This is a genomic window from Vibrio hepatarius (assembly GCF_043642085.1).
In the GTDB taxonomy this organism is placed as follows: Bacteria; Pseudomonadota; Gammaproteobacteria; order Enterobacterales; family Vibrionaceae; genus Vibrio; species Vibrio hepatarius_C.
In genome coordinates, this window is record NZ_JBHZSA010000002.1 from 173,015 (window position 1) to 288,357 (window position 115,343).

Consider the following 115,343-nt stretch of genomic DNA (forward strand, 5'->3'; position numbering starts at 1 on the left):
AACGAGTCATCACGGGCAATCCATACTTCGGCGTTAAACTCACCAGAGACTTGAGCACATGTCTGTCTGATTCGTGAGGCGGTGACCAACAGGTTCTGGCTATCTTTGTAAATTGCCTTTCCAGCTTCAGAGAGGACCAAATTGTTTCCGCTACGTACAAAGAGTTCGACATCAAGATCTTTCTCTAATGCTTTGATCGACATGCTTAACTTAGTACGGTTACATTCGAGTTGACGTGCCGCTTCCGAGACTGAGCCTGTATCAGCGACAGTACAAAAGGCTTCGATTTGCGAAAGGTTCATCGGTTGCTCAATTTGGTTAGATTGAAATCGATCTTATATCAAAGTTAGTGGATTGTCTGTTTTCACGATTGAAATGCTATGAATTTCATGCAGTTTTGATACTCTTGGCCTGTGCCTAATGAATGTAGTTACAGGGAGATCATGATGGCTAACACTTGGGACGACGTCGCAGCAAACTGGGATTCGGAAGCTTCTACTAATACCTATGCAGATAAAGCGTTCGAATCGCTAAAAAGTGTTGTAGATGTGACGGGGTTGCATGTCCTTGATTTCGGTTGCGGAACTGGCCTATTGAGCCAGCGCATGTCGCCAGCAGTGAAAGACATTGTTGCGCTAGACAGTTCTGAATCAATGATTGAGCAATTGGACAATAAAGAGCTTGAGAACGTTGAGCCTGTTGTTGATATGCTAAGCCGTGGCTTAGTGGCAATGCACCCTGCTTTTAGAGCGCAATTTGATCTTGTGGTTGCATCCTCTGTATGCAGTTTTCTACCAAATTATTCAGATGTCGCTGATATTGTTTATAGCCTTATTGATGAGGGTAGTTACTTCGTCCACTGGGATTGGTTATCTGACAAAGATGAAATCGGTGGTATGACAATCGGTCATGCACAGCAAGTATTGACCAGCGTCGGTTTTGAAGAAGTTGTGGTAACGACGCCGTTTGAAGTCGAAACGCCGCAAGGAACATTGAAAGTATTGATGGCGGTTGCGAAAAAATAACCGCAATCACTGGTGAATTGTTAAAGCCCGAATCGAGTGTTCGGGCTTTTTTATTTTTGCTTTTCTAAGCTTGGAACAGCACCACCTCGTCTAAGACCCAAGGGTTAGCAATCGCTCCTTTGTTTTGTACCTCATCACCATGTAAGACTTGCTTCACGGCAAGTTCAACTAACTTTCCGGACTTGGTCTTTGGTATCTCACTGAGCGCATAGATCTCAGCGGGTACATGCCTTGGCGAGCACTGAGCGCGCAAAGTTTGCTTGATCTGATTCTGTAGCTCTTCATCAAGCTGGTAGTCTGGATCCAGTTGGACAAACAGAACCACTTTTTCATCTCCTTCAACACGCCGCGATACAGCAATAGAGTCTTGCACTGCAGGGATCTGATTGACTTGCTGGTAGATTTCGGCGGTACCGATACGGACACCACCAGGGTTTAATGTCGCGTCGCTTCGGCCATAAAAAATCATACCACCTGTTGAGGAAATCTCGACATCGTCGCCATGGTGCCAAGTATTGTTAAACTTACTCCAGTAGGCGTTATGATAACGTTCCCCATCATCATGCCAGAACCCAAGTGGTTGATTTGGGAAGCTGTTCATACAGACGAGTTCACCGCGTTGGGAGGTAATCGGTTCTCCGGATTCGTTAAACACCGCGACATCCATGCCTAACGCTGCACCTTGGCACTCTCCTCTATAAACGGGAGAAATAGGGTTCCCTAGAACAAAGCATCCACAGATATCGGTCCCTCCAGAAATTGACGCTAAGTGGAGGTCAACTTTGATGTTGTGATAAACGAAATCAAACTGTTGCGGATAGAGTACAGAGCCAGTCGAGCATAAGGTTCGCAAGGAGGCGAGATCATAGCTGTCACAAGGCTTGAAACTACTTTTTTGTAATGCTTCAAGATACTTGGCCGAAGTACCAAACAAAGTCACTTCCGCTTGTTCGGCTAGTTGCCACAAAATGTTCGGATTAGGGTACATCGGGCTACCATCAAAAATCACCAGTGTTGCGCCGCTTGCTAATGTCGAAACGTGCCAGTTCCACATCATCCAACCACATGTGGTGTAGTAGAACACGCGATCTTTAGGCTGAATATCACAATGGAGTTGGTGTTCTTTTAGGTGATTAAGAATCGTACCTCCTACAGAGTGAACAATACATTTAGGTTTCCCCGTTGTACCTGAAGAATAGAGAACAAATAGCGGATCGTTGAAGCTAATACGCTGATAGCGAATCCCACGAGGCAAGAAGCTGGCTAGAATCGCTTCCCAATCTGAAAAAGGCTCACGACTATAGCAATGTTCAGTAGGTGCAGATTTTAAATATTCTATCTGACAGGTATTGATGATACTTGGCAAGGCTTCAACAAGTTGTCGGTTTTTGTCTTCAAGATGGAAAGTTTTGCCATTGAACTGGTAGCCGTTGCAGCAGAACAGTATTTTAGGTTGCACTTGGCCAAAACGTTCAGTCACACTTTCAACGCCAAAATCAGGTGAGGTTGATGTCCAAATAGCACCCAAGCTAGTTGTGGCGAGCATGGCAATGACGGTTTCGGTCATGTGAGGTAAGTAACCCGCCACGACGTCTCCTTTATCGACGCCGTTATGTTTTAGCCATTGTTGAAGAATGGATACTTGGTCACACAGCTCTTGCCAAGTGAGTTTACGACTTTCGCCTTGTTCATTCTTAAACCAAATGGCGATATCCTCAGGTGCTTGAAAGGCATAAGCGAGAAGGTTTTCCGCATAATTGAGTTGGGATTGAGGAAACCAAATAGTGTCTCTGCTCGGTGTGAACGTGCCCCATTTCGCTAATCCTTCGCCTAATATGCAATCCCCTTTGTAACCAATAACATCGCAAAATTGCCATACTTCGAGCCAGAATTCTTTCTTATTTTCGACAGACCAGCGTTGAAGCTCTGCATAGTTATCAAGGCTATCACCCTGAAAATTAATGTGTTTAATGAATTGGCTGAGGTTAGATGATTCGATCCGATCTGGGCTTGGTACCCAAATAGGGGAAGGCAAGTGTGCATCTGATTGAGACATGACATCCTCGTCTTTATGTTCTCCGTAACTGGATTAAGCTTTGATGAATTTCTGACCAAAGTCAAACATCTGAGCATTCATCAGCTTACTGAAAAATAAGCAAAAAGCTGTCAAATGTAAAATTAATGTTACAGTGGAGGCGTGCTATAGAGTTGCTTGGTTAAATTGTCACCGGAGAAGCATGGCGATAGGCTTAATGTAACAGATTTGTTAACGGAGCTAGGTATGGCACAGTATCACTCTAAACCTGTGAATGAACACGGGATAGTAGATTGGAGCCCAGAAGAAGATGCAATATGGCACGATTTAGTTACCCGCCAGTTAAAACTGGTTAAACAAAGAGCCTGCAAAGAGTATTTGTCGGGGTTGGATTTGCTCAACCTACCGATTAATAAAGCTCCACAATTGGTTGATATAAATAAGGTTTTAAAAGCTGAAACTGGTTGGCAGGTTGAACCAGTACCGGCGTTGATTAACTTTGATCGTTTCTTTGGTTTATTGGCTGAGAAAAAATTCCCTGTTGCCACCTTCCTTCGAACGCGAGAGGAGTTAGATTACCTCCAAGAACCCGACTTCTTTCATGAAATCTTTGGCCATTGCGCGATGCTAACCAATCCAGAATTTGCTGAGTTTACTCAGACTTATGGTGAGCTAGGGCGTGAGGCGAGTGATAAAGAGCGAGTCTACTTAGCGCGTCTTTACTGGTTTACAGTTGAATTTGGACTAGTAAAAGAAGGCGGAGCTACCAAGATCTATGGTGGAGGTATCCTGTCTTCGCCGGGTGAAACGATTTACGCGCTTGATGATATGCGAGCCCAACGAGTGGACTTTGATATTCATACTGTTTTAAGAACCCCTTACCGCATTGACATAATGCAACCAGAATATTTTGTATTAGATAACATCGAACAGCTTTATAAGCTCAGTAAAATGGATTTGATGTTTCATGTAAAACAGGCGATGAAAGCCGGACTATTACCCCCATTATTTGAACCAAAGGAAGTGACACATGCTTAATGAATTACGCTGCGAAGCATGCACCAGCAGTGCGGTAGCACTAGGCGCAGAAGAACGAAGATTGCTACTGACAGAGTTGAATGATTGGCAAATGATAGAGCGTGATGGCATTCCCCAGCTTGAAAAAGTGTATAAGTTCAAAAACTATAAGTTAGCTTGGGCGTTCGCAAACCAAGTATCTGAACTGGCAGAAGCGGAGTTTCATCACCCTTCAATTTTGCTTGAATGGGGCAAGGTAACGGTGACTTGGTGGAGCCATTCAATTAAAGGGCTACATCAGAATGATTTTATCTGTGCGGCAAAATGTGATCAGATCTAATTCGGTCAAAAAATGATAAAGAAAAAGCCTGAGTTCACTCAGGCTTTTTAATCCATGTTCAATTATTTAGAATGAAGAAAGGTAGCGTTGTTCACGAATAACCTGACCATTTTCGTCTTTTACTTCGAACGTGAATGAACGGCCATTGTCGAATAAGTTTGCGGCCATAAATGTGCCTTTCGAGCCAGTTACATACGTTTTGGTCCCATTACCTACTACTTTAACAGGTACGCCGCTGACTGGAGCTCCGTCTTTCAGTACCGTAACGTCTGCGTGGTTACGATCGGCTTTTACTCGAATTGAGTAGTCACTTGCCGGCATTGCAAATGCGATAGTTGAAGTTAGGGCGGTAAGGGCGATGGCTTTTAGTACTGTTCTCATAATGAATTCCTCTCAATATTTGGCTATATGCGATTTTTGTAAACTGCGTCTTTTGCGCTTGAGATAAATCATAAGCGTGATTGTTATCACGAAAAACAATATAAATTAGTTATAGATGTTCGAATTTTTCGAACTTGATTACGCCGTTAATTGTGCTTGCTGATCGAGAACGCTCTCAAGACGACATACGCTGAGAGGCTTAGACTTGAGGTAGCCTTGGATATAGTTGCATTTATGTTGGCTAAGCACCGCGAGCTGTTCAGGTGTTTCAACGCCTTCGGCGACAACCTCTAGATCAATGATGTGTGCCATATTGATGATTGCTTGGCATAAGCTGTCTGCATTACTTTGACCCATTGCTATACGGCTGACAAAACTACGATCGACTTTGATCACGTCAACTGGGTAGTCGTTGAGCACGGATAGAGAAGAATAGCCCGTACCAAAATCATCCAAGTACAAGACAACGCCGAGATCTTTGATGCGTTGTAACTGTTGAGCACTGCATCCATCGCTTAATAACATTGACTCGGTAATTTCTATCCCGATTAGGTGAGGAGGAAAGTCACATTCGCTCAGTAAGCGGCAGAGAGTGTGATAAATATGCTCAGATTCAAACTGTTTGGCTGAAACGTTGATATTGATTCTTGGAACCGATTCATCTTGCCTTGTGAGCCATAAACGTTGCAGTGTTTTGCAACACTCCATCGCGACCCAATCACCAATTTTTACCACCAGTCCTGTCTCTTCGGCTATTGGGACGAAATCAACCGGAGAAATAGCACCGAACTCAGGGTGTACCCATCTTAGGAGAGATTCAAAGCCAACCACGCGGTCGTCCACGGTGGAATAGATAGGTTGGTAGACCAAAGAAAGCTGTTTTAGGTTGAGCGCGTTAGTTAATTCTTGTTCTAGAGTGAAGCGTTTCTTCGCTTGATTGAACATCTGCTCATGAAAGAACACCACTTTCTCATGAGTGGATGTCTTAGCCTTGTACATGGCGGTGTCCGCTTCACGTAAGATGCTTGCCAGCGTTTGTGTCGGGTCAGTAACCACTGAAATCCCAATACTGGTGCCTATGTGGCAAGATTGGCCGTCAATATTATACGGTTGGCTAAGGACGTTAGAGTAACGCTGACAGATATCGCTGAGGGCATCCTTGGACGTCAGCCCCGGAAGGCAAATTACGAACTCATCTCCACCAAATCGAAAGCTCATATCGTTTCTGCGGCAGTGTTGAGTTAAACGATTGGCCACTTTTTGTAATAGCTTGTCACCGTGTAGGTGGCCCATTGAATCATTGATTACTTTGAAACGATCGAGATCGATGAATAGGATTGAGAAGCCCTTGCTCTGTCCGCTTGATAGCAATGAGAGCTGTTTGTCTACTTCAGAGCTTAGGGCGGTACGATTGCTTAGATTAGTCAGGTTATCTCTTACGGCTTGAAGTGCGAGAGAGCGGGTCTTTTCTTCAATTACTTGATCGGACACTTTAAGGCGTGTGGCATAAAAGTTAGCTGCAATGGTAGCGGAAACCGTTAGCATCAAAATTAAGAAGACAGAGGTCAAACCGTATAGCGCAGTACTCCCTGTACGATCAGTTTTCGAAATAGATAGTTGCCACTTGGTATTAAACAATGGAATTCGTACGGTTCGGCTGGCGGATACGACGCGGGTTGAAAAGCTGTCGTCTTCAAGTTTAGTGTTTATGTGCGATTCAAAGATTTTAATATCATTGGGTTTAGTAAATACGCTGATACCCGTATGACTAGAATTTACCTCGGTATGCCAAATTTCGCCAAGTAGCTCGTGCAAAATGATGTTGGCGACCACAAATCCATCAAGAGCGCCATCTTGCCCAAACTTAGGGAGAAGTAGCCTAGCCCCCAGTTGGCCTTCTTCAACATAGTCGACTACTCCAATGCGATTTCCACTAATAGAGCGCGACATGGCACTGACTATCGAGGGATTACTTTCCAACCGATATCCTAGGTAGTCAGAGCCTTCAAAGGATGACGAAATAAAGTAGATGGGTAAGGTTGAGTTTTGCAAAAACCAAACAGGGTCGTTGTTAGTCGATATTTTCGGGTTCAGGCGATAGCCTAAAAAACCTTGCTGTTGCGCTTTACGCTCAAATTCAGAGACCTTATCGGCAGCAATATTAGGCGCCCACATCAGCGAATGAACCATTGTGTTTATTCCGACTTGATCGGAAAAGTAGGATTCGAATTGCTGTGGCGTTGGTGAGTTGCCATTAGCGAGAAATGAGCGAGTGGAGTAGAGCAGTGTCTCTATTGCTTTGAGTGACTGAGATAAAGTTTGTACTCGATTGTTGAGTTGGTTGTCGAGTAAACCATTGAGCTTCTGAGTCTCGTAATAATGGACGGTGACATAGCTCGCGACCGCAGATGAGAGGCCGATGAACCATATCAATACAAGGGTTTTTAATGACAGAGCAAGTTTCAAAGCAACACAGAAAGAAGTTCATAAAGTTGTTAAGATGATAACTGTGAATAACATTAATGCAAATGATAATTAGTGCTATTTATGGTCGTTATGTAAAGGATTGTGAATTGGTCATTATCGGAAATACATATAATGAAAGGCGTAGTTATGTGAATTTGCTCTAAAGAAGGTGTTGCGCGAAAGTGTGAAGTAGATCTAATCTAGTAACCAAGGTGATGGGGTTCCACCTACTTAACCGCCACTTCAGGCTGATGACTCCTACAGAAACGAAAACAGGTAAGACTGTTGGTGATTAACCGTAGCACATTGCTATGGCTGGTTTTCTGTAGAGAAGTTGCGCCTTCAGATCTTCGCTTGTTTTCCTACTTACATAGGAAAACGCCATGCAATATTCATCTGAAATTCAATCAATGTGCCCAATTCAACGTGGGGACTTGCACCCATCCGCACCTATTCCTGTTGAAGGACGTATGATCCGTCCCACTGACGTGATTGCTATCTCTGGCCTAAGCCACGGGGTTGGTGCCTGCGCGCCTCAACAAGGTGCGGCCAAGTTAACCCTCAATGTAAAACAAGGCATCATTGAAGAAGCTTTGATTGAAACCATCGGCTGCTCTGGAATGACGCATTCAGCTTCGATGGCAGCAGAGATATTGACGGGTAAAACCATTCTAGAAGCACTCAATACCGACCTTGTGTGTGATGCCATCAACGTGGCAATGCGTGAAATTTTCCTCCAGTTTGTTTATGGACGCACTCAATCGGCGTTCTCTGAAGATGGGCTAGAAATTGGCGCGGCACTTGAAGATCTTGGTAAGACTCAACGCAGTCAAGTAGGAACCAGCTATTCTACACTGGCGAAAGGGGTGAGATACATGGAATTAGCGGAAGGTTATGTGACCAAATTAGCGCTTGATGAGCATGATGAAGTGATTGGCTACCAATACCTTAATCTGGGCAAAATGATGGCAAGTATTGAGAGCGGCGAGAGCCCGGAACAGGCGATGGCGGGAGCGACAGGGGATTATGGTCGCTTTGATGAAGCTGTTAAAACTATTAATCCACGTCACGCTTAATCGAAGGTCACCGCTATGAATACTCAAACTACTCAACTATTGAACCAAATGAACCTTGCTACAGTTGAACAAGCTCATGATTATTGCTTAAGCTTCGGTATTGACCCGAAAAAAATGGTGCTTGAGACCCAACCGATCGCTTTTGATAATGCTTGTGATGCTTATACTGTAGGCACAGCCTTAGCCTTGTTTAAACAAGCTGAAACCGCAGAAAAAGCCGCGCAATATATTGGCGAGGGACTACAAGCATTCACTAAACCTGGAAGTGTTGCAGAGCAACGACAAGTTGGTTTAGGTCATGGGGCTCTTGCTGCTCGACTCCTGAATGAGAATACACACTGCTTTGCTTTCCTAGCGGGGCATGAATCATTTGCAGCTGCAGAAGGTGCAATCAAGATAGCTCTGAACGCCAATAAGTCACGTCAAACTCCGCTGAAAGTGATTTTGAACGGCTTAGGGAAAGACGCGGCCTATCTTATCTCGCGCATCAATGGGTTTACTTATGTGCGTACCGAGTTTGATTATCAGACCAATGAGCTGATTGTAGTCGAGCGACGTCGGTTCTCGCAAGGCGAGCGTGGTGAGATTCTCTGTTACGGCGCAGATGATGTTAGAGAAGGTGTCGCCATCATGCATCGTGAATCAGTCGATGTAAGTATTACCGGCAACTCGACTAACCCGACACGCTTCCAGCATCCGGTGGCGGGCATCTACAAATCAGAGTGCAATAGCCAAGGAAAAGTATACTTCTCTGTGGCCTCTGGTGGTGGTACAGGGCGAACTCTTCACCCTGATAACGTCGCTGCAGGTCCTGCGAGCTACGGTATGACAGACACAATGGGCAGAATGCATGCCGATGCTCAGTTTGCGGGTAGCTCATCTGTTCCCGCTCACGTAGCAATGATGGGCTTCATCGGTATGGGTAACAACCCTATGGTCGGCGCATCGGTAGCATTGGCGGTTGCCGTGGACCAGCAGCTTCACCATTAATTCTGATTTGGATTGTCTTGAAGAGGCTTTGGACGACTGCTTTCCAAGGCCTCGATTTCCTTCCTATATCGTGTCTGCAAGGTATCTAATTTTCTCAGCAATATACTTATGTCTCTCATTAACGCTTGGTTAAGCTGTGCATAGTCTAAGCCAGTAATCATATTGATCATTTTACCTTTGGTTTGGCAGTGGTGACTGATAGTGAGCCATTTGTCCTGCTGAAGTAACGCTTTGTCATTGAGTGGTTCTATCGCGCTGCGTTCTTTACCGATTAAGTCGATGAGCGTTGTTGAGGCTTGAATTTGAGCGTTCATATGCTCTAGGTAGCGAGTATTGTTTGTTGACCATAAACTGTGAATTTCATCGGCACTAAATTCTTGAAATAGAAATGGCTGATCTTGGTGGAGTTTAAGAAACTGGTTAAACCGTGAGGCGTGAAGGTTGTAAGCTTCATCCAGTTCGTGCTGGACTTTGAGGTTGGCATTCCAACTTTTCTCATTGCATTGGGACCCGTTTACCTGAAAAGGTAAAGTGATCAGCATTGCTGCCGCTATAGTAGTTAAGTAATGCCATATCATGAGTATGGGTGCCGTGGTCTTGATTCGATAAGTATAGGAAAAATTCAGAACGGATATGAAAAAGCTAATGATGCTTGTCTTACTGCTTGTGGGTATTGGTTGTGCCGCTGGTGGTTATTACATTTTTTACTATAAGCCACAACAAGATGCGATGGCGGCACTAGAAGCTGAGAGCAACAAGGAGCCTGTAACGCCACTTGAAGTTGTGGAAGAGGAAGAGCAAGAACAAGCGAAACCGCCAGTGACGGATTACTACGTGAGTCCACCAAGGCTTGGTGTCCGTGAAATGCCTGATTTTGACGCGTTTGTTGAAAGTGTTGTATACCGTGGCGACAAGTTGCACATTTTGGAAAAGCGTGATGGCTGGGGCCGAATTTCTCCATACTATGTGTATGAAGACGGGGGACCAGAAGTGGCTGAATGGGTGCCGATGGAAGCATTACTTGAAGTGGCACCGACGATCACCAAAAAAGAACGTTTAGAAACCGTGGGTCAGTACATAGAAAACTCGGATGATTTTAAGCAGCACTTTGAGATGTTTATTAAGACCACCGATAATCTGTTAAAAGAGGGCACTTGTGTTCCAGAAGATTTTGAAGAAACCCAAGGCTGGGTGCGTTCAGTAACCTTCGATGAGCAAGAAGCCTATTTTGTTTATTGTGGTGGCTTGAAACAGGCAAACAAGATTTATCTTAACGTTCAAACGGGCGAAATCTTTTACCGTTAAATCCTACTAAAACTGAAAAATTAGCTTTTAGAATATTTTAGTTGTCTGGTTGACGGCTTAGGTCTACCATCGACATGTTTTATATTATTTGGCTAATCAATGCTTCAGCGAATTGTTTCATATTTCTGGCTAGTTTTACTTGCGATGGTTTTACCAACGCAGGCTTTTGCTTATTTGTTACAAGCTGAAAACGAAGCCTCTGCCAGACTTAGTTACCGCTCTCTCGGCGCTACCCCCTCTTCACAACAAGACTTTCAAGCGCTGTTTGATGAAGTACGACAAGAACCCCAATCAGAACCAGTAACTCAATCAGATATTGCGCAAGATTGGTTAGCGATTATCAATGCGAATCGTTGGTCAAATGTCACTCGTGTTCTTGATGACGCTGAGCCAAAATCAAATCTCGAAACAGTAGGTTTTGAACCTGCTGCTATTCCTCTCTATCGGTTGTATAAACTTCCGGTTGTTACTTCAACTCAACGCGTTTCGAACCAAAATGCTATCTACCGAGTTTCCGGTTGGAAAGAATCGAACACGCTTTACGTCGCCTTAAACGGTCATTTCTGATCATTTTTTAACTTAGTTAAACGAAGAATCTAATCTTCATTATTTTAATACTACGCACGGATTACTGTGCCTAGCAAAGTTAAGAAATATTATGAAAAAACAACCTGTTAAGCAGGCGAAATCTGCACGCTTGATGAACCACTACTCGGCGTGGAAGTATGTGGTGCTGATCGCTACGATCATTATGTTGACGTTAAGTGCGATACCAACATGGTATGGTGAGAAACCGTCAATTCAGGTGACAACGTCACCACAAGCAAGTAACTCAATTCTTGGTAATGTTAGTGAACTCAATCACTACCTTGATCAGCGCGATATTGATGCAATCAAAATTGACCAAGTAGGCCAAAAGACAACGCTAGTGTTCGACAACGAAACTGCTCAGACACAAGCGCGTAAAGAGCTGGATAAGCTGCTGGGCAAAGAAGATAGTATCACTTTCTCTTATGTCTCTGTTGCACCTGAGTGGTTAAGTGAACTTGGCTTCTCACCAATTAAGCTTGGTCTTGACCTTCGTGGCGGTGTTCAGTTCCTACTTAACGTAGATATTGATAAAGCGTTTGAAGATCAGCGCAATAGCTTGGTTGATGAAGTTCGTGACTTTTTACGTCAAGAGCGTATCCGTGGCGTACAAATTACAACAGTAGGTTCAGAAGGCTTTGATATTAAGAGTAATTCTGAACAAGCGATGGGCTCGGTTGGCGACTTCCTAAAGCAAAACTACCCAACATGGGATGCTAAGCGCCACTCAGACTACATTGCGGTTAAACCAACGCTAGAAAGCAAATCTGAATTCCAATCGGTCACTATCAAGCAAAACCTCAAGATCATGCGTGATCGTATTGAAGAGCTAGGTATTACCGAAGCGCTAGTTCAACGCCAAGGTGAGCACAGCATTCGTATTGAGCTACCGGGCGTACAAGACCCATCACTGGCGAAGAACGTGATTGGCGCGACTGCAACGCTTGCTTTCCATGAAGCGCGCTCTCCATCTGAAGAGAAAGCGTATGGCGATATTGTCCTGAAAGACAACGATGGCCGAGACGTAACCTTAGCGAAACGCGCTGTTCTTACAGGTGAGCACATCATTAATGCCCGCGCTGGTATCGATAAAATGGGCTTCTCAGAAGTAAACATTTCGCTCGATCATGCGGGTGGCAAGATCATGAGTGATTTCTCAGGCACTCATATTGGTAAGCCAATGGCCACTGTGTACCGCGAGTACACAACCAACGCGAAAGGCGAGACTGAACGTAGTGAAAAAGTCATCAGTGTTGCGACGATTCAATCGCAGCTAGGTAGCCAGTTCCGTATTACAGGTGCAGGCTCTATGGAAGACGCGCAAAACTTAGCACTACTGTTAAGAGCGGGTTCTCTAACTGCCCCTGTTACTATCGTTGAAGAGCGTACTATTGGTGCTTCTTTAGGTGCTGAAAATATCCAGAACGGCTTTGCAGCGCTGGCGCTTGGTATGGCGATGACATTGACCTTCATGGCACTGTGGTACCGCCGACTAGGTTGGGTGGCAAACGTCGCTCTAATGGTCAACATGGTTAGCTTGTTAGGTCTTATCGCGTTACTACCGGGGGCTGTACTTACTCTTCCTGGTATTGCCGGCTTGGTTTTGACTGTCGGTATGGCGGTAGATACCAACGTACTTATCTTCGAACGTATTAAAGATAAATTGGCAGAGGGACGTACCTTTGCTCAGTCTATCGATCTAGGGTTTGACAGTGCACTAAGCACCATTCTAGATGCCAATATCACCACCATGATTACTGCTGTCGTACTTTACTCGATCGGTAATGGTCCAATTCAAGGCTTTGCTTTGACTCTTGGCCTTGGTCTATTGACCAGTATGTTCAGCGGCGTATTCGCTTCACGCGCAATCATTAACTTAGTTTGGGGACGCGACGCTCGTCGTGACGTAAGGGTTTAATCATGGTCGAATTCTTTAAACAACGTATCCGTCGTATTCGTTACATTACCAGCTTTGTTTCCATTGCTTTAATGGTCGTGTCACTGATCGCATTGGCGGCGAATGGCCTGAACATGGGTCTAGATTTCACTGGCGGTATGGTGACAGAAGTCAAAGTAGACAACAATGTCACTCACCAACAGTTAGTTAACACACTTCAGCCAGAGCTGGGTGAGTTCACCAATGTCACCCATTCAGATCAAGATGGCCGTTGGGTGGTTCGTTACCCAATCCCAGCACAAGGTGAAGAGGTTGCTGATCTTACTCAGACGCTAGCACCGATTTCTCACCAAGTTGAAGTGATCAGTAACAGCATGGTTGGCTCTCAAGTAGGTCAAGACTTAGTAGATCAAGGTGGTTTAGCGCTGCTTATCTCAATGATGAGTATCCTAGGTTACTTATGTTTCCGCTTTGAATGGCGTTTAGCGAGCGGTTCATTGCTAGCGTTGGTTCATGACGTGGTGTTGGTACTTGGCTTTTTCGCTGCAACGCAAATGGAATTTAACTTAACTGTGTTTGCGGCGATATTGGCGATTCTGGGTTACTCACTAAATGACTCGATTATCATTGCTGACCGTATCCGTGAGTTACTATTAGCCAAGCAGACGACACCGACTGAGGAAATCAATGACCAAGCTGTTTTAGCGACGTTCTCACGTACTATGGTGACTTCTGGTACCACGTTAATGACGGTTGCGGCATTGTGGATTATGGGCGGTAGTGCGCTACAAGGCTTTGCGATTGCGATGTTCATCGGCATCTTGTCGGGTACTTGGTCTTCTATCTCGATTGGTACCGTGTTGCCGGAGTGGCTCAAGCTTGAACCGAAGCACTATTTACCGGTTGAAGTGGATGATGCGCCTTAATCAGTAACATGAACAACAGCCCTGCCATGAGAACAGGGCTTTTTTTATATCTAAATTGGTACTCTCAGCCCAGATATAGCGGTCATTTACATTGTAAAGTGATGGTGTGTTCGATACGAAAAAGCCTCCCGAAGGAGGCTTGGATTACAAGGAAAAGAATCGCTTACATTGCTGCTTCGAAGATGGCAGAAATCTCTTCGTGCGTTGCTTGTTTAGGGTTGGTAAAGCCACAAGCATCTTTTAGAGCGTTGTCTGCTAGAGTAGGGATATCGTCAGATTTCGCACCTAGCTCTTTAATACCAGCAGGGATGCCAACATCTTTCGCTAGCGCAACGATTGCATCGATAGCGGCATTAGCGCCTTGCTCTGCAGTCATGCCTTCTACATCGACTCCCATTGCTTTAGCCACGTCTGAAAGACGCTCTGGGCAGACTTGCGCGTTGTAGCGCTGTACGTGAGGTAGCAAGATTGCGTTACACACGCCATGTGGTAGGTCGTAGAAACCACCTAGCTGGTGCGCCATTGCGTGTACATAGCCTAGCGATGCGTTGTTAAATGCCATACCCGCCATAAACTGAGCGTAAGCCATTTGTTCGCGAGCTTCGATATCATCACCGTTCTCTACCGCTGTGCGTAGGTGTGCTTGAATCAGTTCGATAGCTTTGATTGCCACTGCATCTGTAATTGGCGTTGCAGCAATAGACACATAAGCTTCAACGGCGTGAGTTAACGCATCCATACCTGTTGCAGCCGTTAGCGATGCAGGTTTCGCTAGCATTAGCTCAGGGTCGTTGACTGAGATTAACGGCGTAGTGTGTTTATCGACAATCGCCATCTTAATATGACGCTCTTCATCAGTAATGATGCAGAAACGCGTCATTTCAGATGCGGTACCCGCTGTGGTGTTGATTGCGATCAGTGGCAACATAGGTTTAGCTGATTGGTCAACGCCTTCGTAATCGCCAATCTTACCGCCATTAGATGCAACCAGTGCGATGCCTTTAGCACAGTCGTGTGGCGAGCCGCCGCCGAGAGAAATTACGAAGTCACAGTCGTTATCTGTTAGAAGCGCTAAGCCGTCGTTAACGTTGCTGATGGTAGGGTTTGGTTGTGTGCCATCAAATACTACAGTCTCAACATCTCGCTCAGACAATAGATCTTGAACTTGTTTCACCATGCCAATTTGGCTCAAGATTTTGTCGGTTACGATAAGACCTTTTTTGAAGCCTTGAGATTGGATGCTGTCGGTTGCGTCTTTAAGGCAGCCAGCGCCCATTAGGTTCACAGTAGGGATAAAAAATGCACTTGTCATTGGATTTCTCCATATTTATATATTTAATAACTGCATCTAGATTCGCATAAATATCCCAAGCTTAAATTTGATCTTAAGCAATTAAGTTACCCAAAAGTGGTATGCGGAAATGAATTTGTGAGCTTAGTCATTTCGAAAGAGAGGTGATGATAAATATGTTAAATATTAATGATTTAACGCAATCGATTTTCCAACATATTTAGGTAAATAGACCGAAAAATAAAACCCTTACACTTAGGTATAAGGGTTTTATTTTTCGATCAGATATGGGGAGTTGCTGATAGATTATCGATTTGCTGAATCAATCGATTCTTGGTCGGACTCTGGCACCAATTCTGTCTGTTGCTCTTCTTCAAGGACATCGTCATGTTCATCGGTAGCATAGTGTTTAACGAGAAATGGTGTAAGCATGACACTGGATGGAAAAAAGCGCTTCATATCATTATCTCCTAGAATAGGGGGACCAAATGATTGTGTCGCGTCACCCTGTGCACATTCTTGTTTTAGGTCATAAAATCGCCGAACAACTGTGAACGTGGCCTATTTATGAGCTTGGTGTCACATTGAAACGCCAGACTGTACGTTTAATTGATTATCATAGCGGGGAAAACCACCTACACTAGGCGCGTATTTTTGAGGAGATAAGAATGAAATACGATTGGATCTTGTTTGACGCCGATGAAACCTTGTTTCACTTTGATGCTTTTAAAGGCATGCAGTTGATGTTTTCGCGCAAGGGGGTGGACTTTACCGAGCAAGACTTTAACCACTATCAGACAGTGAATAAGCCTTTATGGGTGGATTACCAGAATGGAACGATAACCGCGCACGAACTCAAACATACTCGCTTTCAGGAGTGGGCTGATAGATTAGAAACGACTACTTCAGAGCTAAACAGTGCGTTTCTTGAAGCAATGGCCGATATTTGTACTTTGTTGCCAGGGGCGAAAGAGCTGATGGATAGCCTACATGGTAAGGCAAAGATGGGCATCATCACCAATGGCTTTACTGAACTACAGGCAATTCGACTTGAGCGAACGGGTATGAGCCAATACTTTGAGCATGTCATTATTTCCGAAGAGGTCGGTGTTGCCAAACCTGATCTAGCTATTTTTAGTCATGCGTTAGAAAAGATGGGAATGCCATGTAAGAGCAAAATTCTTATGGTTGGCGATAACCAGCACTCAGATATTTTAGGCGGGATCAACTTTGGCATAGAGACTTGTTGGTTAAACCATGCGGGGGATGAGCAAGATTCATCAATTGCGCCAAGCTATACCGTGAACTCGCTGCATGAATTGAAAAATATTCTATTCGCTTAATCGAATAGTGATCCAAGTGGTGCTGTTGTTGGTATTTAACAACAGATACTGTAAATAGGAGCGTTGCTCATGTCGATACTTGGAAAAATTGTAGATTTAGATGCGAGTCATGGATACGGCTTTATCGAGGAAGAAAATGAGAGTGCTAGAGTCTTCTTTCACGTTAGGGACTTGGAAAAGTCTCAGATAGAGCCGCATGTGAATGAACTTGTAGAGTTCGATATTGAGTCTGATCTGAGTGGCTGCCTTCTTGCGTTAAATATCTCGCCATCAGTTAGCAAGTAGGGTGTTAGGCGTCTGGAGCGTGCTGTTTTAAGTAGTGCTCCAGATTTTTTGTTTTGTTGGTCTCAAACTTCTTATCAAGAATCGTTAGCTTGCTAATTCTATCGATGCGAAAGTGGCGATAGTCATCTCTTAGCTCACACCAAGCCACCAAGGTCCAAACTTTGCCCCAGAATATCTGACCTAATGGTTGTAAGCAGCGCTGTGTCTCAGCACCTTTATGATCTGAATAGTGGATCTCTATCTTCAACTTGTCGTCAGTTGCGTGACGGAGCATTTTACCTCGTCTCGCTGTTTCTGAAGCAGTGTGAATCTCAGGCACAAAAATCGGAAAGCTCTCGACTTGCTGCTTGAGCTTATCTGGCAATACCGAAAGTATTTTGGCAGACGCTGACTGAGAAGCCTGAGCCAATTCATCATCGGACCAAGCGCGCACCATGCGCATTCCTAGCTCTAGAGCAAGCATCTCTTTGTCGGTAAACATGAGTGGTGGAAGGTGAGAGCCATCTTGCAGCATGTAGCCAATGCCAGCTTCGCCTTGAATTGGAACCCCTGAGCCAATCAGTGACTGTATATCACGATAGATAGTGCGTTCACTCACTTCCATACGTTCAGCGAGCTGCGCGGCAGTCACGGCATATCGTTTTGAACGAAGTAGGGTTAGTAGCTCAAAGAGGCGTTCAGACTTACTCACACAGATTCCTTTCTCTGATTATAAAAAGAGGCCGAGAGCGGCCTCTTTCCAATTGGTATTAGCGATATTTCGCTGCTAAATCACTCATCATGATGGTTTGATGTTGCATGACGACACTCTCAGGGTCAATAAGTGCCATTAATGGCGCACACTCTTTACTCGACATAAATTGCTCGCCTGCTGCTTTAGCATTGTCCATTGAATCCCAATAAACAACATCTGTCCACGTCTCACTCTCTTGCTCGAAGCTTAATGAGCGATATTCAAAACCATTCAACGACGAGACAAATTCCTGGCTCTTCTCTGTGGCAGCAATAAGCTGTTCGTTTGATGCGTCTTGTAGCAATTTGAAGCGGACAATTTCGATAACACTTTTCATCATATTTCCCTATTTATCTGGAGTTGTGGGGTGTTGCTTAACGTCGAAATAATCATATTCAAAGTGACTGTCAGATTGTGTCAGGAGTGTTAGAGGTCAAAAAATAGACAAAAAATACACATCAATATGCGCATGGTGGAATATGTGTGCTATAGGTATTGTAAAACATACAAAATTAATGACTTGTAAGAGTCAGCTGCTAGGTAAGGAAACTCCCATGTCTATACAGGGCACGATTGCGCACTGGGACCAAAATAAAGGTTACGGTTACATTTCTGTCGAAAATCAAGATACACAAATTGTCTTTCATATTAGTGATTTAGCGAACGCTTCTCAGACACCCTGTGTCAGTGAACCGGTCGTGTTTCGCTTAGGTTCTGACAGTAGTGGTGGCATGAGAGCGGTTCAAGTAGAAAGACCTATCGTGTTTAACTTTTCCCTCGCAATCGCTGTGTGGTTCTGTAGCGCTTTGGTTGGTAGCGTCGTGCTACTCGATTTTCCTGTGATTTCGTGTGTGTTGTACTTTGCTGTCAGTACGGTGACGTATGTGGTATACGCGTTTGATAAACATGCATTGATGACTGGAGGCTGGAGAATACCTGAAGTGTCGTTCCATCTATTGAATGTGTTTGGTGGCTGGATAGGGGCGTTATTTGCTCAGTCATTTATGCATCACAAATATAACGACTTAGGGTTTAGGTTCCTGTTTTGGTCAACGGTAGTCATGAATATTATGTTTTTTTGTTGGACGTTAACCAACGAAGGGGCGGTCTTCTTACAAGAGATGCTTCAAAGTATTCGTATTTGAAAGTAATCATTGTCAAAAACAAAGGGCTCATTTGAGCCCTATGTTGTTTCAGTCATTGCTTGGTAGTTTACGGACGCTCACCTGCCGCTAGGCGACGTTCGATATCTGCAACCACTTCTGGGAAGTCAGCAATGGTATCGATAAGGTAATGCGGCGAGCTCTTGATCAATTTTGCGCGCGCTTTTTCACGAGCGGCATTAAGCGTTGCTTCGTCTGCCGCTTGGTATTCTTCAAACGTCAGACCCGCTTCGTTACCAGAAAGCAGCAGACCAACTGTCCACATTCCGGCGTTATGACCTTCATCGATGCCCGGTGCTGCGTCATCCACTTTGATACACGCGTTAACATCAGTGACGTTCAGTTCAATCACGTTCTTCAGTGCCATAAATGGTGCAGGGCGACCGCCTTGAGGAAGATCGTCTGTCGCTACCACATAATCTGGCTTGTAGCCGTAATCCGCCGCAACCGGAATCAGTACGTCCATTACTTCGCGAGGGTAACCAGAACAAGAACCGATCTTGATGCCTTTGTCTTTCAGACCGTTCACCACTTCAATCGCATCGAGAATTGGCTCTGCATGGTCAGCCACTTTTGCTTTTTGCAGAGGCATAAATGCTGCGTAGATAGCGTCGATGTCTTCGCTGGTCATTGAGCGACCAAACTTCTCATTCCAACGCTTATCAACCGCAGGGATGCGACCCACAGCTTGGATGTGATCCCACTTACCAAGACCCATTGGCTCGCGCGCTTCTTCAAGGTCGATATCAAAATCAAAACCTTGTTTGAATGCTTCAACAAAGATGCTGGTGGGTGCAAAAGAGCCGAAATCGACGATAGTGCCAGCCCAGTCAAAGATCACTGCTTGAATTGGTGAGTTGCTCATGTTCAATCCTTTTTCTTGTTTGCCAGAGCGCTTGCCTACACGTTGGAACTGCGCTCTGGATAAATTGGTTTTATTGAGGTCTATCGACCCTAAAAGTAGTTAAAGTCTTTACACACTTTGGCGATCGCTTCTTCGAAGATCGCCAATGCTTCTGTCAGTTGTTCGCGAGTGATGATCAGCGGTGGGCTGAGTTGAATCACATTGCCTTGCGATACCTTGAAGCTCACGCCATTGTTGAGGCATTGGTACAGCACAGCCTCCGCTTCGTCATACGCGCGTGCTTTGATTTCGTGGTCAGTGACCAGTTCAATGCCCCACAACATGCCGATGCCACGAACATCACCAATCACTGGGTATTTGGCTTTCATCTCTAGCAGCTTTTCATGCATAAACTGGCTGTCGGCTTTAGCCTTATCTAACAAGCCTTCTTGCTCAATGGCTTCCATGGTGGCCAGTGCTGCAGCACAACCGATAGGGCTTTTCTCATGAGTGTAATGACCCATGGAGATTTGCTCGGCAGTGTTGTATTTGTCTTTGGTTACCATGGCTGCGATGGGCACTAAGCCTCCGCCCAAACCTTTACCGATGCAGAGCATATCCGGCTCGATGTCGTAGGCTTGGTAGGTAAACCATTCACCGCTGCGACCCATGCCGTTAGGGATGTCATCGATGATCAGCATGACATTGTGTTTGTCACAGATTTCACGGATGCGTTTCCAGTAGGCTTTGCTCGGTACTTGTACGTCTGTGTTACGAACCGCTTCTGCGATAAATGCGCCTACGCCGCCTTCTTTCTCAATTACGTACTCAAGGTAGTCTGCGTAATGCACATCGCTACCGTCGGCAACTGGGAAAGCACCACGATAAGACACCGCTGGTGGAATGCGCTCAACACCTGCCATTAATGGTCCCATACCTTGACGGAAACACGCTTCGCCGCCCACTGAGATGGCATCGAGCGATGCACCGTGGAAAGAATCCCACAACGACACCACCTTGTAGTTACCCGTAATGTGACGCGCCAATTTAAGCGCCATGCCCACCGCAGAAGTACCACCTGGAGCAAACAGTACGCGGCTCAATTCGCCGCCACAGATTTGCGTGAGTTTTTCGGCGCATTCAATCGCGGTCTCATTGGTAAAACGACGTGGTGAGAACGTCAGTTTGGCAATTTGCTCTTGCACGCGTTTAATCACATGCGGATGACCGTAGCCCAACTGGTGGACGTTATTGCCATGGAAGTCCATGTACTTTTTGCCTGTGGCATCTTGGATGTAGATGCCTTCTGCTGCTTCCAAGGTATCTAAGCAAGGCGTCGACATGGCTTGATGAAGAAAGACCTTTGCATCACGTTTCAATAATGCTTGCGTGCGTTCGTCGTCCATCGATGCATTCCAAGCTTGGCGCGCTGGTGTCGTGTTGACATCGCCTTCGCTGCGAAAATGGGTCGGTTTGATATTCTGAGTCATAACGCTCTCTCAATCAGAAGGCTGCTTTAAGCAACTTGCCAGTACATTGCTTTTTCAATCGCACCGATTAAGCGCTCGATATCTGCTGGGTAAACTTCGCCAATGTTGCCGATACGGAAGCAATCTGCGTTCGATACTTTACCCGGATAAATCACAAAACCTTGCTCTTTCAAACGCGTGTAGAATTCTTTGAACTGGTAATCACTGTGCGTTGGAGAGTAGAAAGAAGTGATGATTGGCGAGTGAAGCTCATCATTCAGTAGCGGTTCGAAACCCAAAGAGCGCATACCTGCTACCAGTGTTTTCTGGTTAGTTTGGTAACGGTTATGACGAGCTTCAATGCCGCCTTCTTGTTCCAGCTCTAGTAATGCTTGGTAGAAAGCGCGAACCGTGTGCGTTGGAGACGTAAAACGCCATTTGCCGTGGTTCACTTCCATGCAATGCCACTGGTCGTAAAGATCAAGGCTCAAAGAACGCGCCTGACCTTGGCACTTTTCTAGCTCAGTTTGTTTCGCGATCACAAAGCCAAAGCCCGGCACGCCTTGGATACATTTGTTTGCAGAGCTGATCATAAAGTCGATGCCTAATTCTGCGATATCGATAGGAATGCCACCAAAGCTCGACATGGCATCGAGAATCACCACTTTACTGTGTGTCTTTGCAACAGAAGAAAAGGCCTCAATTGGGTTAAGCATGCCAGTGGTGGTTTCGCAGTGAACAATTGCGACGTGAGTGATCGTAGGATCCGATGCCAATGCACTTTCCACCTCGTTCAAGTGTGGCTGTGATGTTTCGCCAGGGGAAACTACATGGCACGGGATATTTAGATACTCAGCAATTTGGGCAATGCGCGCTCCGTAGGCACCGTTATCAACAACCAACAATTTTCCCTCTTTGCCAATTGCGCTGCCGATCGTTGCTTCTACTGACGCCGTACCGCTGCCTTGCATGAGTACGCAGGTATAGCCGTCTTGTTGAGTGGCTAACTTCACTAGCTTAGTGCGGATCACTTCTACGATGTCTTTGTTGTAGTCATCATCCCAAGTACACCAGTCTTTTAGCATGGCTTCACGTACGGTTTCAGAGGTAGATAGAGGACCTGGAGTTAGCAGTAGGTATTCGTTTTTCATCTCGATTCCCATTAGATTTAATTTTTGGTCTACACCAGAATTTAGAGTCACTTTAGCAGGAGATACAAACGGTCGTAAATAGCCAGGTATTTATCTTCATAAAACTTTCACAGTTCCTATACGGAATGGGATAGGGCTTTAGATGAAGATTAAAAATGTCTAAAAATTGCCACGTTTCATTCATGTAATCGTCATATTGGTTTTTTAGGGTGTAATTCGTTAACTGGTACAGACCAATTTTAACTTTAGCCAATCTAACTGGAGAAAATGATGAAAAACCGCTTGATGAAAGGAACGCTGGCTGCGCTTGTATCTCTGCTAGCTACAAATGCAATGGCTGCACAGGAAGTGACGGTTTACACGGCTTTCGAAACGGACATACTTGCTAAATACAAGTCAGCTTTTGAGAAAGAAAACCCAGATATCAAGATTAAATGGGTACGTGATTCAACAGGTATCATGACGGCGAAATTGCTGGCAGAAAAGAATAACCCTCAAGCGGAAGTGGTTTGGGGCCTTGCGGGGTCTTCGATGGCTTTGTTGAAAGAGCAGGGGCTGCTTAAACCATATACGCCAAAAGGTTTGGATCAGCTTCATGCCAAACTCAATGACCCGCAAAAGAATCAAGCATGGTTTGGTAACGATGCGTTCTTTAACGCTGTTTGTTTCAATGAAATCGTAGCGAAGCAATTAAACCTGCCTAAGCCAACCTCATGGGAAGATCTAACCAAGCCAGTGTATAAAGGGCATATTGCAATGCCAAACCCCGCCTCATCGGGTACGGGTTATATGCAGGTGTCTGCTTGGCTGCAAAACATGGGTGAAGATCAGGCGTGGAACTACATGCGTGATCTAGACAAAAACATTGCCCACTACACGCACTCTGGTTCTAAACCATGTGTTCAAGCGGGTATGGGTGAAGTGGCTATCGGTATTTCGATGGCAAGTCGTGGCGCGAAGCTGAAAACGCAAGGCGCACCGCTAGCGGTCATCACGCCAAAAGGTATTGGCTGGGAATCAGAAGCGGTTGGTCTAGTAAAAGAGTCTGATGCAGCTAAGCGTGTGGTGGACTGGTCGATCTCCAAAGCGGCGAATGAGCTATATGTAGAAATGTACCCAGTTGTGGCTCATAAAGAGGTTAAGGCGACAGTCTCTAACTTCCCAAATGTTCAAGAGAACATGGCGAAGATGGACTTTGCAAAGATGGGCAACAAGCGTGCTGAAATCCTAGCGGCATGGTCAGAGAAATTTGACGCGAAATCTGAGCCGAAGTCTTAATATGACTTGCTTCGTAATCAATGTTTAATCCACCTCAGTTGAGGTGGATTTTTTATTTTTTTCCCCTTCATCTATTTGTCATCATCTAGCTATAAATTTGTCATTGGAACGTAACACTCTGAAATTAAATTTGGTATATACCATTTAGAGAGTCTGTTATGTCAATCAACCAACCCTATCTGAATATTGAAAATGTCGTGAAGCAATTTGGTCAATTCACGGCATTAAAGAAAATCTCGCTAGCGATTGAAAAGGGCGAGTTTGTTTGTTTTCTTGGTCCTTCTGGCTGCGGTAAAACCACTTTGCTGCGTGCTATTGCGGGTTTAGACTTGCCAACTTCTGGCGCGATTTTTCAAAACGGTCAAGAGACGACATTTCTACCACCAGAGAAGCGTGATTTCGGCATCGTGTTTCAATCTTACGCGCTGTTTCCAAACCTTACCGTGCAAGAGAACATTGCGGTTGGTTTGAAGAACCAAGGCATGTCGACCAAAGAAGCGCTAGAGAAAGTTGATTACTGGTTAGAAACCATTGGTCTCCCCACCTCTGGTGAGAAATTCCCGAACCAACTTTCAGGCGGTCAGCAGCAGCGCGTGGCACTTGCAAGGGCACTGGCACTTTCTCCTGGGCTGTTATTGCTTGACGAGCCTCTTTCCGCGCTAGATGCGAAAGTCCGTGTTCATTTACGAGATGAGATATGCAGGCTTCAGCGCAAGCTTGGTATCACCACCATCATGGTCACCCACGATCAAGATGAAGCGTTGTCGATGGCCGATCGAATAGTGGTGATGAATCATGGCGTTATCGAGCAAGTAGGCACGCCGCAAGAAATCTATCAGCAGCCAGCGACTCGCTTCGTGGCTGAGTTCGTTGGTAGCATGAACTTTATTGAAACGTCTGTCGCAACGGACTCTCATGTCCGAATTGCTGAGACGCTACTTCCTGCTCCGAGTTTAACCAATCGTAAGATTCAGCGCGGTGATCGTTTTGATTTGGCTGTTCGCCCTGAAAGCATCAAGTTTGTCGACAGTTACTCGACCTCTCTACCTGTTCGAATTATAGCGATGGAGTTTTTAGGCGCATTTTTCCGCATCGACTGTGAGCTGCAAAACGACGCGTTGACTCAAGCCATCGTTGTTGATGTTCCCGTTGAAACGGTAACCAGCTTACGAATGAAGATTGGTGATGTTCGCTACATTCAATTTTTCGCAGCGGGCCTACATGGTTATTCCGTTCCAGCGGCGGCGAAAGTGTTGGCGGCATAGGTGAACGTATGGATACCAATACAATGACTATTAATCGCTTAATGACTCACAAAAAAACTAAGTCGTTATTAGAGGGAGTTAGCCGAGATAACGTCGTGCTGTTCACTTTATTGGCGGCACTATCGCTCATCATGGTGCTATTCATCTTGATGCCACTATGGGCGATGCTGAACAAAAGTGTACAAAACGGCGAAGGGGAGTTTGTCGGTCTCGCTAACTTTGCTACTTATTTCTCTTCATCTAGCCTTTGGATGTCGGTAGGGAATACCTTTTCCTTAGGCATCATCGTTACCGTTGTTGTCGGCGTATTGGCATTTAGTTATGCCTATGCTTTGACTCGCTCTTGCATGCCATTTAAAGGTTTGTTCCAGATCTTGGGCACTGCGCCGATTCTTGCACCTTCTTTGCTTCCTGCGATCAGTTTGATTTTCTTATTTGGCAATCAAGGTGTGGCGAAAGAGTTACTTGGTGGGCACTCAGTGTACGGGGGCATTGGTATTGCCATGGGATTGATCTTTTGGACCTTTCCCCATGCTTTAATGATTTTGAATACATCCCTTCGAACATCTGACGCTCGTTTGTATGAAGCCGCCCGTGCACTCAAAACATCACCAATCAAAACCTTCTTTATAGTAACACTACCTGCCGCTAAATATGGCTTGATCAGCACTTTGATCGTTGTGTTTACTTTGGTTATTACCGACTTCGGTGTACCGAAAGTGATTGGGGGTAGCTACAACGTACTGGCGACAGACATCTTCAAGCAGGTGGTGGGGCAACAGAACTTCGCCATGGGCGCGGTGACCAGCATTATGCTGCTGTTTCCGGCGGTAATGGCGTTTGGCGCTGACCGTTGGGTACAACGCAAGCAAAAGAATTTGTTCGATACTCGTTCGGTGCCTTATCAACCTGAGCCAAACAAAACGCGTGATAGCCTTTGCTTCCTTTATTGTTCAATCATCTCTGTGGCAGTGTTGGCGGTACTTGGAATGGCGGTGTATGGCTCTCTGGTGACTTTCTGGCCTTGGAACAAAGCGCTGACGCTGAACAACTACAACTTCGCAGAGATCAGCACTTATGGCTGGAGTCCATTCTTTAACTCACTAACATTGGCTGGCTGGACAGCGGTGTTTGGTACGGCAATCATCTTTGTTGGCGCTTACTGTATTGAGAAAGGGCGTGCATTCGGCCCAATTCGCCAAGTTATGCAGATGGTGAGTGTTGTGCCGATGGCGGTTCCGGGTATGGTGCTTGGCTTGGGTTACATCTTTTATTTCAATGATGCTAATAATCCGCTGAACGTGCTTTACGGTACTATGGTATTTTTGGTGATTAACACTGTGGTGCACTATTACACGGTCGGTCATATGACAGCGCTCACTGCGTTGAAGCAGTTACCTACTGAGATTGAAGCCACAGCGGCATCGGTCAAGCTTCCTCAATACAAGTTGTTCTTTAAAGTAACGTTACCTGTATGCCTTCCAGCTATTTTAGATATCGCTACCTACTTGTTTGTTAATGCATTAACCACCACTTCTGCGGTAGTATTCCTTTACTCAACCGATACGATTCCGGCTTCAGTATCGATCCTTAATATGGACGATGCGGGTCAAACGGGCGCTGCTGCAGCAATGGCAGTGATGATCATGATTTCTGCCGCAATCGCGAAGATTGTTCAGATGACATTGGGTAAATTGTTAGAAAATCGCACACAGGCTTGGCGTAAAAGATAAGGACACTTCGTGCAATACGTAAAGATAAAAGATTCAATCGTAGAACAAATTGATTCAGGTATGCTTTCGCCACGCCAAAAGTTGCCTGCAGAACGCAAGTTAGCTGAATCGTTTGATACCACCCGAGTAACCTTACGTGAAGCGCTCTCTTTACTAGAAGCAGAAGGGCGTATTTATCGCGAAGACCGTCGAGGCTGGTTTATCTCTCCAGAGCCACTTCGCTATGACCCGACGCAAACTCTGAACTTTAGCAATATGGCGGCTGCGCAAAATCGTACGCCAAAAACAGAGCTTATCGCGGCTAAAGGCATTTTGGCAGACAAACAAGCGGTTCGTCTGCTGAACCTACAGCCGTTTTCCGATGTCTATCGAGTGGATCGAGTTCGATACCTTGAAGATCGTCCAGTGGTTTATGTGACCAACTATATTCGACCAGAGCTGTTTCCAAACTTGCTCGATTTTGATTTGTCCAATTCCCTGACGGATATCTACCGAGAGCATTTCGGCATGGTTTACCAAAAGATCCGTTACCGTATCAGTACTAGCAGTTTACTTGGAGAGACGGCACAAGCCCTAAGAGCGACTTCAGGCACACCGGCTATGGTCGTTGAACGTGTGAACTACAATCAGCAAGGTGAGTTGATTGACTGCGATATTGAATATTGGAGACATGACGCTATTAGCATTGAATCAATCGCAGAGCTTCAGCGTTAATTTCATCTCTAGGCTTAGCTAGAAAGAGTAAGCCTAGAGAATATTCTATTCTCACCTTTTGACAAAAGGTCTCACTATGTCGTCGTGGGCAATCTGCCTGATAGTTGTTTCTGCTTTACTTCATGCAGGGTGGAACCTGTTGAGTAAAAGTAATAAGTCTTCCGGTACTGCTTTCTTTTTATCCAGTAGCGCGGCAGCTTCGCTGATTTTAGCCCCATTTGTGACTTGGTATTTGCTCCAAGTTGGCTGGACGCAGCTTCCTTCCACATTTTACTGGTTTCTCCTGTTCAGCGGGGCTGCGCAGGTCGTTTATCTCATTGGGTTAGGGCATGCCTATAAACATGGCGATATCGGGGTTATTTATCCGATTGCCAGAGCACTACCTGTTCTTATGGTTGGAGTCGGGACGGCAATTATTGGTCAAGTGTTACCAGTTCAGGTTTGGCTAGGGTTCGTTTTAATTACTTTGGGCTGCTTGATAGTACCTCTCTCTTCACTACGTGAACTCAGTATTAAGGAGTATTGTTCACTTGGTGTTATTTGGGCCTTGATCGCGGCATTAGGGACCACTGGGTATTCAATTCTCGATAAAGAAGCGCTTAACCTTTTAAATGTGAGTGCTCTTGCGGGGGTAACTAGCCTTGATTCGGCAATCTTCTATTTAGGTGTTCAGTTTTGGGTCATCTTTGTGGTGATCACGGCTTATGTGGTTGTGACTCGCCAATGGACGGAATTCTCACAAGCTTGGCAAATCAGAAAGCCGTCAGCGATGGCTGGTTTGATGATGTTCACGACCTATGGCTTGGTGCTCTATGCGATGACGATGACTACCAATGTGAGCTACGTAGTGGCGCTGCGTCAACTCAGTATTGTCTTTGGGCTGGTATTTGGCGTGGCATTTCTTGGTGAAAAGCTTGCGATGACGCGGCTATTGGGAACGGGGATGATTTTTGTGGGTTTGGTGCTGACAGTTTTGTAGTGTGATCATTAAATTTAATATGATATTTGTTCAGTACCATATAACGATTTACTCTAATACTTAGGCTGGGTAAAACTTTCTTTATTTTCGATTCGAAGTAATAAACTAATGATTTTACTAACCAATTATATCAAGCATTTTACACGCCATTAATCCCTTACTTTTATTGCTACAAATATTTATCTTCTTATATCAAAAAATTTGAATAACAAGTGCAATTAATTCTAATTCATTCAGGTCTTATTGTTCGTACCATATAGGTAATCGAGCGGTGGATATAGCTCGACTTTATATGCTCTGTATTAGAGTGGTAAGGAAACTAAGGAGTCAGTTATGATTAAGGTAATAAGTTTTGCAAGCGTAATGTTATTCAGTTCTGTAGCGATAGCTGGGTATGGTGGATTTAGCAATGTAGTTGAAAGCGAAACAATGCAGGGTGACGCAGTGTCCACTAAAGCTGCAGCGGTTAAAGAAGGTCAAGAAATTGTTGGCGGGTTGAGTAGTTTAAGTTCATATGAATTGAGTACGAACGTAAATTATCCTAATCATGACCAAATTGATTACTCGTCTTTTGAGTTACTAGAGTCAAATATTAAAGTAGAAGAAGTAATCTCGGAAGATGGTAATGTGGCATATAAACCAGTGGTTAACATGAAATATCAATTCTCCGCTCGTGACAGAGGTAGAGAGTAATATTAGATAGATTTTGCTAGCAATTAATATGAAAAACCCAAGCATTTGCTTGGGTTTTTTATTTTCCGCTAGTAGGCGGGAGAGTTTAGCTTTCTGATTTAACAAGCTCAGGTTGTTGCTCTGCACGTGCAGTTTCAAGCATCTTGCGGATGATAACTGAAGAAACCAGTGCAATTGCGACCATAACGACAGCAAGGATAGTTAGCAGTTGGAAGTAATCACCATATACCGTTTGTACCACTTCTTGAGTGATCTCTTGGCCTTTTTCTAAAGCGATAGAAGTAGAGAATACAGCACCAACAATGCCACTTAATGCCATTGCTACTGAGAATAGTGATACTGAAAAGCCTTCAATATGTTTTGGTGTTACCGACAGAATGAACGCCACAACTAAGCTACCCACAATCACTTCGGCAAATGCTTGGAAGAAGTGAATTGCTAGGAAAATTTCTGGACGAATAATCACGTCTTCACCAACATTCATTACCGCCATAGTTAGAATGCCAAAGGCAATCGCTGTGAAAATGAAGGCAAAACCGATCTTTGTCGCTGTTGAGAAGTTGATGCCTTTTTTCTCTAGAGAAGAGAATGTGTAAGCAATCACTGGACCAGCAACTATACACCATAGAGGGTTCATCGCCATTGATGCTTCTGGTGCGATTGGGATAAGGTTAAACAGGTCACCACGCATTGTGTTGATCGTTACCATAGTCATCGAAGTCATCATCTGACCGTAGTATACGAAGAAACAGGTAGTAAGCACTGTCATGATTAGGATAGTACCCATTTTAAGTGCGTCAGATTTACCAGATTTGAACATCAAAGAAATGAAGTACAAGATTGCTGCAGCGCCAATTGCGTAAACGATGTTTTGGCCGATATCCATGTTCGAGAACATGAAAAATACCAGACCAACCATTGCTGCAGAAAGGCCTAGGAAAGCAACCCAGTTTTTTACGCTGACTGGCTGTTGATCGATGTCAGCACCAACATTGACCAATTGTTTGTTGAAGACCACAAGGACAGCGAAGGCAAATGCTGCCATTACCGCAGATAGCATGAAGCTACCGTGGAAGCCAATAACAAGAACGAACATCGGGAATAGGTATTGACCTAATAGCGCACCGACATTGTTCACTGAGTAGTTTACAGGGTAGCCATTCTCGAAATCTTCTTCTGTTGCAAAAGTGCGTTTGTAAAGACTTGGGTAAGAAGGAGACATCAAACCGCGAGCGTAGCTAGCCAGTGCAATACCAACCAAAGCCATAGGTACGTTAGTCGCTGAAGCGCCAAGGACCAGTAGTGTGTAACCTGTCGCGAATGTACCATAAGCGATCGTTAAAGAACGGTATGCACCAAGGAATTTATCTGCTATAAACCCGCCGGCAATCGCAAATAGCGGCCCAATAGAAGAGAAAGCACCGACAACCATCATGGTATCTGCTTCGCTATACCCTAGATCTTCTAAGAAGAAACGGGTCAAAATTACCATCACGCCGTAGAATGATAAGCCAAACATCGCCTGGCAAAACATCATTGATTTATTGAGTTTATTCCACATAATCGTCTCATTTTGTTGGTATAAAACAGAATTAACATCTGTATATACTATCAGTTGTGGTGTGTTATAAATTGAAACAATTATCGCAGAAATCGTTTTTGATGTACGATTTTTTCTCAATATCGCATAAATTTTTATAATGAACTTGATCTAAAACGTTTGCGCTGGATATATCTTCTAAACAATGCTGACAAATCTATGCGGTAAATCGATTTTTTAAGGTCTATCTTTGTGTTAGCCTCGCGCAATGCTGTACAAATGTATAAGGAATGTAACGCAATGAAGATTTTTAGTAATTTCGATAGTGGTAGTATTGAAGTCGTTAGTATTGAGAATAAAGATCATATCGAATTAAAGATTCCAAACGACAATCAGTCGGAGTTTTATCAGTGGTTCCACTTTCGTTTAGAAACAGAAGCGGAACAATCTCACACAATCTCTTTGTTGGATCTAAAAGGCTCTGCTTATCCTGAGGGCTGGAAAGGGTATGATGTTGTTGCATCGTATGATCGAGAAGAGTGGTTCCGCATTCCTGCTGAGTTTGATGGTGATACGCTGACGTTTACCGTGATCCCAGAGCGCAGCTCTATCTATTTTGCTTACTTTGCCCCTTATACCTATGATCGACATCTTGATCTTATTCATATGGCGCAGTCTGCACATCACTGCCAGCTAGAGACATTAGGTCAAACGTTAGATGGTAATGATATGAGCCTATTGACGTTTGGTGAGTATGAAGAAGGTAAAAAGCGTATTTGGCTTATTGCTCGACAGCACCCTGGCGAGACGATGGCAGAGTGGTTTATGGAAGGTCTCATTCAGCGTTTGCTGGATGAAGATGATGTTACTGCACGTGCGTTGTTAGACAATGCGGTACTTTACGTTGTGCCAAACATGAACCCTGATGGTGGTATTCGAGGTCACTTACGTTGTAATGCGATTGGCGTGAACTTGAACCGCGAATGGCAAACGCCGTCAATGGAGCGAAGTCCTGAAGTCTTCTTAGTTCGTGAACGTATGCTGGAAACTGGCGTTGATATGTTCTTAGACATTCACGGCGACGAAGCGATTCCGTATAACTTTGCGGCAGGCTCTGAAGGTATCCCGTCCTATGATGAGCGTTTAGCCAACTTGGAAAATGCGTTTAAGCAAGCGCTGCACACGGTGACGCCAGAGTTCCAAGATGAATATGGGTACGATAAAGATGAGCCAGGCAAAGCGAACTTAACGGTTGGTTCTAACTGGATTGGTGAGCAGTTTAAGTGTCTCTCATACACGATTGAAATGCCGTTTAAAGACAACAATGATTACCCTGACCCGTTGTATGGCTGGTCGCCAGAGCGTAGCGTGAAGTTTGGTCATGATATGCTGGCAGCAACACTTGCTGTGGTTGATAAAGTCTAGTCACTTTTTAAAGTAAACAAAGCGCGGGCCTCACCGCGCTTTTTCGTAAGTATTTCTAACGATTTTGTACAGTTATCCTCGCTGTGCGCGTCCTAATTCCCCATGCCTCAACATCTTTCTTATTGGTTTCAGCAAGCGATCATCACTCGCAAGGCGGAGACATATGGATAACGGCTAGGCCACCGAGAGAAGTTTCTCGATATTTACGGTTCATATCTTTACCTGTTTGGTACATGGTAGCGATGACTTTATCTAAAGAGATGAGACATTTGCTCGTACGTTTGAGCGCCATTCGTGAGGCGTTAATCGCTTTCATTGCTCCCATCGCATTACGTTCAATACACGGTACCTGAACTAAGCCACCAATCGGGTCACAGGTCATACCTAGTGAGTGCTCCATAGCGATTTCAGCGGCAATACAGATTTGTTCGTTGCTGCCACCACGCAGTGCAGTAAGGCCAGCGGCAGCCATCGATGAGGAAACTCCGACTTCACCTTGGCAGCCAACTTCAGCACCAGAAATAGAGGCATTGGTTTTGTATAAGATGCCAATTGCGCCAGCGACGGCAATAAAGTCTTTTAACTGCTTGGTATCGAGCTCTCTAATAAAGCGATGGTAATACATCAGCACTGCAGGAATAACACCTGCAGCGCCGTTAGTTGGAGAGGTAACCACTTGTCCTCCCGCTGCATTTTCTTCACTCACCGCAAAGGCAAACAGGTTGATCCAATCCATGATTTCCATCGGATCGTTTTCTATCGCTGCATTGGCTTCTAGCTTTTTAAGAAGGTTAGGCGCGCGTCGCGTGACTTCAAGTCCACCTTCTAATACCCCCTCGGTTTCGAAGCCGCGTTGCATACATAGCGACATCACCTTCCAAATTTGCTCTGCTTTGCGCGAGATTTCGTCATCATTAAAGAAGCGTTGCTCATTCTGTAAGATCATGCCACCTAGGCTAAGGCCGTTTTTCTCCGCCATAGCCAGCATTTCGTCGGCACTCGTAAATGGGAAGGGAACATCAACCGAGTTTTCATTTCCACCGTTTTCAAGCTCTTTTGCGGTGGCAATGAATCCACCACCAATTGAATAGTAGGTTTCAAACTCAATTTGCGCGCCTAGCGAGTCGTAGGCGGTAATGGTCATGCCGTTTTCATGTAAAGGAAGATTGTCGGAGTGAAACAAGATATCACTCTCATAGCTGAAATTTACCGTGTGAGCGCCAGCAAGAGCCAGGTAACCTTCATCAATCGTATTGGCGAGCGCTTGTTTCGCGCTACCCATTTTGATGGTGTCAGGTTTATTGCCTAAAAGGCCGAGAATAACTGCGCGGTCGGTATGGTGGCCCTTGCCCGTTAAAGAGAGGGAACCGTACAGGTCGACTTGAATACGGTGTACTTTAGTGATCGATGCAGCCAGCAGGCGGGTAAACTGATACCCTGCGATCATCGGACCATTGGTGTGAGAACTGGAAGGCCCCACGCCGATTTTAAAAATATCAAATATTGACAGCATAAACTTTACTTCCTGTGAATTGGCCCGTCAGGCAGGCTCTTGTAATTACTAGTATGGCATCTGACCGAGATTTCGACTTATCAACACCAAAATAACAAAACTTTAACCTTTGCTAAGCTAGCGGCAAAGACGATGTATGTACAGTACCTGAGTAATTCAGTAGGAATAATTGAGACATGAGTAAATAATGAACATTTCGAATGTGGTTCTTATCCTAGGCAAGAGACTTCGAAACAACCGATTAACGCCGGAAGGTGTTAGCCGAGTGCAAGGGCTTTTGAAACTGCGTGATCAAGTTAATATTGCAGAAACGGCGTTTGTGTTTTGCGGTGGGGTAACGGACGGCCAGACGACATCTGAAGCCGATGCGATGTATCAGCAATTCGTACGCTTGCTTCCTGTCAACAAGGCATTGCCTCCTCATATCTTAATTGAAAGTCAGTCGACCAATACCATCGAAAATATCCAAAATGCAGCGGACAAGTTAGTGGAAAGCCAGTTATGCAGTATTGGCCAAAGGATTGATGTCACCTTTGTCTCCAACGACTACCATCTAAAACGAATTTTTGAAATTCAGTCACTAATGGATGAGCAAGGGCTGCTAAGAGTGTTGCATCAGCGCTGCGAGCAAAGTGGGCTATTGCTCTCTATATCGCGAGATCTTAGCCTGCATTGTGCTGTTGAGTACCCTTATCTTGGTGAGGCTGGTCGCGCTTTCTTATTGGCTGACGAGCTAACCACTTATCGCGTGTACTTGGAAGGAGTTAAGAATAGGGCATTTCAGCGCGAGCTAGCTGAGGTTAGAGCGTTACCACTGCGAATTGCTCTAGATGCACTTGAGGGCTTGAAAGCGATGCAACTCGATGGTGATAGTATGAAAGCGGTGGAGAAAATAGAAAGGGCAGTCGAGAAGACTACCCCTTATGTGTGCGGCCAAGCATTGATTGAGCAATTAGATATACTCAATACCCAGCTTACTTGGTTGAATCGTCATCTTGACCCAGAACGTCAGTACATGTGACCAACAAAAAAAAGAGGCGAGAGCCTCTTTCATATCCATTATTGCCGTAATGATGTCACGATAGGTGATTAGCCTTGTGACTGTTGTTCATTCTTTTGGCTGTTGCGGTAGTATTCCCACTGTTCTACGCGTTCGTCATCAGACAGGACGCAGTAAGTCACACGCATCTCGTTTTCATTGACCGTTTCAAGCTCGCCGCCCTGTTGAACGCAGTAAACTGCTGCTGGGTTCGCCATAGATGTGTACTCTTTTACTTCGTATTCATCAGGCTCACTCGCACAACCAGCCAATACAGCAGCACTGATCACAGATATCACGATACATGCTCTTTTCATAAAATTTCCTTAGTTGGATCAATCATTAACCCATCGATTATAGGCCCTTTAATGAAAAAATCTGTGTTAGGTTTGTCAAAAAGTCGCCGCTGTCTAAAATTATAAAGAGATATTTCACATTGTAATGGAACAGCATTGAAAGGTTTGCGTTAGTTATAATAAGGTATCGTATACTTTAACTTAGTCAGACTTAGCATAGGAAGTGCCTAATGTCGGAACAAAAATATCGACTTGTAACTCGTAGTGATTTTGATGGTTTAGTGTGTGCAGTTTTACTCAAACAACTCGACCTCATTGACGATATCAAGTTCGTTCACCCTAAAGATATGCAAGACGGAGTAATAGAGATTACTTCGAATGATATTGTTACCAACTTACCGTATGTGAAAGATGCCTACATGGTGTTTGACCATCACTTGTCTGAAATGATTCGTAACCAAGGCGAGAGGAAAAATCACATTATTGATCCTGATGCGCCATCGGCTGCCCGTGTCGTGTGGGAACATTACGGAGGTGAAAATACTTTCCCTAGTGATTGGTTAGGTATGATGGAAGCGGTGGATAAAGGCGATTCAGCTCAGTTTAACCGTGACGAAGTGTTGGATTCGACAGGTTGGAACCTACTGAACTTCTTGATGGATGCTCGCACTGGGCTTGGCCGTTTTAGAGAGTTCCGTATCTCCAATTACAATCTAATGATGGATCTTATTGAGTACTGCAAGAACCACTCAATTGAAGAGATTCTAGACCTTCCTGATGTGAAAGAGCGTATCGAACTGTACCGTGAGCATGAAAACTTGTTCAAAGATCAGATTCAGCGATGTGCGACCGTCCATGACAATCTGGTCTTGTTGGACCTCACCGATGAAGAGGTGATCTTTGCCGGTAACCGATTTGTCATTTATGCGCTCTATCCAAACTGTAACATCTCAATTCATAAGATGTGGGGATTCCAAAAGCAAAATACCGTATTTGCGACGGGTAAATCCATTTTTGATCGCAGCTCTAAGACTAATGTGGGTGAGCTAATGCTGAAGTATGGCGGCGGAGGCCATAAAGCGGCGGGGACGTGTCAGATTGACAATGATAAAGCTGACCAAGTACAGCAAGAACTGATTACGGCAATCACGAATGATGGCTAATTGAGAAGTAGATGATTGAATAAATGTAAAAGCCCCTGTAATCACTTACAGGGGCTTTTTTAATACGTAATCGAGTGGAATAATCTAAAGCGGCATTACGCGGTTGCGGCCAAGCTCTTTCGCCTCATACAACAACTTATCTGCACGTTCGATCAAGGCGTTGGCAGGCTCTCCGGGTTGCAGCTCAGCCACACCTAAAGAGATAGTGATATTGCCTATTTGCTCTGATGTGCGTCGATCTTTGATCGATAACTTTTCGATCGCGCGGCGTAAGCTCTCTGCGAACTGACGAGCGATTCGCAGCGATTTATTGGGCACGATCAAGGCGAACTCTTCTCCACCAAAACGATAAGCATGAATGCCATCACGGCAGCTTAGTTGGATGCGTCGCGCAATCGCCTTGATGACGGTATCACCGAATAAATGGCCATAGGTATCATTAAATGACTTAAAGTGGTCGATATCGGCTAAGATTAAGCACATCTTTTGTTCTGAACGGCATAAGGTATTCAGATCACCATCAAAGGCCCTACGGTTATACAGGCTAGTGAGAGAGTCAAACAATGCATCTTGCTGAACTTCTGCCAACTGACTTTTAAGTTGTTGGATTTCGTTGGTCGCATTCTCTAATTGACTGTTTAGAAAACGGGTAGAGTGTCTGATCTCACGTGACTCAACGACTAACTGGCGAATGACCTTCATCACTTCTTCTAGTGACATTGATTCGTCTTCGACTCTTTCTAAGCTATCGAAGCTTTTATCGATCATCTTAGAGAATTGGGAAGTGTCGGTAAGCGTGTCAGATACAGAGCTCGCGACTTCGTTTACCAGTATTTCGATATTGGCACGCAGATCGTGCATATCGGTTTCTGCCCGACTCGCAATATGGTTGTTATACAGCTGCTCTCCAGCGGCTGGTGGGCACACACCGTAGTTCTCGATAACCCCATCAAGTTCACGATTTAATTGTGGGATTACATTATCGACGTATGTGTACCATAACGCGTAGTTTGCTGGCGTGGCAGCTACGTGATGTTTCATCATCAACGGCACAGCTTTTTTAAGGTTAGCTGTTGATTTTTTAAAGTCGTCGTCTGTCATTTCTTATTAACATTCTTGTCTAGACATCCTATAAAATAAGATTAGCGGATCTCGTTTATAGATGCTTGGTCTTATATCAATTTGTCTCTAACAATTGATCAGGTTTATGAACAATATCATAACTTAACCCTAGGTGCTGTATGGAAATTGTTCAGTTATACCAGTGGTTTATAAAATTGTGGCTTCTTGTTCACCTTGCTCTAGCTGGTGAGCTCCTCTTAGCATAGCTTTGATTAAGTCCCCAGCGTTAAATTTTTCCAATGCTTCGTGCGCACCGACCTGCTTTGCGCGATCAATACATATCTCACTTGATAAAGATGTATGTAAGATAATGTAGCTATTGCTTAGGTCACTCTCATTCTGTGTTTCAAAAGCTAATTCATAGCCATCTAAGCCGGGCATCTCTATGTCACTGACAAGGAGTTCGATAGGTCTGCCTTGCTGAGCATCGTGACGCATCAATTGCAGAGCATCAATGCCGTTATTACAAATTTGATAAGGGATATTGATGCTATCTAATGCATCTGAAAGTTGTTTACGAGCAATAGAAGAGTCATCAACCAATAAAATGCTAAGTGCTTTTAAGCGCTCTCGTTCAATATCGGTCAACATAGGAATCTTGGTCGACTCATATTGAGGGTAGATTTTAGAGAGCAGTAACTCGACATCCAGCATTTGCACGATCTTTTCTTCAAAGCGCGTAATGCCAGTGACAAATACATTGTGGCCGACAGATGCTGGAGCGGATTCGATCGATTTCCAATCACACTCGATAATTTTTTCAATTGAGCGAACCATGAAAGCGACTACGGTGCGCAGACAATCAGTAACGATCAGGTAGCAAGACTGGTATTCCTCGGGCTGTATTGGTCGAAAGCCAATCGCAGCAGGCATATTGATCACTGGAATGGTTTTACCGCGTAGGGAGACCGTACCAATGACATGGTGGTGAGAGTAGGGGATCTGAGTCGTTACTTGAAACGGAACAATTTCTCTCACCTTTAGCGTTCCTATGGCAAATAGCTGTTTACTTTGAGTTAATGTAAACATCAACATACCTTGGGATTGATTCGCTTTACTAACCGGTTTTGCCATGAAGGTTTTCTCTTTGGTGTCTTAATTCAATGGTAGCGGAATTGGTTTGATGTTCAATGGATGTTGATCAAATTCGATGCGTTAATACATAAGTACTAGATGTTTTTTTGATTTATTAATTGGCTGGATGAAGATTTCACCATTATCCGGTACAATCCGCGCCAACTCAGTCATATCTCAAGAGGCATCAACATGGCTAACACAGCAGCGGCTCTTCATATTTTAGTTAAGCACAAAGAACAAGCAGAAGACATCATCAAACAGCTAAAGAAAGGCGCGAAATTTCAGACTTTAGCTAAGAAATATTCCACCTGCCCATCGGGTAAAAAAGGTGGCGATCTTGGTGAATTCCGCCGTGGCCAAATGGTCCCTCAGTTCGATAAAGTATGCTTCTCTGGTGAAACACTGGTTCCGCACTTAGTGAAGACGAAATTTGGTTGGCACGTGGTGAAAGTGCTGTATCGCACTTAGTTGAACCAAAGTCAGAGTAAAAAGCCTTCGCATTGTCGAAGGCTTTTTTGCATAACAAGGTTACTGTTGGCTAGAAAAATAGGCCGCTATGTCTTTTAGATCGTCATCGTTTAGACGTGAAAGTTGAGCTTTCATCATTTCTGCAAGCGGACCTTGTCGGTTACCGTTTTGGTAGTCTTTCATTGATTGAAACAGATACTGAGCGTTTTGCCCTTTAATATTCGGGTAACTCGGATTCGTTGCAGCGCCATCAACGCCATGGCAAAAGATACAGCTAGGGGATTTTACTTTGCCCAGTTCAGCGTCACCAAAAGGTTCGTTAGCCAGTGCAATAGATGGCAGTAGAGAAAGGAAAATTAGCGCTCGCATCATATAGAAACCTAAATCTATCAATTTTGATGCGTAACAGAATAAAGCTTCCCCTTAGGGGAAGCTCAATGGATGAGATCAATTTACTGTTTGTTAAAGCAGTTTTTCTAGCTTTTCGACCAACAATAGAATGTCTTGTTGTGAGATATCTTTATGAGTCACGAAACGGATAGGATTTCCAGGAGTAATGGTGATCCCTTCATCAGCTAGCTTGTGTGCAATCGTCGTAATATCAATGCCATCATCCAACTTGGCAAATACGATATTGGTTTGCACGAAGTCTGTATTGACGTTGAAGCCTGGAAGATCGGATAAGCGTTCTGCCAGTAGCTTTGCATTCGCGTGGTCAACTTTTAACTGAGGTACTTGCTCAGTTAAGGCAAGCTTACCTGCCGCTGCTAGGATACCTGCTTGGCGCATGCCACCGCCGACCATTTTACGTAGGCGTCTTGCTCTGTCGATAAACGCTTTATTTCCCAAGAGTAATGAACCTATTGGAGCCGCGAGGCCTTTCGATAGACATATCGTCATTGAGTCAAAATGCTGCGCAATTTCTGTCACGTCGACATCAAGAGCTGTCGCTGCGTTGTACACTCTCGCGCCATCTAAGTGGAGTAACAGACCATGTTGATCAACAAACTCACGTGCTTGGGCCAAATAACTTAAAGGAAGGACTTTACCGTTGATGGTGTTCTCTAGGCTAAGAAGCTTTGTTCGTGCAAAGTGGCTGTCATCGGGCTTAATTGCTGCTTTCAGTTTGTCAAAATCCAGCGTGCCATCAGGATTGTTCTCAATAGGTTGGGGCTGAATAGAACCAAGCACAGCGGCACCACCTGCTTCGTATTTGTAATTGTGAGCCTGTTGACCACACAGATACTCATCGCCCCGATCACAGTGAGCCATAAGGCCAAGCAGGTTGGCTTGGGTTCCAGAAGTTGTAAACAGCGCGGCTTCAAAACCATGACGCTCTGCGGCCCATTGCTCTAATTCATTGACTGTTGGGTCGTCCCCATAAACGTCATCGCCAACAAGTGCTTCTGCCATTGCTTTACGCATCGCTTCTGTTGGTTTGGTTACCGTATCAGAACGAAAATCCATAATCTTATCTCCTAAATATATCCGCACAGCTTTGCTTTACTTAAACATGCGATGGTTTTGGCGTCTGTGATTTCACCGCTAATTATTTTTTGTTCAAGTTGTTCGATTGAAAGTGATATCACTTCAATGACTTCATCGTCATCGCAATCGTAACGACGAGTCAAAGTCAGGTCTTTAGCCACATACAAATGCTGTATTTCATCGCAAAATCCTGCCAAAGGTGTCACTTGACCTAGAGATAACATGGTTTTAGCACTGTAACCTGTCTCTTCTTCTAGTTCTCGATGCGCACACTCTAGTGCAGGTTCACCATGCTCTAATGTTCCAGCAGGTAATTCCAATAACCATTTCTTAAGTGAAGGCCTAAATTGATTGATAACGATGATGTTGCCATTTTCGTCGATAGGTAGGATCACCGCAGCCCCAGGGTGGGAAATCGTAGTATGGGTAATTTTTTGACCATTTGGTAAAGCCACCTCTTCTTCGATAAGAGAGATACGCTTCCAGCTATGAAGGTTTTTTATCTTCGAGTTCATTATTGTTATTGGTGCCCTGACATTTGACCCACATTACCTTACAGACAATAGGCCTCTAGTGAAAGCATCTCAGTAACAAGCGAGTAACTTTACGTCGTACGATTAGTGATAGAAATCGCAAAACTGCAAACATTGTTTTCAGTACGTTACGTAAATAAGGCTTCTGTTATAAATGACTGTCAGAATTGAAATTACACTTGTAACAAAGTGCTAACAAATGTATAAACTTATTCATACGCACATGTTGTTTAATACGTTAGGAGAACGCAATAGATGATGAACCAGAGTCGAGTTACTCACTCACAAAAAGCGTTACTCTCTGAGAGAATCAATAAACTTGCTCAAGCACTATCTGACGGCGTGTATGAACGTGAAGAAACAATCAAACTCTGCTTGCTAGCAGCCCTTGCTGGTGAAAGTGTTTTCTTACTGGGACCTCCTGGTATTGCAAAGAGCTTAATTGCTAAGCGTCTTATCCAAGCTTTTGATAATTCATCTTACTTCGAATATCTAATGACGCGCTTCTCGACGCCAGAAGAGGTGTTCGGTCCGCTTAGTATCCAAGAATTAAAAGATAATGGTCGCTACGTTCGTTTAACCGACGGTTATCTGCCGACAGCTCAGGTTGTTTTCCTTGATGAGATTTGGAAAGCAGGCCCTGCGATTCTAAACACGCTATTGACCGTAGTGAATGAGAAAACGTTCAAAAATGGTAACGAGATTGAGCGTGTTCCAATGCGTCTATTGGTGTCAGCATCAAACGAGCTACCAGATGAAGACAGTGGTTTAGAAGCGCTATATGACCGTATGCTAGTACGCGTGTTTGTCAACCGCATTCAAGACAAACAAAACTTCAAATCTATGCTGACAGTAGGTACGCCGCAAGAGGCGACGATTCCTGAAGGTTTGGCAATTACTGATCAAGAATATCACCAGTGGCAGTCAGAGCTTGAGCAACTGGAGCTTAGTAATGACGTGTTTGAAAAGCTCTATGAGTTAAAAACCTTACTAGAATCTGCTGTGACGGCTGAAAGTGGTTTAGATGCGTCGGATACGGATATGTACGTCTCAGACCGTCGCTGGAAGAAAGCCGTTAAGCTGCTTAAAGCGAGTGCGTTTTTTAATGGTCGAGATTCAATTAACCCACTAGATATCTTGCTATTACAAGACTGTCTGTGGAACAGCCCTGAGTCTCGCGACATTGTGCGTAAAGTGATCAAAGACTTCGCACTTAATCACGCCTTTGATCAGCAAGAGGTTGAGCAGCAAATCACCCTATGTCGTGAAGAGCTGACTGACATCCAAGAAGAGCTTGAGTCAGAATTTGGCACCATGCTGTCAATGGAGTCAACGACCGGTCTTATTAAGAAGCAGGTACATAGCTACGATATTTCTGATGCGAAAAGCTACAAAGTGGGTAGTGCCTTTGATTTGGTTAAGATGGTGCTACTGCAAAGTAACATGTCGGTCACTGAGTCAGAAAAAGGTGATAGCCGCTGGGTTTATGTGCCTAAAAACGAACTAGAAAGAGTGATCAAAGAAGGTCACGGTGACGTTTACGGTTACGTGAACACCAATACCACATTGGTTCGCCTACGTTTTGACATGGATGCTGCAAATAACCTAGTAATCAAAGATATTGCTAATCGTGCTGTGCTAGTTTCAATTGTGACAACCAAAGGCTTAGATGAAACTCTTTACCAAGAGTGGTTGACTAAGTCTCAGCAAGCAATGGCTCAGCTTGAGCATGCAGAACATCATTTACTGCGCGTGCGTTCTAACTTCCATGGTGCGCTTCCTCATGGCTTTGTCGATCAAGAACTGCCACGCGCGATGGAGTCTAGCCTACAGAACTTGCAGCAAGTACTCGAATCAACGAAAGCGGAATGTGAACGCATTGTTTTCCGTTTCAAAACCTTAGATCAATTCTTTGCGTAGGAGAAGTGAATGCTAGGTGCTGACGGACTTAACCTTGTATTAATGATTGCGGACTCAGGCATGATTGACTCCGCAGTCAATGATCTTATGGCGCGCTCGCAAATGATGGCGGTGACCGAAAACAGAGGGGTAAAGTCTTCTGTTAAGAATCACTTGCTAAAATGGCGTGGTAGCGTGAAAAAACGCATTACTAAGGTGTGCGAAACCGATCGATTTAAGCAAGAGCTGTCACTGTACCAAGAAGTTATTCATTGGAATGAAGCTGAGTTCTTTGACAAGATTCCGGAAGTCATTAAGCAGCTAGAATGGCACTCTGCCTTCTATCTGCAAGCCCGCCGTCTTATGGAGAAGAACAAAGGGGTGAATAACCCGATGTTCCCTCACTACTTCTGTGATCAATGGTATCAAAGCCTTTCAGATGCGATTCGCCAAGCACAACTTACCGAGCTAGAAGCCAACAAAGAAAAAGTGCTTAAAGATCTTTACCAACGCATGGAAACCATGAAAAACATGGATAAAGTGACGGAAAGTGGAGACGATGAGAGTGTTGGCCGCTTATGGGATATGGCTTCGGCTAGACTCAGCAAGACGGATTTAACCGTAATGAAGCGCCATGCTGAATTCTTGTCAAAGAATAAAGGTTTGCAAGAGATCGCCGAGAAACTTGGCCGCATGGCAAGTCAGGTCGATGACCCAGATCTAAATAAAGCGCCGCTAGAAGAGCCGCAAGTTGTTGAAGAGAAATCCGATCAAGCGACCGATGATATTGTCGGCATTCATGAAGGGGATGACTTAAACAAGCTTCTTCCGAATGAAACCATGTTTTTGGCTTACCCTGAACTTGAAGTCGTGTTCTATAAGCACCTCGTCGATAAGCGCTTAATGAACTACAAGATGCAAGGTAAGTCGCGCACTTTACGTAAAGTGAGTGCCCAGCGTCCTGATAACGCTCAAGCAGATGTCGAAAAAGGGCCGTTTATTGTTTGTGTTGATGCATCAGGTTCAATGAGTGGTTTTCCGGAGCAGTGTGCTAAAGCGATGGCCTATGCGTTGATGCAAATAGCATTGGCTGAAGATCGTGATTGCTACGTGATTCTCTTCTCTACTGAGCAAATTACCTATGAGCTAACCAAACAAGATGGTCTTCGTGAAGCGAGTGATTTCCTCACGTACAGTTTCCACGGCGGTACCGATCTTGAACCCGTGTTAATGAAGTCGATTGACCTAATGAGTGGTGATAAATACCGCAACGCGGATATGGTAGTGATTTCAGACTTTATTGCCCCTAAGCAGTCAGAAGAGATGCTGGAGAAAGTCGAGCAGCTTAAGAAGAGCAAAAACCGCTTTCATGCCATTAGCCTGTCTAAATATGGCAACCCAGATTTGATGTCGATGTTTGATCATAGTTGGGCCTACCATCCAAACTTGGTCGGACGTTTGATGAAAAAGTGGTGATACACCGCTGACAGTCTGATGAACAAAGGAGCTTAATAGGCTCCTTTTTTGTTATTCACTCTGCACCGATTAATGCTCCACTGCACTTAATATGTGCAAGCAGCCAAACCTAGTTTCGGTAACCATCTGATTATAAATAAGATGTTACTTTGGCATCCTACTTGCGTTATCTATTATGCGTGCGAAAGTGCGCCATAACATAAATAACAACGTCATAGGCAACGAAGCCTCTCCTATTTGGGAGAGGCTTTTTCGTTTTAAGGAGCGGTGATGACAAAGGAATGTACGAAAACAGCGTGTCCATATTGTGGCGTTGGCTGTGGGGTCGAAGTCAATCAACTGGGTATCACTGGTGACAAATCGCATCCTGCCAACCAAGGGGCACTGTGTGTTAAAGGCTCGGCATTGGCTGAGAGTCTAGATATGCCGTCTCGACTTCTTTATCCCAAAGTAAATGGTAACGAGACCAGTTGGGACGCTGTGACGGATCTGATTGCTAACGCGTATTTTGAGGCTATTGAACACCACGGTTCAGACGCCACCGCTATGTACGTTTCTGGCCAGCTGTTGACGGAAGACTACTACCTAGCGAATAAATTCATGAAAGGTGTGGTGGGCAGTGCCAATATCGACACAAATTCTCGCCTGTGTATGTCATCGGCCGTTGTTGCTCATAATCGCGCATTTGGAGAAGACATCGTCCCAGTCAATTATTCCGACATTGATGATGCAGATCTAATTATTATTTGTGGAGCCAATACGGCTTGGACTCACCCGGTACTCTACCGTCGTATTCAACAGGCTAAACAGCGTAACTCCAATCTTAAAATAGTGGTGATTGATCCAAGAGAGACGGTCACTGCCCAGCAAGCGGATATGCATCTGGCTATTCCAAATGACGGTGACATTGCTTTATTTAACGGTTTGCTGCGCTATTGCATGGATAACGCAGCGCTAAGCTGTGATTACATCGCGCAACATACGCAAGGTTTCGAACAGTTAGCTCAGTCAATAAAGTCACCAGAGTATTGCCTAGCAGCACTGAGTGAATCTCTACAACTCAACCAAGAGTTACTTAGTCAATTTTATCGTTGGTTCGCCACTACCAACAAGACTGTGACGCTCTTTTGCCAAGGCGTTAATCAGTCACAAAGTGGCGCTGATAAAGGCAACAGCATCATCAATGCTCATTTAGCGACAGGGAAGATTGGTTACCAAGGAGCAGGACCTTTTTCTATCACTGGTCAGCCTAATGCGATGGGAGGCCGTGAGGTTGGAGGGCTTGCAAACCAACTAGCGGTTCATCGAGGTTTTGATTGTGAATCCATTGAGTTGGTGAGTCAGTTTTGGCAAACAACTCGCCTTGCGACTCAGCCGGGATTAAAAGCGGTTGAGATGTTTGAAGCGGTTGAGCGTGGCGATATCAAAGTTATCTGGATTATGGCCACCAACCCAGTCGTGTCGATGCCAGATAGTCATTTTGTTCGTCAAGCGCTAGAAAAATGTCCGTTGGTGATTGTGTCCGATATCACCGAAGAGTCCGACATTGCTCAGTATGCCGATGTACTGTTACCTGCCGCAGGTTGGGGTGAAAAACAGGGTATGGTAACTAACTCAGAGCGAATGCTGACGCGTCAAAGGCAGTTTTTGCAGCCGAGAGGACAAGCCAAGGCCGACTGGCAAGCCATTCGCCAAGTGGGAGAGAAGCTGTGCGCGTTACTTGGCATGAAAAACGGATTTGATTTTGACTCGGAAGCGGCAGTATTTCGTGAATATGCTGCGATGACTGGACTGAATAAAGAGTCCAATTTATTACTCGATCTTTCGCAATATGCTGATATTAGTGATGATAAGTATCAAGAGTGGCAGCCTACTCAATGGGGCGGGAAGCAGCCATTAGCCAACGGTCAGTTTAGCTTCCCCGATCGCAAAGCGCGTTTTATCGTGCCTGATGGCCTCCACAAGTCGATGAATACCTCTTGGTGGTTGAACACAGGCCGCCAGCGTGACCAATGGCATACCATGACGCGCACAGGGCATATCCCACACCTTGCGGCGTCTGAATGCGAGCCTACAGTTTACGTCAATAGGCAATCTGCTCTCGCATTAGGCTTAGAGAGCAATCAGTTGGTTGAGGTGCGTAACCTTGCAACGACACATCGAGTAATAGCAAAAGCCGTTCATGATGATGCCTTTAGTCGAAATCAGCTCTTTATGTCGATGCACTGGGCAGGTAAATACGGGGGAGATAGTCAGGTAAACGCTGTCTTAAGCCGCGATTCAGACCCGTTGTCAGGCCAGCCTGCATTTAAGTCGCAGCAGGTCGAGCTGTTACCAGTGAGTGTGAAAGCTTATGGGCTTTATATCGGTAAGAGGTTTCATGAGCGCGAGTTTATCTACCAATCGTTCCAGTCTGAAGAAAGTGCTGAGGTGTGGCGATTTGCAGACACGCAACCTATTACGAAACAAGATGTCGCTAAAATCGGGGATATCTACTCGCAGAGGCGGGTGCTGTTAGACATTGATTCAGGTTGGCTATCAGTGGGTTACGACGAGGAAAATGGCACTAACATACTCCGTTCAATCCTGCTTGTTTCTTCCCAACCGATTACTTCAGATACAAGCCAGTTAGCAAAGCTAATTGGCCAGGCATTAACTTTTTCGTCACTACTCTCTCTTGCTGCTGAATACGATGCTAGTGAGATGATTTGTAGCTGTTTTCGAGTCACGGACAAACAAATATCGGCGGCGCTAGAAAGTAGTGAATACCAGTCTGTATCGCAGCTGACTAAAACATTGAAGTGCGGTAGCAACTGCGGTTCTTGTTTACCACAGGTCGAGCGCTTAGTGGACTCATACACCCAAAACCTCATCATTACCAAATAGGGGCAGGACAATGAAAAGAGAGACACGGATGTTAGACGGTTCTGGGCGAAGTTTACGCAGTGCTGGCTTTAGTGATCATTACTATGTTGATCATCGTAACATCAAAGATGCTGACAAGAAGTCGGCAAGCCATGACGGCAAAGTGTATCTGGTGGGCGCAGGGCCGAATGACCCGGACTTGCTAACCGTCAAAGCGTTAAAAGTGATACAGCAAGCGGACGTGATCGTCTTTGACCGTTTGGTAAATCGAGACATACTCGGTTTTTCGAGTTCTTCCTGTCAACACATCTACGTGGGTAAGCGCTGCGGAAAACCTAGCTTGAAGCAAGAGGAAATCAGTCAGATCTTAGTTGAGCTCGCCAAGCAAGGTAAGCAGGTGGTGAGGCTCAAAGGCGGCGACCCATTTATTTTCGGTAGAGGTGGAGAAGAAGGCCTGCTACTTGCCAAGCATGGCATTGAGTTTGAAGTCATTCCCGGTATCACCGCGGCGATTGGTTGTGCGGCATCATCTAAGATCCCCCTTACTCACCGCGAATTGGCTAGGAGCGTGACATTTGTGACAGGCCAAGTGGTGACTGGCGCACTGCCTGCATGGTCCCAGCTTGTCGGTGCCGGACAGACGCTAGTGTTTTACATGGGATTAGATAAGGCGCAAGAGATACAGCTAGGTCTGCTAGAACACGGGCTTAGAGGAGACTTCCCGTTAGCCATCATTACCCATGGTTGTAGTCGTCAGCAAAAGGTTCATATTTCATCGCTAGAGTCGCTTACTTCAAAAGCGAACGAACTAAAAGGCGTAAACCCAGCATTGATTATCTTAGGCGAAGTGGTCACACTGCGAGAAGAACTAGAAAAGACCGTAGAGTCAGTTATTTCTCAAGAGGTAGTATGAGCACAATTTTGGAGTGTATTCGCACGGTAGGTCGTGGAGAGCGTGGGCGTAAACCCCTGACGTTTGAGCAGGCTTATCAAGTCATGGATGAATATCTTGATGGTCAGGTTGGTGACGATCAGATGGCGATGTTGCTAATGCTTATTCGCGTTCAAAACGAAACCAAACAAGAGATCGCAGGTTTCGTTAAAGCTTTCCAATCTCGCGTACCGAATTTAGGTGCGGATATTGATTGGCCTTGCTATGCGGGCAAACGACAAAATGCAGGCCAGCCTTGGCACCTATTGGCGGCGAAGCTCCTAGCGGACAGTGGTTATAAAGTCCTGTTACATGGTTATCATGACCGTCCAGCGGGTCGTTTACATGTAGAAGATTATTTGGGTAAGCTCAATGTAGCTCTGGCTAATTCACCGGAACATGCCCAGCAACTTCTTGAGCAAAAGGGCATTGTTTACTTGCCACTAAAACACTTTGCACCTCAAGCTGAGACTATGATTGGTTGGAAAAATCGCTATGGTCTGCGTACGCCAATCAACACCGTTGTTCGAGCGTTAAATCCCGGCGGCGCTAAGCTTGGTCTGCGCGGTAGCTTTCATCCGGGCTTTCAACAGCTTCATGCCGACATTGAAAGTGAAGTGGGTTTAACCCGTCACGCGGTGGTTTCATTTAAAGGTCAGTCAGGCGAATCTGAATACAACCCAAAAGTAAGCCAAACAGTGTGGGTAAGTACACCAAGAGGTGTTGAGTCACACTATTGGACGGAACGTATGCTGACAGATATCCCGTTGCCAGAGAAATGCGTGTTTGATACCCCAGAAGAAAACCTCAATATGATGGCGAATACGGTTGTTTCAACAATGGCGGCGACGCTGTTTGCTGAGTTGAATGATCTTGAACGTTCATTCGAAAAAGCTTATACACTTTGGGCCGACTACTGTCGTTAATCTCTAACATATAGCCTCCTTCTTAACTTGGCACATTCCTTGTTATGTCTCCTATAAATTAAGTCTTATAGATTGAGAGATAAAACAAGGAATGTACATGTATAAGAAACTCTCCCGAAAGCCCATCGTTGTCTGTAGTGACCGCACCGAAGAGCAGCAACGTTTGACTGCTGAGCTCAGTCGCAATTTCGACAATATTTCTAGCTGCCACCTTACCCAACTGGAATCGACTCTTGATGTCCAGCCCCAAGCCTATGTTGTCATCGGTTGGCTTCAACCGAGCGCCGAATTACGCCTTATCATCGAGCTTTGCCGCGAAAGAAATCATCCTTTGCTGGTGGTGTTAAAAAGATTAAACCCTAATGATATGAATCGCTTACCAGAGAGGATGGACTACGCTCTCTTGCCTGCAGATTCGCAATTTCCAATTGTACCTTGGGTGGAGCAAGCATATATCACTCGTCAATCATTCGCTGTATTACAGAGTGAAATCGAGCGACTGTCGATGCGATTAGATGAACGCAAGTTAATAGAAAAGGCAAAGGGGCTACTGATGAAAATGCACCAAGTCGATGAAGAAGCCGCGTATGCCGCAATGAGAAAGTCAGCAATGCAGTCGAGCCAAACTCTCGCGCAAGTCGCGCGTAATTTGCTTCAAACGCTGGAAGCACTTAGATAACTGCCTACCACTTTGGGGTTATGCAAAAAAATCCGCATTGGTGCGTAATGCACTAATAGCAGGCAGAGCTTGAGATGGTTGAAAGTGGGTTAAGTTTAACTTATTGAATATTAAGTATTAAATAAGTTGGCACGCAACTTGGAATAACTTAGTTAACAATTTGTTCAATCGTTACCTTTGATTATCAACGGCGGTAATTATAAAGGATGCAAAGGCGCTACGACTCTTAGGAGGCGTAGCGCCTTTTTATTTGGAGAAAAAATATGAAATGGACGTCAGTTTTCAAACAAACGTTATTGGGTGCAGCACTTGCGTCATCGGTTTATATGCCGAGCGCTTTAGCTGAATTAGGAGAGCCAGAGTTAGAAGATCTGAAATTTGGCTTTATCAAACTTACCGATATGGCACCGCTGGCGGTGGCGTATGAAAAAGGCTTTTTCGAAGATGAAGGGCTTTATGTGACGCTAGAAGCTCAGGCCAATTGGAAAGTGTTGCTGGACCGAGTGATTGACGGCGAGCTTGATGGTGCACATATGTTATCTGGCCAACCGTTAGGCGCAACGATTGGTATTGGTACCCAAGCAGAGGTGATCACGGCATTCAGTATGGACCTGAATGGTAATGCCATCACAGTATCGAATAAGACGTGGCAGCAGATGAAACCGCATATCGCTACTCAGCCTGATGGCAAACCTGTTCGACCAATTAAAGCGGATGCGCTTAAGCCTGTAGTTGAAAGCTATCTAGATGAAGGTAAGCCGTTCAATATGGGTATGGTGTTCCCAGTTTCTACTCACAACTATGAGCTGCGTTACTGGCTAGCAGCGGGGGGCATCCACCCTGGGTATTACGCACCTCAGTCAGGAGATAACAGTGGTCAGGTCAACGCTGATGTTTTGCTGAGTGTGACACCGCCGCCGCAAATGCCAGCCACCATGGAAGCTGGCACCATTGAAGGTTATTGCGTCGGCGAACCATGGAACCAGCAAGCGGTATTTAAAGGTATTGGTGCGCCAGTGGTCACTGACTACGAAATCTGGAAAAACAATCCAGAGAAAGTCTTTGGCGTGTCCAAAGCATGGGCAGAAAAATACCCCAACACCCACATTCGTGTAGTGAAAGCTTTGATTCGAGCTGCACATTGGCTTGATGAAAATGACAATGCTAACCGTGTCGAAGCATCAAAATTATTGGCCAAGAGTGAATACGTGGGGGCGGACTTTGAAGTGATTGCCAACTCGATGACAGGAACATTCGAGTACGAAAAAGGCGACGTTCGTGAAGTACCTGATTTCAATGTCTTCTTCCGCCATAACGCAACGTATCCATACTACAGTGACGCAATTTGGTACCTCACTCAAATGCGTCGTTGGGGACAAATCTCCGAAGAGAAATCAGACGATTGGTACATGAATATTGCCAAGGAAGTGTATCGTCCAGACATATACCAACAAGCGGCCGAAGCCTTAGTTGAAGACGGCGCTTTAACTGGAAAAGACTTCCCCGATTTTTCTAAAGAAGATGGTTTTCGTGCTCCCCAAACTCACTTTATCGATGACATTGTTTATGACGGCCGCACGCCAAATGCCTACATAGAGAAGTTTGCTATTGGCTTGAAAGGGAAAGAGAAAGTCTAGACCTAAACCTAGACGAGAAGTAATCGAGATTAACAAGGAAGTACAGGAGTAACTATGTCGAGCAATGTGATATCTCTAATCCCCAATAAAGCGCTCGTTGCAAACAAGAGCAAAGCGGTTTTACTGCCAATCATTGGCATTCTGATGTTCTTAATGATGTGGCATTTAAGTGCGCGTCAGGTTCAAACATCATTGGGGACGCTGCCGGGTCCTGCCCAAACCTATCAGCAGTTTAGCAACTTGGTTGTTGAGCATTGGCAGGAGGGAGAAAAAGAGCTCGCCTTTATCGAGCGTCAAGAAAAGCGCAATGCAGCCAAATTGGCGAAAGATCCCAATGCTGAAGTCAAAATCAGACCTTATACCGGTAAGCCGACGTTTTTTGATCAAATCGTGACGAGTTTGGTGACCGTCGCGTGTGGTTTCTTACTGGCGACGGCCATTGCTATTCCGCTTGGGATTGTATTAGGCCTAAATCAAGGTGCTTATCAGGCATTTAACCCTGTGATTCAGTTACTTAAACCAGTGTCTCCGCTCGCTTGGTTGCCTATTGTCACTATGGTTGTCAGTGCTACCTATGTGAGCGACGACCCTATGTTTGCCAAATCGTTCGTCAACTCACTGCTAACAGTGGCGTTATGTAGCCTATGGCCGACGCTGATTAATACTGCAGTCGGTGTCACCAGCGTCGATAAGGATTTGGTTAATGTCAGTCGAGTATTGCAACTCTCATGGTGGCAGCATATACGTGTGATTGTTCTTCCGTCTGCCATTCCAATGATTTTCACTGGCCTGAGGTTATCGCTCGGTATTGCATGGATGGTACTGATTGCAGCTGAAATGTTGGCGCAAAACCCGGGCCTTGGGAAGTTTGTCTGGGATGAGTTTCAAAATGGCAGTTCCGCTTCGTTAGGCCGAATTATGGTTGCGGTTATCACCATTGGTTTTATTGGCTTACTGCTCGATCGAGGCATGTTGCAGCTGCAGAAATGGCTCTCTTGGAACAAACAACAGGCATTGAGATAAGGAGTTTCTTATGTCTAAAGCATTATTAGATTTAACTCAGCTGGGAATGAAGTTCCCGACGCCCAGCGGTGACTTTATCGCCCTTAAAAACGTCAACCTTCAAATCAAGAAAGGGGAGTTCATTTCGCTAATCGGGCATTCAGGTTGCGGTAAATCGACCGTATTGAACCTTGTTGCAGGGCTTCATTTACCGACCGATGGTGGCGTGATTGTTGATGGACGTGAAGTGAGTGGCCCAGGGCCAGAGCGCGCGGTTGTGTTTCAAAACCATTCATTACTGCCTTGGCTGACGGTTTACCAAAATGTCGAGCTTGCGGTGAAGCAAGTGGTGAACAAATACGTTGGTAAGCAAGAGAGCAAGGCGTGGATTAAAGAGCAAGTTGAGCACTACCTGCATCTCATTCAAATGTCTCATTCTGCCGACAAAAGGCCCGATGAAATCTCTGGTGGTATGAAGCAGCGCGTCGGTATTGCGCGAGCCTTAGCGTTGAAGCCCAAGGTGATGCTGATGGATGAGCCGTTTGGGGCGTTAGATGCTTTAACACGCGCGCACCTACAAGATTCGTTAATGAAGATTCAGGCTGATCTCAATAACACTGTCATCATGATTACCCATGACGTCGATGAGGCTGTGTTGCTGTCAGACAAAATCGTCATGATGACTAACGGGCCTGCCGCGACCATAGGTGAAGTACTGCCAATTGACCTGCCAAGACCAAGAGATCGTGTTGCTCTTGCAGACGATCCGCAATACCAAAAATATCGCCAAGCAGTGCTGCGTTTTCTGTATGAGAAGCAGTCCAAACCTACTATGCCAATCAAGAGTACCGAGCAGAAAGAGCTTGATGTACCGGCTAAAACGGCCTAAGGAGAATCATTATGGAACATATCGTAATTGTCGGTAATGGTATGGTTGGCCATCATTTGGTAGCGCAGCTTGTCGAGTGTGGCGCGCATTTAGAAAAGAAGATTACCGTTATTGGTGAAGAGCGTTTCATCGCTTATGACCGAGTCCAGTTATCGGCGCTCTTTTCTGGTAAATCCCATCAAGACCTGATGCTCAGTAGTGAAGAGTGGTACAAGCTGCATGGTGTTGATCTATTACTTGGCAGCAAGGTGACGAATATCGATCGCGAGGGTAAGAATGTCCTACTCGATGGGAGTCGCTCGCTTAGTTATGACCAACTGGTGCTAGCAACAGGGTCATATCCGTTTGTGCCGCCAATTGAAGGCAATGAGCGCGAAAACATCTTTGTTTACCGAACGTTAGATGATCTTGCTGAAATCAAAGCTGCTTGTCAGGGAGCAAAAACGGGCGCGGTCATCGGCGGCGGCTTACTTGGTTTGGAAGCGGCGAATGCTTTGAAGCTGCTTGGTGTGGAAACGCACGTAGTCGAGTTTGCCCCTCGCTTAATGCCAGTTCAGCTTGATGATGGCGCAGGTAATGTACTGAAAGAACAAATCCAAGCCCTTGGTTTGACGGTTCATACCTCAACCGCAACAGAAAGAATTTGCGATGGAGAGAAAGCCAATCATCGCATGGTATTTAAAGATGCCGATCCACTCGAAGTGGATGTGATTGTATTTTCTGCCGGGATCCGCCCGCAAGATGCCCTTGCAAGCCAAGCTGGTCTAAATATAGGTGAGCGTGGTGGCATTGTTATTGATGATCAGTGTAAAACCAGTGACGACGCAATTTATGCGATTGGCGAGTGCGCCCTATGGCAAGAGAAAATCTTTGGTCTAGTGGCACCGGGTTACACCATGGCGCGTGTGGTGGCGGACTCGCTACTGGGCAGAGCTAATGCAGGTTTTACCGGCGCGGATATGAGCACCAAACTTAAGTTGCTCGGAGTAGATGTTGCGTCTATCGGCGATGCGCATAAGACGACAGAAGGCGCTCAAGAGATGATCTTGCAAGACGCGGTTGCTGGCATCTACAAAAAATTGGTTGTCGATAAGTCGGGCAGCCAGTTACTAGGCGCCATCTTAGTCGGCGATAACTCAGATTATGATGCACTGTTGCAGTGCTATCTCAACCAGACTCCTTTGCCTGATCATGCTGCAAACCTGCTGTTTGATATGGGTATGCTGCAAGGTGAAATGAGTGATAACGCGATCATCTGCTCGTGCCATAACGTCACTAAAGGCGACTTAGTCAGTGCGATTCAAGCCGGTGCGCATGAGCTCGATGTTCTTAAAGAGCAAACCAAAGCAGGTACTGGATGCGGGGGCTGTAGTAATATGGTCAAAACTGTCTTGGATACCGAGCTGATGGCGATGGGCGTTGAGGTCAATAATCATATCTGTGAGCACTTTGAAGTATCGCGACAGGAGCTGTTCCATATCTGTCAGGTAGAAGAAATTAAAGACTTCGACACTTTGATTAGCAAGCATGGTAAAGGGTATGGCTGCGATATTTGCAAGCCGACGGCAGCCTCGGTTTTCGCGTCATTGTGGAATGAACATATTATGGAACCCCAACACAGCACCCTGCAGGATTCCAACGACGCCTTTATGGCCAACCTACAAAAAGATGGCTCGTATTCGGTCGTCCCACGTGTCGCTGGTGGTGAAATAACGCCAGATAAACTGATCGCGTTAGGTCAGGTGGCTAAGCAGTATGATCTTTACACCAAGATCACGGGCGGACAGCGCGTGGATTTGTTTGGTGCTCAAGTCGAACAGTTACCTGAAATATGGCAAGCACTGATTGAGGCGGGCTTTGAAACGGGCCATGCATACGGAAAATCACTTCGAACCGTTAAGTCCTGCGTCGGCTCAACCTGGTGTCGTTATGGCGTTGATGACTCGGTTGGCTTAGCGATTGAACTTGAGAATCGTTATAAAGGGTTACGCGCACCGCACAAAATCAAATTTGCCGTATCTGGGTGTACTCGTGAGTGTGCTGAAGCGCAGAGTAAAGATATTGGTGTAATTGCCACTGAAAATGGCTGGAACCTCTACGTGTGCGGTAATGGTGGGATGAAGCCAAGACATGCTGATTTGATCGCTTCAGACCTCTCTAAGCCTGAGCTGATCGCTCTGATTGACCGCGTATTGATGTTCTACGTACGTACTGCTGATCGACTACAAAGAACGTCTGTATGGATGGAGAAACTTGATGGCGGCCTCGATTACTTAAAACAAGTGGTCATCGAGGATTCGTTAAGTATTGCTCTGTCGCTAGAAGAGCAAATGCAACACGTGGTGGATACCTATCAGTGCGAATGGAAAAGTACTCTTGATAAGCCAGAGAAGCTTGCTCGATTTAAACCTTTCATTAACGTTGATAGTGGGAGCCAAGCGTTACCTTATCAACGTATTCGTGGCCAGCGTATTCCAGTTAAGGAGGAGTTGTAATGGATACACTCATACAAGAAAGGATTTGTCCGTTAGACGAGTTAACGCCTTATCAAGGTTGCAGTGCAATGGTGGATGGTGAGCAGGTGGCACTGTTCTATATTCCGTCTGCCGGTGTTTTTGCAGTGCAAAACTGGGATCCCATAGGCCAAGCGTTCGTTATCAGCCGCGGTATTGTCGGTGATGTAAAAGGGCAGTTATGTGTGGCATCTCCACTCTATAAACAGCATTTCTGTCTTAAGTCGGGCCAGTGTATTGAAAATGATGAAGTGAAGCTGCGTGTTTATCCTGTCAATGTTGAAGACGGTCACGTGATTCTCACACTCGCGGAGTGATTAGAAACAGAGCGTATAGCTTAGATGTTAAACATATAGGTTGGCTTTTTAACCAATTGAACCGAAAACGAAATTAATTGGTTGACCCTAGATTATTATCCGTTAGAGTACACCTCGTTCTCGTAGCTCTTGTGGCGAGAATGATGGTGTACCATCGCTTTATGCGTTGCCCTGGTGGTGGAATTGGTAGACACAAGGGATTTAAAATCCCTCGGCGTTCGCGCTGTGCCGGTTCAAGTCCGGCCCGGGGCACCATCCCTCAATATGCAAGAAACAAAGAAGCAACAAAATTAAGGCGCCTTGGCAGAGTGGCTATGCAGCGGATTGCAAATCCGTGGACCTCGGTTCGATTCCGGGAGGCGCCTCCATTCTATATATCAAAACGTTAAGCAGAACACGGACTACCTTGAGTCGCCATCTCATATTGTCGCACAGGCATAATGTCTATCGTGTGTTTAATTAATTCCCAATTCGTTTGTTTTCCCCAACGTAGTTTTTCTGTTCCATCTTTACCAATCAGTACCGCGGTATGACTTCCGGGTTTTACCTTGTAAACATCAAACAGTGCGCCCAAATTAAACTCATACTTGACCCAGACTGGATCGGTAAAACCATCTTCTGTCACCACTAAAGTGACTAAATCGCGTTCTTGAAGCTCACAGTCATTAATCAATGTTTCGAGCAGAAATTGTTTGACGTGATCATCCTTGGTTGGTGCGAAATAGATGACACTTCGGTGTTGCCAATGTGATGAGTAAGCCGGGTATGTCCATGCCGTTACGCTGTATAGCAAAGCAATAGTGAATACGAAAGCTGAACGCATAGCTTTCCTCTCTTCGTTAAGGAGCATCATAATGTGTTCTACGTTAAGTGTAGATGTTAAGCTCAAATAACCGAATAAAGAGATGGAAATGGTGAATGCGCAGATTGTCTAGTGAGCGAATAACGTTAAGGTTGGTGGAGCAACAGGATGCCGAATTTATCCTCGAACTTTACAACAATGAAGACTTCCTCCGCTTTGTTGGTGATAAAGGCATCAAAACGGTAGATGATGCTCAGTTGTACATTCAAAACAATATTCTTGCTATGCATGAAGAGCACGGTGTTTGTCTTTTGCTGGTGGAGCGTAGCGACACTAAAGAAAAGCTCGGTGTGTGTGGCTTGATAAAGCGTCCAGAGCTTACGGCTTACGACATCGGTTACGGTTTTAAACCTGCCGCTTATGGGCAAGGTTATGGATATGAGGCGGGACAAGCCGTCCTAGATTATGCCCGCCAACAGCCCAAAATCACTGAACTGGTAGCCATCACAACATCTGACAATGGGGCGAGCCAAGCGCTGTTAACTAAACTCGGCTTTACCTATGTCAAAGTTCAAGACGCAATAAGTGATAGAGTGGATTTACTGTTATATCAAATGAGCCTGCATAGTGAGTGAAGTAATCGTATCGGACATTCTCCAAGGGAAGTTACGCACTGAGTTTAAAACCGTCAGCGCGATGGTCGCGATATACTGCCATGCACATCGTGGAACAAGACAGGGCTTGTGCCAAGAATGTAAAGCACTGTTGGATTATGCGGAGACTCGCTTAGACCGGTGCCCTTATGGACAAGAGAAGCCGACCTGTAATCAATGTCCAATTCACTGCTACAAACCCGAGCAGAAAGAACAGATGCGCCAAGTGATGCGTTTCTCAGGCCCGAGAATGCTATTGCCTCATCCGATCCTCGCCATTCGCCACCTGTTACATGAAAAGAAACCTGTACCAGATAAGCCTAAGCCGAATGCGTCCAACCGACATGTAAGAAAGAAAGCTAAGTAGGGTGCTAGAAGTAGCATAGTGCGAATATAGAAAGAGGCACGCTAGGTGCCTCTTTCTATTTGATTATTCTCCAGCGATAGCTTGTCGCTTGGTCTTAATGCTTGCGATCAACATGTAGATGCAAGTCGCCAGTAGAGCCGCAAACAAGTAGCCCATCAAACCTTGTGCGCCTGACATAAAACTGTCCGCCACAACAGGACCGGCCACAGAACCGATACTGTAGCTAAACAGCATAACCTGAGTCGCAGAAACAATGTAGCTTGCATCCAACTTGTCGCAACCAAGGTTGATTGCAACAGGGTAAAGCGCAAATGTTGCAACGCCCAAGAAGAACAGTCCAGCCGCAAGTGCTTGGATGCCAGTGACTAATGTCGTAAATGTAATTGCAGCTACGCCAAGAAGGCAAAACAGTGCCATCAGCAGTGTGCGACCTAAGTATTTAGATAGCCAAGGAACGACAGGCTGCACCGCCATACCGCCGAGAATAACCACTGCCATTAGGCCGCCAATATCACTGTGAGCAATACCACGAGCGAACAGTTCGACTGGCATTAACCCGTAGATAGCGCCTAAGGTTAAACCTGAAACAATACAGCCGATGATCGCAGCGTGATTCAGTTTACTGATCTGTTTTAGTGATAAAGATTCACTGTGTTCGCTTTCTGGTTGATCACTTTCGCCAAACAGTAGAACCACGACAGCTAAAATCAACAAGGTAATGATGGTGATAAAAGGAACGCCACCAGAAATGCCGATTACGCCAATCCCTAGCTGTCCTAGTGCGCTACCGCCATACAGTGCGCCCATGTAAAGACCTAAGCGCTTTGCTCGTGCGGACTCGTCACCATGAAGCAACCAAGATTCAACGATAACAAATACGCCAGCGACTGCCATACCCGCTACTAAGCGCGCGATAATCCAGAGTGCTGAGTAAGGCGCTAGAGGCAAAATCATGATGGTTGCCATGAACGTTACTAAACACCAAACGAACGCATTACGGTGTCCTACTTTCTTCACAATTGGCTCTACGCCCACCGCACCGATAAGAAGACCTGCGTAAAACACGCTCGCAAGCCAGCTTGCAAGAGAATTATCTAGGCCGTATTCGCCAAGCATTAAAGGAATCAGACTCATTAAATACCCCGATGCGACCGCATATAGAGCTAGCGCAATTACAGGTACAGAAATGCGAGCTTTCGGTGTTGGTGCAAGGGTATTTTCCAATGTCGTGGCCTCTTAAAGTGAATAAATGGTAAGCAATTTCGGGCGCGACTATGGGGCTAAATGAGTTTCGGGTAAAACGAAAAGTTTTTCTTATGACGACAAAAATTATTTATGAAGATGAGGGATGAGAAATAGCAGGTGAATTGCAGCAAAAACATCGGTAATTGCCGCAATTATTGGATGATTTTACTAAGAAGGTTATTTCAATAACGCTTGATTAAGCCATTGATCGAATTGCCCTTTTGGCAGGGCTCCATTGATAACATCAACTCTTTTACCATTTTTGAAAACCATGACAGTTGGAATGCTTCTAATTTGGTATTTGGCGGCAAGATTTTGCTGAGCTTCGGTATCTATTTTTACAAAGCGAACGTTTTTTGCTCTCTCAGCGGCAACGTCAGAGAAGACTGGCGCAAAACCAACACATGGGTTACACCAAGTTGCCCAAAAATCCACCACGACAGGCACTGGACTATTTAGAATTGCATCAAAGTTACTTTCAGTCCCTTCGATAGGTGCACCGTCTAACAGCGAGGACTGACATTTTCCACAATTCGGGCTTTCTGAAATACGTTCTGTTGGAACACGGTTGACGCCAGAGCAATATGGGCATCGAGTGTTAAAGGTAGACATGACTTTTCTCTCGTTGTTTTTTTCAATTAGGTGACAGTGATTGCCGGAGATAGTTATACTCTGAAACGAACGAGTGATACAAATAACTAATTCAAAGGCTCAAAATGAAAAATTTCTATGCGGAAATTACTGGCTGGGGCAAGTGCCTACCTCCAGCGACGCTCTCCAATGAAGACCTAAGCACCTTTTTAGATACCTCTGACGAGTGGATCCGCACTCGTACAGGTATAGAAAACCGCCGTATTAGTCACGTAAATACCTCTGACATGGCGACGGTAGCAGCAAAGCACGCATTAGCATGTGCAGGTATTACGGCTGAAGAAGTTGATTTAATTATTGTCGCGACTTGTTCGCCAGGCTCACTGATTCCGAATACGGCATCGAAAGTCTCGCAGAACCTAGGTATCAAAGCGGCAGCCGCTTTTGATCTTAATGCAGCATGCACGGGATTCTTGTACGGATTAGAAACCGCGACTCGACTAATACAGTCGGGCAATTACCGCAATGCCATCGTCATTGGTGCAGAGCGCCTGTCGTTCTTCATCGACTGGACTAAACGTGATACAGCTGTGTTGTTCGGTGATGGCGCTGGTGCTGCTGTTCTTAGCCGTACAGAGCAACAAGTTGGTTTACAAGAAGCTCAGCTAGGCTGTGACTCGGCGGGGCGTGATATTCTAGCAGTACCAAAATTTGGTACGTCAATGGATCGCTTTGCTGCCGACAATGGCCATTGGGATTTCAACTTTGTTGGTAAAGAAATCTTTAAGCGTGCCGTGAAAGGTATGGGCGCGGCTGCTCAAAGCGTCCTTGCTCGTAGTGAACTTTCTACGGATGACGTTGATGTGGTAATCCCTCACCAAGCGAATATTCGTATCATCCAAACTCTGTGTGATTTATCAGGCATTAGCCAAGATAAAGCGTTCGTGAATATTCACAACTACGGTAATACCTCTGCCGCAACAGTGCCTATCGCACTGTGTGAAGCACTTGAGCAAGGTAAGGTTAAGTCGGGTGACCATCTGCTACTTGCTGCGTTCGGTGCTGGCCTCACATGGGGCGCTGGCCATATCAAGTGGGGTGAACGAGTCACGCCAGTTGGTCAAAGTGATGCCGTTCTACCTGAGTGTGAGAGCTCTGCACTGGAATTACTTGCCAATGCAATTGAGCATTGCAAGAAAGGCGCATAACCACGTCACGTATTGAAAAGATTAACAATTTAAGTCGCACTTTAAGTGCGACTTTTTATATCTATCACCTACCTTTGAGATTATTATATTGGCCTAACGATAAGAACTCCGCTGGGCTAGCATGAAATTTCTTCACACATCTGATTGGCACTTAGGTCGCCAATTTCACAATGTTTCTCTACTTGATGATCAAAAAGCTGTATTGCAGCAGATAACCGACTATTTGCAGCAGCATCCGGTTGATGCCTTGGTCATCGCCGGTGATATCTATGATCGCTCTGTGCCTCCGACAGCCGCGATTGAGTTAATGAATCATTTTGTTGAACATGTGTGTGGTGAGCTCAAACTTCCAATCATTTTGATCCCAGGTAACCACGATGGGGCTGAGCGACTAGGTTTTGCCTCCAAGCAGATGAAAGAATCAGGCCTACATATCATCTCCAATTTCAGAGATATGGTGACATCGATCGTCATCGACAGTGATGTAGGTCCAGTTGCTTTCTATGGCATGCCATATAACGATCCTGAGCTAGTCCGTCACCATTTCAAACAGCCAGTCTCAACTCATGACGAAGCTCATCAGCATTTATGTGAAGAGATCAAAAAGAGCTTTGTGGATGGCACTAAGAATGTGTTGATTAGTCACTGTTTTGTTGATGGCGCAATCGAATCAGAATCGGAACGTCCATTGTCTATTGGTGGTTCAGATCGTGTCAGTCACGAACATTTTGTCGACTTCGATTACGTGGCACTTGGGCACTTGCACCAGCCGCAAAAAAAAGGCGAGGAGCATATTCGCTACTCGGGCTCTTTGATGAAATACAGCTTTTCAGAACAACATCAGAAGAAAGGCATGACGCTGGTCGAGTTGGATGAAAATGGTTTTAAGTCTGCCACCCATATTGACCTAAAGGCACCTCATCAGATGCGTATTATTGAAGGTGAACTCGACGACATCTTATCGCAAGGGAAAACCGATCCGAATAGTGAAGACTACCTGTTGGTACGTTTAATGGACAAACACGCCATCCTAAACCCTATGGATAAGTTGAGAGCAGTCTATCCTAACGTTTTGCATCTCGAAAAACCGGGCATGTTGATTGGCACAGAACAAGAAATGGCGGTGGCTAAGTTAGCACGCAGTGAAGCAGATATGTTCCGAGACTTCTTCCTAGAGGCGCAAGACTCTAAGTTGAGTGAGGAACAAGACAAAGCAATCACCGACATTATCAAGCAACTCAGTCAGCAATAGGAACAGCAATGAAACCACTAAAACTCACGCTGCAAGCATTTGGTCCTTTTGCGAAAACCGAGCAGGTGGATTTTACCCAGCTTGGTACTAACCCTCTTTTCTTAATTAATGGTCCAACAGGTTCCGGTAAAACGTCGATCTTAGATGCGATTTGCTTTGCGTTATACGGTGAAACCACGGGTAATGAACGCCAAGGCATACAAATGCGCTGCGACCAGTCTGCTGCTAACTTACCGACTGAAATCATTTTTGAGTTTGCGCTGCACGATAAACATTACCGTGTGACGCGCGCCCCTGAGCAAGAAGCACCGAAAGCACGCGGTGAAGGAACAACGACAAAGAAACACGCGGCTTCATTATATGAGATCACTGATGAAGAGCGTTTGATTACTAGTAAAACAGCACAAGTCAAAACAGAGGTAACGGCGCTATTAGGGCTGAACGAAAGTCAGTTCCGTCAGGTGATGGTATTGCCTCAAGGCAAATTCCGCGAGCTACTGCTTGCCAGTTCGAAAGACAGAGAAGCGATATTTGGTCAGCTGTTTCAAACTGACATCTATAAAAAAATTGAATTTGCTTTAAAGGATCGTGCGCTCTCAATCAGTAAATCGAAGGACGAGTTCGACAACCAAATCCGCGGTGCGCTGCAAGTGGGCGAGGTGAGTACCGAGCAAGATCTAAGCGACAAGCTTACCCAAGCAAATGAACAGGCAGCTCACGCTAAAATGGCTGAGCAAACCAGTTTAGAAGCGCTCAGCCAATCGAAAGCCAAACTACAGCAAGTGACGACACTTAACGGTCAGTTTGTGAAACTAGAGCAGGGTAAAGCGGCTTTAAAAGCTCACTTAGAGCAGCAAGCTGTTATCGCTGAGCGTAACCTAGCATTAGAGCGCGCCACACAAGCAAGCAAATTAGAAGCGCCATATTCGCAGTGGCAAGCGAGTTTAAAGCAAGTCACGGAATTTGAACAAAAGCTTGTTACGCTAAACTCGGAACAAGAGCAAGCGCAAGTGATGCTAAAGCAGAGTGAGGCTCAGCATCAAAAAGCTTCCTCAGAAGCCGAACAGCTCCCTGCTTTGAATGAGCAACTATTCAAGCTAGACCAAACTCAGCAGAAGCTGGTGGAACGCGCTCAACAGCAATCGAATGTTAATGCCTTACAGCAAAAAAAAATCGAGCAGCAACAAACGTTAGATAAGTACATCGCTTTCAAAGATAAGCTTGCAAGTGACGCTCTAAAAGGCAGTCAGGACCTTGAGCAAGCACGTAAGGATGTGACAGAGAAGGTGACGCTAGAAGCGGAGATTGCTAATAATCAGCGTTTGGCCTCTGATCTACGTAAACTTGCACAAATTAAGGGCGAACAAGCCAGTATAGATAAACAAACTGAAACGAAGCAGACAACAAAGCAAACCTTGCAAGCCGAGTTAGTCACTAAACAGAAATTTGCCGACCAAACTGAGCTCCATTGGCATAATGCACAAGCCGCGGTTTTAGCTCAGAAGCTTGAACAAGATCAGCCTTGTCCGGTTTGTGGTAGCTGCACGCACCCATCACCAGCAAGTTTTGCTGGCAATGAAGTTTCAAAGCAACAGGTAGAAAGTGCTCGCCAGATTGAGCGAGCTGCACTTGAACAATTTAATCAGGCAAGCAGTGCGCTTGAACAGCACCTGTCGCTATGTGAGCAAAAGAGAGCCATGGTTCTGGCTGCAGACGCTGAGTTAGGCGACAAAGCAACGCTTAACATTGCCGATGTAGAGCAGCAACTTAATCAGCATCAACTTCGTTTACAACATCTCTCCGCGATTGACTTAATCAAAATGGAGCAGGCGGTTGCTGAACTCAACCAACGCTGCACTGATGGTGAAGCTAAAATCAATCAGCTTAAAGAAGAAATGTCTGCTAATGATACCGCTTTAAAGCTTAGTATCGAGCAACTAGAAAAGATCTCGATTGCGATCAATGGAGAGTTCAACTCGGTTGAGGAAGTTGAAGCAAAACGAGTACAGACGCAGCAAATAATGTCACAGCTTAAGCAGGCGTTAGAAGCGGCGCAGACTCAGGCTCAACAAGCGGCGATGAGACAGTCAAACCTAGAATCGCAAATGGTCACCCACCGTGAATTACTTGACCAAACGGTAAAGCAACGCGAGCTTAATGAGCAGGTATGGCACAGCGCGCTGCAAGCGACTGCTATTGCTTCAGAGCAACAGTTTTTGGCATCTCGTTCGACATCTTCTGAATTAGAAGCATGGCAAAACGAGATAACTCAATATAACCGTACCAGCGTCCAATTAGAGCAGACGATAAGCGATCTAGAGCAAGTGCTGGCCGGCATGCAGCAACCGAATTTAGAACAGGAACAGTTGTCAGTACAGCAACGAGAGGTGGAATATCAACAAGCTAGAACTGTATTGGATACCGCTCAGTCGACATTGCATCGTTTAGAAAAAGTCGCGCAAGATATTGCTCAGTTGCATGAGAAAAATCGCAAGCTAGAAGCAGAATATAAAGTTTATGGCACTCTTTACGATGTCGCGAGTGGCAAAACAGGTAGCCGAGTGAGCTTACACCGTTTTGTACTTGGCGTTTTGCTTGATGACGTATTGATTCAAGCTTCGCAACGACTGAGTATTATGAGCCGTGGCCGATATCAACTTGTGCGTAAGACCGAAGGGTTTAAGGGGGCGGCTGGGCGAGGCTTAGATCTGTCGGTTGAAGATGGCTATACAGGTAAAGCTCGTGATGTCGCGACCCTATCTGGCGGGGAGTCTTTCATGGCCGCTTTGGCTTTGGCACTAGGTCTGTCTGATGTTGTTCAGTCATACAGCGGTGGCATTAGGCTCGATACATTATTTATTGACGAAGGTTTTGGTAGCTTAGACCCTGAATCGTTAGACCTTGCGATGCAAATCTTGATAGATCTGCAACAAAGTGGCCGTACAATAGGGGTTATCTCGCATATCTCGGAGCTTAAAGAACAAATGCCACTCCGGTTGGACGTGGAATCATCTAGAGTGGGAAGTACAATCCACCTAGCGGGTATTCACTAATTAGATTAGTGGCTAGAATTAAAATAATGCATTGAGTTTCTTATGTGCGCGGTTTGCAGATTATAGATAAACCAATAATGGCTGTAGTAGATGGATGTAGTTAAGAAGATTTACCAGTACGCAGATCCCAACCTATCTTTGGTAGGTTGGATGGGGTGTATTGGTTTCCCTGCCTACTATTTTGTGTGGACAGTGATCTATCCGCAGCCTTATGAGAATGCGTCTCTAAGAGTATTCTGTGCTCTGCTGTTGCTTGGGTTGGCTCTAAGGCATTACGTCCCGACGGTACTGAAACGCTTTTTGCCATATTACTATTTAGCGACAGTGACGATTTGTCTGCCGTTCTTCTTTTCGTTCATGATGTTTATGAATGGCTGGTCGACGGTTTGGGCGATGTCCTTTATGAGCTCGATCTTCCTCCATATTCTATTAGTTCACCAAACCCGGGTCATGATTGCTCAAGCGACGTTGGCGATTGTCCTAGGTTTTTTGTTTGCATATGGGCTCAATGATGGACTGCTTGATGGTGGTGTTCCTATCGTTTGGCCATACATCCCGATTTTCCTTTTCACTTATATCTTCGGTAACCTTTTCTACTTCCGAAATCAGGTTGAGCATGAAGCTAAGGTCTCCATTGCTAAGTCATTTGGGGCTGGTATTGCTCATGAGATGAGAAACCCATTAAGTGCTTTGCAGACTTCATTAGACGTACTGAGCTCATCGCTTCCTGCATCAAAGTCTAATCAGAACGAGTATGTTGAATTACCACGCCAAGATCTAATGAGAATGAGAGAGGTGCTGGCCAGCGCCGATGAGGTTATCCATAACGGCAATGAAGCCATTGATTTACTGCTGACATCTATTGATGAAAACCGAGTTTCTCAATCGACATTTAAGCTCCATTCAGCAGGTGAAGTGGTCAGAGAGTCTTTAGCGACATATTCCTATCGCGGTACCGAAGCCAGCAAGTACGTCACGCTCAACATTGGTCAAGATTTTGAATACTTTGGTAGTGATACCTTATTGAAATACGCACTGTATAATTTGCTGAAAAATGCGTTGTACTACCGAAATGATGATGCGTTTAAGGTCTCTATTACTGTTAATGCAGACGAAAAGGCAAACTACCTCTATTTCGAAGATAACGGTGTTGGTATTGAGCCGGATAAGATTGACTATATCTTTGAAGATTTTTATACATCAGGCAAAGCATCCAGTTATGGCTTGGGGCTACCATTTTGCCAACGAGTGATGCATTCGTTTGGAGGCTCGATTGAATGTGAGTCCGCATTAGGAGAGTGGACGCAGTTTACTCTCAAGTTCCCTCACAAACATTCCCAAGCAATCAGTGTCATCAAACAGGAAATTCTACGTACTAAATCGATACTGCACATAGGCAGTGACCCAATGGTGCAGCGTAAACTGAATGAGTTTGCCTTCTATATGGGTACGGATCTGTCAGATATAAATCTAGAGCAAGCGTATCAGAAAGAAGAGTATGAATTTGAGTATGACTTAATTTTGATTGACCTAGATACCTGCAGCGAGTCTGAGTATCTAAAACTTGAGTCAAAATTGCACTTTACTGAAGCGAAACTGGTCGTTCTGTATGACAAGAATAGCCACTATCACACCAAATTTAGCCGCTTTCTGTCCATCTATGCGATTGAAAAATTACAGGTTTTGAAGCATACCAGTGACGTTTTTGCTAAGCTTATGTTTGGCCGTTGTGAAGCTGATAGAACGCAAATACCTCGCAAAACTACGAGCGTTGGCAAACGGATTCTGATTGCCGATGACAATGTATCAATGCGTCAACTGACTACTATTTTGCTCAATAAGCAAGGTTATCAAGTGTCTCATGCGAGTGACGGTAGCGAAGTTCTTGATGTTTTAGGCAATCAGGCTATCGATCTGATACTGATGGATATTGAAATGCCAAAACTCAATGGGTTTGATGCCACTGAGGCAATAAGGAGCTCATCTGAGGATTATTTCGATATTCCGATTGTTGGGCATACGGGCGATAATTGCCAAGAAACGTTGCAGAAAATAAAGCAGGTGGGAATGAACGACTATTTAATTAAACCCGTCGATAAAGAACATCTGCTAGACAAAATATCTTTATATTTGTAATGTTTTTATAGCACCTCAATAAAGAGGTGCTACAATTAATTAAACGAAATGTAGTTCAGGGTGATTAAATGCATCGTGAGCGACAGATAATATTTTGTCGATATCCTTATCTGTTAAAGAGCTATTTAATGATAGCCTTAAAATGTTTTTATTATCAGGTGTTGCTGGTGTACAGAATACCGAACCAAATACACCTCTATTTTCAAAAAAGTCTCTTACTTTTCTTGTGTTTGTTTTTTCAGCCGTTTCTAATCCAATTATTTGCGACTCACTTCTAATTTCAAAGCCAATCGATTTTAATCCAGAAACGACTTGCTGTGCGTTATGAATTAAGTTAGCTCGCGCATGGTCACTCTCTTTTATTACCGCTAGTGTCGCACTGATCCTATCCAGTTCGCACGCCATCATGGCGGAACTGAATATGGACGGAAACGACACGTAAGGCACCACGTGCCCTGTCTCGTTATTGCACCATACTGCACCTGCACGATAAGCAAAGGTTTTAGCCAAACTAGCGGTCAAAAAATCGACTTTATGAGTGAGCCCTAGCGAGTGCACTAAACCTGCGCCTTGTTCTCCATGTGTACCTAATGAGTGTGATTCATCAACCACAATTGCACAGCCTAACTCCTTCGCAACATCAATGATTTCAACCAGTGGAGCGATAGTGCCGACGGTGCTGTATATTGAATCGACAAGCACAATACCAGGGCCATTTCGTTTAATCGTCCGTCTTAGGTGTTTAACATTATTGTGCATAAATGGATGAATGTTGGCTCCGGCAATTCTGGCGCCTTCCCACATCGACATATGGGCGAAAAAATCAATGTAAACATTGGTACTGGAGTCGCAAATAGTTTGTAATAACCCAATATTCGCAATCCATCCCGATGGTGCAATGGTACAGGATTGAAAGCCTGTGTAGTCCGCTAATTCTTGCTCGACGTTTTTATCTAAGCCATCACTGTGAAGAAACACATTGGACATAAATGCGGTGTCTTTTCGAGAAAGCAGAGAGCTGACATGGGCATCGATAATTTTTGGATGATTTGAAAGAGATAGATAGTCGTTACTTTGTAAAATAATATCTGTGCTTTCTGGCTTCTTACCTAAAACTAAATTTCGACCGTTATCTTTTTTATTTATTAAGTCGGAAACATAGAAATCAATTCGTTGCTTGACGAAATTCGGCAAGCACGAGTAGTCACTTAACATATTCATAATAGTTAGCCTTGTAAGTTGTAAAATTATTGCTGCCAGCTGACAAGGCTATTTATGATGTGTGTTAAGAAATTAGTCTAATATGAAAGGTTATTTTCTTGCGCAATTCTGCAAACAAAAATATACTCGATTTAATATATCTCAATTCTAATTACGCTTTTGGAAGCATATTTTAATTAAATAAATTACTAAACTATTAATAAGTTGATGTTTTTTGTACTAGTTAATAAGCTTTTCGAGTGACCTCTGGCCAATACATTTTTACGTATCCAACTGCGACCCAAACCACTAGTCCGGTTGCAACCGAGAGTTCAAACAGTCCGAATTTATGTAACCAATGCCAATGCGGGTGATACTGTTCGAAAAAGGTAGTCAAACGATGCATGGCTACCGCACTGATCACTGAAGGGAAAGTAACGGCTGCAATAGAAGGCTGGAACTTGAGCCTCATTAAGCGGATGTAGCACAGGTAAATCAGCAATGTCATGGTGATAGCAATCCCGGCTAACGCCCCGGTCAAAATAGGGTCTGGTTCGGGGAAGTTCACTAGATAGGTTGCTAACGTAAGGTTGATAGGCGCAGCCATAATCGCCAGTGTTGGCTTAGCTCGCTTTGGCAACATACCCTCAAAAACAAGACGATAGAGGACTAGAGGCAACATAAAGAAATAGATGGTTATGCAGACGTTGACCAGTGTTTCTGAAAAAACGGTGTGGCCAAACTGTGTTCCAGCTAACGAGCTGCTGATCATACCGACGGGGTATAAAAACCAACTTGGAACGATGTTGCACATCTTAAAATTGGTTAACTGGAAGGTAAAGAACAGTATCATCATGGTGAAATGTAGCAGCAGGGCAGCGAACCAAATCGGGTAGGCGATAATGGGTGAAATGACGGCTAAATAGTCACATAAAATCAATAAGGCCATACTCATTGGAGCCATTAAGCTGCCACTTAACGGATGGCGAATATCATTGATGAAGGTGTTGTAGTTGGTTAAGTATTTGACCAAAACTGGAAATAGCAGAATTGCCCCGATCCCAGCCAGATAGGGCCGAATCAATTCGCCCACTTCAGGGATGTAAAGCGCCCAAGCATGACCTAGCCCAATAAAGCCGAGTGCTAATGCTGCTTGTGAGGGGGGAACACTCTGAAATTGAGTGAAACGTCTCCAGTTCAATGAAATACATCCTTATTAGAGTAAAGCGGTGTTTGGCTAACGTAAAAGCTCTATTTTTTACCGAGATAATCCGTTATCGGTAAAAGCGTTGTGATCATATCAAGTGGAGTATCTGCGGTGCAAACCTCAGTGTGGGTCACCCGGTAGATCTTTCTGTCGTAACTTCTCATTTTTAAGAGTTCGATGCAGTAATTGGCTATAGATAGGCTGCCCGCCAAAGAGTTGAGCAAATATCACCGCTCCTAGGCTCGTAATAATCAAAGGTAGAATTAGATAGTAGTTATTGGTCATTTCGATGACTAATAAAATGCCTGTGATTGGTGCTCGTACCGTTGCAGCGAACAAAGCTCCCATGCCGGCTATCGCGAACATACCTGGAGTGATGTTTAGCTCCGGCATTAGGCTCTGCGCAATCAATCCAAATGCATAACCAAATAGAGTGCCCAGTGCTAGCATAGGCGCAAAAATCCCCCCCGGCGCACCAGAGCCGAAGCAGATCATAGTCGTGACGATACGGGCAACGAACAGCAATAATAGAAGTGCTGCGCTGTAACCACCATTGGTAATGGTCGGGATCAAACCAATACCGCCACCAGTTACTTCAGGCAAGTAAAGCAGCATGATGCCAAAACAGCCGCCGATTAAGCTTCCGGTAATTAGGTAGCGTTTACGGTCATTTTTATGCAGACGCACGAAGAGATCTTGAGACAGGGTGACTAAATGGTTGAACAGAACACCAAATGCACCAAATAGCCCACCAAGGAGTAAGAATAGCCATAGTGTTTCGAGCTCTGGTGCTTGATATTGCGGCATGGTGATGACCGCATTTTGTCCATTGATGTAACGAAATACGATGTTGGCTGACACAGCAGAGATGATCACGGCGCGAATGGAAATCAAAGAGTAGCGAAATTGTGGTCGCATCTCTTCTACGACAAACATAATTCCCGCAAGCGGTGCGTTGAACGCGGCAGCTAAGCCACCAGCAGCGCCTGATGCCAACAAAGAATGGCGAGTATCATCATCTTTGACCTTGAAAATGTCAGTGACCATACGGCCGATAGCACCACCCATTTGTACCGTCGGGCCTTCACGGCCAAGTACCATACCTGAGCCAAGTGCGCCCATACCGCCGAAAAACTTAACAGGAATTACGCGCCACCATCTAACAGGTCTGATCCCATCCATCGCCCCTTCGATTTCTGGAATGCCAGAGCCCGCGGCTTCAGGAGCGAACTTATGTACGAGGAAATAACCAATAAAGGCGAGAGTAGCACTGATGATAAATGCCGCTAGCCAAAGAGGAACCACGCCACCAATTTCATTCTTTAGCCAATCGGTACGTGTTTCAGAAACGAAATGAACCGCGATCTCAAAGTAGGTGCCCACTAGACCGGCCAGCACACCTACTAACAAAGAAAGTAGCAACACTGAAAGAGGCGTTTTGTCTTTAGAGAGAAATTGATTAATCGCATCCTTGGGAACAGCGGCAAGTAAGGATTGTTTAATTTTCTCTCTTTTGGTCATGGAAAGGGGAACTCCCGTATAATCAGTGTCAACAATAGGTCTTAGGTAAATTATACGCCTGTGTGGGTGTAACTATAGCGACAAGATTGCAATATTGAGTTGCAAAATTGAGAGATCAGAATAGGTTTAAAGAGGTTAAGAAATTCGCGGGACTAATGTCACAATTACGCAATAACGATGCCTTGCTCGCCCTTGCATAATTGGAGTTTTGAACCATAGTTAAAGGGTAAGGCAATTTGAACCGACCCGCATGGAGGAAATATCGCCTTACCTACAATTTGGATGGATTCAAACAAAATATACAAACGCCTCGTTTAATATCAGGTCGCAACATAATGACCTCCTGATTCGCAGACTCACGATTGAGTAACGAGGGATAGGGCGCACTTAAGGTGCGCCTCTTGTCGTTTGGAATCTACTAAATAGCTCAAGCACTTAGTATTACTTTTCACTTAGGGTGGAAATATTTACCAACACATTTTCTAGTTGATCCCACGGTAATAATTGGTTATCAATCACCTCAAGTCGACTTTCAAACCCTTGCAGTGACATTTCATTCACAGAGACAACACCGTGACTGACGTTAAAGGCAAAACAGCCATTGGTCGTATTTAACACGCCTTTAACCCGTTCCGCGGTAATATCCGATAATACCGAGAACAACTCGTCAAATTGGAATACAACTTCAGCGCCGAAGATCCAGCCGCAGCTAAAATAGCCCTGACCACTGTTCTCTTTACGAACGTGAGTTTGATTTGGCTCTAACGCGAATTGAGGCTCTTGCTCTGCGTGCTCATGATGATGTGCCGCTACCTCGGATGAGGGGGATGAGTCACGGCGGGGAATACCAAGAAGCTCGTTTGGAAAATTACCTTGCTGAACCAATTGGCTGAAAATTTTCGGCGGAGTTTGATTGGTTACCCAATCATTAAAGGCATCGATATCACTAACATGGCATTGATCAACCTTATTACCGATGATGATGTCTGAAATGGCCAACTGGTCATTGAAGTTCTGGTTGCTGGTGTACTTTTCAATACTGAGATTTCTTGGGTCGACCAAACCAATAGTGGCTTTTAAATCAATGTAGTCAACAAACTGACTAGAGGTGAGCGTAGCGAGTACTTTATGCGCGTGGCCAAGCCCGGTTGGCTCGACAATCAAGCGATCAGGGTTGGTTCTCAATAGGGCGGTAACTGCGACTGACATTGGCACACCTGCGGCGCAGCACATGCAGCCACCAGGGACTTCTTTAATTAACGCGCCTTGCTCCGTCATCATTGCGCCATCAATACCGATTTCGCCGAATTCATTCACCAAGACAGCCCAGTTTTCGTTGGCTGGTTTTGCTTTTAATAGGTTGAGAATTGCCGTTGTTTTACCAGTGCCAAGGAAGCCGGTGATGATATTAGTTGGGATACCCATTGAACATGTCTCATTTTTGTCTTTGTTATACTATAACAAAAGATGCTGAGAAATGGAGACAAAAAAGGCAGTCTAATGACTGCCTTGATGGTGTTTGAATCTGACGATTAGCGCTTGTTTTTAAGGTAACGTTTACGACGCTCTTCTTTCTTCTTCGCTTTTTCTTCAGCTTTACGCGTTGCTTCAATTTCTACTTCGATTAACTCTTGCGTGATCATTTCAGGAAGCTCTAGAGTGACCTGACCAAGTGTGCCGTTGCGAAGTTCATGCAGGAGAATTTCCGACGTCTTATGTAAATTGATACGACCACCGGCACTGAGTGCACCGCGCTTACGTCCAATCTCTTCCATAATTTCAATGTCAGACTCTGGCATTTCATCAAGCATGTAACGCTCTTTTAAGCGCTCAGGGTAAGCTTTCGCTAAGTACTCTACCGTGTAGAAAGCCACTTCATCGTATTCCATGGCGGTATCTTTTACCGCACCAGTCGCAGCAAGGCGGAAACCACTGTGCGGGTTTTCCACTTTCGGCCACAAAATCCCTGGCGTATCACTAAGTACAATACCGTTTTGTAAGTTAATGCGCTGCTGGCGACGGGTAACGGCTGGTTGGTTACCTGTTACTGCAATTGTACGGCCTGCCAGAGCATTGATGATGGTTGATTTTCCAACGTTAGGAATACCCATGATCATGGTGCGAATATTTTTGCCGATCTCTTCACGGTGAGGCGCCAGCTTACGAACGAGATCCATGATTCGATTTACTTCTTGTTGCTGGGATGTCGTGATCGCAATGGCTTTAACGTTGTGTTCTTTCTCAAAATGGTCAATCCATAGTTGAGTGAGTTCAGGATCCGCGAGGTCACGTTTATTAAGAACCTTAACAACCGGTTTATCGCCCTTTAACTCAGCAATCATTGGGTTTTCGCTACTAAAAGGGATACGAGCGTCAAGCACCTCAATAATGACATCAATTTGAGGGATCGCTTCAGCAATCTCTTTTTGGGCTTTGTGCATATGCCCCGGGAACCATTGGATAGACATGGGATTTAACCTAGAAATTCAAACTTGCGTCAATTGTAAGGGGAAATAGGCAAGAGTAAAGCGATAAAGGCTCGGGGCTACCTCTCTCAATAAAGGCGTGGTAAGTGATGGCTGTTAAATTTTCGCGTTTTGCTGTCTACAAATTTAACAAAATGTCTGAGATTTTGCGTTTGGTCACTCTGATTTTTATAACGCTCAGTTTAGAATTTATATGAATACAAATTCTCATACGAAAGTATTAGTCTGAACATCTATTAATGCTTTGTCATAAATTGATTTATTGTATATATTTCCGTGCTACTAACTACAACAAAAAAGTTAATCAAATGACTGTCAGCCCAACTTCTTCCGATCGTGAAACGCTTTTAAATGACAATGAGCAACTGGTGTCGACCACCGACTTAAAAGGGGTCATCACTTATTGCAATCCAGCCTTCTGTAAAATTGCTGAGTATTCAGAAAACGAATTACTTGGACAAAACCACAATATTGTTCGCCACCCAGATATGCCTAAGGCCGCTTTTGCGGATATGTGGAGTAATCTAAATCAGGGTAAAGCATGGCGAGGAATCGTTAAGAATCGCACTAAATCTGGTGGCCATTACTGGGTTGATGCGTATGTAACGCCGATTTTTGAACATAACAAAATGGTCGGTTACCAGTCAGTGCGAGTGAAGCCGAAGCGTGAGTTGGTTGATACTGCGAGCAAAGCGTATAAAGGGCTTCTTAAAGCGGAGACGTCAGGGGCGAGTTGGTCAATTAACGTGCCTGATTTTGTTCGTTATGCCTGTTTACTAGGTGCACTTGCTGCACCAATAGTCACCGTTATGCTCGGTTTAGAAGGTATGGCCGCAATTGGTTTAAGTGCATTACCTTTGTTGGCGTTGGCGCTACTCTTCCGCCAGGAGTTGGTTGTAACACCTGCTAAGTTCAAGAAGCTGCAAACTAAATATGACAGTGTGAGTCGATTAATTTTCTCGGGCAGTGACCCGTTCTCGATCGCCGATTTCCATCTACAGTTGTCGTCTGCCCGAATCAGAACGGTTCTTGGTCGAATGACGGATTCCGCTGAACCGATACACGACTTAGCGGATAACTTGAGTGCGACGTCCTACCAAGTCAGTGAAGCGTTGGACCAACAGACTAAAGACATCTTTCAGGTTCGAGAGGCGACAGAGCAAGTTGAAATCACCGCGAATGAGGTCTCTTCGAGTGCTCATGATGCGAACCAAATCGTCGACTTAACCATAACCACTTGTGTTAGTGCAAAACAGAGTCTCGATAAGACACATCACAATCTCAGTAGCTTGGCGACTCAAGCAGAAAAGGTGACTCAAACGACGTATCAATTGAGTGAGCAAGCGCAAAATGTCAGCCAAATGATGGAAGAAATCGGTGGCATTGCTGAGCAAACCAATTTACTTGCACTGAATGCGGCGATTGAGGCCGCTAGAGCAGGGGAGCAAGGCCGAGGTTTTGCTGTGGTAGCTGACGAGGTTCGAGCTTTATCAGGAAGAACATCCAAAGCGACTATTCAAATCAAAGACAGCATTGAGGCGATGTTAACCACGATAGAGGGCTGGCAGAGCGATATCCTCGAAAATCGTGAGCAAACGGATAAATGTGGCGAATCTGCTCAAGAGAGTTCTGCTCGTTTGTCTGAAGTGGAGAGCCTAATGCAACAGATGAATGAGCTGATCAACTCAGTAGAAAGCTCAGCCAATCAACAACGTGAGTTAACCAATGACGTCAGCGCACATATTCAATCTATCGCTTCGACTGCGGAACAAAACCTAGCAGCCACGCACTCAGTAAAAGAACATTCAAATGACCTAAAAGTGCAAGTTGAAGAGTTCCACCATCTTGCGAAACGATTTGAAGAGAAATAATCCTTAACAAACTAAAAAGCCCTGCAGTTGCAGGGCTTTTTTATTGCTCTTATGTATGACTGTTATGATTTGACGGGTCGATAGAGGTATTTGTGGCAGGTTGCTTCCGTCATTCCTCTTAGTAATCTTGATAGCGTGGCAACGATCAGCAGACCAAAGATGAGACGTCCCCAAAAAATCGAGGTGAAGTCTGCGCCAATAAGCATAATTAGGATGGTGTCTTCTATCATGCTGTGGACCAAGTTAAGCAGCATGATTGCAGTAAACACGTCTCTCGCAGGAATGTGGCCTCGTTTGGCTTCATTAATCAAAAGCCCGCCGCCAAAAGATAACCCTAACGTAATACCGACAATGGTCATATTGGTCGCTTCTCGGCTTATTCCTAGAATCTTGAGGATCGGACGGAGCGCGATGGCCATCAGCTTTTCAATACCAAGGACTTTGAGCAGCTTGAGAGAAAATAGGAGCACAGAGATCACGACGAATATAACGATAAGATTCTCTACTTGAGTCCAAGCCCATTCAAGGTAACTTTGTTGCTCAACCACCTCTGGGCTCCAGATTACTTGCGCCTGATGATCCAGTATTCCGCCAAGTTGGTAAGTTTGATGAAGAATCCACGCGAACAGCAGGCCACCACCTAAACGCAGAAGTAGCGTAACTGTCATACTGACACCTGCGCGCTTGGCAATGGCTGCTTCAATTGGGAGTGAGTGGGCGATCAGCATCAGCGACCCCAATACAGAAGCTTGAGCAACGGTCAGCTCAACGCCACTGTTCATAAACACTAATAGTCCGGCGTAGATATTAGTCAAAAGTGTTGTTGCCCAGACCAGTCCCATTTCATCGGGGAGGCCGACAATACTCATCAGAGGGCTAAGCCATTGACTCAGGATGTCGATGCCGCCAAATTCTTCTACCACCTTGATCACAATGATGATCGGAACCATCACTTTATAAAGTGTCCAAGTGACATCAATGATTTCAGTGAACAGTTGGCTGAAAAAGCGTTTTACCTTATCCATCTCTTTATTTCCTTGAGATTACTAATGACAGATAGCTTATTGGGTTAAGGGGAAATATGAGTGACATTATTGCTCTAGATACTGCACTGATATTTTTTATATAATCAAACTTATTAACAAAATTTCTCCAAAATGGATATTAAGGAAATATATGGAAATTGATCGTATTGACAGAAAGATACTCGCAATCTTGCAGCGTAATAATCGTATAGCAAATGTAGACTTAGCGGAAGAAGTCGGCTTGTCACCACCGGCGTGTTTAAAGCGCGTGAAACGACTTAGAGAAGGCAAAATTATCGTTGGTGATGTTGCGATTATTAACCCGGAATTGGCGGGTAACAAATTGACGCTGATTGTCTCTGTGGAGATGGAGCGAGATAGAGGGGATATCTATAGCGTGTTCCGTCAATCTATCTTAAAGGCACCTGAAGTTACCCAGTGTTATCAAATCACCGGAGGATATGACTTTATGCTGGTGGTTTGCGTGCCCGACATTCAGACCTATGAACGCTTTATTGAACAGGTCCTTCACCAAGACCGTAACATTCGTAAGTTTCATACCTCGGTATCGACTAAAACCGTTAAGTTCACCACCGAGGTTAATGTGGATTCGATTTGAGCACTTCGCTGTAACATGAATTAATGGCTGATTATCGAACAATTTCCAATTGAAACTCTAAATCTATTCAGTAATGATGGATGAATAATAGACAGAAAAATGTTCAGGAGGAGCAAGCAATGAGTTATTTGGTCGAAGGCACGTGTCAATGTGGACAAGTTAGCTATAAGTTACACCAACCACCAAAGATGGTACTTGCGTGTCATTGTATTGAGTGTCAGAAATTATCAACGTCTCCTTTTAGTGTCACTGCAGTCGTCGCCACAGAAGATATTGAAATATCTGGAGAACTCAAAGAGTGGACTAGATTGGCTGAAAGTGGCAACAAAAATTACGCGAAGTTTTGTCCGGATTGCGGTAATCGAGTCTACCACTATAACCCTGATGATCAGTCAACGTTAAAGCTCAAGTTAAAAGCGAGCTCGCCCAATGATCACTCTGTCTTTGAACCGACTGCTCATGTGTGGATCAGCGAGAAACAGGATTGGTATCAGATACCGGAAGGAGTAAAGGTGTTTGAAAGACAGCCTTAGGCCGGAAAAAAGCCTAAGCACAAGTCTTAGGCTTTGAAACTTGATTAGCCACGCATCATTACGCATGCATAGGCTGTTGTAAATGCTTGCTCTTGGTATTGCTTCAAGCCAGTTTCTTTAAAGCTAATTGCAAGAGGATTCTTCTTCAGGCTCTCTTTGATTTCAGTTGGCGAAACCACTTCAACCTGCAAGTCATTAATAAGCTGGATTGCTGCTTCTAGTTTAAAACCAACTGCGCCACCTGCGAATTTGCCTTTGGTTTGGCGCTGACGGATTACAACTTTTTCTACCTTGTAATCTTCAACTAGTTTGGCAAAAGAGAACTGGAACTTCTTAACTTCTTCTGTGCTGTTTGCGTTACCAATTGAAATTTTTGCTACGCGGCAATCTGGTAAATGCATTACGTTGTCAGAATGATCAAGAAGACAGATAACTGCGTCGTTACCTTTTAGCTCTACACCACAAATTTTCATGTTTATACCTAGTTAGTAGTTTGGTCGCCATTATATAGACCTAACAAAAGTTAGCGACCTTTAAATTTGCCAAGGGAGATGATTCTATTGAGAGGTAGGAGTGATTAGGCCAGCGTGATTACTGGCCTAATGATAACAAAACTTATATGGGTACGCGTACTAAGGGCACAGTTTACCGCGTTGGGCAACACTGTCGATCATGTAGTCACCACGTAGGTTTCGGTATACCACAGCATGCCAAACTTCATCATTTTCCAAAGTGAATTCAATGGCGTAGTTGATGCCATTCACGACCTGAGTTCTTACTTCATTAACTTGTTTTAGTTTAGACGCGGTATTCATTTGATTCAGTAGCGTGTCTACTGCTTGTTGAGCTTCAGGGGTTAACTCAGAAACGCTCCAGCCACCTGCAAGTGCTTCGGTGCGGCACATTGGGCTGATTGACGCGGGATCTTTCTCTGGCTGTGTTGCTTGACTGCAGCCAGCTAGCGCGGCGATAGCTGTTAGGGAAACTAACCATACTTTATTCATGATAACTCCATAGCAAAATAGTTAACTGACGGTTATGTATTATAAGTAAATTACAAGACAGAATATGCACCGAGTATAACTTTTCGTTAGGTTTCAGTATCAAAACAAAGTCAGAAAAAAGCCGTTTTATGAACAATAAAACGGCTTGTTTATAGAGAATTTGATGCGATTAGCTGTTACTGCTTTCTCGATATTTGTATTGGTAGTCGACGTCTAGCACCGCTTTGTATTGAATATTGCCTTTGCTATTGGCAAATTCTTCAACGTGAACTGTCATCTCATTAAGTTTCACGCTTGGATAAACAACGTTGTTTTCGTGGATCGGTAGTGCTGTTTTCAGTTCAGCATTATTCATTGCTTTCATCTCGTCCATGAGGTCAAAAGCCGCATCATAAGCTTGTTGTTTTGTGGCGTATGCGTCAGTAGTAAAACTTGTGTTGGATGTTTCTGTATTGGTTGAAGCCAAAACGGAAGCACTCATAAGTAGTGACGCTAAAATAACAACTTTTTTCATAATCATTTCTCCTGATGGGTGACCTTCGAAGTTGATATTACGCACCTAAACGTAAGGCGTCTGTCAGTCTGTGTAAGATTAATCCCACTTTTTGTAAAGTGTCCTTTACGTCCATAACCAGGCGATAACAGAGTCAAAATAGCGTTAGCAGCAGAGCTCAAATATCAGACGGGAGTCATAGGAAAACCGTTGCCACTTATGAAGAGTAAAGCGGCAATTGAGCTATATTTATATCAGCGATTTGGTCTTTGGAAAAAGCTAACTGATTGAAATTATGGGTATTGAGTTTTAGTCCGATGGACTTGGTATTTGAATTGCTTAGTTTAATCAGTGTCGATGGTATCGTGACATGGATAAAGATAACGGTGACGGCAGTGGATGCATAGGACAAGGAAATGAGGAAAGTTGGATTATTACTCATCATATGTAGTGCGCTTATCGGGTGTAGCTCGAAGTTTGTCTACAACAATATGGATTGGTTGTTGGTCGAATACTTAGAAGATTATGTCGAGCTCGATAACGCGCAAGAAGATCTGGTAGAGCGTAAGATTGAAGTCTTGAGTGAATGGCATCGCCGGGAAGAGATCCCGCATTATATTGATCACCTTGATGAGCTCATGGCGATTGAACCACGAAGCTTCACAATCGAGCAGTTACAAGCGCAGCAAGATAAGATACAACAGCACTCGCTACGATTGGTTGCTCGAATAGCCCCAGAGATGTACGCATTGGCCAGAGAGTTATCGGATAGCCAAGTGGATGAATTGATGGACAGCATACGAGTTCGACACACAAAGTATAAGAAAAAGTACCAAAAGCTAAGTGAAGTCGAAATTAAAGCGCGATACAAAGAACGTATCGTCGATAGTCTAGAAACCTGGATGGATGATTTAACCCAAGATCAGTTAAATATTGTCGATGATTGGGTCGATGAGCTCTATGTAACCACAGATGATTGGATTAACTATCAAACCAATATGCGTATCGAGATGAACTCACTGCTTGACCATAGACTTAACGTGGCGAGTTTCCAGCCTCAATTTAATAAACTAATGTTTAACCCCGACAGTTTGTACCCGCCTCATCTCGAGGAAAAAATAGAGTACAACAAGAAAATTGGCAATCAGTACTTGGTTAGAGTCATCAACGCCATGACAGACGAGCAAACGGAATATTACCGTGCAGAATTACAAGATTGGAAAGATCTTGCTCAATCTGTTTTATAGACATCCTTACAAATGAGATCGCTGACTATTTGAACAATGACCAAGGCGGGTTAGAGTAAGGGATTGTTTTCTAACACAGTCAATAACATGGAATGGATTCTATTGTTTGGTGCGGGCGTCCTGGGAGGGATACTAAACAGCATCGCCGGAGGGGGGAGTTTTATTACTTTTCCTGCTCTTATGTTTGTTGGTGTGCCTCCTGTCATTGCCAACGCGACTAATACCTTTGCCGCATGCGCTGGTTATATCAGTGGTAGTTACGGCTTTCGTGACGATATTGCCAATACGGGGCATCGATTAACTCTCACGGTTGTCTTGAGCCTTATTGGTGGTGCTCTTGGCGCCTATTTGCTCCTGACCGTTTCAGAAACGCAATTCTTAACCGCTATTCCATGGCTTTTGCTTTTCGCAACCTTGCTGTTTTTGTTTGGTGAGCCGCTTAGCAGTGCTTTAAGCCGTATCTCTCAATCTTCAAGTAACGGCTCAAAATTGGGTTTGGTTGCGATATCTGTGATGTTGGTTGTGGTATCGGCTTATGGCGGATTTTTTAATGCTGGCCTTGGCGTCGTGGTACTAAGTTACCTAGTGTTGGCAGGCTATCGCGATATTAATCAGATGAATGGCCTTAAGCTGCTGATCTCTTCGTGTGTGTCTATTGTTGCGATAATTATCTTTGTGATTGATGGCTCGATTGATTGGGGACGAGGCGTTGCAGTCATGCTAGGTACCTTATCCGGTGGCTACGTAGCAGCGCGAGTATCACGTCAAATCGAGCAGAAATACGTTAAAGGCTTTGTTGGTCTTTCGAGCATTGTAATGACGGCTTACTTCTTTATTGATACTTATGCTTAGTACAAATAGCGAGCAGTTGAAGAAGGTCACATGTCGAGCTCTTTTGAGCTCAATTTAGGTTAATTTAGCTTCGATCTTGGCATACTGAATACATCCAATAAGGGCCATTCCTATCCGGAAGTGAGCCTTGTCAGATGTAGGAGGAATTATGGAAAGAAAACTAGGCAGAGTGATGTCGAGCAGCCGAATGATTACCTTCATTGCTTTTCTCGCCGCGACATTTGCGTGGGTACTAAGTATGCCGGCGCTATTTACGGTCTCTTTATTAGCATTAGTTGCCAGTGGCGTGTTGTATTTAAACGATAAGAGAAAAAGCAAAAAAAAGAGCGCCTAGTGGCGCTCTATTGCTAGTTAGAAGAACCCAAGAGGGTTAACGTCATAGCTGATCAGTAGGTTTTTCGTGTTCTGGTAATGGTCGAGCATCATTTTGTGCGTTTCGCGGCCGATACCAGACTTCTTATAACCACCAAATGCAGCGTGGGCAGGGTAGGCGTGGTAACAGTTAACCCACACTCGTCCGGCTTCAATATTTCGACCCATACGATACGCTAGGTTCGCATCACGAGTCCAAACTCCTGCGCCTAGGCCATATTCCGTGTCATTGGCAATCGCTAGTGCTTCTGCTTCATCCTTGAATTTAGTAATAGCGATAACAGGACCGAAGATCTCTTCTTGGAACACTCGCATCTTGTTGTTGCCTTCAAGCAAGGTCGGTTGAATGTAGTAACCAGATCCGATGTCACCGGTCTGTTGCGAGATCTCACCACCAAACACCACTTTAGCCCCTTCCTGGCGGCCGATTTCTAAATAGCTCAGAATCTTATCAAACTGCTCTTGTGAAGCTTGAGCACCAACTTGGGTGTCCGTATCGAGCGGGTTACCTTGTTGAATGGTCTTAGCTCGCTCTGCGACCTTAGCAATGAACTTATCGTATACCGACTCATGCACCAGTACGCGTGAAGGACAGGTACAGACTTCTCCTTGGTTAAAGAAAGCGAGCAGGGTGCCTTCGATACATTTATCAAGATATTCATCTTCATGATCAAACACATCAGGGAAATAGATGTTCGGTGATTTCCCCCCTAGCTCTACGGTAGAAGGAATTAGGCTGTCTGCCGCACATTTGAGGATATGGTTACCAATCTCTGTGGAACCAGTAAAGGCCAGTTTGGCAATTCTGTTGCTGGTGGCAAGCGCTTGGCCCGCTTCACTTCCAAAGCCGTTCACAATATTGACTACGCCTGCTGGAATAAGATCGCCGATTTTTTCCATCAACAATAGAATTGAAGTCGGGGTCTGCTCCGCTGGTTTGAGCACTACACAACAACCAGCAGCTAAGGCAGGAGCGAGTTTCCAAGCCGCCATTAACATTGGGAAGTTCCATGGAATGATCTGCCCTACAACGCCAATCGGCTCAGGGAAATGATAGCTGGCAGTATTGACGTCAAGCTCAGCCGCACTGCCTTCTTGAGCGCGAATACAGCCGGCGAAATAACGGAAGTGATCGACGACTAGCGGTAAATCTGCTGCCAGCGTTTCTCTGACAGGTTTGCCATTTTCCCAAGTTTCCGCAACCGCGAGCTGTTCAATATGTTGCTCGATTCGATCGGCAATTTTCAGCAAGGTGTTTGAACGTTCAGTCACGCTCGTCGCTGCCCAGCTTGCACGAGCTTGGTGCGCGGCATCTAGAGCCAAATTAATATCAGCTTCGCCTGAGCGAGCGACTTGGCAATATACCTGTCCATTGACTGGTGACGTGTTGTCGAAGTACTCACCTGAGACCGGTTTAACCCATTCTCCCCCGATAAAGTTGTCATAATGTGTCTTAAAGTTAACGACTGAATCTTGGCTGCCCGGTTGCGCGTAAATCATAAAAATATCCTTATTGTGTTCACTTCTTTGAGTTTTTATTGCGCCAATTTGTCACCTATGGAGGGTGAACAATTAGCGAGTTATCAAAGGAGGTAACGCAAATCACAGACCAAATGTTAAAAACTTGTTGTAATTTTTATCTGGCGCTAGAGTATTCAAAGGCTACACGATGGCGTTTAAAACAGAGGGAGCAACTGAACAGCAAAAGCTACCTGTTCAGTTGTTCAAAATTGGAACACTTTGATTGTTCAATATTGGGACAGCTATGGAATTACAATCTTTTGCGACCGATGGTTGGCTCGCCTCTTCATGGGAGAGGAGCACCAATGCAGGCTTGAAACAAATCAAAAAGCCGGATGATATCCACTTGCCTAACTCACTATTGAAAGAGAGGTGCTACACGTCACAAGCGGTAATTGATGCGGTCAAAGAGTCGGCACTTCCTTTATTCAATCAAGTGCTTGCTCATAGTGATAGCCGCTTGATACTCACCGACCCTGATGGTGTGGTGCTGGCTGCTTGGGGCCAAGATAGATTTCGTGAACGTCTGTTATCCATCGCACTTGAGCCGGGTAGTTGTTGGCAAGAAAAGCTGAAAGGGACCAATGCAATCGGTACGGCGCTGTATGAGAAAAGGGCAGTATCTATCATCGGTGATCAGCACTTTATCAAACAGCATCGCTTTATCAGTTGTTCAGCGAGCCCTCTGTTTAACCCAGAAGGTCAATTAGTGGGCGTGCTCGATATCACCAGTGAGCAGAGCCGCCATGATGTGACCACTCAGGTGCTGGTGCAAAATATGGTTCAGTTAATAGAAAACCACCTACTGACCCATACGCCAGATGGCGCGATTCAAATCAATGTCGCTCACGATGAGTCGGTATTAAAAAGTGGCTGGCAAGGGATTGTTATCGCCAATGAACACGGTGAGGTGTTGGCGCATAATCAAGTGGCGGCACAGCTACTCCCGGATGGGCCACTGGTAGGGTCGAGTATCGATATGCTCTTTGAACGATCTAGCCACGGCTCTCAGCCGCTTATCTTCGACAAAAAGGGATTGGGTAAGCGAAGACTACCGAAAAAGAGTTTAACTCCATCAAGTCAGCTTCATTATGGAGAAGATAAGATTGAGCTAGCTTGGCAGCAGGCAAACAAAGTGATGGGACGTGATATTAATTTGCTTATCCTTGGAGAAACAGGGGTTGGCAAAGGAGAGTTTGTCAAAGCGCTACACAAACAAAGCGACCGAGCGAAGCATGCGTTAATTACTGTCAACTGTGGTGCCTTGCCCAAAGACCTCATCGAATCGGAGCTGTTCGGTCATGCTCCTGGTGCGTTTACGGGCGCGAGTAAAAATGGTTATTTGGGTAAGATTAGGCAAGCGGATAAAGGGGTGTTATTCCTCGATGAAATCGGAGAAATGCCGTTAGAAGCCCAATGCCGCCTGTTAACCGTTTTACAAGACAAAATGGTCATGCCGGTTGGTGAGGCCAACAGCCATCGTGTCGACATCCAAGTTATCTCCGCCACACACCAGAACCTGCAGCAATTGGTTGAGCAGGGTAAGTTTAGAGAAGATCTTTATTATCGTATAAATGGTCTTGTCGTCACTTTACCTCCACTCAGAGAGAGGCAAGATAAAGAACGCCTCATCCAAGCTATCTTCGCTAAGTATCAGCAAGGCTATCAGTCGATTTCACCCGCGTTGATGGATGGGCTGATAAGCTACCACTGGAAAGGTAACTTAAGGGAGCTAGATAATCTCCTTAAAGTGACGGCACTTGTCGCCAATGAACAAGATGAGCTTACGTTTGAGCATATTCCACAGCATTTTGCGCAGCCATTGATGAGCCACGCGAAAGGTGAAGGTAAACGGCAGGAAGCCGATCTCAATACGACATTGAACCAAACCCTAATCAATGCTTACCAGAGTCACAAAGGCAATATAAGTAAGGTCTCGCGTGTGCTGGGTGTGAGTCGCAATACTGTCTACCGTAAGCTTAAAGCCTTGGGGCTTTTGCCGTCTAACGAATAGTTTGACCAGATATGGCTGGATGATAGAGCGGTTGAATGACATGACCCTCAGGATCTTTGCAGTGGAAGCTTCTTGCTCCGTCGCTATGATCATGTGGTGAGTCGAGTAACGTCACGCCTTTAAACAACATGTATTCATACCATTCGCGCAACTGCTCTTTGCTATCCACAATTAAACCAAAATGATCGACGCTAATAGGCGAGCATATTCTTTGCGCAGCAGCGCGACCTAATGAGAGGTTGTCGCAGCCGTTAGTCAAATAAACAAGATTATTGTTAGCCCGGCGTAGAATCGTCATACCTAAAATATCGGTATAGAACTTCTCACACTCTTCAAACTTTTGTACCACCAAGGCAATATGCCTGATCCCCGAAAACGATTTTGGTCTTTCCATGACCTTTCTCCTTGTATTGTATTTCACTAGTTATTGTATACAATGATTGTGTGATATAGCAATGAGATGATAATCAGTTCAGGGAAGAATTATGAGTATGTACTGTATAGTGGTTTCTAACCGAGTAAAGGAAGGTAAAGAAAAGGAGTATCTGGCAATTATGCAGGAGAATGCAAAATCGTCGGTTAGCAATGAGGTTGGTTGTATACAATTTGATGTTCTTGAAGATACTTCCAATCCGCAGCTATTTCACTTGTACGAGATCTATCAGTCACCAGAAGCACTGGCTGAACACAAAACGACACCACACTATTTATCTAGTCGAGAAAAGTTGGCCAATATTGTTGTTGAGCAATCGGTCATTCGTTCAAATGTCGTTATGATGAATAGCAAGAAATAACCAAGGGAGAGAAGACAATGTTGTGGAAAGTATATCTTAGCGGTGAAATTCACACCGATTGGCGCGAAAGAATCATTGAAGGTGCAAAGGAACGTGATCTTAATGTCGAGTTCTTTTCTGCCAATACGGATCATGAATCTAGTGATGCCGCTGGGGATTTGCTTAGAAGTAACGAATCAAACTTCTGGCGAGATCATCAATCTTCAAAGGTCAATGCGATTCGTACATCGACGCTGATTAAGCAGTGCGATATTGGGGTAGTACGTTTTGGTGACAAATATCGTCAGTGGAATGCGGCTTTTGATGCGGGTACGTTAGCTGCCCTTGGTAAACCCTTTATTACTTTGCATGACGAAGCGTTGATACATCCACTGAAAGAGGTCGATGCCGCTGCGATGGCTTGGGCTGAAACGCCAGAGCAGGTGGTCGAGCTGCTTAGCTATGTGATCAATTCATAAATAAAAAGAGGAGCTAAGTCAGCTCCTCTTTTTATTCATCCCGACAGGATGTTTTATCGGCGTTGACGTTTTAAGTTTCCTCGTCGGAGTGCAAGTAGTAATCCGAGAGCGAAGAATAATGGAACAGAGGTTGACCCCGCAGAAGAGACTTTATCTTCCTTGACGTTTTTATTGCCTAACGTGTTCTCAGCGATTGCGACAGTAAGTTGGTAGCGTTCTCCGTTCGCATCTTCCTGAAGGTAACTGTCGCTGCTTGAAACGGAGATAGTGACAGAGTTTTCAGTGAGTTTTTTTACTTTAGCAGCAGGAATTAGCTGGTACTTATTTGCCGCATTTGGGCTGTAGGCATAGATAACTAAACGATCGGGCAAAGCAGCAGAAAATATGAGTTCAATTTGCTGCGCGTTGAAGGCATAGACGGGTTTTAAAAACTCTAAAGAGAGATTACCCCAAGGATAATCTAACCCAGGCTGCCCTAATGTAGAGTCTAGGTTGGCGAAATCATCGCTGCTGTCCGCATCATCGACGCTTTGCTGCATGTTCCCGATGGCGACGTGGCGAATTTCAAGCTCGGAGGTTGTTTGCACATTCAGCTTTTGTTCGTTTAATGTGGTAAGTCCGGATGCAAGGAAAGCCGACAAAGCAGAGTCGCCCTCTTCTAAAGCATCGATGACAGAATCCAAGTCTGAGTCGAGTGGGGAGTCCATATCGCCACCAACTTCATCCCAGTCAGAGATGCCGTCTCCATCGGTATCAAATGAGTTGGGGTTTAACCCTAGCTTCAATGCTGTTTGGTCATCGATGCCATCAAGGTTTGAGTCAACGCCTGATGCGACTGCATAGCCAATTAAATCAGGTTCAATCGTCAGTGGAAAAACATTGTATATTTTTGTCCCTGCGATGCCATCTAGGCCATCCTCTTCCCAGTCAACAGCAGCAATCTTTAACTTAGCGCCATCGAGAGAAACGCGAAATCGGGTAGAAGCATTTGCCATTGGGTTGGCTAAACCCGGGTGATAAATTTGCAGCGCGTAGTGGAGGGTGATCGTCCCGTCACTATTTCGAGTGAAATTGAGGATGTCATTATTTGGATCTGAGTTATTCAAGTCATGTAACGCGTAGTTAAAACCAACGGAGAGTGTCGTCCCATGAACAGTTGCTGTGTCATTGGCGAAATCCCATGTCCACTCTGGTTTATTGACACCAAACCCCAGCACATTTCCAAGTGGGGCTGCGCGCATGGTGATTTGGTAGTGACCGGTGTATTCGCCTGAGTCAGGAATTTGCGCCTGTGCGAGAAATGCAGTCAAACAGGCCAGCAAAACTGCGGTGATTTTTTTGATTACCATGAGTAAGTTGCCCCTAAGATTGCATTGATGCCAGGTCCTGGAATAAAGGTCGGAAGCTCTGGCGCTCCTTGACCACGAATCGCATACGCCGTTTGGTAGTCGGTGTTAGTGACATTGTTGATATCGAGAAACAGTTCAAGTGCGCGTTGTGGCTCATAACCGACTTTGAGACCGAGTAAAAAATAGGGGTCTTGTGTATTCACATCCGTATTCATGTGGTCAGTGTATGTGGCAGTGGGTTGCCATGTGAAATTTGGCGTAATGCGCCAATTGTTCAGTGCGTAATCTAACTCCCCCTGAATTAGGTGAACTGGTATACCTGCAATGCGATTGCCCTCATACAAGCCGTCGTCAAAGTAGAAATGGCTCCAGTTGTAGAGCAGCTTAGTGGTCAGTGTGTCAGATTGTTCAAGGAGCTGGTCAAGCGTATATGCAAAGGTCAGCTCTAATCCTTGGTGGATGGTATCTCCATCATAGTTGATGGTTTTCCCATTGACGGCAAAATCACCCACAACCGAGATCAGTTCATCTTGCACCAGTGAGTAGTACCACGACGCGTTTAAAGTAATCCCTGAAATCAACAGTGAGGCGCCGATCTCACCCGTTAACGCAGTTTGAACGGAAAGGTCATTGATATAGACGTGATTGTTCAGTGGGTCAGTAGGGTTCGCTGAAACCGTGGCGAGTTGCCAAAAATTAGGCGCCTCTGAGCTACCACTGATATTGGCGTAGAATCGGTTGATCTCATCCCGTTGATATATAAGACCGACTTTAGGGTTGATGACTTGGTACTGGAACGAGCTATCAAGTAGCCCTGGTGTCATTTCATCAATGATTTCACGGTGATTGAGCACCCACTGAACTGCCGCTAGGGAAGAGAGTCCTTCTGCCCATTCATAGAGGAATTGGCTACCAAGAGTCACGTTGTGTGCCTTGAGATCAAGTTTGGCAAACGGAGACATGAGATTGCCGGTAACTGGATGCACGGAAGCATATTCTCTTGGCATTGAACCGCTATTGCCTTGAGCAAAGAGCAGCCATTCTCTCAATAAATAATCATCGGAATAGAAATCAAAGGTGGCACTAGCATCTAAGCCAAAGTTTCGGTGCTCGGTATCGGTTTGAGTCAGAGGGTTGCGAAAGGCGTCGTCTAAAGATTCAAAATAGACACCAAATTGTGTTTCTGCCCCTTCGTTTTGCCACGTAGATTTATTGGCAATGCGCACTTGCTCAGTGTGGCGGTACGGCTTTCTTACTGGAATGTTGAGCAATGTGTCCATCGGCTCATCGCCTTCGCCCATGACTTGATCAGGCGAGTTGATGGCTCTTTCTTTGGTTAACAGAAACGGGATCTCGAACTCATTGTCAGAAATCGTTAAGTAAGAACGGTTTTGAAACGCGGAGGTTGAGTAACCAATATTAGCGCTCATACCTGCTCGCTGAGCTTCACTATGATTACGATAGCCCTCTCTTTGACTGTATGAGGTAGAGAGAAAATAGTCCCAATTGTCTTGGCTATTAGCGAGTGTGACGTTTCCTTTGTATAGCCCAAAAGAGCCTGCTTCTATTTGTGCTTGGTTTGTACTATTACTGCCGCTTTTTGCATGAAAGTTAATTGCGCCTCCGAGCGTTGTCGCCCCATAGCGCATTGCATTAGCCCCGCGATAAACCGAGATTAAGTTAGACAGTTCAGGATCAGTAAGGCCTATGACGAATGAGCCGTCAGCCTGATTCAAGGCAAGTCCGTCTGAGAGCAGTTGAATGCCACGATTAACCGGATTGTCTTGCAGCCCTGAACCGCGGATATTGATCCTTGGTTGGTCATTTCCGCCAAAAAACTCTTGCACGATAATACCAGCCTGTTGGTTTAATACCTTGGCCAGAGAAGATTGGCTGCCAGCGAGCTCAGTGGTTGAAATCAGGTTAGTACCACCAGGCACTTGATTGAGAGAATCTTCGACCAGCAGTTTTTCAATCTCTTGCTGATTTCGTTTTCCTTCAATGAGAATGACTTCAGTTTGCGCAACCGTTAGAGGGCTTACTAATGTAAGCCCAAAAAGTAGGTAAGTTCGGTACATCGTTATCCTTTGCTCTGATGCGATTTACGTTTACGGAGTGAGACACCCGCCATAGCCAGTAATGTCAACCAACCTAATGAGCCGCCAGAGCTGCCTGTACTTGTCGTAGTGCCAGGTGTTGTGGAATCGGGAGCGCTTGGCGGTGTGGTGACAGGCACATCAGGCTCACTAACTTGTGCAACAGGCGCGGCCAATATCAAATCAGCAATAATGGTAGGTGACTTATCTGGGTTGCTCAGAGTTAGAGAGACGCTTGAATCATCAATAATAGTCAACTGCTGTTTGACAAATGCTTGGGTAAATCCGCCAGCTTCAAAGCTGAATCGTTTGTCCACTCGATAGATCTCGAGTCCTTCCGGCAAGTTATCAAACGAAAGGCTAACCTCTAAGGTCTCAGGAGAAGCGGGAGCATCAATGTTGAAATTGGCATGGCCATATTGGTAGTCAAGTAGCTCGTCGTTACTATTTTTTTCTGGTGGTAACTCACCCTGCAACGTGTGTTGACTCGCTATTGAAAGATCGAGTGTACGCGACAGAACATTATAAATTCGTTCACCACCCACCGTTGCAATTGAGAGTATGCTGTCAGATGGAAGCTGAAGGCCTGATGCAATCGAGTCATCAGTAGCAGAGTTACCAGATTCAAGAGCGTCACTGAGACCATCGTTATCTGAGTCTTTACCACGTAAGTAAATCGGTGTTTCGATGATGTCATCTAGGTTATCGCCATCGGTATCACGAACATTTGGGTTTAAGCCCACCAAGGTAGCCACAGCGTCGGAAATACCATCACCATTGCTGTCTGTCATTGGGTCTAACTGCATATTCTTCGATGAGTATTCAACTTGAACGACCGCAGGAAAAACGTTGTGTATACGTGTCCCCGGTACGTTATCGGCGGGAATTCCGTCTTCTACATCTGCGGTCGTAATGTTAATGCTACCGTCCGCATTCTTGTCGATCTTTAAATGGGTGGTAGTTAAGCCAATTGGGTAATCATCAACCCCAGGGACAGGGAAGGGAGGCACAACATATTTTTTTTGTGCATAGGAAAGCTTATAAAGGCCACTACCAGCTTGATACTCGATCGGTAACGTGATTTCGCTTAGATCGTTGATAAGAACCGATGTGTCAGCGCGCTTGTTTTCAATTTCTGCCGGGTTAAATGCTTGGAATGGAACGTAAAGCATACCCATTGCAAATAGGGTGCTGCCAGCCATAGTGACGGTGTTGTTGTTAAAGTCCCACACCCATATCCCTTCAGTGATAGCGTTGCCGAGAACCTTGTATTTTTCGCCGTTAAATTCACCATCTAAGGTATTGTCAGGCCAAATAGTGCCATTAACACCGTTTTCTTTATGGGCGTTCATATGGGTAGAGTATTTGCCCACATAGACACCAGTGTGTGATTGGGCATTAACCATTGCTGGGAAAGAAGTTGCTGCTGCGATTAGGCAAGCTACTCGAGAAAGAGTCATTGCGTTAGTCCTTTATGGAAGGGAAAAGGTGGCCACTTGGCCACCTAGATTGGCATGAGTGATTTACTGAGCAGAGCCTGTCCAGTTCAGCTCGATATCCCATGGGAATAGGCCGTAGATCGCTTCGCCTATCACGCCATCGTTGTCCGAATCGAGAGTTTTGAATTCCAATCCAAACCCTGTATCGGTGATTTCAAAGGTCGATTTGGTTTGCGCTTTTGGAAATCCATAAAGTGGGTTGTATGCCTGAAATACGTAATCAATGGTGTAAGTACCATCGCCATTGTCGACTAAAGTAATTGGCGCATGAGCGTTGTAACCAACAGGAAATGGCGCAAAAGTACTTCTAATGAAGCCTGCATTGATAGTGACGGTTTTATTGTCAAAGTCCCATTTCCAGTTATTACGTTGTGTGCTTTTCGCCATGAGTTGATCTGATGTCGTACGCACTTCGAGCTGGTAATCACCGCTGTAGTTACCAGTAATACCAGCGGTACCTGCTGCGAGTGTTGAAGCAGAGAAGATTGCAAGTGAAAGGGCTGTAATCTTGAGCATATTAATTTTCCTTTTAAAGTTGTAATGATTATTGTTCTCGTTAAGTATCTGTGATGTGTTCCATTGCTCAAATGACAAATGTCAATTCACTACCAGTGGATGTAATACATACCCTTGGCGAGGAAAATAATGCCAAGCATGTGAATGAAGACACTAAGGTGGGTGTATTTGAATCGCTTAGACGTCATATTGCCGCAAATGGCGTACTTCATCGCGAGAATGAAATGGGTTAGTACACTGAGTGCCAGTAGAATCTTAATACTCAGCAGAGTCGAAAACGGAGTTGCAAAGAGTGATGGTAAAGGACTTAAATGCTGATAGCCCATCATAGCACCGGTCACAAAAAGGGTGACCACAACAAAAGGCATGATTTTTCGGCCGCGCATATGTATTCCTTGTTCGACCAGTGACATCGTTTTTGCGGGCAAATGTGGGCGGATACCCTCCAAAATTAGAACTTCAAAGGCGACGATTCCGATAAAAATAGCCGCACATAAAAGGTGTAAACCCACTAATACGCCGTAATGCATGATTTCGATCCTGAAATGATTATATCTTTTATTGATATGTGTGATAATAGTTATCAATTAGATTAACACTTGAGTCTCAATCTCAAATGACATTTGTCAATTAGGGTAAATTCATGGACGACATAACAACTCAGCTTCTCAAAGATTCCTTTATTTTTTCTAGTATCAAGCTAGAGGCTAAAGTCGCGTTGAGTAAAGGCGTTCAAGTTGTAAACCTATCGCAAGGTAAACATCTATTTGAAGCAGGAGCGGTAGCAAACCGTTTCTATATTGTAAAAAGCGGCGAAGTTTGTCTTTATCGATACTCACCGGAAGGTGAAGAGAAAGTGTTTCAAGTACTGAGGGAGGGGGACACGCTGGCAGAAGCAGTAATGTTCATGAGCCCTAACGTCTATCCAGTCAGTGCGAAGGCGAAGGAGGACACCGTGGTGTTATCTTTTTCAAGAGAAGTACTGCTGAGTTTTTGCAATTCCAGCAATGAGTTTTCGCTTCAGTTGCTCAGTGCCATGGCGACAAAATTAAGCCAGGCTGTGAATCGTGTCGATCAGCTAACACTTAAAGGCGCTAACCAACGTTTGGTGTCATACCTACTGGATTTACACCAACAACAAGGGAGTGACTGGATAAAGCTACCGGTTGCTCACAGCGTGTTAGCGGGTCAGTTAAATATTGCTCCTGAAACACTGTCGCGTTTGTTTAAAAAGCTAAGGCAAGAAGAAGTGATTAGCGGTAAAGGGGGAGTGGTGGTTATGTTGGACATTGAAGAGATGTGTACATTGGTCAACTTACCCAACCCTTATAAGCTGAGTTGCGGCACCCAAACCGATAGCTGGGGAGGATGCTGTAACTTAAATGGGCATTGGATTTAGCAGGAAAAAATAGAGCGCTATTGAGCGCTCTATTGTTTGAAACCTAGCGATTACAAGCCGCCTTGCTGCTGCGCTTGCTTTACTAAAGCCTGACGTTGAGCTTCCTTATCTGTTACTTTACTGTCCTTTGAAGCATTTTGTTCCTCTACCTGTGGAACGAATACAAAGTACTTATTAATAGTCATCTTAAGAACCTCAATTTAATGTTATTTAACCATCCAGGTTAGATTAGTCACCGATACCCGCGAAACGTCTACGCGGTTCCTTGTTTAGGTTTCAAAAAATAGAGGATGTTAACTGAGTTAACATCCTCCATATGCAACTTAATTATAGTAGGAGCTATTGGGATTAATAAATACCGTACTCCTCCTTTTTAAGTGTTTTCTTACACGTCGTAAGTTGTAGACGCTGTATCGCCGCCTGTACCAGTCCAATTTGTGTGGAAGAATTCACCACGTGGACGATCAGTACGCTCGTAAGTGTGAGCACCGAAGTAGTCACGTTGAGCTTGAAGTAGGTTAGCTGGTAGACGAGCTGTCGTGTAGCCATCAAGGAACGACAGTGCTGAGATAGTACAAGGCATTGGGATACCTGACTCTAGCGATTTCGCCGCCACTTTACGCCACGCTGTTAGGCTGTTTTGTAGGATGCCTTTGAAGTAGTCATCTGAACCTAGGAATGCGATGTCTGGGTTCGCTTCGTACGCATCACGGATGTTGCCTAGGAATGCAGAGCGGATGATACAACCACCACGCCACATTAGTGCAACGTTACCGTAGTTTAGGTCCCAGCCGTTTTCGTTTGATGCTTCGCGCATTAGCATGAAGCCTTGAGCGTAAGAGATGATCTTAGACGCTAGAAGAGCCTGACGAAGCGCATCAACCCACTCTTGCTTATCACCTTCAACTGGTGTGATTGTCTTACCGAATAGAGATTCAGCTTCAACACGCTGGTCTTTCAGAGCAGATAGACAACGAGAGAATACTGACTCAGAGATAAGCGTTAGTGGAATACCAAGGTCTAGTGCGTTGATACCTGTCCATTTACCAGTACCTTTTTGACCAGCAGTGTCTAGAATCTTCTCTACTAGCGGCTCGCCGTCTTCATCTTTGTAGCCAAGGATGTCAGCAGTGATCTCTACTAGGTAGCTGTCTAGTTCAGTCTTGTTCCAGTCAGCGAATACTGCTTGCATCTCGTCTGCAGACATACCTAGACCATCTTTCATGAACTGGTAAGCTTCAGTAATCAGCTGCATATCGCCGTATTCGATACCGTTGTGAACCATTTTAACGAAGTGACCCGCACCGTCGTTACCAACCCAGTCACAACAAGGTTCGCCAGCATCAGTTTTAGCAGAGATGCCTTGGAAGATAGGCTTAACTGCTTCCCAAGCTTCAGCAGAACCGCCAGGCATGATTGAAGGACCAAAACGAGCACCTTCTTCACCACCAGAGACACCAGTACCGATGAAGTGGATGCCTTTTTCACGTAGTGCAGCAACGCGACGGTTAGTGTCTGGGTAGTTAGTGTTACCACCATCGATGATGATGTCACCTTTATCTAGAAGTGGTGTTAATGCTTCGATGAATTTATCAACAACTTCACCAGCACGAACCATTAGCATCACTTTACGTGGCGCTTCTAGCTTTTCTACTAGCTCTTCTAGAGAATATGCACCGATGATGTTAGTACCCTTTGCTGGGCCTTCTAGGAATTCGTCTACTTTCGCAGCAGTACGGTTGTGAGCAACCACTTTAAAACCGTGGTCGTTCATGTTTAGGATAAGGTTTTGACCCATTACTGCTAGGCCAATTACACCGATATCACCTTTCATTATTTCTCTCCAATTTTCCTATTTGGACGCTCGCATTAAGCGATTTTTGCTGCTGCGTCTGAATCTAAGTACCACTCCGTCTCACCAGCTTTAGACTGGATTTTCGCTGCAGGGTAAGGCAGCTCGCTTGCTGGAGTCGTATGAATTTCGTTTACGATCTCAACTTTACCGGCACCAAGTACAAGGTAGCTGATTCGTTTTGCGGCCTCTAAAACTTTAGCGGTTTTAGAGACGCGAATTTGGCCTGATTCAGGATGAGTCGCTAATACTGATAGGTTCTCATCTTGATAGTCTGTTTGACCTGGGAACAGAGAAGCAGTGTGACCATCTGCGCCAACACCTAGCAGGATCCAGTCGAATACTGGCGTGCCATTTTCACATGGGATCACTGCTGTCATTTCTTCTGCGAAGCGTTTCGCTTCAACAGCTGGCTCTTCTTCACCACGAATGCGGTGAATGTTCTCTGCTGGCAGGTTTACTTGGCTGAACAGTAGCGCATTTGCTTCGCCGTAGTTGCTTTCAGCATCGTCAGGTGCCACACAGCGCTCGTCGCCCCACCAGAAGTGTAGATTGTTCCACTGAATACCATCTGCATATGGCGCTTTAGCCAGTAGCTTAAACAGCATCTTAGGCGTACTGCCACCAGACAATGAAATATGTACTGGGCGCTCAAGCTCGCTGAATGCTTTCATATCATTCGCTAGGCTTTCAACAACCTGCTCAGCGGTTTGGAAAATCTTATGATTGATCATAGTTCGCAGTAATCCGTATCTGTTAGGTTCTTACAAGGGAAACGCCATGCGCGGTTGTCACGCTGTAGCAAGTCGTCAGACTCTTTAGGGCCCCATGTGCCACAAGCGTAGCCAAATAGTGCTTGCGGATCTTGTTTGAAGTCAAGAATTGGTTGAACGTACTTCCAACATGCTTCTACTGCATCGCTACGAGCAAACAGTGTCGCGTCACCATTCAAAGAGTCAAGCAGTAGACGCTCGTATGCTGTTAGCATCTGAGTCTCTTGAAGTGATGCATAATGAAAGTTCATTTTCACTTCTTTCGCATGGAAACCTGCACCTGGCTCTTTTAGACCAAAGCTCATTTGAATGCCTTCGTCTGGCTGAATTCGAATGATTAGCTTGTTTTCTGGTGCGTTTTGACCAAACACTGGGTGCGGTGTCTGTTTAAAGTGGATAACCACTTCAGTCACGCGAGTAGGTAAGCGTTTACCAGTACGAACGTAGAAAGGCACGCCATTCCAACGCCAGTTATTGATGTACGCTTTCAAGCCAACATACGTTTCGGTACGAGAATCTTCAGCAACCCCCGGTTCGTCACGGTAGTTAGGCAGGAATTCACCACGTACATCAGATTCTGTGTACTGACCCAGAACTAGGTTGTTACGCAGGTCATCTTCTTCCAGTGGTTTCAAACACTGCAGTACTTTTACCACTTCATCACGTATTGAGTCAGCGTTAATCTGCGCTGGTGGTTCCATACCAACCATGGCTAGTACTTGCAGCAAGTGGTTTTGGAACATGTCGCGAACCGCACCTGAACCGTCGTAGTAACCGCCACGTTCTTCAACGCCAAGGAATTCAGCACCTGTGATCTCTACGTAGTCGATGAAGTTACGATTCCAAAGCGGCTCGAACATCGCATTTGAGAAGCGGAAAACCAGCAGGTTTTGAACCGTCTCTTTACCTAAATAGTGGTCGATACGGTAGATTTGGTGCTCTTGGAAATGCTCATGAATTTCTTTGTCTAGCTTTTGCGCAGACTCTAAATCGTAACCAAATGGTTTTTCGATGATTAGACGTTTCCAGCCGTCATCTTCGTTATTCAGGCCGTGAGCCGCAAGACTTGCTGGGATTACGCTATATAGACTTGGAGGCGTTGCTAGATAGAACAGAGTATTACGCTGTTCGAAGCTGTATTTATCAGCAAGTTGGTCAAGACGTGCAGTCAGTTTACTGTAATCAGCAGTATCAGAGGTATTGATGGCTTGGTAATGCAGATGATTGATAAAGGCATCTAGGGTTGCTGGCTCTGTTTTCTCCATTTCTTGGAGTGAGCGCTTTAGCTTTTCACGGTATGACTCATCACTGTATTCTGTACGACTTACACCAAGAATGGCGAAGTTTTCCGGCAGCTGTTTGTTTGAGTAAAGGTGATATAAAGCAGGGATCAACTTACGATAGGTTAAGTCGCCCGAAGCACCAAAAATTACGATGCTGCTGTTTTCTGGTATTACCATCATCTTTCCCTTAAAAACGAGGTAGTTAGCACTTATTTAGGCTGTTAGCGTATTGAGATGGTTCACCCTAACAACGATACCTCAAATTATAAAACTGATACTGCCTATCAAATCGATAGGCAAAACCAAAAAAGCGTGCCAATTTCGAAAGCCTGTAATTTGTGGAAATCAGGTCTGTTCGTTCATTTGGCAGCGTATTGTCTATGACTCTTTGATATACATCAACCTTTGAGAGGGCAATCGATTAAATATTGACTAGTTTTTCTCTAGGTTTATGATTTTTAAATAAAATTCATTTGTTGTGATTTTGTTTAAAAATAGAGTCTATATTCTATTTATTCACTGGGGCGTGAGGGGCTTAAAAGTGGGATTTTAGGTACTCTTTAACGCGATAAATATGCGCATCACGATCAAAATCGGTAATTTGATCGTCATGTAGGAAGAGTTTAGCGTACTCTTTATCAAGTTCGTGTTGTAAAAAAAGCAGATAAAGCTTGGGATCAATATGTCCAGAGGTCGCCATGTTAGTCATGATATCAATGGACTCAGTGAGCGTTTTGGCCTTCTTGTAAGGTCTGTCACTTGAGGTTAATGCTTCGAATACATCAGCAATCGCCATTACACGAGCTGGAATAGAGAGTTGATGCTCCGCTAAACCTTTCGGGTATCCTTTACCATCCATTCGTTCGTGGTGACCACACGCAATTTCGGGAACTTGTTTGAGATGATCGGGGTAAGGAAGTCGATTGAGCATCGTAATGGTCTGGATGATGTGATCGTTAATGATAAACCGCTCTTCGCTGTTGAGCGTTCCTTGCTTAATCGAAAGGTTATACATTTCGCCTCGGTTGTATTTCAGTTCTCCCGGTTGGAGGACAAAGTTCTCTTGCCAGATATCTTTTGGGTTGATACCTGATGGCCAAGGGACGTGGTGGAACGGTTTATCGAATAAAATGGATTCCATAACCGGCAAATCGGTCGACTCACCAGCACGTTGACTCTCTATCCACGAGACACCTAGTTGATCATCTAAAGTACGTTTCCATTGGTGTTGACTAATGGTTTCCAATCGCTCAATGGCCGCATCATCCATACTTTCACCGCCGATATTGCATTTGGCAACAAAAGCGAAATCTTCATCATATTGCGCGTGTTTGGCTTTTAAATCTCGCAGAAGGTCAACTTCACTGCCTTGATTGCTTGCTATCGCTTTCCAGTAGTCAATCTCTGCTTGAGCTTTTAACAACTCGAATCGCATCCGCACTTCATGGATACGGTCGTAAATAGTTTCGAGTTTGGTCGCTTTATCAATCACGTATTCAGGTGTCGTTACCTTTCCGCAATCGTGTAGCCATGATGCCAAATGCAATGCTTCCCATTCGCTCGCACCCATTGAGAATGATGCGAAATATTGCGTGTCGTCACTGGCAACTTTAGTCAGCATTTTAGACAGTTTTGGCACTCGTTGGCAGTGGCTGCCGGTATAAGGGGACTTGGTGTCGATAGCCGACGCTATCAGCTCAACAAAAGCATTGAGCATTTCTTTCTGTTGACGAACCCTATCAATGTTTTCTTTGGCAAGTTCAGCAAAACTGAGTAACTCTCGAAGAAAGGCGTGTTTGTCACTTTGCTCTTGGGTGATAGCCCTTTCATAGCCCAGTTGGAGTATCCCAACCAGTTCTCCACTGCGGCTAATTAGAGGAAAGAGATAGAAATCAGAGTTATATAGGGTATCTCGGTACGCCGCGACCGCGTTGTCTTCACGGTTGAAATGAAGCACTTCACCTTTAGCAAGGTCTTGGATAATCCAAGCTGTTGATTCTAGGAACTCGTTGATATCGATTTTAAATGGGATAATGGCGTGGTTTGCGGAAACTTCATATAGGCTGTCGCTTGATTCTTTGGTGTAGAGAACGATAGTTTCGGCGCGAGTCACTAGGTAACTCTGGTGAGTAATGGTTTTGGCTAACACGGAGAAATCTTGGTTACTCGCAGTTTCTCTCAATAGGCGCAACAAATCGTGCAGCGTGTGTTCCATTAATTCGATAGAGGTGGTTAAGTTTGCCACTTCTTTGATCACGCTTTTGGAATAACGCGTTTTCTTAAAATCAAAACGAGCAATGCTATCGGTTTGGTACATAAGGCTTTGCAATGGATTTGCCAATCGCTTAGCCACAAACCAGACGATGAGAAAGCTCATCGACATCAAAGCAAAAGCGACCTTAATTTGCTTATCTCTCATCGAAAGGAGGTTAGTCAGGAGATCTTCTTGAGGCGTCGCTTCGGCGAGTAAAATTCTTGTGTGCTTATTAAGACTTACGGGAGTTAACGTTATCGACCAATCAATCTCGCCAGTAGTTCCTTTCTCATACAGAATTTGACTTGAAAGTCGATCGAGCACTTTGACGAATATACCCTTTTCAAGACTACTGCGGTTGGTTTGCTCGTCTGCACCTAACTCTACGTCCCCCTGATGATGAGCTAAGACGTGGAACTTATTGTCAAAAAGAATCAGTTTACTGGCATCCGAATAGCCTAAATGGCTAATTTGTTCAGATAAAGATTGTAGAGTGAAATCAGCTCCCACAACCGCGTTGCCATCAGGACTGCGGCGTGAAAACGTTACCCCGGTTGTTTTAAGGAAATAGAAGAAATATGGCTCGGTTAATCGAATGACACCATCTTTTTCTGCATTAACAAACCAAGGTCTACCACGAGGGTCAAACTGGTTATCTTTGGCTTGTTTGGATTTTAGAATGTTGTAATTGCCATCTAAATAATGGAATCTATTTGAACCATCAATAGAGGTCTGATTAATCATTAAGACGGCTTTATCTGGCGCATCGAACTGAGTTCGCTCGCTGTTTGAACGTAAAGCACGAAACATTGTGAATTGACCTTTCTCGCTGCCGTAAAAAAGAGCAACTAAGCCGGGACTGCGTTGGAAAATTAAGTTCAATGACGTCAGGAATCTGATTTCTTTCTCTGGTGGAGCATTTCTTTCTACAACGCGACTAAGCGCCATAAAGTCAAGCGTGGTCAATATTGGTCCAGTGTTGAGTTGAAATGTGGATTCAAGTTGACGGCTATTCTCTTGGCTAAGTTCCTTCGCACTGCCTGACAATAACTCTTGCGCATGGCGGTAGCTAATAGCAATGAGCACGACCCCGACCAAGGTGGTGAGGATTAAGAATAAGCTAGTGATATGGATACTGAGTGAATATTTGCGTTTGCGCATGATCTACCTTCAATGGCTGACCTAATAATTATTAGTCGAAAATCATGGAAATGCATATGTTAAGAAGACTTCTTACTTGTGGTTTGTCAGCGGATTTAGAGACGTAGTAAGTGAGATGAGTTGTTTATAAGTCGAAACAAAATATCGTCAACAAGCGGTGTTTTTTTAAGTACAATCTCTGCTCCTGAGTGTTTCACTAAGAATAAATACAATGAAAAAAATAATCCCAATTGCCGCGCTTGTAATGTCAGCACAAGTCTTCGCTAGCGACTTTGATCTTAAAGCCACGATGAAGCAGATGAAAATGGAATTCAAACAAGCTGCTCAAGCTCAAGAAATCACCGATATGCAGTCAGCGGTATCAAATCTATCTGAGCTTATCGAACAGTCAAAGCGTGGTGATTACCCACCAGAAAAGTATGATCTATACCAAGAGGGTTTTAATAAACTATCTGTCGCGATTGATTCTGTTGAAGCGAAGCTAGACGCGGGTGATCTCAATGCCGCGAAAGCAGAGCTGAAGATGGTTGACGACCTACGTGTTGAATACCATGACAAGCGTAACCCAAGTATTTGGAGCAAGATTTTCGGCTAAGTCGTTTGGTATTTTTATAAATCAACATGATCTGAGTTAGGTTTTATTAACCCATTGGCTGAATTTGTTGCAGGATAGTTATATATTTCGCTCAATTAATCGAGAGCGAAAATGATACGGACATCAAACTTTAAGCGAAGTATGTTGATCGCAAGTGCCCTTAGCTGGGTGCTTGTGACTTTGATGCCTGTCATTAATGCACATGGCTCAAGTGCCGGCGTTTGGGCGACGCTTTGTACTATCAATGGCTTTGAACTTGTTCAGGTTGAAGAAGGGAAACCTGAGGTACAGCATAGTAAACCGTGTCCGTTCAGCCACTTCTCGGTCTTTCACCAAGATTCACTTCCAACACCAACATATCTACGCAAGTCTTCGTTAGCAGTTGAAAATCCGTACACTTATTTGGCTCTAAGTGAGCGGTTCCAGATTGCTATCCCTCGTGCTCCACCATCTTATCTCTTCACTTAACCTAATAACCAAATAAAACAGGCTTTAAAGCCACTTAAGTAAAGTTAATGCTCAGCAGCTGACCTTGAATTAATTCGAGGGGCTAGCTTATACGCACAAAAGGAATACAAGATGTTGGGTAGTCAAATTCAGACTGGACCTAAGGATGGCGTACGTGCGTCAAACGTTCAACAACAAAATAAGGCAAGGTACTTTCTCGTTTGGAGATGGCACTTTTATGCGGGGTTATTTGTTATCCCGTTTATGCTGATGTTAAGCCTGACCGGTATAGTGATGCTGTTTGATGATGAAATTGAACAGCTCAGATATCAAGAATTGATCAGCGTCGAAGAGCAAATGAAACGCTTACCGATCTCCACTCAGCTTGAAGCGGTAAAAGGTGCCTATCCTAATGCGTCAATCACGCAGGTCATCGTCACGGAAGATCCCACTCACGCGAATCGATTTAATGTCCGTTTGGAGGATGGAAGATCGATCTTTGCGACCGTTAATCCATATACCGCTGAAGTATTAGGGCAAATTGATCGAAGCGATAGCTGGTATCAATTGGCCAATGATATTCATGGCACTTTGCTGATAGGTAAATGGGGGGACTATCTAATCGAAATCTCTGCGAGTCTAGGTATTCTATTGTTGGTCAGTGGTATTTACCTCTGGCTGCCTAGAGATAATGCATCAAAAGCGGGCTTTCTAAAGATTCGCGTTAACAGTGGTAGCCGCACCTTAATGAAGGACTTACACGCCAATCTAGGCGGTACGCTTTCAGTCGTCTTTTTGCTATTTTTGTTATCGGGTCTTGCTTGGGCTGGCGTGTGGGGCGCGAAAATGGTTCAGGGCTGGAATACGTTCCCGACTTATTACACGTGGGGCGAAAAACCGCAATCGACACAGTTACATCAGCATTTAAATCATGGCAGCGAAGAAGAAATGCCGTGGAACTTAGAGTTAGCGCCAGTGCCAGAATCCGACCCGCATCAAGGGCATCATCAACAGGGTTCAAGCCAAGACAAGTACGATGTGAGTCGTTCAATTGATATCGATACTATTAACCTTAAAGCAGAGCAGCTTGGCCTGCCGCAGTATCGCCTATTCTTGCCTCAGAGTGAGACGGGAGTTTACACCATTGCTGCAAACTCGATGGCTGGTGATGTGGTTGATCCACGCCTCGATAGAACTGTGCATATTGACCAATATACCGGGCAGACGTTGATTGAAGTCAGTTGGGACGACTACGCAGTTATCGCCAAGCTAATGGCTGCTGGGGTGTCGTTACACCAAGGCGATTTAAGCGCAGTCAACAAATGGCTGAACGTGTTCTTCTGTGTTGCTTTTATTGCGATCGCGATTACCGGCGCTTGTATGTGGTGGATTCGACGTCCTGCTAGACAAAACAGACTTGGCGTACCTGCACGGTTTGAGCAAGAGGGCATGTGGAAACTAGGCTTAGCGACATTGCTACTCATTGGTCTGTTGTTCCCGTTAGCGGGGATTACGATTGTGGTTGTAATGCTGATCGACGCAGTATTGGTACAAAAAAGTGACAGACTAAAGACATACCTTTCGTAATAAGCATTTACTAACTGAATAACGCGGCTATCTGCATTGATGTAGGTAGCCGTTTTTGTTGGTTTTTACTGCGATAAAACTGATTTATAGCAAATTATCTTGTTGGAGAAGGCGTAGGATGATCTCTCATGCAAAGAGGCTAGAACCATAAAGTAACAAGAGAAAAACTATGAACGAATTAGTACAACGATTTTTGCGCTATGTGACTTTTAATACTCAATCGAATCCAGCCGACTCAGGCTGTCCAAGCACTCAGGGACAAATGGTGTTTGCGGAGTTTCTAAAGCAAGAATTAATCGACATGGGGCTATCTAATGTAACGCTTGATTCCAACGGCTACTTAATGGCAAAACTGCTGAGTAACGTTGACTATGACGTTCCCGCTATTGGTTTTATCGCCCATATGGATACCGCCCCAGATGCTTCTGGGAGAGATGTAAAACCGCAAATTATTGATGACTACCAAGGTGGCGATATTGCGCTAGGTAAAGGCGATGAAATTTTGTCTCCGATTCAATATCCAGAGCTACACAAGCTTCATGGTCATAACTTGATTACTACCGACGGCACTACGCTATTGGGCGCTGACAATAAGGCTGGTATTGCCGAGATTTTATCTGCGATTTCAGAGCTGATCGCTAATCCAGACATACCTCATGGTGATATTTGTGTTGGCTTTACGCCAGATGAAGAGATAGGGCGCGGGGCGAACCTTTTTGATGTTGAGAAGTTTGGTGCCAAATGGGCATACACCATTGATGGTGGTCCAGTGGGTGAGCTCGAATTTGAAAACTTTAATGCCACTAGCGCTGATATCATTTGTCATGGCGTGAATGTGCACCCCGGTACTGCGAAAGGCAAAATGATCAACTCAATGAACATTGCTGCCCAATTTCAAATGATGATGCCAGCAGACGAAACCCCTGAGACGACCGAAGGATATGAAGGTTTTTATCATCTTAAATCCGCTGAGATGTCGGTTGCTCGCAGCGAACTAGGCTACATCATTCGCGATTTTGACCGACAAGGACAAGAGCAACGTAAGCAGTTCATGGCAGATAAAGTTGCGGAGCTGAATGAAAAGCTAGAGAAGGGCAGAGTTGAATTGATTCTGACTGACAGCTACTTCAATATGAAAGAGCAAGTTGAACCATTCCCCCATGTTATTGAGTTAGCTAAACAGGCGATGATTGCATGTGATGTTGAGCCTCAGATTAAACCGATTCGTGGTGGTACTGACGGCGCAAGACTCTCATTTATGGGCTTACCATGTCCGAATATCTTCACAGGCGGATATAACTTCCATGGTATTCACGAGTTCATTTCAATTGAAGGTATGGAGCAAGCGGTAAAAGTAATTGTGACACTGGCAGAAAAAACCGCATTAAACTATCGATAAGTTATACTCAAAACGCTGATATCTAGCGAAAAATCATATACATTAATAGTTAATGATTGGACAGCTAGGTATCAGCATGAAAAGGATTTTTTTACTCGTCACCCATCTTGGTTGCATCGCCTTGGGTTTCGCCTTAGGGATATATGCGTTACCTATTCTTATCCAGCCGCCTTCCCCGACAATGAATGAAGTGCAAAGTGTCACCAATCAAGCGCTCTATACTGCGACGTTCCAAAAGGATCGCCAAGATAGTGACTTCCTGCATTGGGGAGAGGGCTCTGTTTCAATCAGCTCAGAGCAAGTCGCGTTTGTAGGGGAATTAGCCCCGGGACCTGACTACAAACTTTACTTTTCTCAGACTTTCATTGAAACCGAAGCTGACTTTAAAGCCAATAAAGCAAATATGATTCAAGTTGGCGAAGTGAAAAGCTTTGATCGTTTCACGGTTTCTCTACCAGAAGAGTTTCCACTTAAAGATTACAATACCGTTATCATCTGGTGTGAAACTTTTGGCGAGTTCATTACGTCAGCTCGATATAAATAACCGATATGTAGGAATGTTCTTATATTTCGTATGGTAATCTTAATGTTGTCTGACATTTTTGAATACTTTTCAAAAATCGGTTAGTTTCTTGCAAAACACTGACATTTGGTTAGTGTTCGAATTGATAATGCGTGGCTTGCTCAACGGCTGTACATCTCTTCCTATAACGAAATTTTAATTGAGATAGCAGCGCGCTCTAATAAGGATACATCGTTTTGTTTAACTCGTTTAGTTCAAAACTATACATATATCTTTCATTGCTCCTCTCTTTGGTGTCTATGCAGGCCTACGCTGCAGAGATTGAGGTATCGGTTTCTCCTACAACTGCTACCTATCAAAATGGCCAGAGCATTGATTACACGATCACTGTAAAGAATACGACGGCGAAAACACTGCGAGACGTTTCGATCCAAGATCTGCTTTGGGATGAGCAAGCGGATGGTGAGTCAGGGCCTGTCAAAGCATTTAGCTCACTAACTATTATACCTTCAAACAGTTGGGGCTCTAATCCGGGCAGTTTTATCGCAAGTGATGCAAATCTTGATGTAAATAACGCGGTACTCTTGCCACTGGGCTCGATTGATTTTCAAGTACAAGCAACGGTGAGTAATGACGTCGTTGGTGTCATTGAACTGGGTGATACAGTCGTTGGGGCTGATGTTGACGGTGATGGGAGTGCAGAAACCTTTACTCCTCCTAGCAAGAGTATTTTCAATCCCGTCCCATATCAGTATGAAATGAATCTTTCAGTCGATAAACCACAATATCAGGTAGGAGACTCGCTAACTTATACGCTAGAAGTGGTCAATACAGGCAGCTACCTAGTACAAAACCTCTCAATCGAGCAGTTGTTCGCGTCACTCAGTGTAGAGGATCTGAGCGGTGGCAAATCTTCTCCTTTTTCCAGCGTTGAAATTAGTGGCAAGAAATCAGGAAGCTTCAGTGATTTGGGTTCATTCGCAACAAGCGGAGACCTACAAGTTACAGGAGCTTCTATTGATGTTAATGGAAAGCTTACCTATACGATCACCACTACAGTAAACAACAATGTAGTAGGGGATATCATCACTTCGGCGAAAAGTCATACTAAAGACGGTGATGTAGACAGTAATGGACTGACTACACCTCCGGCCCAGCCTCAAGTATCCATTGAACACACTATTAATAAAACAAGTGCCTACTTAGTCAATGGTGAACGTGTCTTTACCATTAAGGCAAGTAACACGGGTCTAGGTATCGCACACAACTATCATATTAAGCAAAATATTGCTGATCTTGTCTCAAACTTAGGCTTGGGTAACAACCTTAAGGCTGAACATGACTCGACAGATGTTAGTGGTAACCCGTTTGGTAGTTGGATCATTGATGTAACGGATGCAGGGGCCAATAGCCAATCGAGTTATAAAGACAGCGGTACTCAAACTAATGTACCTTTTGATGACACCATTTCTTTATTCCCCGGCGAATCTATTACGTATGAAGTAAAGGCGACACTATCACCTGTTGCAATTGGTGTGGTTCAGGGCGCAAATGCAGGTGTGTATGATTCGACAGATACGCTTATTCAAGATGCTCAGATCTCTCAAACGTTTACGGCTGAGCGAACACTCAATGTTTCCGATCCTGAAATCAAAATAGTTAAGACAACGAAAGACACTCAGTACGTACCAGGTGAAACGGTTGATTACGAAATTAAAGTCACTAACTCTTCATCGAAATATTTTGCCAACGACTTATTAGTTGTCGATGATTTAGCTTGTGTACAGACTGAGCAAGCTGCAGGCGCAGGGCAGGGGCAGGCATTCAAGCGATGGAAGCTGGAACCTGTTAGTGCAGAAGATGACCAAGGAACCGATCCGGGCAAATATAGCTATGGTTCTTGGATAACAAGTCCAGTGACAGTGTCACCTGATATCGCGCCCGGTAAGAGTGTTACCTATAAGTTGACGGCTGAAGTGAATGAATCGAGCATTGGGCTGATTATCGATAATAATCCGGCTTGTAGCGACAATGTGAGCGAAGATGGTTCAGGTGTTCAAATGCCTGATGACAACCTGCGCGCAAGTAAAGATGTCGATAGCCGCTTCTATTCCGCAGGCGACGTCCTTACCTATACCATTCGCATTGATAATGATGGTGATGGTTTTGCTGATCAAGTTTCAGTTGTAGACAAATTAAGTGAAGTTACGACCACTTCTGTTTTTGGCCCTGACGTCAAGGCATATAAGACTTGGACAGTAACAGCAGAGGCCTTTCGTGGTGATGGCTCTGCTGCAACCGCATCGGTAACGGGAATTACAGGTGAGATCAAAGACGTTGATCTTGATGTTAAAGCAACACTTGAGCCTCATAGTTATATCATCTACACGGTTGCAGCGAAAACTAATCCTATATCGAATGGCCATATTCAGAATAGCGTAACTGTAGATGGTTCTGTTTATGCAGACCGTGGTTCAGATCCAAAAGACTTCAAAATTGGCTTGAATAAGACAGTTAAAACTAACCGTGACTCTGGATTTCATTCTGAGCGAACCAGCTACTCTAAATTAGACAATGAGATCATATACAAAATCCATCTTAAAAATGCCAAAGGAAATGGCTATGCGACCAACGTAAAATTGATGGATGAAATATCAAAGATATCTGCAGGGCTACTGGAGCCGGACACTAGCTCAAAACAGGTATTTTCCTCATGGACCATTGGGGCTGAAATTCTGTCAGATGATCCAGACTTGGTTGGGAATGAGGCGGTAACGAAGGTTGGCGACTTTGAAGACAATAAAGATATTAATCTTACTGCTCAAATAGCGCCGAATGTTGAGGTGGTGTACACCATTATCGCTCAAATCGATCGCTCGGTGAGTAATGAGATCATCTATAAGAGATTTGACAATACAGCAACCATTGAAACGCCTGACTCAGATTCGCAAAGTGGCGCGTCTGATACAGTAACAGTGCACCCTAAAGCACCAGATGTAGTCGTTGTAAAAACGACCAAAGAGAACCAATTTTATCCGGGAGAATGGGTTGAGTTTGATGTCACGGTATACAACCGCGGTGCAGGCTACGCGAATGAGGTTGCGGTTAAAGATGACATTATTAGTATGGATGCGTTCTCCGAATGGACGATAAAATCAAGCACTGACAGCAATAATACGACATATAAGACAGGTAGTTACGCTGGAAATCCATCAAACTATCCTGCAAATGGTAACATCAACACCAAAATTGATATCGATCCTAAAACCTCAGATGGGCCCGGTTTTGTCAAATATACGATTCGTGGTTTAGTCAAAAATGACTACAAAGCAACGGAAATCTCAAACACGGTAGAAATTCATGATCCAGTCAATAACCTAGATCAATCTGCATCAGCAGAAATTGGCGATAGTGGTGCCTCTAAGCTTAATGTATCTATTCTGAAGACAGCTGATCGAACCCAGTTTGTTCCAGGTGAAGATGTGACTTACTTTATCACTTTGCAAAACAACAGTGATAACGAAGCGACCTCGCTTAAATTAGGCGATCCCCTAACGGAAATACGTTCAGTACTTGCCAATAATAAGAGCAATCGATTTGCTGATTGGCACAATCAATCGCCGTTTGAATATTGGCAGTTTGACTACGCTGATGGCGCTGGGTGGCAACCACAAACCAATAAAGATCTTATCTACCCAGAAGCTGATGATGAGACTTTCTCGTTAGCATCAGGTGAAACCCGTACGTTTAAGATCAAGGCTCACGTTAAAGACAATGTGATCGGCACTGACGATGGCCTTGGCTTAAAACAAATTATCGCGAATGATGCGTATATTTTCCGCGACTATAATCTTGTCACCGAGCAGTCGCATGTTTCTCACCACGAAATGCAAAGAGTGGATAGCGGCGGTGCAGTGACTCGTACATTATTGGTTAATGGCAAAGAGAGCCGAAACTACGCTCCGGGTGATACGTTAACTTATAAAATAAAAGTCTCTTCAAACCGTGGTTACTACAATAACCATCGTGTATTCGAAGACATCAAAGGCGTCAGCGTTTTATTGCTCGATGGTAATAAAGCTAATCCGTTCAACGACACGTTTACTGTCGCGGTAACTAAAGATGATGCGAATGGTGGTGATGGTACGACTGACGGCACCTTGGATGGCGTTGTTGAAGACAATAAGAATATCGATACAACTATTGACGTTGCAGGGGGCGACTACGTTCTCTATAGCGTAGAAGGGGTCGTACGTGAAGATGCTTCGGGCGATATCACCATTGGTGGTATTACCGTTGAACCTTATGACTACCATTTAACATTCAGCAAAACCGTAGAGCAGAAAAACTACCAACCGGGCCAACCGCTAACCTATCACCTGACGATTGAGAATGATGGTAAGGGCGGCGCTTACTCAATCCCAATCGAAGATAAAATCTCAGAAATTACTACAACGATGCTTGATGGCTCAACAGATGTTGCCTTCCCTTATGGTTGGAAAATTGAGCCTAAAGTTCTTGGAGGGAGTTCTTTCGCTGAAGTGGATTTAGATGGCACGCTTAAAGACAATGCCGATATTGAAACTCGTATCTCCGTTCCTGCGGGTGAAACTATCGATTATGTTGTGACCGCGGTCGTTAACGAAAATGCGGTTGGTAATATTGTCAACTTGCTTAAAGTCGATGGTGATACGGTAAGTGCGGAATCGAAGCCTGATACCGAGAAATATGACTTCGAAAAACACCTAACTAAGTATTTAGACCAAGATGGTACAACCGAACTGTCTGGCGGTTACACACCGGGTGGGTACTTGGTGTATGAAATTACGCTTAGAAACCTACATAACGTTCACTTAAAAGACATTCCGATTGTCGACGATATTAAAGGTATCACGACCGACTACTATGATGGTTCGATTGGCCAAGCTTTCGATTCGTGGTCGATCACCACAGAGGTCGACAGCAGTAAATTATCCGATGCGGGTACTGTCAGCGACAATAACAATATCGATACAAAATTTGATATAGCCGGTAGTGAGTTCGCTACTGATGGCAGTGGTACGTTCGTTAAGTACACAATTAAAGCGAAGATCTCTGAGAAGGCGGTCGGCCCAATCCAGAACAGAGCCAGAGTGGATGGTACGCACAATTTAGATTCAGAGCGTGCAGACATGCTGGCAGCAGCTCTGAAGAAGTCTCATATTGCGTATACAGACACTAGCTTAAGCACCCAAAAGCAAACCTATAACTTTGACCCAAGCAGTCATGGTTCAGCGGTAGTCTACAAACTGCGTCTAGACAATGAAGGCAAAGGTACAGAATATGGCGCGTCACTAAAAGAAGAGTTCTCTAAAATCCAAAGCCGACTTGCTCAAGATTCTGCTGGTGAAGCTAACGACCAAAAAGGCCCAGTATTTGAAGAGTTTGGTTGGAAAGTTTCGGCTGCACAATCGACAGAACTCGTAACGACTATCGGTACTTTTGCTGGTGGTAACAATGTAGATATCGATATTCCTGAGCTTTCCATTGCGGCCGGAGGCTGGGTTGAGTTCATTATCGAAAGTGAAATTCGCCATGATGCATTGGAGAATGTGGTTGCGACTCCATACTACAATGGCTCCGGTTTTGGTAAGTCTACGATTAAACCTGACACTCAAAACTTGAAAGTCACAAAGCAAATCGTTTCTATCGGCGGTAGACCATATAAAGATGGCGATACCTACAAGCCGGGTGAAGAAGTTGTATACCTGCTTGATGTGAATAACCAAGCTAAAGTGTGGACTGATCAAACGCGAATCCAAGATATTGTTTCTAACATCCAAGTAGAAGTATTGGGTGGGGCGACCGAGCAGGCATTCAATGATTTCTCCATTAGCAATACTATTTCTCAAGGATTGAATACTAAGGTAGATACCTATTTGCCATCGTACGACGCAAACAGCGATCTTGACGTTACCACTGATATTGGTCCGGCAGAGGATATCCAGTTCACGATCAAAGGGACGATCCGAGATGATGCACTAGGTGATATAGACGCTAACAAAGCTAGCGCTGGCGGGAAAAATGTACATACCCCAGTGATTCCTCCTGTAGCGCCTAACTTAGTATTCGAAAAGTTAGTAACCAATACCACTTCGGATGGAGGTAGCTGTTCGTTCCCATCGAACTCTGGGGCAGGGTGTGAATACAACCCAAGCGGACAAGTTAGCTACACCATTACGGTCGAAAACAAGGGTGAAGGTATTGCCAACGATGTGGCGATTATAGACAAACTCAATGAGATTGTTACCTCTACTGGAGCAAAAGCGTTTAGTAGTTTATCCACAACGGTACTTGAGCAGCCAACTTCTGATCGGTTCTCTATTTCGGGCAACTACTCAGGTAGTAAACCATTGGATGCGACGTTCGACTTGATGCCGGGTGATAAGGTTGTATTTGGTCTATCAGGAAGCGTAGATGATGATGCAACGGGTACGATCACTAATGTGGCAAACGTAGATGGCAAAGATTCGAACGCCATTGTACTAGGCCAAGGTGATGCCGAGATTCTGGCGTCTAAGAGTACCGATACACCAACTTATGTTCCAGGCGGTGAAGTCCGCTACACCATGTATATTGCCAACAAGGCTGACAGCAATGCGGATGTTAAAGTCGAAGACGCTATCTCTAAGTTCTTAGTTGAGACAGCTGACGGCACTATGCAAACCGCTTTGAAATCATGGACGACAACCGCATCGTTTGTAAGCAATGTTGGCGCAGCGCACAATGATGCCAGTGCGATTCAAACGTCAGGTGATATTGACGCGATCGTTAAGTTAGGTGCAGCGACTCCTGCAGAACCGACCATTCTAAAAATTGATGTGGTCGGTAATGTACGTGATGACGCAGTGGGCAAGTTTGGCAACACGCTGTATGTCGATAGCAAACAATACGACTTGAAGCAGCACTATATTTACCCTGAACCAGGTAGTTTATCGGTAAATAAAGAAGCCTCGATTTCACCAGCGGTTTACGCTCCGGGCGATACGATAGGTTTTGATATCACCATCGAAAATACTGGCGCTGGTTATCTGCAAAACTTAACTGTTAAAGACTTAGTTAAGGATATCGGCAGTGAAGTTGTAGGAAGTCCACGCTCAGGTCGCGTGTTTGACAATTGGGATAGCGCAAGCAGCTCAATTACGATCGTCGATTCAGGAGCAAGTGCTTCACACACGATCTCGCAATCAGACTTTAGTGATGCCGATGGTTTTAAAGGTGAATACCAGTTAGCGCCTGGGTCGAAGATTCAACTGCATCTAGAGGGTACTGTTAAAAGCAATGTTATCGGTGAGATTACCAATACAGTAAGCGTTGCAGCTAATGGCGTTAATGAGATTACCGATAGTGCAACTTACTTACCGATTGACGCAGAAGTTACGGTTTCGAAAGAAGTTGATAAAGACGTATATCAAGCCCAAGACGAGCTTGTTTATACCATCGTACTGACCAACACTCAGCGTGTATGGGCGACTGATGTCCATGTGACAGACTTTGTTGATCGTATTAGTGCGGAAACGATTTATGGCAACTCAATATCGGTGTTTGAGCCTGGATCAATCTCAATCAACGCAACATCGGCTAAGGGCACGACAACACTTCCTGCACTTTCAGGTGATTACATCAATAATATGGTTGATATTGCGCCTGAAGACGTTGTGACAGTCACAATCAAAGGTACATTAAAACCAGAAATAATCGGCGAAGTGAAGAACGTCGTGGATGTCGAGTATGACGGTAAAACCGTATCTGATGAGGCAATCAGTAAACCACTTATTCCATCAATTTCGGTAACCAAAACGCCGATTGAAGAGTTCTATACCCCAGGTTCAATTAACGGCTTTGTTATTACGATTGAAAACAAAGATGCGGCGTTTGCCAATGACATTGAGCTAGAAGACCTCATTTCAAAGATCATGGTAGAAACAGTTGATGGTGTCGATAAGCCAGCCTTTACTCATTGGGAGTATTCGTTTAAAGCCAATGACCCGATGACGACAGTCGACTATAGCGGCACTTATGCATTGAATAGTGATATCAAGAATATAATCGACTTGGCGCCTAACGACACTATTACCTATACGGTACGCGGTAAAATAGATAGCCGTGCGATTGGCGAGATTAATAATACTGCTAACGTGAAATACAACGGTAAAGACAGTTCAGCAAGCGCTGTGATCAAGCCGAAACCTGCAGATATTACTGTGACGAAAACAGCGGACCGAGAATTTTATCAAGCTGGTGAGCCCGCTCAGTTTGTGGTTACTGTAAGTAACCAAGGTGATGGCTTTGCTGACGATGTGGCGATTAAAGACATCATGAATGATGTGTTGGTTACTTTGGTTGATGGCAGCACTGGAACCGCGTTTGAAAGCTGGACGATTAAAACTGCGTTAAGTGATGTCAAATCTAGCCTAACGGTTACGCCAAGTGGTAGTAATCCTGATATCGAAACCCTCGCGGATATTGCGCCAAATAGTACGGTGACGTTCACCATTGATGGCATAGTTAACCGTTATGCGACGAGCGATATTCTAAATAATGTCACGGTTGATTTTGGGACTGAACCACAAAAAAGTGCCGATGCGTTAATTAAACACCGTCCAATTTCTTTGAAGCTAGAGAAGTTTGTTGGTGAAACTGGCTCAGAGACGGAAATGGCATACGAACCAGGTAAGCCGGCAACGTTTAGAGTTATCCTGACTAACCAGAATGAGGCGTTTGTCGGCGGCATTGAGCTGAAAGACCTGTTAGGTTCATTGGAAGTTGATACGGTTAACGGCGCCCGCGAGCCTGCGTTTGAGTCTTGGTCTATTAAAGTCAACAAAGGCAATGAATTAACCACGATCTCGCCAGACCCTAGTGGTAATAATCGAGAGGTTGATTCTACGGTGAATATAGCGCCTAACGATGTACTGGAACTTGTTATCACAGGGCAAGTAAACAGTTTCGCTAACGGCCAGATCGATAACAAAGCAAGTATGCTGGTTAACACTGGACGAGTGGACCGCTTTACTGCAGTGGCGAGCCTACTGCCTGAGCCTGACAACGTTATTATTACTGAAGAAGCGGATAAGCCTATCTATTCTGCAGGCGAACCTGCGACGTTCCGCGTCAAGTTATTTAACGACAGTAAAGGTTTTGCTAATGACGTGCTGTTGAGAAACGCTATCTCACGTATGAAGGTACAGACTAAACCTGATTTGTCGACTGGTGACAGAGAAGTGGTGAGCGCGTTTACCGATTGGAAGATTGAAGCTAAGAGCAATGACCCTCGTACAAACATCAACGCAGGTACTTTGTCAGATAACAACGACATAACTATTGGTGGTGATATTGCACCGGGCGATACGGTTGAGATTGCGATTACCGGTACCACTGACCCGCGTGCTATGGGTGAGATCGTCAATACGTCATTCAAGATCGATGAATCGGACTCAGCGCCAGCGCCAGCACCGTCAACCCGAGATGCTCGAAACGCTAGCATTGAGTCGGTGAGTGCTATGATCACGCCGAGAGCCGTTAGTTTTGCGATAGATAAAACCACCACTAAGGGTGAGAATGCGCAATATACCAACGATGATTCAGAGCTTACCTATGTACTGAAAGTGAGTAACCAAGGCTCATCGACCATTACCGGAACGAAGATGGTCGATGAAATTAGTAAGCTTGCAGGCGCTAACGGTAATCCTCTGTTCACCTCTTGGAAAATGAGCATTGTTGAATGGCCAACTGGGCAAAATAAAGGCGAATTTACGGATAAGGACTTGTTACTTCCTGACAGTGGACCTTCGTTAGACCTGCTGCCTTACATGGGCAATGGCTATGAAATCACGATTACAGGCCAGTTAAACAAAGGCTTGGATGACAATATAACTAATACCTTTACTGTGACAGACCCTGCAACAGGGATCAGTGCTTCTGATGACGTAACGATCCATGTGAAGAAGTTTGCGGATAATGAAGGCGAACTAGAGGTCACGAAAGAAGCGTTACAAACTGACGCACAAGTCGGTGATGTTATCGAGTATGAAGTGACCATCTTTAATAACAATGAAGCGGAATTTAAAAACGTCAAACTTGTCGACCGTTATCCGTCAGGCTTTGCGTATGTTCCGGGCTCTACTGAGCTAGTAAACAGCGGGCCAGATGGTGAGTTTGATACTGGTGATGATGTTATCAAAGTCGATGATCCTGCGGTAACGAACAGCTTAACCTTCAACGTTGGTGACATGTTGGCGTATGGCAATGGTGAGAAAACC

The 115,343-nt window shown here is 44.8% G+C and carries 99 protein-coding genes, 2 tRNA genes and 1 riboswitch (2 of these 102 running past the window's edge); of the genes, 57 read left to right on the forward strand and 44 right to left on the reverse strand.

The genetic code is table 11. The features are described from left to right. On the reverse strand, positions 1–302 hold the 5' end (the start) of the coding sequence (locus ACHUFZ_RS03935; protein WP_394125979.1) for a LysR family transcriptional regulator. The gene continues 577 nt to the left of window position 1, outside the view; the window shows 302 of its 879 coding nt (coding positions 1–302); the start codon lies at positions 300–302; the stop codon falls past the left edge of the window. A gap of 144 nt (positions 303–446) precedes the next feature. Between ACHUFZ_RS03935 and ACHUFZ_RS03940 the strand changes: the two genes are divergently transcribed. After that, entirely contained in the window at positions 447–1,025 is a 579-nt protein-coding gene (locus ACHUFZ_RS03940; protein ID WP_394125980.1) for a class I SAM-dependent DNA methyltransferase, read from the forward strand. 64 nt (positions 1,026–1,089) lie between these two features. On the opposite strand, the gene ACHUFZ_RS03945 is transcribed toward ACHUFZ_RS03940, so the two are convergent. Further along, entirely contained in the window at positions 1,090–3,081 is a 1,992-nt protein-coding gene (locus ACHUFZ_RS03945; protein ID WP_394125981.1) for an acetoacetate--CoA ligase, read from the reverse strand. Between the two features lie 225 nt (positions 3,082–3,306). On the opposite strand from ACHUFZ_RS03945, the gene phhA reads away from it, so the two are divergent. Together phhA and ACHUFZ_RS03955 are read left to right on the forward strand one after the other, a co-directional pair. Next, the gene (gene phhA / locus ACHUFZ_RS03950) at positions 3,307–4,098 is read left to right on the forward strand and encodes a phenylalanine 4-monooxygenase (protein WP_394125982.1); all 792 of its coding nucleotides are present in this window, start codon (positions 3,307–3,309) and stop codon (positions 4,096–4,098) included. Further along, positions 4,091–4,417, forward strand: a complete 327-nt coding sequence (locus tag ACHUFZ_RS03955) for a 4a-hydroxytetrahydrobiopterin dehydratase (RefSeq protein ID WP_394125983.1) — start codon at positions 4,091–4,093, stop codon at positions 4,415–4,417. Before phhA ends, ACHUFZ_RS03955 begins: the two co-directional genes overlap by 8 nt. 66 nt (positions 4,418–4,483) lie before the next feature. Here ACHUFZ_RS03955 and ACHUFZ_RS03960 read toward each other — a convergent pair whose 3' ends face one another. Both ACHUFZ_RS03960 and ACHUFZ_RS03965 read right to left on the reverse strand, forming a co-directional pair. Continuing rightward, positions 4,484–4,798 carry a hypothetical protein gene (locus ACHUFZ_RS03960; RefSeq protein WP_134834603.1) on the reverse strand — a complete coding sequence of 105 codons (315 nt, stop codon included), beginning with the start codon at positions 4,796–4,798 and terminating at the stop codon, positions 4,484–4,486. Positions 4,799–4,936: 138 nt separating this feature from the next. Continuing rightward, a complete protein-coding gene (locus ACHUFZ_RS03965) occupies positions 4,937–7,264 on the reverse strand; it encodes a bifunctional diguanylate cyclase/phosphodiesterase (RefSeq protein WP_394125984.1) in 2,328 nt (775 codons plus the stop codon). Between the two features lie 202 nt (positions 7,265–7,466). Further along, a riboswitch (Fluoride riboswitch) is annotated at positions 7,467–7,532 on the forward strand. Positions 7,533–7,647: 115 nt separating this feature from the next. On the opposite strand from ACHUFZ_RS03965, the gene ACHUFZ_RS03970 reads away from it, so the two are divergent. Both ACHUFZ_RS03970 and ACHUFZ_RS03975 read left to right on the forward strand, forming a co-directional pair. Beyond that, positions 7,648–8,340, forward strand: coding sequence for an iron-sulfur cluster assembly scaffold protein (locus tag ACHUFZ_RS03970; protein WP_394125985.1), 693 nt, complete (start codon positions 7,648–7,650; stop codon positions 8,338–8,340). 15 nt (positions 8,341–8,355) lie between these two features. Further along, positions 8,356–9,330, forward strand: a complete 975-nt coding sequence (locus ACHUFZ_RS03975) for a GGGtGRT protein (RefSeq protein ID WP_394125986.1) — start codon at positions 8,356–8,358, stop codon at positions 9,328–9,330. Here the strand turns inward: ACHUFZ_RS03975 and ACHUFZ_RS03980 are convergent. Then, positions 9,327–9,872 (reverse strand): hypothetical protein, encoded by a 546-nt coding sequence (locus tag ACHUFZ_RS03980; protein WP_394125987.1) that lies wholly within the window; start codon positions 9,870–9,872, stop codon positions 9,327–9,329. The two genes, ACHUFZ_RS03975 and ACHUFZ_RS03980, sit on opposite strands and share 4 nt — an antisense overlap. Before the next feature lie 91 nt (positions 9,873–9,963). On the opposite strand from ACHUFZ_RS03980, the gene ACHUFZ_RS03985 reads away from it, so the two are divergent. From ACHUFZ_RS03985 to secF, 4 genes are all read left to right on the forward strand, one after another. After that, complete coding sequence (locus ACHUFZ_RS03985; RefSeq protein ID WP_394125988.1) at positions 9,964–10,635, forward strand: SH3 domain-containing protein; 672 nt, start codon at positions 9,964–9,966, stop codon at positions 10,633–10,635. A gap of 99 nt (positions 10,636–10,734) precedes the next feature. Further along, the gene (locus ACHUFZ_RS03990; RefSeq protein WP_394125989.1) at positions 10,735–11,202 is read left to right on the forward strand and encodes a hypothetical protein; all 468 of its coding nucleotides are present in this window, start codon (positions 10,735–10,737) and stop codon (positions 11,200–11,202) included. Between the two features lie 91 nt (positions 11,203–11,293). Further along, positions 11,294–13,141, forward strand: coding sequence for a protein translocase subunit SecD (gene secD / locus ACHUFZ_RS03995; protein ID WP_394125990.1), 1,848 nt, complete (start codon positions 11,294–11,296; stop codon positions 13,139–13,141). A 2-nt stretch (positions 13,142–13,143) separates the two neighbouring features. Next, positions 13,144–14,046 (forward strand): protein translocase subunit SecF, encoded by a 903-nt coding sequence (secF, locus tag ACHUFZ_RS04000; protein ID WP_394125991.1) that lies wholly within the window; start codon positions 13,144–13,146, stop codon positions 14,044–14,046. A gap of 163 nt (positions 14,047–14,209) precedes the next feature. Here the strand turns inward: secF and yiaY are convergent, their stop codons facing one another. Together yiaY and ACHUFZ_RS04010 are read right to left on the reverse strand one after the other, a co-directional pair. Next, the gene (gene yiaY / locus ACHUFZ_RS04005) at positions 14,210–15,358 is read right to left on the reverse strand and encodes an L-threonine dehydrogenase (protein WP_134834593.1); all 1,149 of its coding nucleotides are present in this window, start codon (positions 15,356–15,358) and stop codon (positions 14,210–14,212) included. Positions 15,359–15,643: 285 nt separating this feature from the next. Next, positions 15,644–15,796 (reverse strand): hypothetical protein, encoded by a 153-nt coding sequence (locus tag ACHUFZ_RS04010; RefSeq protein WP_167489234.1) that lies wholly within the window; start codon positions 15,794–15,796, stop codon positions 15,644–15,646. Positions 15,797–16,005: 209 nt separating this feature from the next. On the opposite strand from ACHUFZ_RS04010, the gene yjjG reads away from it, so the two are divergent. Then, positions 16,006–16,680: a pyrimidine 5'-nucleotidase gene (gene yjjG / locus ACHUFZ_RS04015; protein WP_394125992.1), complete on the forward strand. Its 675-nt coding sequence runs from the start codon at positions 16,006–16,008 to the stop codon at positions 16,678–16,680. Between the two features lie 69 nt (positions 16,681–16,749). Then, on the forward strand, positions 16,750–16,965 hold the full coding sequence (locus ACHUFZ_RS04020; protein ID WP_134834590.1) for a cold shock domain-containing protein: 216 nt from the start codon (positions 16,750–16,752) through the stop codon (positions 16,963–16,965). Positions 16,966–16,969: 4 nt separating this feature from the next. Here the strand turns inward: ACHUFZ_RS04020 and ACHUFZ_RS04025 are convergent, their stop codons facing one another. Both ACHUFZ_RS04025 and ACHUFZ_RS04030 read right to left on the reverse strand, forming a co-directional pair. Next, the gene (locus ACHUFZ_RS04025; RefSeq protein ID WP_394125993.1) at positions 16,970–17,656 is read right to left on the reverse strand and encodes a helix-turn-helix transcriptional regulator; all 687 of its coding nucleotides are present in this window, start codon (positions 17,654–17,656) and stop codon (positions 16,970–16,972) included. Between the two features lie 58 nt (positions 17,657–17,714). Next, on the reverse strand, positions 17,715–18,038 hold the full coding sequence (locus ACHUFZ_RS04030; RefSeq protein ID WP_394125994.1) for a hypothetical protein: 324 nt from the start codon (positions 18,036–18,038) through the stop codon (positions 17,715–17,717). A 214-nt stretch (positions 18,039–18,252) separates the two neighbouring features. On the opposite strand from ACHUFZ_RS04030, the gene ACHUFZ_RS04035 reads away from it, so the two are divergent. Beyond that, entirely contained in the window at positions 18,253–18,843 is a 591-nt protein-coding gene (locus ACHUFZ_RS04035; RefSeq protein ID WP_394125995.1) for a DUF1294 domain-containing protein, read from the forward strand. Between the two features lie 67 nt (positions 18,844–18,910). Here the strand turns inward: ACHUFZ_RS04035 and phnX are convergent, their stop codons facing one another. From phnX to phnW, 3 genes are all read right to left on the reverse strand, one after another. Continuing rightward, positions 18,911–19,726: a phosphonoacetaldehyde hydrolase gene (gene phnX / locus ACHUFZ_RS04040; protein WP_394125996.1), complete on the reverse strand. Its 816-nt coding sequence runs from the start codon at positions 19,724–19,726 to the stop codon at positions 18,911–18,913. An 89-nt stretch (positions 19,727–19,815) separates the two neighbouring features. After that, positions 19,816–21,195 carry an aspartate aminotransferase family protein gene (locus ACHUFZ_RS04045; RefSeq protein WP_394125997.1) on the reverse strand — a complete coding sequence of 460 codons (1,380 nt, stop codon included), beginning with the start codon at positions 21,193–21,195 and terminating at the stop codon, positions 19,816–19,818. Between the two features lie 26 nt (positions 21,196–21,221). After that, positions 21,222–22,325: a 2-aminoethylphosphonate--pyruvate transaminase gene (gene phnW, locus ACHUFZ_RS04050; RefSeq protein WP_394125998.1), complete on the reverse strand. Its 1,104-nt coding sequence runs from the start codon at positions 22,323–22,325 to the stop codon at positions 21,222–21,224. 267 nt (positions 22,326–22,592) lie between these two features. Between phnW and ACHUFZ_RS04055 the strand changes: the two genes are divergently transcribed. The 6 genes from ACHUFZ_RS04055 (at position 22,593) to ACHUFZ_RS04080 (ending at position 28,987) form a co-directional block, all read left to right on the forward strand. Continuing rightward, on the forward strand, positions 22,593–23,603 hold the full coding sequence (locus ACHUFZ_RS04055; protein ID WP_394125999.1) for a putative 2-aminoethylphosphonate ABC transporter substrate-binding protein: 1,011 nt from the start codon (positions 22,593–22,595) through the stop codon (positions 23,601–23,603). A gap of 158 nt (positions 23,604–23,761) precedes the next feature. Next, a complete protein-coding gene (locus tag ACHUFZ_RS04060; protein WP_394126000.1) occupies positions 23,762–24,868 on the forward strand; it encodes a putative 2-aminoethylphosphonate ABC transporter ATP-binding protein in 1,107 nt (368 codons plus the stop codon). Positions 24,869–24,876: 8 nt separating this feature from the next. Next, positions 24,877–26,601: a putative 2-aminoethylphosphonate ABC transporter permease subunit gene (locus ACHUFZ_RS04065; RefSeq protein ID WP_394126001.1), complete on the forward strand. Its 1,725-nt coding sequence runs from the start codon at positions 24,877–24,879 to the stop codon at positions 26,599–26,601. 9 nt (positions 26,602–26,610) lie between these two features. Beyond that, positions 26,611–27,315: a phosphonate utilization transcriptional regulator PhnR gene (phnR, locus tag ACHUFZ_RS04070; protein ID WP_394126002.1), complete on the forward strand. Its 705-nt coding sequence runs from the start codon at positions 26,611–26,613 to the stop codon at positions 27,313–27,315. A 76-nt stretch (positions 27,316–27,391) separates the two neighbouring features. Then, positions 27,392–28,294, forward strand: coding sequence for an EamA family transporter (locus ACHUFZ_RS04075; protein ID WP_394126003.1), 903 nt, complete (start codon positions 27,392–27,394; stop codon positions 28,292–28,294). Positions 28,295–28,627: 333 nt separating this feature from the next. Further along, positions 28,628–28,987, forward strand: coding sequence for a DUF3316 domain-containing protein (locus ACHUFZ_RS04080; protein ID WP_394126004.1), 360 nt, complete (start codon positions 28,628–28,630; stop codon positions 28,985–28,987). 85 nt (positions 28,988–29,072) lie between these two features. Here the strand turns inward: ACHUFZ_RS04080 and ACHUFZ_RS04085 are convergent, their stop codons facing one another. Beyond that, positions 29,073–30,548 (reverse strand): peptide MFS transporter, encoded by a 1,476-nt coding sequence (locus ACHUFZ_RS04085; RefSeq protein WP_394126005.1) that lies wholly within the window; start codon positions 30,546–30,548, stop codon positions 29,073–29,075. Between the two features lie 279 nt (positions 30,549–30,827). Between ACHUFZ_RS04085 and ACHUFZ_RS04090 the strand changes: the two genes are divergently transcribed. Further along, positions 30,828–31,952: a M14 family metallopeptidase gene (locus ACHUFZ_RS04090; protein ID WP_394126006.1), complete on the forward strand. Its 1,125-nt coding sequence runs from the start codon at positions 30,828–30,830 to the stop codon at positions 31,950–31,952. Positions 31,953–32,094: 142 nt separating this feature from the next. Here ACHUFZ_RS04090 and ACHUFZ_RS04095 read toward each other — a convergent pair whose 3' ends face one another. Then, positions 32,095–33,465, reverse strand: a complete 1,371-nt coding sequence (locus ACHUFZ_RS04095; protein WP_394126007.1) for an L-serine ammonia-lyase — start codon at positions 33,463–33,465, stop codon at positions 32,095–32,097. Between the two features lie 187 nt (positions 33,466–33,652). Here ACHUFZ_RS04095 and ACHUFZ_RS04100 point away from each other — a divergent pair, with 187 nt between their 5' ends. Continuing rightward, a complete protein-coding gene (locus ACHUFZ_RS04100) occupies positions 33,653–34,486 on the forward strand; it encodes a YdcF family protein (protein WP_394126008.1) in 834 nt (277 codons plus the stop codon). A gap of 68 nt (positions 34,487–34,554) precedes the next feature. Here the strand turns inward: ACHUFZ_RS04100 and ACHUFZ_RS04105 are convergent, their stop codons facing one another. Then, on the reverse strand, positions 34,555–34,821 hold the full coding sequence (locus tag ACHUFZ_RS04105) for a putative hemolysin (RefSeq protein ID WP_394126009.1): 267 nt from the start codon (positions 34,819–34,821) through the stop codon (positions 34,555–34,557). 209 nt (positions 34,822–35,030) lie between these two features. Between ACHUFZ_RS04105 and ACHUFZ_RS04110 the strand changes: the two genes are divergently transcribed. After that, positions 35,031–35,963, forward strand: coding sequence for an exopolyphosphatase (locus ACHUFZ_RS04110; protein ID WP_394126010.1), 933 nt, complete (start codon positions 35,031–35,033; stop codon positions 35,961–35,963). An 84-nt stretch (positions 35,964–36,047) separates the two neighbouring features. Here the strand turns inward: ACHUFZ_RS04110 and ACHUFZ_RS04115 are convergent, their stop codons facing one another. Both ACHUFZ_RS04115 and ACHUFZ_RS04120 read right to left on the reverse strand, forming a co-directional pair. Continuing rightward, positions 36,048–37,064 (reverse strand): GGDEF domain-containing protein, encoded by a 1,017-nt coding sequence (locus ACHUFZ_RS04115; protein WP_394126011.1) that lies wholly within the window; start codon positions 37,062–37,064, stop codon positions 36,048–36,050. 168 nt (positions 37,065–37,232) lie between these two features. Next, positions 37,233–38,159 (reverse strand): chemotaxis protein, encoded by a 927-nt coding sequence (locus tag ACHUFZ_RS04120; protein ID WP_394126012.1) that lies wholly within the window; start codon positions 38,157–38,159, stop codon positions 37,233–37,235. 192 nt (positions 38,160–38,351) lie between these two features. Between ACHUFZ_RS04120 and ppiC the strand changes: the two genes are divergently transcribed. After that, positions 38,352–38,630, forward strand: a complete 279-nt coding sequence (gene ppiC, locus ACHUFZ_RS04125; RefSeq protein ID WP_005472248.1) for a peptidylprolyl isomerase PpiC — start codon at positions 38,352–38,354, stop codon at positions 38,628–38,630. 60 nt (positions 38,631–38,690) lie between these two features. Here ppiC and ACHUFZ_RS04130 read toward each other — a convergent pair whose 3' ends face one another. The 3 genes from ACHUFZ_RS04130 to ACHUFZ_RS04140 all read right to left on the reverse strand — a co-directional run bounded on the left by ACHUFZ_RS04130 (position 38,691) and on the right by ACHUFZ_RS04140 (position 40,633). Further along, complete coding sequence (locus ACHUFZ_RS04130; RefSeq protein ID WP_394126013.1) at positions 38,691–39,002, reverse strand: c-type cytochrome; 312 nt, start codon at positions 39,000–39,002, stop codon at positions 38,691–38,693. Positions 39,003–39,092: 90 nt separating this feature from the next. Beyond that, positions 39,093–40,097 (reverse strand): low-specificity L-threonine aldolase, encoded by a 1,005-nt coding sequence (ltaE, locus tag ACHUFZ_RS04135; RefSeq protein WP_394126014.1) that lies wholly within the window; start codon positions 40,095–40,097, stop codon positions 39,093–39,095. An 11-nt stretch (positions 40,098–40,108) separates the two neighbouring features. Beyond that, a complete protein-coding gene (locus tag ACHUFZ_RS04140; protein WP_394126015.1) occupies positions 40,109–40,633 on the reverse strand; it encodes an NUDIX hydrolase in 525 nt (174 codons plus the stop codon). Between the two features lie 273 nt (positions 40,634–40,906). Here ACHUFZ_RS04140 and ACHUFZ_RS04145 point away from each other — a divergent pair, with 273 nt between their 5' ends. From ACHUFZ_RS04145 to ACHUFZ_RS04205, 13 genes are all read left to right on the forward strand, one after another. Next, a complete protein-coding gene (locus tag ACHUFZ_RS04145) occupies positions 40,907–42,571 on the forward strand; it encodes an ATPase RavA domain-containing protein (RefSeq protein ID WP_394126016.1) in 1,665 nt (554 codons plus the stop codon). A 9-nt stretch (positions 42,572–42,580) separates the two neighbouring features. Next, on the forward strand, positions 42,581–44,026 hold the full coding sequence (gene viaA, locus ACHUFZ_RS04150) for an ATPase RavA stimulator ViaA (RefSeq protein WP_134834563.1): 1,446 nt from the start codon (positions 42,581–42,583) through the stop codon (positions 44,024–44,026). A gap of 270 nt (positions 44,027–44,296) precedes the next feature. Beyond that, positions 44,297–46,912: a nitrate reductase gene (locus tag ACHUFZ_RS04155; protein WP_394126017.1), complete on the forward strand. Its 2,616-nt coding sequence runs from the start codon at positions 44,297–44,299 to the stop codon at positions 46,910–46,912. A 10-nt stretch (positions 46,913–46,922) separates the two neighbouring features. Continuing rightward, positions 46,923–47,804, forward strand: a complete 882-nt coding sequence (cobA, locus tag ACHUFZ_RS04160) for a uroporphyrinogen-III C-methyltransferase (protein WP_394126018.1) — start codon at positions 46,923–46,925, stop codon at positions 47,802–47,804. Continuing rightward, positions 47,801–48,748: a glycosyl transferase family protein gene (locus tag ACHUFZ_RS04165; RefSeq protein WP_394126019.1), complete on the forward strand. Its 948-nt coding sequence runs from the start codon at positions 47,801–47,803 to the stop codon at positions 48,746–48,748. Before cobA ends, ACHUFZ_RS04165 begins: the two co-directional genes overlap by 4 nt. 97 nt (positions 48,749–48,845) lie before the next feature. After that, complete coding sequence (locus ACHUFZ_RS04170) at positions 48,846–49,427, forward strand: ANTAR domain-containing response regulator (RefSeq protein ID WP_394126020.1); 582 nt, start codon at positions 48,846–48,848, stop codon at positions 49,425–49,427. Between the two features lie 263 nt (positions 49,428–49,690). Then, the gene (locus ACHUFZ_RS04175; protein WP_394126021.1) at positions 49,691–51,064 is read left to right on the forward strand and encodes a CmpA/NrtA family ABC transporter substrate-binding protein; all 1,374 of its coding nucleotides are present in this window, start codon (positions 49,691–49,693) and stop codon (positions 51,062–51,064) included. 54 nt (positions 51,065–51,118) lie between these two features. Next, on the forward strand, positions 51,119–52,087 hold the full coding sequence (locus ACHUFZ_RS04180) for an ABC transporter permease (RefSeq protein WP_394126022.1): 969 nt from the start codon (positions 51,119–51,121) through the stop codon (positions 52,085–52,087). 10 nt (positions 52,088–52,097) lie between these two features. Beyond that, on the forward strand, positions 52,098–52,955 hold the full coding sequence (locus ACHUFZ_RS04185; RefSeq protein WP_394126023.1) for an ABC transporter ATP-binding protein: 858 nt from the start codon (positions 52,098–52,100) through the stop codon (positions 52,953–52,955). 11 nt (positions 52,956–52,966) lie between these two features. After that, positions 52,967–55,450 carry a nitrite reductase large subunit NirB gene (nirB, locus tag ACHUFZ_RS04190; protein WP_394126024.1) on the forward strand — a complete coding sequence of 828 codons (2,484 nt, stop codon included), beginning with the start codon at positions 52,967–52,969 and terminating at the stop codon, positions 55,448–55,450. Then, positions 55,450–55,785 carry a nitrite reductase small subunit NirD gene (gene nirD, locus ACHUFZ_RS04195; RefSeq protein ID WP_394126025.1) on the forward strand — a complete coding sequence of 112 codons (336 nt, stop codon included), beginning with the start codon at positions 55,450–55,452 and terminating at the stop codon, positions 55,783–55,785. The genes nirB and nirD overlap by 1 nt, the downstream gene beginning before the upstream one ends. A gap of 168 nt (positions 55,786–55,953) precedes the next feature. Then, positions 55,954–56,040: transfer RNA gene (locus tag ACHUFZ_RS04200), tRNA-Leu, on the forward strand. A 39-nt stretch (positions 56,041–56,079) separates the two neighbouring features. Then, positions 56,080–56,153, forward strand: a tRNA-Cys gene (locus ACHUFZ_RS04205). Positions 56,154–56,170: 17 nt separating this feature from the next. Here the strand turns inward: ACHUFZ_RS04205 and ACHUFZ_RS04210 are convergent. Then, entirely contained in the window at positions 56,171–56,608 is a 438-nt protein-coding gene (locus ACHUFZ_RS04210; RefSeq protein WP_394126026.1) for a DUF4174 domain-containing protein, read from the reverse strand. Positions 56,609–56,703: 95 nt separating this feature from the next. On the opposite strand from ACHUFZ_RS04210, the gene ACHUFZ_RS04215 reads away from it, so the two are divergent. Together ACHUFZ_RS04215 and ACHUFZ_RS04220 are read left to right on the forward strand one after the other, a co-directional pair. After that, on the forward strand, positions 56,704–57,222 hold the full coding sequence (locus ACHUFZ_RS04215) for a GNAT family N-acetyltransferase (RefSeq protein ID WP_394126027.1): 519 nt from the start codon (positions 56,704–56,706) through the stop codon (positions 57,220–57,222). Then, the gene (locus ACHUFZ_RS04220) at positions 57,215–57,607 is read left to right on the forward strand and encodes a nitrous oxide-stimulated promoter family protein (RefSeq protein ID WP_394126028.1); all 393 of its coding nucleotides are present in this window, start codon (positions 57,215–57,217) and stop codon (positions 57,605–57,607) included. The genes ACHUFZ_RS04215 and ACHUFZ_RS04220 overlap by 8 nt, the downstream gene beginning before the upstream one ends. A 63-nt stretch (positions 57,608–57,670) precedes the next feature. Here the strand turns inward: ACHUFZ_RS04220 and ACHUFZ_RS04225 are convergent, their stop codons facing one another. Together ACHUFZ_RS04225 and trxC are read right to left on the reverse strand one after the other, a co-directional pair. Then, positions 57,671–58,831 (reverse strand): MFS transporter, encoded by a 1,161-nt coding sequence (locus ACHUFZ_RS04225; RefSeq protein WP_394126029.1) that lies wholly within the window; start codon positions 58,829–58,831, stop codon positions 57,671–57,673. Positions 58,832–59,029: 198 nt separating this feature from the next. Then, entirely contained in the window at positions 59,030–59,464 is a 435-nt protein-coding gene (gene trxC, locus ACHUFZ_RS04230) for a thioredoxin TrxC (RefSeq protein WP_394126030.1), read from the reverse strand. Positions 59,465–59,568: 104 nt separating this feature from the next. Here trxC and ACHUFZ_RS04235 point away from each other — a divergent pair, with 104 nt between their 5' ends. The 4 genes from ACHUFZ_RS04235 (at position 59,569) to ACHUFZ_RS04250 (ending at position 67,092) form a co-directional block, all read left to right on the forward strand. Continuing rightward, positions 59,569–60,651, forward strand: coding sequence for a ketoacyl-ACP synthase III (locus ACHUFZ_RS04235; RefSeq protein ID WP_394126031.1), 1,083 nt, complete (start codon positions 59,569–59,571; stop codon positions 60,649–60,651). Positions 60,652–60,772: 121 nt separating this feature from the next. Further along, positions 60,773–61,903, forward strand: a complete 1,131-nt coding sequence (locus ACHUFZ_RS04240) for an exonuclease SbcCD subunit D (protein ID WP_394126032.1) — start codon at positions 60,773–60,775, stop codon at positions 61,901–61,903. Between the two features lie 8 nt (positions 61,904–61,911). After that, complete coding sequence (locus ACHUFZ_RS04245; RefSeq protein ID WP_394126033.1) at positions 61,912–64,956, forward strand: AAA family ATPase; 3,045 nt, start codon at positions 61,912–61,914, stop codon at positions 64,954–64,956. A 90-nt stretch (positions 64,957–65,046) separates the two neighbouring features. Continuing rightward, a complete protein-coding gene (locus ACHUFZ_RS04250; RefSeq protein ID WP_394126034.1) occupies positions 65,047–67,092 on the forward strand; it encodes a hybrid sensor histidine kinase/response regulator in 2,046 nt (681 codons plus the stop codon). 39 nt (positions 67,093–67,131) lie between these two features. Here the strand turns inward: ACHUFZ_RS04250 and cqsA are convergent, their stop codons facing one another. The 5 genes from cqsA to ylqF form a co-directional block, all read right to left on the reverse strand. Further along, positions 67,132–68,313, reverse strand: coding sequence for an alpha-hydroxyketone-type quorum-sensing autoinducer synthase (gene cqsA / locus ACHUFZ_RS04255; protein WP_394126035.1), 1,182 nt, complete (start codon positions 68,311–68,313; stop codon positions 67,132–67,134). Positions 68,314–68,536: 223 nt separating this feature from the next. Then, positions 68,537–69,493 (reverse strand): TDT family transporter, encoded by a 957-nt coding sequence (locus ACHUFZ_RS04260; RefSeq protein WP_134834545.1) that lies wholly within the window; start codon positions 69,491–69,493, stop codon positions 68,537–68,539. 126 nt (positions 69,494–69,619) lie between these two features. After that, a complete protein-coding gene (gene clcA / locus ACHUFZ_RS04265) occupies positions 69,620–71,020 on the reverse strand; it encodes a H(+)/Cl(-) exchange transporter ClcA (protein WP_394126036.1) in 1,401 nt (466 codons plus the stop codon). A gap of 441 nt (positions 71,021–71,461) precedes the next feature. Further along, on the reverse strand, positions 71,462–72,445 hold the full coding sequence (locus ACHUFZ_RS04270; RefSeq protein WP_394126037.1) for a CobW family GTP-binding protein: 984 nt from the start codon (positions 72,443–72,445) through the stop codon (positions 71,462–71,464). 107 nt (positions 72,446–72,552) lie between these two features. Continuing rightward, the gene (ylqF, locus tag ACHUFZ_RS04275) at positions 72,553–73,488 is read right to left on the reverse strand and encodes a ribosome biogenesis GTPase YlqF (protein WP_394126038.1); all 936 of its coding nucleotides are present in this window, start codon (positions 73,486–73,488) and stop codon (positions 72,553–72,555) included. Between the two features lie 326 nt (positions 73,489–73,814). Between ylqF and ACHUFZ_RS04280 the strand changes: the two genes are divergently transcribed. Beyond that, positions 73,815–75,377: a methyl-accepting chemotaxis protein gene (locus ACHUFZ_RS04280; RefSeq protein ID WP_394126039.1), complete on the forward strand. Its 1,563-nt coding sequence runs from the start codon at positions 73,815–73,817 to the stop codon at positions 75,375–75,377. A gap of 62 nt (positions 75,378–75,439) precedes the next feature. Here ACHUFZ_RS04280 and ACHUFZ_RS04285 read toward each other — a convergent pair whose 3' ends face one another. Next, positions 75,440–76,402 carry a hypothetical protein gene (locus ACHUFZ_RS04285; RefSeq protein WP_394126040.1) on the reverse strand — a complete coding sequence of 321 codons (963 nt, stop codon included), beginning with the start codon at positions 76,400–76,402 and terminating at the stop codon, positions 75,440–75,442. A gap of 151 nt (positions 76,403–76,553) precedes the next feature. On the opposite strand from ACHUFZ_RS04285, the gene ACHUFZ_RS04290 reads away from it, so the two are divergent. Next, positions 76,554–77,021 carry an Lrp/AsnC family transcriptional regulator gene (locus ACHUFZ_RS04290; protein WP_394126041.1) on the forward strand — a complete coding sequence of 156 codons (468 nt, stop codon included), beginning with the start codon at positions 76,554–76,556 and terminating at the stop codon, positions 77,019–77,021. A gap of 119 nt (positions 77,022–77,140) precedes the next feature. Next, positions 77,141–77,554: a GFA family protein gene (locus tag ACHUFZ_RS04295; RefSeq protein ID WP_394126042.1), complete on the forward strand. Its 414-nt coding sequence runs from the start codon at positions 77,141–77,143 to the stop codon at positions 77,552–77,554. Positions 77,555–77,598: 44 nt separating this feature from the next. Here ACHUFZ_RS04295 and ACHUFZ_RS04300 read toward each other — a convergent pair whose 3' ends face one another. The 3 genes from ACHUFZ_RS04300 to ACHUFZ_RS04310 form a co-directional block, all read right to left on the reverse strand. Then, positions 77,599–78,027: a DUF3010 family protein gene (locus tag ACHUFZ_RS04300; protein ID WP_394126043.1), complete on the reverse strand. Its 429-nt coding sequence runs from the start codon at positions 78,025–78,027 to the stop codon at positions 77,599–77,601. 159 nt (positions 78,028–78,186) lie between these two features. Beyond that, positions 78,187–78,558, reverse strand: coding sequence for a cystatin domain-containing protein (locus tag ACHUFZ_RS04305; RefSeq protein ID WP_394126044.1), 372 nt, complete (start codon positions 78,556–78,558; stop codon positions 78,187–78,189). 169 nt (positions 78,559–78,727) lie between these two features. Further along, positions 78,728–79,072, reverse strand: a complete 345-nt coding sequence (locus ACHUFZ_RS04310; RefSeq protein ID WP_394126045.1) for a DUF3316 domain-containing protein — start codon at positions 79,070–79,072, stop codon at positions 78,728–78,730. A gap of 395 nt (positions 79,073–79,467) precedes the next feature. Here ACHUFZ_RS04310 and ACHUFZ_RS04315 point away from each other — a divergent pair, with 395 nt between their 5' ends. From ACHUFZ_RS04315 to ACHUFZ_RS04325, 3 genes are all read left to right on the forward strand, one after another. Continuing rightward, positions 79,468–80,298: a DUF6279 family lipoprotein gene (locus ACHUFZ_RS04315; RefSeq protein WP_134834522.1), complete on the forward strand. Its 831-nt coding sequence runs from the start codon at positions 79,468–79,470 to the stop codon at positions 80,296–80,298. Positions 80,299–80,385: 87 nt separating this feature from the next. After that, positions 80,386–81,150, forward strand: a complete 765-nt coding sequence (locus ACHUFZ_RS04320) for a sulfite exporter TauE/SafE family protein (protein ID WP_134834521.1) — start codon at positions 80,386–80,388, stop codon at positions 81,148–81,150. A gap of 148 nt (positions 81,151–81,298) precedes the next feature. Continuing rightward, positions 81,299–81,484 (forward strand): hypothetical protein, encoded by a 186-nt coding sequence (locus tag ACHUFZ_RS04325; RefSeq protein WP_134834520.1) that lies wholly within the window; start codon positions 81,299–81,301, stop codon positions 81,482–81,484. Positions 81,485–81,501: 17 nt separating this feature from the next. Here the strand turns inward: ACHUFZ_RS04325 and exaC are convergent, their stop codons facing one another. After that, positions 81,502–83,022: an acetaldehyde dehydrogenase ExaC gene (gene exaC, locus ACHUFZ_RS04330; RefSeq protein ID WP_394126046.1), complete on the reverse strand. Its 1,521-nt coding sequence runs from the start codon at positions 83,020–83,022 to the stop codon at positions 81,502–81,504. Positions 83,023–83,287: 265 nt separating this feature from the next. Here exaC and ACHUFZ_RS04335 point away from each other — a divergent pair, with 265 nt between their 5' ends. After that, positions 83,288–85,057, forward strand: coding sequence for a sigma-54-dependent Fis family transcriptional regulator (locus tag ACHUFZ_RS04335; protein WP_394126047.1), 1,770 nt, complete (start codon positions 83,288–83,290; stop codon positions 85,055–85,057). Here ACHUFZ_RS04335 and ACHUFZ_RS04340 read toward each other — a convergent pair. Then, a complete protein-coding gene (locus ACHUFZ_RS04340; protein ID WP_394126048.1) occupies positions 85,047–85,451 on the reverse strand; it encodes a VOC family protein in 405 nt (134 codons plus the stop codon). The genes ACHUFZ_RS04335 and ACHUFZ_RS04340 overlap by 11 nt on opposite strands. 91 nt (positions 85,452–85,542) lie before the next feature. On the opposite strand from ACHUFZ_RS04340, the gene ACHUFZ_RS04345 reads away from it, so the two are divergent. Both ACHUFZ_RS04345 and ACHUFZ_RS04350 read left to right on the forward strand, forming a co-directional pair. Next, positions 85,543–85,851, forward strand: coding sequence for a putative quinol monooxygenase (locus tag ACHUFZ_RS04345; protein ID WP_394126049.1), 309 nt, complete (start codon positions 85,543–85,545; stop codon positions 85,849–85,851). A gap of 17 nt (positions 85,852–85,868) precedes the next feature. Further along, positions 85,869–86,309 carry a YtoQ family protein gene (locus tag ACHUFZ_RS04350; RefSeq protein WP_394126050.1) on the forward strand — a complete coding sequence of 147 codons (441 nt, stop codon included), beginning with the start codon at positions 85,869–85,871 and terminating at the stop codon, positions 86,307–86,309. A 53-nt stretch (positions 86,310–86,362) separates the two neighbouring features. On the opposite strand, the gene ACHUFZ_RS04355 is transcribed toward ACHUFZ_RS04350, so the two are convergent. From ACHUFZ_RS04355 to ACHUFZ_RS04375, 5 genes are all read right to left on the reverse strand, one after another. Then, positions 86,363–87,658 carry a hypothetical protein gene (locus ACHUFZ_RS04355; protein WP_394126051.1) on the reverse strand — a complete coding sequence of 432 codons (1,296 nt, stop codon included), beginning with the start codon at positions 87,656–87,658 and terminating at the stop codon, positions 86,363–86,365. Next, positions 87,652–89,736, reverse strand: coding sequence for a TonB-dependent receptor family protein (locus ACHUFZ_RS04360; RefSeq protein ID WP_394126052.1), 2,085 nt, complete (start codon positions 89,734–89,736; stop codon positions 87,652–87,654). The genes ACHUFZ_RS04355 and ACHUFZ_RS04360 overlap by 7 nt, the downstream gene beginning before the upstream one ends. A 2-nt stretch (positions 89,737–89,738) precedes the next feature. Then, positions 89,739–91,214 (reverse strand): GlyGly-CTERM sorting domain-containing protein, encoded by a 1,476-nt coding sequence (locus ACHUFZ_RS04365; RefSeq protein WP_394126053.1) that lies wholly within the window; start codon positions 91,212–91,214, stop codon positions 89,739–89,741. Positions 91,215–91,277: 63 nt separating this feature from the next. Further along, complete coding sequence (locus ACHUFZ_RS04370; RefSeq protein WP_394126054.1) at positions 91,278–91,769, reverse strand: hypothetical protein; 492 nt, start codon at positions 91,767–91,769, stop codon at positions 91,278–91,280. Positions 91,770–91,858: 89 nt separating this feature from the next. Next, positions 91,859–92,299 (reverse strand): CopD family copper resistance protein, encoded by a 441-nt coding sequence (locus ACHUFZ_RS04375; RefSeq protein ID WP_394126055.1) that lies wholly within the window; start codon positions 92,297–92,299, stop codon positions 91,859–91,861. Between the two features lie 113 nt (positions 92,300–92,412). Between ACHUFZ_RS04375 and ACHUFZ_RS04380 the strand changes: the two genes are divergently transcribed. Then, on the forward strand, positions 92,413–93,168 hold the full coding sequence (locus tag ACHUFZ_RS04380; RefSeq protein ID WP_394126056.1) for a Crp/Fnr family transcriptional regulator: 756 nt from the start codon (positions 92,413–92,415) through the stop codon (positions 93,166–93,168). Positions 93,169–93,218: 50 nt separating this feature from the next. Here the strand turns inward: ACHUFZ_RS04380 and ACHUFZ_RS04385 are convergent, their stop codons facing one another. The 5 genes from ACHUFZ_RS04385 to ACHUFZ_RS04405 all read right to left on the reverse strand — a co-directional run bounded on the left by ACHUFZ_RS04385 (position 93,219) and on the right by ACHUFZ_RS04405 (position 100,491). After that, positions 93,219–93,353, reverse strand: a complete 135-nt coding sequence (locus ACHUFZ_RS04385; protein WP_394126057.1) for a hypothetical protein — start codon at positions 93,351–93,353, stop codon at positions 93,219–93,221. Positions 93,354–93,553: 200 nt separating this feature from the next. Beyond that, positions 93,554–95,002, reverse strand: a complete 1,449-nt coding sequence (gnd, locus tag ACHUFZ_RS04390; protein WP_394126058.1) for a decarboxylating NADP(+)-dependent phosphogluconate dehydrogenase — start codon at positions 95,000–95,002, stop codon at positions 93,554–93,556. A 35-nt stretch (positions 95,003–95,037) separates the two neighbouring features. After that, positions 95,038–95,754: a 6-phosphogluconolactonase gene (pgl, locus tag ACHUFZ_RS04395; protein ID WP_394126059.1), complete on the reverse strand. Its 717-nt coding sequence runs from the start codon at positions 95,752–95,754 to the stop codon at positions 95,038–95,040. Then, a complete protein-coding gene (zwf, locus tag ACHUFZ_RS04400) occupies positions 95,751–97,253 on the reverse strand; it encodes a glucose-6-phosphate dehydrogenase (protein WP_167489236.1) in 1,503 nt (500 codons plus the stop codon). Before zwf ends, pgl begins: the two co-directional genes overlap by 4 nt. Before the next feature lie 358 nt (positions 97,254–97,611). Beyond that, the gene (locus tag ACHUFZ_RS04405) at positions 97,612–100,491 is read right to left on the reverse strand and encodes an HD domain-containing phosphohydrolase (RefSeq protein ID WP_394126060.1); all 2,880 of its coding nucleotides are present in this window, start codon (positions 100,489–100,491) and stop codon (positions 97,612–97,614) included. Between the two features lie 211 nt (positions 100,492–100,702). Between ACHUFZ_RS04405 and ACHUFZ_RS04410 the strand changes: the two genes are divergently transcribed. From ACHUFZ_RS04410 to ACHUFZ_RS04435, 6 genes are all read left to right on the forward strand, one after another. Next, positions 100,703–101,086: a cytochrome b562 gene (locus ACHUFZ_RS04410; RefSeq protein ID WP_394126061.1), complete on the forward strand. Its 384-nt coding sequence runs from the start codon at positions 100,703–100,705 to the stop codon at positions 101,084–101,086. A gap of 111 nt (positions 101,087–101,197) precedes the next feature. After that, positions 101,198–101,554, forward strand: coding sequence for a hypothetical protein (locus tag ACHUFZ_RS04415; RefSeq protein ID WP_394126062.1), 357 nt, complete (start codon positions 101,198–101,200; stop codon positions 101,552–101,554). Positions 101,555–101,665: 111 nt separating this feature from the next. Beyond that, a complete protein-coding gene (locus tag ACHUFZ_RS04420; protein WP_394126063.1) occupies positions 101,666–103,120 on the forward strand; it encodes a PepSY-associated TM helix domain-containing protein in 1,455 nt (484 codons plus the stop codon). 169 nt (positions 103,121–103,289) lie between these two features. After that, on the forward strand, positions 103,290–104,519 hold the full coding sequence (gene pepT / locus ACHUFZ_RS04425) for a peptidase T (RefSeq protein WP_394126064.1): 1,230 nt from the start codon (positions 103,290–103,292) through the stop codon (positions 104,517–104,519). A gap of 76 nt (positions 104,520–104,595) precedes the next feature. Then, positions 104,596–105,063 carry a DM13 domain-containing protein gene (locus ACHUFZ_RS04430; RefSeq protein WP_394126065.1) on the forward strand — a complete coding sequence of 156 codons (468 nt, stop codon included), beginning with the start codon at positions 104,596–104,598 and terminating at the stop codon, positions 105,061–105,063. A 278-nt stretch (positions 105,064–105,341) separates the two neighbouring features. Continuing rightward, on the forward strand, positions 105,342–115,343 hold the 5' portion of the coding sequence (locus ACHUFZ_RS04435) for a DUF11 domain-containing protein (RefSeq protein ID WP_394126066.1). It continues 990 nt past the right edge of the window; 10,002 of the gene's 10,992 nt are visible here — the first part of the coding sequence; it begins with the start codon at positions 105,342–105,344; the stop codon falls past the right edge of the window.

Coding starts and splice junctions, on each gene's coding strand:
- ACHUFZ_RS03940 (WP_394125980.1), top strand. CDS start 447: ATGGCTAACACTTGGGACGACGTCGCAGCAAACTGGGATTCGGAAGCT.
- ACHUFZ_RS03945 (WP_394125981.1), bottom strand. CDS start 3,081: ATGTCTCAATCAGATGCACACTTGCCTTCCCCTATTTGGGTACCAAGC.
- phhA (WP_394125982.1), top strand. CDS start 3,307: ATGGCACAGTATCACTCTAAACCTGTGAATGAACACGGGATAGTAGAT.
- ACHUFZ_RS03955 (WP_394125983.1), top strand. CDS start 4,091: ATGCTTAATGAATTACGCTGCGAAGCATGCACCAGCAGTGCGGTAGCA.
- ACHUFZ_RS03960 (WP_134834603.1), bottom strand. CDS start 4,798: ATGAGAACAGTACTAAAAGCCATCGCCCTTACCGCCCTAACTTCAACT.
- ACHUFZ_RS03970 (WP_394125985.1), top strand. CDS start 7,648: ATGCAATATTCATCTGAAATTCAATCAATGTGCCCAATTCAACGTGGG.
- ACHUFZ_RS03975 (WP_394125986.1), top strand. CDS start 8,356: ATGAATACTCAAACTACTCAACTATTGAACCAAATGAACCTTGCTACA.
- ACHUFZ_RS03980 (WP_394125987.1), bottom strand. CDS start 9,872: ATGCTGATCACTTTACCTTTTCAGGTAAACGGGTCCCAATGCAATGAG.
- ACHUFZ_RS03985 (WP_394125988.1), top strand. CDS start 9,964: ATGAAAAAGCTAATGATGCTTGTCTTACTGCTTGTGGGTATTGGTTGT.
- ACHUFZ_RS03990 (WP_394125989.1), top strand. CDS start 10,735: ATGCTTCAGCGAATTGTTTCATATTTCTGGCTAGTTTTACTTGCGATG.
- secD (WP_394125990.1), top strand. CDS start 11,294: ATGAAAAAACAACCTGTTAAGCAGGCGAAATCTGCACGCTTGATGAAC.
- secF (WP_394125991.1), top strand. CDS start 13,144: ATGGTCGAATTCTTTAAACAACGTATCCGTCGTATTCGTTACATTACC.
- yiaY (WP_134834593.1), bottom strand. CDS start 15,358: ATGACAAGTGCATTTTTTATCCCTACTGTGAACCTAATGGGCGCTGGC.
- ACHUFZ_RS04010 (WP_167489234.1), bottom strand. CDS start 15,796: ATGAAGCGCTTTTTTCCATCCAGTGTCATGCTTACACCATTTCTCGTT.
- yjjG (WP_394125992.1), top strand. CDS start 16,006: ATGAAATACGATTGGATCTTGTTTGACGCCGATGAAACCTTGTTTCAC.
- ACHUFZ_RS04020 (WP_134834590.1), top strand. CDS start 16,750: ATGTCGATACTTGGAAAAATTGTAGATTTAGATGCGAGTCATGGATAC.
- ACHUFZ_RS04030 (WP_394125994.1), bottom strand. CDS start 18,038: ATGATGAAAAGTGTTATCGAAATTGTCCGCTTCAAATTGCTACAAGAC.
- ACHUFZ_RS04035 (WP_394125995.1), top strand. CDS start 18,253: ATGTCTATACAGGGCACGATTGCGCACTGGGACCAAAATAAAGGTTAC.
- phnX (WP_394125996.1), bottom strand. CDS start 19,726: ATGAGCAACTCACCAATTCAAGCAGTGATCTTTGACTGGGCTGGCACT.
- ACHUFZ_RS04045 (WP_394125997.1), bottom strand. CDS start 21,195: ATGACTCAGAATATCAAACCGACCCATTTTCGCAGCGAAGGCGATGTC.
- phnW (WP_394125998.1), bottom strand. CDS start 22,325: ATGAAAAACGAATACCTACTGCTAACTCCAGGTCCTCTATCTACCTCT.
- ACHUFZ_RS04055 (WP_394125999.1), top strand. CDS start 22,593: ATGATGAAAAACCGCTTGATGAAAGGAACGCTGGCTGCGCTTGTATCT.
- ACHUFZ_RS04060 (WP_394126000.1), top strand. CDS start 23,762: ATGTCAATCAACCAACCCTATCTGAATATTGAAAATGTCGTGAAGCAA.
- ACHUFZ_RS04065 (WP_394126001.1), top strand. CDS start 24,877: ATGGATACCAATACAATGACTATTAATCGCTTAATGACTCACAAAAAA.
- ACHUFZ_RS04075 (WP_394126003.1), top strand. CDS start 27,392: ATGTCGTCGTGGGCAATCTGCCTGATAGTTGTTTCTGCTTTACTTCAT.
- ACHUFZ_RS04080 (WP_394126004.1), top strand. CDS start 28,628: ATGATTAAGGTAATAAGTTTTGCAAGCGTAATGTTATTCAGTTCTGTA.
- ACHUFZ_RS04085 (WP_394126005.1), bottom strand. CDS start 30,548: ATGTGGAATAAACTCAATAAATCAATGATGTTTTGCCAGGCGATGTTT.
- ACHUFZ_RS04090 (WP_394126006.1), top strand. CDS start 30,828: ATGAAGATTTTTAGTAATTTCGATAGTGGTAGTATTGAAGTCGTTAGT.
- ACHUFZ_RS04095 (WP_394126007.1), bottom strand. CDS start 33,465: ATGCTGTCAATATTTGATATTTTTAAAATCGGCGTGGGGCCTTCCAGT.
- ACHUFZ_RS04100 (WP_394126008.1), top strand. CDS start 33,653: ATGAACATTTCGAATGTGGTTCTTATCCTAGGCAAGAGACTTCGAAAC.
- ACHUFZ_RS04105 (WP_394126009.1), bottom strand. CDS start 34,821: ATGAAAAGAGCATGTATCGTGATATCTGTGATCAGTGCTGCTGTATTG.
- ACHUFZ_RS04110 (WP_394126010.1), top strand. CDS start 35,031: ATGTCGGAACAAAAATATCGACTTGTAACTCGTAGTGATTTTGATGGT.
- ACHUFZ_RS04115 (WP_394126011.1), bottom strand. CDS start 37,064: ATGACAGACGACGACTTTAAAAAATCAACAGCTAACCTTAAAAAAGCT.
- ACHUFZ_RS04120 (WP_394126012.1), bottom strand. CDS start 38,159: ATGGCAAAACCGGTTAGTAAAGCGAATCAATCCCAAGGTATGTTGATG.
- ppiC (WP_005472248.1), top strand. CDS start 38,352: ATGGCTAACACAGCAGCGGCTCTTCATATTTTAGTTAAGCACAAAGAA.
- ACHUFZ_RS04130 (WP_394126013.1), bottom strand. CDS start 39,002: ATGATGCGAGCGCTAATTTTCCTTTCTCTACTGCCATCTATTGCACTG.
- ltaE (WP_394126014.1), bottom strand. CDS start 40,097: ATGGATTTTCGTTCTGATACGGTAACCAAACCAACAGAAGCGATGCGT.
- ACHUFZ_RS04140 (WP_394126015.1), bottom strand. CDS start 40,633: ATGAACTCGAAGATAAAAAACCTTCATAGCTGGAAGCGTATCTCTCTT.
- ACHUFZ_RS04145 (WP_394126016.1), top strand. CDS start 40,907: ATGATGAACCAGAGTCGAGTTACTCACTCACAAAAAGCGTTACTCTCT.
- viaA (WP_134834563.1), top strand. CDS start 42,581: ATGCTAGGTGCTGACGGACTTAACCTTGTATTAATGATTGCGGACTCA.
- ACHUFZ_RS04155 (WP_394126017.1), top strand. CDS start 44,297: ATGACAAAGGAATGTACGAAAACAGCGTGTCCATATTGTGGCGTTGGC.
- cobA (WP_394126018.1), top strand. CDS start 46,923: ATGAAAAGAGAGACACGGATGTTAGACGGTTCTGGGCGAAGTTTACGC.
- ACHUFZ_RS04165 (WP_394126019.1), top strand. CDS start 47,801: ATGAGCACAATTTTGGAGTGTATTCGCACGGTAGGTCGTGGAGAGCGT.
- ACHUFZ_RS04170 (WP_394126020.1), top strand. CDS start 48,846: ATGTATAAGAAACTCTCCCGAAAGCCCATCGTTGTCTGTAGTGACCGC.
- ACHUFZ_RS04175 (WP_394126021.1), top strand. CDS start 49,691: ATGAAATGGACGTCAGTTTTCAAACAAACGTTATTGGGTGCAGCACTT.
- ACHUFZ_RS04180 (WP_394126022.1), top strand. CDS start 51,119: ATGTCGAGCAATGTGATATCTCTAATCCCCAATAAAGCGCTCGTTGCA.
- ACHUFZ_RS04185 (WP_394126023.1), top strand. CDS start 52,098: ATGTCTAAAGCATTATTAGATTTAACTCAGCTGGGAATGAAGTTCCCG.
- nirB (WP_394126024.1), top strand. CDS start 52,967: ATGGAACATATCGTAATTGTCGGTAATGGTATGGTTGGCCATCATTTG.
- nirD (WP_394126025.1), top strand. CDS start 55,450: ATGGATACACTCATACAAGAAAGGATTTGTCCGTTAGACGAGTTAACG.
- ACHUFZ_RS04210 (WP_394126026.1), bottom strand. CDS start 56,608: ATGCGTTCAGCTTTCGTATTCACTATTGCTTTGCTATACAGCGTAACG.
- ACHUFZ_RS04215 (WP_394126027.1), top strand. CDS start 56,704: ATGCGCAGATTGTCTAGTGAGCGAATAACGTTAAGGTTGGTGGAGCAA.
- trxC (WP_394126030.1), bottom strand. CDS start 59,464: ATGTCTACCTTTAACACTCGATGCCCATATTGCTCTGGCGTCAACCGT.
- ACHUFZ_RS04235 (WP_394126031.1), top strand. CDS start 59,569: ATGAAAAATTTCTATGCGGAAATTACTGGCTGGGGCAAGTGCCTACCT.
- ACHUFZ_RS04240 (WP_394126032.1), top strand. CDS start 60,773: ATGAAATTTCTTCACACATCTGATTGGCACTTAGGTCGCCAATTTCAC.
- ACHUFZ_RS04245 (WP_394126033.1), top strand. CDS start 61,912: ATGAAACCACTAAAACTCACGCTGCAAGCATTTGGTCCTTTTGCGAAA.
- ACHUFZ_RS04250 (WP_394126034.1), top strand. CDS start 65,047: ATGGATGTAGTTAAGAAGATTTACCAGTACGCAGATCCCAACCTATCT.
- cqsA (WP_394126035.1), bottom strand. CDS start 68,313: ATGAATATGTTAAGTGACTACTCGTGCTTGCCGAATTTCGTCAAGCAA.
- clcA (WP_394126036.1), bottom strand. CDS start 71,020: ATGACCAAAAGAGAGAAAATTAAACAATCCTTACTTGCCGCTGTTCCC.
- ACHUFZ_RS04270 (WP_394126037.1), bottom strand. CDS start 72,445: ATGGGTATCCCAACTAATATCATCACCGGCTTCCTTGGCACTGGTAAA.
- ylqF (WP_394126038.1), bottom strand. CDS start 73,488: ATGTCTATCCAATGGTTCCCGGGGCATATGCACAAAGCCCAAAAAGAG.
- ACHUFZ_RS04280 (WP_394126039.1), top strand. CDS start 73,815: ATGACTGTCAGCCCAACTTCTTCCGATCGTGAAACGCTTTTAAATGAC.
- ACHUFZ_RS04285 (WP_394126040.1), bottom strand. CDS start 76,402: ATGGATAAGGTAAAACGCTTTTTCAGCCAACTGTTCACTGAAATCATT.
- ACHUFZ_RS04290 (WP_394126041.1), top strand. CDS start 76,554: ATGGAAATTGATCGTATTGACAGAAAGATACTCGCAATCTTGCAGCGT.
- ACHUFZ_RS04295 (WP_394126042.1), top strand. CDS start 77,141: ATGAGTTATTTGGTCGAAGGCACGTGTCAATGTGGACAAGTTAGCTAT.
- ACHUFZ_RS04300 (WP_394126043.1), bottom strand. CDS start 78,027: ATGAAAATTTGTGGTGTAGAGCTAAAAGGTAACGACGCAGTTATCTGT.
- ACHUFZ_RS04305 (WP_394126044.1), bottom strand. CDS start 78,558: ATGAATAAAGTATGGTTAGTTTCCCTAACAGCTATCGCCGCGCTAGCT.
- ACHUFZ_RS04310 (WP_394126045.1), bottom strand. CDS start 79,072: ATGAAAAAAGTTGTTATTTTAGCGTCACTACTTATGAGTGCTTCCGTT.
- ACHUFZ_RS04315 (WP_134834522.1), top strand. CDS start 79,468: ATGAGGAAAGTTGGATTATTACTCATCATATGTAGTGCGCTTATCGGG.
- ACHUFZ_RS04320 (WP_134834521.1), top strand. CDS start 80,386: ATGGAATGGATTCTATTGTTTGGTGCGGGCGTCCTGGGAGGGATACTA.
- ACHUFZ_RS04325 (WP_134834520.1), top strand. CDS start 81,299: ATGGAAAGAAAACTAGGCAGAGTGATGTCGAGCAGCCGAATGATTACC.
- exaC (WP_394126046.1), bottom strand. CDS start 83,022: ATGATTTACGCGCAACCGGGCAGCCAAGATTCAGTCGTTAACTTTAAG.
- ACHUFZ_RS04335 (WP_394126047.1), top strand. CDS start 83,288: ATGGAATTACAATCTTTTGCGACCGATGGTTGGCTCGCCTCTTCATGG.
- ACHUFZ_RS04340 (WP_394126048.1), bottom strand. CDS start 85,451: ATGGAAAGACCAAAATCGTTTTCGGGGATCAGGCATATTGCCTTGGTG.
- ACHUFZ_RS04345 (WP_394126049.1), top strand. CDS start 85,543: ATGAGTATGTACTGTATAGTGGTTTCTAACCGAGTAAAGGAAGGTAAA.
- ACHUFZ_RS04350 (WP_394126050.1), top strand. CDS start 85,869: ATGTTGTGGAAAGTATATCTTAGCGGTGAAATTCACACCGATTGGCGC.
- ACHUFZ_RS04355 (WP_394126051.1), bottom strand. CDS start 87,658: ATGGTAATCAAAAAAATCACCGCAGTTTTGCTGGCCTGTTTGACTGCA.
- ACHUFZ_RS04360 (WP_394126052.1), bottom strand. CDS start 89,736: ATGTACCGAACTTACCTACTTTTTGGGCTTACATTAGTAAGCCCTCTA.
- ACHUFZ_RS04365 (WP_394126053.1), bottom strand. CDS start 91,214: ATGACTCTTTCTCGAGTAGCTTGCCTAATCGCAGCAGCAACTTCTTTC.
- ACHUFZ_RS04370 (WP_394126054.1), bottom strand. CDS start 91,769: ATGCTCAAGATTACAGCCCTTTCACTTGCAATCTTCTCTGCTTCAACA.
- ACHUFZ_RS04375 (WP_394126055.1), bottom strand. CDS start 92,299: ATGCATTACGGCGTATTAGTGGGTTTACACCTTTTATGTGCGGCTATT.
- ACHUFZ_RS04380 (WP_394126056.1), top strand. CDS start 92,413: ATGGACGACATAACAACTCAGCTTCTCAAAGATTCCTTTATTTTTTCT.
- ACHUFZ_RS04385 (WP_394126057.1), bottom strand. CDS start 93,353: ATGACTATTAATAAGTACTTTGTATTCGTTCCACAGGTAGAGGAACAA.
- gnd (WP_394126058.1), bottom strand. CDS start 95,002: ATGAAAGGTGATATCGGTGTAATTGGCCTAGCAGTAATGGGTCAAAAC.
- pgl (WP_394126059.1), bottom strand. CDS start 95,754: ATGATCAATCATAAGATTTTCCAAACCGCTGAGCAGGTTGTTGAAAGC.
- zwf (WP_167489236.1), bottom strand. CDS start 97,253: ATGGTAATACCAGAAAACAGCAGCATCGTAATTTTTGGTGCTTCGGGC.
- ACHUFZ_RS04405 (WP_394126060.1), bottom strand. CDS start 100,491: ATGCGCAAACGCAAATATTCACTCAGTATCCATATCACTAGCTTATTC.
- ACHUFZ_RS04410 (WP_394126061.1), top strand. CDS start 100,703: ATGAAAAAAATAATCCCAATTGCCGCGCTTGTAATGTCAGCACAAGTC.
- ACHUFZ_RS04415 (WP_394126062.1), top strand. CDS start 101,198: ATGATACGGACATCAAACTTTAAGCGAAGTATGTTGATCGCAAGTGCC.
- ACHUFZ_RS04420 (WP_394126063.1), top strand. CDS start 101,666: ATGTTGGGTAGTCAAATTCAGACTGGACCTAAGGATGGCGTACGTGCG.
- pepT (WP_394126064.1), top strand. CDS start 103,290: ATGAACGAATTAGTACAACGATTTTTGCGCTATGTGACTTTTAATACT.
- ACHUFZ_RS04430 (WP_394126065.1), top strand. CDS start 104,596: ATGAAAAGGATTTTTTTACTCGTCACCCATCTTGGTTGCATCGCCTTG.